The following is a 112390-nucleotide window of genomic DNA, read 5'->3' on the forward strand; positions in this document are numbered from 1 at the left end:
TCAAACGTAGTACGCGGGTCGTTTCACGCCTGCTATCTCGGGTATTCCATCGGCCAGAAATGGCAGGGGCAGGGGCTCATGTTTGAGGCGCTGACGGCGGCGATTCGCTACATGCAGCGCACGCAACATATCCATCGCATTATGGCGAACTACATGCCGCACAATAAGCGCAGCGGCGATCTGCTGGCCCGCCTGGGGTTTGAGAAAGAGGGCTATGCCAAAGATTATCTGCTGATTGACGGCGAGTGGCGGGACCATGTCCTCACCGCGCTCACCACGCAGGAGTGGACCGCGGGTCGTTAAGGAGAAAAGATGAAATATCAGTTAAATGGCGCCGAAGCGCGCGTGATTGGCTGCCTGCTGGAAAAGCAGGTTACGACGCCGGAACAGTATCCTCTTTCCGTGAATGCCGTCACGATGGCCTGCAACCAAAAGACGAACCGTGAGCCAGTGATGAACCTTGGCGAGCACGAGGTGCAGGATATCCTTGATGAGCTGGTGAAGCGCCACTACCTGCGCACCGTCAGCGGCTTCGGTAATCGCGTCACTAAATATGAACAGCGCTTTTGTAATTCCGAATTTGGCGATTTAAAACTCAGCGCCGCAGAAGTGGCGGTTATCACCACGCTGCTGCTGCGCGGGGCGCAGACGCCGGGTGAACTGCGAACACGCGCCTCCCGCATGCATGAGTTTCAGGATATGCAGGACGTTGAACAGACGCTGGAGGGATTAGCCTCACGCGAGGACGGTCCTTACGTGGTGCGTCTGGCCCGCGAGCCGGGCAAGCGTGAAAGCCGCTACATGCACCTGTTTAGCGGCGACGTGGAGTCCTCTACGCTGGCCGTCGAATCCGACACGCCAGCATCAAACGACAGCCTGACTGCGCGCGTGGCAGCCCTGGAAGACGAGGTTGCCGGGCTGAAGCAGCGTCTGGATGCTTTACTCGCACACCTGGGAGATTAACCGTGACTACATTACGCATTGGAGTGGTGGGGCTGGGCGGGATTGCGCAAAAAGCATGGCTGCCCGTTTTAGGCGCCGCGTCAGACTGGACGCTGCAAGGGGCGTGGTCGCCCACCCGCGAGAAAGCAGAGCGCATCTGCAAAACCTGGCGCATCCCTTATGCTGGCTCACTCCAGGATTTAGCCCGTGAATGTGATGCGGTATTTGTGCATACCTCAACCGCGACGCACTTCCAGGTGGTGAGCGAGTTGCTGAACGCAGGCGTTCACGTCTGCGTTGATAAGCCGCTGGCGGAAAATGTGCAGGATGCTGAACGACTGATTGAGCTGGCCGCGCGTAAAAAGCTGACGCTGATGGTCGGCTTCAACCGCCGTTTTGCGCCGCTCTATCAGCAGCTTAAAGCGCAGTCCGGCTCGTTTGCCTCTCTGCGTATGGATAAGCACCGTACCGACAGCGTGGGGCCGAACGATCTGCGGTTCACGCTGCTGGATGATTATCTCCACGTCGTGGATACGGCCCTTTGGCTGAGTAACGGAAAAGCCCAGCTGCAAAGCGGCACGCTGCTGACCAACGAGCAGGGTGAAATGGTTTACGCTGAACATCATTTTGCCGTTGAGCATTTACAGGTGACGACCAGCATGCATCGTCGGGCGGGCAGCCAGCGCGAGTCCGTGCAGGCCGTTACGGATGGCGCGCTGTATGACGTCACCGATATGCGTGAGTGGCGGGAAGAGAAGGGCAATGGCGTGCTCGCGTTACCCGTTCCCGGCTGGCAGAGCACCCTGGAGCAGCGTGGCTTTGTGGGCTGCGCGCGTCACTTCATTACCTGCGTGCAGAATCAGACGGTTCCTGAAACGTCCGGGGAGCAGGCCATTCTGGCGCAGCGCATCGTGGAACGACTCTGGCGCGAAGCCATGTCGGAATAACTCGCTGTAACATCTGCCGATAGTAATTCGTTAAAATCCGGTTAGACTAAGCGCCGCTTGTTGGCTTTGCCGGGTGGCGCTTTCGCTTATCCGTCCTGGAAATCCGTAGGGTTGTGGAACTTCACGTTAATGAACTTATTAAAATCGCTGGCGGCCGTCAGCTCGATGACCATGTTTTCCCGCGTGCTTGGCTTTGCTCGCGATGCCATTGTAGCAAGGGTTTTTGGCGCAGGGATGGCGACTGACGCCTTTTTCGTTGCGTTCAAGCTGCCGAACCTGCTGCGCCGTATTTTTGCCGAAGGGGCTTTCTCACAGGCATTTGTCCCGATCCTCGCGGAATATAAAAGCAAGCAGGGCGAAGATGCCACCCGCGTCTTTGTGGCGTACGTTTCCGGTTTACTGACGCTGGCGCTGGCGATCGTGACCGTCCTGGGGATGCTGGCAGCGCCCTGGGTAATCATGGTAACGGCGCCGGGCTTTGCCGACACGGCGGATAAATTTGCCCTGACGACGCAACTGCTGCGGATAACCTTCCCCTATATTCTGCTGATTTCGCTGGCGTCGCTGGTGGGCGCCATCCTGAATACCTGGAACCGCTTCTCCGTGCCGGCCTTTGCCCCCACGTTCCTTAACGTCAGCATGATTGGCTTTGCGCTGTTCGCCGCGCCGCATTTTAACCCACCGGTGCTGGCGCTGGCCTGGGCCGTGACCGTCGGCGGGGTGTTACAGCTTGCTTACCAGCTCCCGCACCTGAAAAAGATCGGCATGCTGGTTCTGCCGCGCATTAATTTCAAAGATGCGGGCGCAATGCGCGTTATCAAACAGATGGGACCGGCAATACTCGGCGTGTCCGTCAGCCAGATCTCGCTCATCATCAATACCATCTTCGCCTCTTTCCTGGTGTCGGGCTCGGTGTCCTGGATGTACTACGCCGACCGGCTGATGGAGTTTCCATCCGGGGTGCTGGGCGTGGCGCTGGGGACTATTCTGCTGCCGTCGCTGTCGAAAAGTTTCGCCAGCGGCAACCACGATGAATACTGCCGCCTGATGGACTGGGGTCTGCGTCTCTGTTTTCTGCTGGCGCTGCCAAGCGCGGTGGCGCTGGGGATCCTGGCGAAACCGCTGACGGTGTCGTTGTTCCAGTATGGAAAATTCACCGCCTTTGATGCCGCCATGACCCAGCGCGCACTGGTAGCCTACTCGGTGGGGCTGATGGGGCTGATTGTCGTGAAGGTGCTTGCGCCCGGCTTCTATTCTCGTCAGGACATCAAAACGCCGGTTAAGATTGCCATTGTGACGCTGATCATGACGCAGCTGATGAACCTGGCGTTTATTGGTCCGCTGAAACACGCGGGTCTGTCACTGTCGATTGGTCTGGCGGCCTGTCTCAACGCCGGGCTGCTGTACTGGCAGCTGCGTAAGCAGGATATCTTCACACCGCAGCCGGGCTGGGCAAGCTTCCTGCTGCGTCTGGCGATCGCGGTAGTAGTGATGGCGGCCGCGCTGGTTGGCATGTTGTATGTCATGCCTGAGTGGGCGCAGGGCACCATGCCTTACCGCCTGATGCGTCTGATGGCCGTGGTGGTGGTCGGGGTGGTGGCGTACTTTGCCACGCTGGCGGTGCTTGGCTTCAAGGTGAAAGAGTTTACCCGCCGCACGGTATAAACGCCAAAAGGGGAGTCACCAGAAGGTGCTCCCCGCTTCATGACATGCCGCTAGTGCGTCAAATCGAAATCTTTTTCCCGCCCGTGATACGTGCCGTGGCCGTTTGACCATCCGCACCGTACAGCCCCGGCTCTTTATAGGGCTTTAACACCTCAAGCGCCTGCTGATTACGGATAATCTGACCTTCCAGCAGCCAGCCGTTATGCTGGTTGAGATCGCGAAGATGCTGGGTTTTTTCTGTAATGGTCTGCCAGCGTTCGTTGATCTCATCATTGGCGCTGCGTTTCGTGTCTTGCTCAGCGCGTCGCTGTTTTTCCAGATAATCCAGGGTCGCCAGCAGCGAGCTTTTATCTTCAGTAATGCGTTGCAACGCGCTGCCGTTGATTTGACCAGAAGAGAGGTGGTGCTGTTCTGCGTCCATCACCGTTTTCAGGTCGTTCAGGACCACCGTCATCTGATCCAGTATTTCTGACAGTCGACTCATACGGTTAGTTACTCTGGAGGAAACTCTGTGCGTCCTGAATCAGCGCATCAGCGATTTTGCTGGTATCCATTTTCAGTTCGCCGTTACGGATAGCCGTTTTCAGCGCTTCAACTCGTTCCATGTTGATATCGCTGCTGCCTGGCTGCATCAGCTTCGACTGCGCATCGCTCAGCGTGACGCTGGTGCTGTTAGCCGTCGAGGTTTTTTCCAGACGCGTTTTTTGCGGGGCAGCCTCATTCGTTTCGCGAGGTTGTACAGTGCTAACCGGCTTCAGGGCTGATGTACGATCAATGCTCATAGTGTTGTCCTCATCGAGGGTTCGCGGCGTTTGCGCCTGACATCATCATTTGTTGAATATTTATCGGCAGTCGCCGCGAAATCTTTAAAAAGATTACAGGTTAATCAGAATATTCCCATCAGGACCGACCGTGCCGCTGACCACCTGGCCTGAGGACATTCTGACCCGGGCATTTTGCGCCACTGCGGCATTATTCAGCGCTTTTCCTTCGCTGTTAATACTAAAGCCGTCGCCATTGGCGACCACCATCACCTGTTGTCCCGCCTTCACCCGCCACGCCTGGCGCAGCATGGATAGCTGTATCGCCTGTCCAGGAGCGACATCGCGCAGGCTGACTGCCTCCTGAGCCTGGTTAATATCCAGCATCGTCCGCGGTGGAAGCTGATCCAGACGGCCTCGCTTCAGCGTTACGCTGTCTGGTTGCAGCAGGCTGCCCCGGGGAATGGGAACGGCGGCGACAACATAATTGCCTGTCGCCTGAACCGCAACCTGTAAATAACGTTTTTCGTTGGCGCAACGCGCCAGCACATTCACGTTGCCCCATAATCGGGTGCTGCCGGTCACGCTAAATGACGGGGCTTCGCAGGAAGGGTAAAGGTTAGGCGGGGTGCGTACGGTCACGCGTACGTCATCGCTGAAACCGGCCAGCTTCTGCGCAAAGAATGCATTGAGCTGGTTCTCTAACCCCTCAGCCTGCACAAGAGGGCTCAAAAGCAGCAGGGTCGCCGCAAGGCCACGTTTAAAAGTCCGCATCGCACGTTCCACCATGTCCAGAATTAAGCAAATTCTACCCGCAGTGGTTTTCCATCAACGCAACAAATAGCGACGCATTTTGCGCTTATTCCGTCGATAGGGGAGACGGGGTGAGATTTAAGCTGTGAACTGAAATTTTCTCATCAGCGGAGGAGACATGCTCGATAAACTCGACGCCGCGTTACGTTTTCAGCAGGAAGCGCTCAACTTACGCGCCCAGCGGCAGGAAATTTTAGCCGCCAATATCGCCAACGCGGACACCCCGGGTATCAGGCGCGCGATATTGATTTTTCCAGTGAACTCAAAAAAGTGATGGAGCGTGGACGTGCCGAAGGGACGGGTGTCTCACTTGCCCTGACATCCTCACGGCATATTCCCGCTCAGGCGATGACCGCGCCATCAACTGACTTACTTTATCGTGTCCCCGATCAGCCCTCGCTTGATGGCAACACCGTCGACATGGACCGGGAACGCACACAGTTTGCCGATAACAGCCTGCAATACCAGACAGGCCTGACGCTACTCGGCGGGCAAATCAAAGGCATGATGACCGTCCTGCAGGGGGGCAATTAGTAAATGGCCTTGCTGAATATTTTTGATATCGCCGGTTCGGCATTAACGGCGCAGTCCAAACGACTGAACGTGGCAGCCAGTAACCTGGCCAACGCCGACAGCGTGACAGGACCTGACGGACAACCGTATCGCGCTAAACAGGTTGTCTTCCAGGTTGATGCTGCACCGGGTGCGGCAACGGGCGGCGTGAAAGTGGCGGACGTGGTTGAGAGCCAGGCGCCCGACAAGCTGGTTTACGAGCCAGGCAACCCGCTCGCGGATGCCAGCGGCTACGTGAAAATGCCGAACGTGGATGTGGTCGGGGAGATGGTGAACTCCATGTCCGCGTCGCGCAGCTACCAGGCAAACGTCGAAGTGCTTAATACCGTGAAGAGCATGATGCTCAAAACACTCACTCTCGGCCAGTAAAGGAGACACGCATGTCCATCGCCGTAAACGTGAATGACCCGACAAATACCGGCGTCAACAGCACCAGTAGTGCAACCGGTTCCAGCTCTCTCACCGGGAGCAATGCCTCCGATTTACAGAGCAGCTTTCTGACCCTGCTGGTGGCACAGCTGAAAAATCAGGACCCGACCAATCCGATGCAGAATAACGAACTGACCACGCAGCTTGCGCAGATCAGTACCGTCAGCGGCATTGAGAAACTGAACACCACGCTCGGCTCGGTCTCCGGTCAAATCGATAACAGCCAGTCCTTGCAGGCCGCCAACCTGATCGGTCACGGGGTGATGATCCCGGGGACCACGATTCTGGCGGGCACCAGCACCACCGATGGCACGTCCACCACCACCACGACGCCGTTTGGCGTTGAGTTGCAGCAACCGGCCGACAAAGTCACCGCCACCATCAAAGACGCCAGCGGCAACGTGGTGCGCACGATTGAGATTGGCGAGCTTAAAGCGGGCGTTCATACCTTTACCTGGGATGGCAGCCTGACCGACGGCACTAAAGCGCCTAACGGCTCGTATCAGGTTGCGATTAGCGCCAGCAACGGCACCACGCAGCTGGTGGCTCAGCCGCTACAGTTTGCCCTGGTTCAGGGCGTCATCAAAGGTAGCGATGGCAACAAACTGGATTTGGGTACCTCCGGTACCACCACACTCGACGAAGTTCGGCAGATTATCTAAGCCTTCATACTTATCAGGAGTAAGTCATGGCCTTTTCTCAAGCGGTCAGCGGCCTGAATGCTGCGGCCACCAACCTGGACGTCATTGGCAACAACATCGCCAACTCCGCGACCTATGGTTTTAAATCCGGTTCTGCGTCTTTTGCAGATATGTTTGCAGGCTCTAAAGTGGGCCTGGGCGTGAAGGTTGCGGGTATCACCCAGGACTTCACCGACGGGACGACCACCAACACCGGTCGTGGTCTGGATGTCGCCATCAGCCAGAACGGTTTCTTCCGTATGGTGGATGCCAACGGTTCCGTGTTCTACAGCCGCAACGGCCAGTTTAAGCTGGATGAAAACCGTAACCTGGTGAACATGCAGGGGCTACAGTTAACCGGATATCCGGTTGCCGGCACGCCGCCGACGGTGCAAACCGGTGCGAATCCGCAGGCGATCACCATCCCAACGACGCTGATGGCGGCGAAGTCCACCACCACGGCCTCTCAGCAGATCAACCTGAACTCCACCGATACCGCGCCAACCGTCGCATTCGACCCGGCCAACCCTGACTCTTACAACAAGAAAGGCACCGTGACGGTGTTTGACAGCCAGGGTAATGCGCACAACATGAACCTGTTCTATGTCAAAGACGCTACTCCAGCTAACTCCTGGAAGGTGTATTCGCAGGACGGCAGCGTAGCGGGAGATGCAGCGAAACTGGCAACCACATTGGTCTTTAATGAGAGCGGTGTGTTGACCGGCGGTGGGGAAGTCGATATCGAGACCGGGGAGATCACTGGTGCAACGGCGGCAACCTTCAAAATGAGTTTCGCGAACTCCATGCAACAGAACACCGGTGCGAACAACATCGTGGCGACGAGCCAGAACGGCTATAAGCCGGGCGATCTGGTGAGCTACCAGATCAACGATGACGGTACCGTTGTCGGTAACTATTCGAACGAACAGACCCAGGTGCTGGGCCAGATCGTGCTGGCAAACTTCGCCAACAACGAAGGCCTGAAATCCGAAGGGGATAACGTCTGGTCTGCCACGCAGTCTTCCGGGGTTGCCCTGCTGGGAACCGCGGGTTCCGGTAACTTCGGCACGCTGACTAACGGTGCGCTGGAAGCCTCCAACGTCGATCTGAGTAAAGAGCTGGTGAACATGATCGTCGCGCAACGTAATTACCAGTCCAACGCGCAGACCATCAAAACCCAGGATCAGATCCTCAACACGCTGGTTAACCTGCGTTAAGCAGCTGACGGGAAAGCGCAATGGATCACGCAATATATACAGCGATGGGCGCAGCAAGCCAGACGCTCAATCAGCAGGCTGTTACCGCCAGCAACCTGGCGAACGCCTCCACGCCTGGTTTTCGTGCACAGCTCAACGCACTGCGTGCGGTGCCGGTAGAAGGGCTGTCATTGCCCACGCGTACGCTGGTCACCGCCTCCACGCCGGGCGCCGACATGACGCCAGGCCAGATGGATTACACCGCGCGTCCGCTGGACGTTGCCCTTCAGCAGGACGGCTGGCTGGCGGTGCAAACGGCTGACGGCGCAGAAGGGTATACCCGCAACGGTAACATTCAGGTGAGCGCCACCGGACAGTTGACGATTCAGGGGCATCCGGTGATGGGCGAAGCCGGTCCGCTGACGGTGCCGGAAGGGTCAGAGTTGACCATTGCGGCAGACGGGACGATCTCGGCATTGAATCCGGGCGACCCGGCGAACACCGTTGCGCCTGTCGGTCGTCTGAAGCTGGTGAAAGCGGAAGGCAACGAAGTGCAGCGTGGTGATGACGGGATGTTCCGTCTGACCCAGGCGGCGCAGGCCACGCGTGGCGCCACGTTACAGGCCGACCCGACCATCCGCGTGATGTCCGGCGTGCTGGAAGGCAGTAACGTCAAACCGGTCGAAGCCATGACCGACATGATCGCCAGCGCCCGCCGCTTCGAAATGCAGATGAAAATCATCAGCAGCGTCGATGAAAACGCAGGCAAGGCTAACCAACTTCTGGCTATGAGTTAACAGGACTCCCTATGATCAGTTCTTTATGGATCGCGAAAACCGGTCTGGACGCACAGCAAACCAATATGGATGTAATTGCCAACAACCTGGCAAACGTCAGCACCAATGGTTTCAAGCGCCAGCGTGCGGTTTTCGAAGATTTGCTTTATCAAACGATTCGTCAGCCAGGGGCGCAGTCTTCTGAGCAAACCACGCTGCCGTCCGGTCTGCAAATTGGTACCGGCGTACGCCCTGTCGCCACCGAGCGTCTGCACAGCCAGGGCAACCTGTCCCAGACCAACAACAGCAAAGACGTTGCCATCAAAGGTCAGGGTTTCTTCCAGGTGCAACTGCCTGACGGGACCTCCGCCTATACCCGCGATGGTTCGTTCCAGGTGGATCAGAATGGTCAGCTGGTGACGGCGGGCGGCTTCCAGGTTCAGCCTGCGATCACCATCCCGGCGAACGCGCTGAGCATCACCATTGGCCGTGACGGTATCGTCAGTGTCACTCAGCAAGGTCAGGCCGCGCCGGTCCAGGTTGGTCAGCTCAACCTGACGACCTTCATGAACGATACCGGACTGGAAAGCATCGGTGAGAACCTCTACACCGAAACGCAGTCTTCCGGCACGCCAAATGAAAGTACCCCCGGCCTGAACGGTGCGGGGCTGCTGTACCAGGGGTATGTGGAAACCTCGAACGTTAACGTGGCGGAAGAGCTGGTGAATATGATCCAGGTCCAGCGCGCCTATGAAATTAACAGTAAAGCAGTGTCGACGACCGACCAGATGCTGCAAAAACTGACGCAACTCTAAGGTGTAGCCCGGTGCGGTAAACGTCGCACCGGCTCCCTGTTTTCGAAGATGAAGGCAATGCAAAAAAACGCGGCGTTTCGTTATCCGATCCTGACTGTTCTGGCTGTCACCCTCAGCGGGTGTGCCTGGATCCCGTCTAAACCATTGGTACAGGGTGCGACTACCGCCCAACCCGTTCCCGGCCCCTCGCCGGTGGTGAACGGCTCTATTTTCCAGACCGCGCAGCCGATTAACTACGGTTATCAGCCGCTGTTTGAAGACCGTCGTCCGCGTAACGTCGGCGATACGCTGACCATTGTGTTGCAGGAAAACGTCAGCGCCAGCAAGAGCTCGTCGGCGAACGCCAGCCGCGACGGCAAAACCAATTTTGGCTTCGACACCGTACCGCGCTATCTGCAAGGGCTGTTCGGCAACGCCCGTGCGGATGTGGAAGCCTCCGGCGGCAACACCTTTAACGGTAAAGGTGGCGCGAACGCCAGCAATACCTTCAGCGGAACGCTGACGGTAACGGTTGACCAGGTTCTGGTGAACGGCAACCTGCACGTGGTGGGCGAAAAACAGATCGCCATTAACCAGGGTACGGAATTCATTCGCTTCTCCGGTGTGGTTAACCCTCGCACTATCAGCGGCACCAACACCGTACCGTCCACACAGGTGGCGGATGCGCGCATTGAGTACGTCGGCAACGGCTACATCAACGAAGCGCAAAATATGGGCTGGCTGCAACGCTTCTTCCTTAACTTATCGCCGATGTAAGCGAGGTGACCTATGTATAAATTTCTCTTCGCCGTGGCGCTGTCGCTGGTCGCTACCGTTGCGCAGGCCGATCGCATTCGCGATCTCACCAGCGTGCAGGGCGTGCGCGAAAACTCCCTGATTGGCTACGGCCTGGTGGTGGGGCTGGATGGGACGGGTGACCAGACGACCCAGACGCCGTTCACCACCCAGAGCCTGAACAACATGCTCTCTCAGCTCGGTATTACCGTACCGGCGGGGACCAACATGCAGCTGAAAAACGTGGCGGCGGTGATGGTGACCGCGTCTTATCCGGCCTTTGCGCGTCAGGGGCAAACCATCGACGTGGTTGTCTCGTCGATGGGTAACGCCAAAAGCCTGCGCGGCGGTACGTTGTTGATGACGCCGCTGAAAGGCGTCGACAGCCAGGTGTATGCTCTGGCGCAGGGCAACATTCTGGTTGGCGGGGCAGGTGCGTCGGCGGGCGGCAGCAGCGTGCAGGTGAACCAGCTGAACGGGGGACGTATTACCAACGGCGCGATCATCGAACGTGAGCTGCCGACCCAGTTCGGCACCGGCAACACCATTAACCTGCAACTGAATAACGAAGACTTCACGATGGCGCAGCAGATTGCTGACACCATCAACCGCAGCCGGGGTTACGGCAGCGCCACCGCGCTGGATGCCCGCACCGTGCAGATCCGCACGTCAACCGGTAGCAGCAACCAGGTGCGGATGCTGGCCGATATCCAGAATATGGAAGTGAACGTGTCGGTGCAGGATGCAAAAGTCATTATCAACTCCCGTACCGGATCGGTGGTGATGAACCGCGAAGTGACGCTGGACAGCTGCGCCGTGGCGCAGGGCAATCTCTCCGTCACGGTTAACCGCTCGGCCAACGTCAGCCAGCCGGATACCCCGTTTGGTGGCGGTCAGACGGTAGTGACCCCGCAAACGCAGATTGATTTACGACAGAGCGGCGGATCGTTGCAGAGCGTGCGCTCCAGCGCCAACCTGAACAGCGTGGTACGTGCCCTGAACGCGCTGGGTGCAACGCCAATGGATCTGATGTCCATTCTGCAATCCATGCAAAGTGCAGGCTGCCTGCGCGCCAAACTGGAAATCATCTAAATGCTGACCGATAGCAAACTGTTGACCAGTGCCGCCTGGGATGCCCAGTCGCTCAACGAGCTGAAAACCAAAGCGGGCAAGGATCCGGCGGCGAATATCCGCCCGGTTGCCCGTCAGGTGGAAGGCATGTTCGTGCAGATGATGTTGAAAAGCATGCGTGAAACCCTGCCGAAAGATGGCATGTTCAGCAGCGATTCCACACGGCTTTACACCAGCATGTACGATCAGCAGATTGCCCAGCAAATGACCGCCGGAAAGGGGCTCGGCCTGGCGGACATGATTGTGAAACAGACCGCAGCCGCTCAGGGGCTGCCACCTGAAGAGGCTCCGCCGCAGGTGCCGCTGAAGTTTGATCTGGAAAAGGTGACCAGTTATCAAAATCAGGCGCTGACCCAGATGGTGCGTAAGGCAATGCCAAAGCCGGCAGAAGCGCGTGACGAGCCGCTCTCCGGCGACAGCAAAGACTTCCTGGCGCAGCTCTCCCTGCCGGCGCGTCTTGCCAGTGAAGAAAGCGGCGTGCCACACCATCTGATTCTGGCGCAGGCGGCGCTGGAGTCGGGCTGGGGGCAACGTCAGATCCGCAGGGAGAACGGCGAGCCGAGCTTCAACATCTTTGGCGTGAAGGCCACCTCCAGCTGGAAGGGGCCGACCACGGAAATTACCACCACCGAATATGAGAACGGTGCGGCAGTGAAGGTGAAAGCCAAATTCCGCGTCTACAGCTCGTATCTGGAAGCGTTGTCGGATTATGTCGGGCTGTTGAGCCGGAATCCGCGCTACACCGCCGTGACCCAGGCCACCACGCCAGAGCAGGGCGCTCAGGCATTGCAGAATGCCGGCTACGCGACCGATCCAAACTATGCACGCAAGCTGACCAGCATGATCCAGCAGCTGAAATCCATGTCTGAGAAGGTCAGCAAAGCGTATAGCACAGATCTCGAAAATCTGTTCTGAAAGTTCTCAAGTCCCGGTGGAGGTTGCCGATAACCTTCATCAGGACTCGTGTCTGAACGTATAAAAGGAACCCCCATGTCCAGTTTGATTAACAGCGCCATGAGTGGCCTCAGTGCTGCGCAGTCGGCACTCAATACCGTCAGTAATAATATTTCAAGCTACAACGTGGCAGGTTATACCCGCCAGACTACCATTCTGGGCGCATCAAACAGCACCCTGACCGGCGGCGGCTGGGTGGGTAACGGGGTCTATGTCTCCGGCGTTCAGCGTGAATATGATGCGTTTATTACCAACCAGCTGCGCGCGGCGCAGAACCAGAGCAGCGGCCTGACCACGCGCTACCAGCAGATGTCGAAAATTGACGACGTGCTGTCGGATACCACGAACTCGCTTTCTGCCAACCTCCAGGATTTCTTTAAAAGCCTGCAAACGCTGGTGAGTAACGCAGAAGATCCGGCTGCACGCCAGACGGTACTCGGGAAGGCAGATGGTCTGGTAAACCAGTTCAAAACTAACGATCAATATCTCCGCGATCAGGATGCGCAGGTCAATACGGCGATTTCTACCAGCGTCGATCAGATCAATAACTATGCGAAGCAGATTGCCAACCTTAACGATCAGATTTCCCGGCTGACTGGCGTAGGGGCGGGCGCATCCCCGAACGAACTGCTCGATCAGCGCGATCAGCTGGTGAGCGAACTGAACAAAATAGTCGGTGTGGACGTGACCGTACAGGACAGCGGCACCTACAACATCTCTATCGCCAACGGCTACACCCTGGTACAGGGCAGCAACGCCAGCCAGCTGGCTGCGGTGAAATCCAGCGCGGACCCTGCACGTACAACGATTGCGTATGTGGATGCCGCAGCAGGCAACGTGGAGATCTCAGAAAAACAGATCACCACGGGGTCGCTTGGGGGGCTGTTAACGTTCCGTTCTCAGGATCTGGATCAGGCGCGAAATACGCTTAACCAGATGGCGCTGGCGTTTGCGGATGCCATGAATACCCAGCACCAGGCGGGCTTTGATGCCAACGGGGACGCAGGCGGCAAGCTGTTTGATTTTGGCTCCCCGGCAGTGCTGAGTAACGGTAAGAACACCGGAAGCGCGTCCGTGACGGCAACGATGACGGACAGTACCAAGGTCCAGGCGACAAACTACAAAGTTGAGTATAACGGTACTGACTGGACCATCACCCGTCTGTCAGACAACACCAGCTTCACGGCTATGCCGGATACCAGCGGTAATCTTTCGTTTGATGGCCTCAACGTCAACATTAGCGGCTCGGCCAATAATAAAGACAGCTTTATCGTGAAGCCGGTGAATGACGTTATCGTGAATATGGACGTTGCGATCAGCGACGAATCCAAACTGGCGATGGCCTCCGCGCAAGGAAGCGGCGAAAGCGACAATACCAATGGCCAAAAGCTGCTGGATTTGCAGAGCGCCAAGCTGGTGGGGGGGAACAAAACCTTTAACGATGCTTATGCCGCGCTGGTCAGTACGGTGGGCAGCACCACGGCGTCGCTGAAAACCAGCAGCGAAACCAAAGTTAACGTTGTTACGCAGCTGACCAAACAACAGCAGTCAATCTCCGGGGTTAACCTGGACGAAGAGTATGGCAACCTGCAACGCTATCAGCAGTACTATCTGGCGAATGCGCAGGTGCTGCAAACGGCGAGCACGCTGTTTGATGCATTGATCAATATCCGCTAAGGCTGAGGCATAAAAAATGCGTATTAGTACTCAAATGATGTATGAGCAAAGCATGCGTGGCGTGACGAACTCCCAAAGTCTCTGGCTCAGCTACGGCGAGCAGATGTCTACGGGGAAGCGTATCAACCGTCCGTCTGACGATCCGATTGCCGCTTCGCAGGCCGTTGTGCTCTCTCAGGCCCAAACGCAAAATAGCCAGTATGCGCTGGCGCGCTCCTTCGCTACGACGAAAGTCTCGCTGGAAGAAAACGTGTTATCGCAAGTGACAACCGCTATCCAGGCTGCTCAGGAAAAGATTGTCAATGCGGGCAACGGTACGTTAAGTGACGATGACCGCGCTTCGCTGGCAACGAACCTGCAAGGTATTCGCGATCAGCTCATGAACCTGGCTAACAGCACGGACGGTAACGGTCGCTATATTTTTTCCGGTTACAAAACCGAAGCGGCGGCTTTCGACCAGGCTACGGGTGATTATAAGGGCGGCGGAACGCCAATCAGCCAGCAGGTTGACTCTGCGCGCACGATGCAAATCAGCCATACGGGCACTGAAGTTTTCGATAGCTTCACCAGCAATGCGAAGCCAGAGCCAGATGGTAGTACGCCGGAAACGAATTTGTTCAAGATCCTCGACTCCGCAATTGAAGCGCTGAATAAGCCGATTGGCGATGACGAAACGAAGGCTGAAGCATTTACGGCGGCTATTGATAAAGCCAACCGTGGCCTGAGCAACTCCCTCAACAACGTGCTGACCGTGCGCGCCGATCTCGGCATCAAGCTGGACGAGCTGGGCAAGCTGGACGCTCTGGGTGAAGACCGCGCGCTGGGTCAGACCCAGCAGATGAGTAACCTGGTTGACGTAGACTGGAACTCGGTGATTTCGTCCTACACCATGCAGCAGGCGGCGTTGCAGGCCTCGTATAAAGCCTTTAGCGATATGCAGGGTATGTCTTTGTTCCAGATGAACAGATAAGACTCTGACCTGTTTGACATGTCTTGAAACTGGGCATGTTTTGACTGCCCAACCCGTCCGGGTTGGGCATTTTTTTTACACACTTTCTGCCTGAGCGGACACCACCCGGGCGCTTTCAATCACTCTGATAGCCAGCGCAATGGCACCACACAGGATTGCCAGTGCTACCACGCCCGTCCAGCCTGCCAGCGTATAGATATTGCTGCCTAATGCCGAACCCAGCGCCATTCCGATGAAAATGACGGTAAACAGCAGGGCGTTAAGGCGCCCACGGGCCTGCGGCTCAAGGCTGTAGACCAGGTTCTGGTGCGCCACGAGGCTGGACTGCAAACCGAGATCAAAACCGACCGCGGAGAGGGCAATCAGGAGCAACTGGCCGTGTACACCCAGGGCTGGCATCAGGAACATCGGGGCAAACGAGAGGGTCACCAGCGCGGCACCCAGTTGGGTCACTTTACCGGCGCCCAGCTTATCGGCCAGACCGCCTGCCAGCGGTGCGGCCAGCGCGCCTGCGGCTCCGGCAATACCAAAACCACCCGCCACGGCGCTGCCAAGGTGATACCGTTCCAGCAGCATGACCGCCAGCGTCGACCAGAATGCACTAAAGGCAATCGACAGAAAACCCTGAGCCAGCGCAGCCCGACGCAGCGCCGGGTAGCGACGCCAGAGGTGTTCCATGGAGCGCATCAGTGCCGGGTAGCTCAGCGTGGAATGAACGGCGAAGCGGGGAAGTACGGCCCACATCACCACGCCGATAAAGGCAATGCTTGCGGCGGCCAGCTGATACATCACTCGCCAGCCAAAGGCTTCACCCCCCACGCCGCTCACGGTTCTGGAGAGCAAAATCCCCAGCAGCAGGCCGGTCATCACCGTGCCGACTGTTTTTCCCTGTTTGCCTTCCGGCGCGAGGATCGCTGCGGCCGGGACAATATCCTGCGCCATGGTGGCGGCCATGCCAATCAGCAGGCTGGTGAGCAGCAGGGAATGCAGTTGTCCAGTCAGGCTACAACCCAGCAGGAACAGCGCCAGAGCTGCACTTTTTATCAGGATCAACGTTCTGCGGTCATAACGATCGCCGAGCGGGAGCAGAAACAGGATACCTAAGGCATAACCCGCCTGGGTGAGCGTCGGGACCATGCCCATGCCTTCGATGCTCAGGTGCAGGTCTGAGCCCATCAGCGGCAGCAGAGGCTGGGCATAATAGATGGATGCCACGCTGAAGCCCGCACCGAGCGCCAGCATTAAGATTACCCAGCGGCTTACGGCCCGGGTGGTGGTTGTGTTCATAAGATGTTCCTCATTCGTCGTGTGCGGCTATTTTTTATCAGTACGCCTTGCGACGGTAGCGGGCGCGGTGGTAAAACGCTTATACGTGTAGCGTATAGGTGCAAATGATATGAAACGGACTGAGCGTATAGATCGTGTAGAACTGATGCGAACCTTTGTTCGCATTGTGGAGGCGGGGTCCCTTTCTGCGGCGGCACGTCAGCTGGCAACAACCCAGGCCACGGTGAGCCGACGGTTGCAGTCGCTTGAAACCATGCTGGGCGTGCGCCTGATGCTGCGCACAACCCATACCACACGGCTTACCGATGACGGTGAACGTTGCTATCAGCATGCCCGACGGGTAATTGACAGCTGGCTGGCGCTGGAAGACGAGGTGGGGCAGACGGAAGATGAACCGGTCGGGGTGCTGAGGGTGCGCGCCCCTCACGCGTTTGGCCAGGATCAGCTACTAAAACCGTTAACCGAATTTTTGCAGCGCTATCCGCTACTCTCAATCGAATGGATGCTTAACGATCGCTCGGTTGATTTCCTCGGCGACAACCTTGACTGTGCTATTCGGGTGGGCGTGGAAGTCGATCCGGCAACCGTGTCTGTGCTGCTGGCTGAAGTGCCGCGCTCGGTGGTAGCGTCACCGGCACTCCTGGCCCGTTTTCCCGCGGTTAACACGCCGGACGATCTGCAACATCTCCCCTGGATTGCCATCAGCTCTTTTTATCAACGCCATGTGGAGCTCTTCCACGAGGCAACACCCACCCCGGCGAGAGTTACCATTACGCCACGCCTGAGTACCGACAGCTTGTATGTAGCGCGCAATACGGCACTCACCGGGCTAGGCGTGGCGGTGGTATCCAGCTGGACGGTACAGGATGATATTCGGGAAGGGCGACTGGTGCATTTACTGCCAGAGTGGCAGCCAGCAGCGCTACCGGTACATCTGGTTTATCCCTGGTCACGCTATTATCCGGCGCGCTTGCGGCGTTTTCTGGAGCTGATGCGGCAGATAATGCCGGAGGTCACCGGTATGAGAAAGCCCCTGCAACAGCCATAAAAAAGCCGACCCGAAGGTCGGCTTTCAGTCTTAGCGTGCGTTATTCAACAGGCTGAGGACGAGTAGCTGGGGCAGTAGCCATGTGCGTCGCACTGTGACCACCGGCAGCACCTTTACCTTCGAAGTTGAATTCCGGACGAACCCAGTCACTATGGCGTGGTGCTTCAGGCACGTACTCAGGTGCCGGGGCACGAGTCATTGGCGCGGTAGCAATGTGAGCAGGCGCTACAGCTTCAACGATCTCAACCGGCTCAGATTTCACTTCAGGCGCTTTGACCTCTTCGACAACAGGTTCAACCTGAATCTCGACGTCCTGAACAACCTCTTCCGTCACCGTTTCGACGGCAACGTCTGCGGGCTCTTCTGCTGCGGATACAGGCTTAGCGTCTTCCGCGACTTCTTCAGCCACCACGGTATCTTCTTCGGCAATGATCTGCGGTGCGGCATCAACCGGCGCAGCAATCACTTCAGGATGGGTCGTTTCCACTTCCACAGCCTGCGGCGGCGCTGTTTCAACAACCTGCGGTTCGACCACGGTTGCCGCTTCAGTCACGACGTCTTCCACCGCGACGACTGGTGCAATCACCTCTTCGGTAACAGCCTGTTCTTCAACAGCCTGCTCCGGACGTGCAACCGGATAACGGATCCAGACTTTACCGGATGCCATCTCAGGTGACGCGCACGCCACGGTCATTGGCATTGGAGACTGGGTCGGGTAACGCTCGTCACGATAACGACGGCGACGCTGACCGCTCACGCGCAGATGGCGTGGAGAACGGCGGGAGCGACGCGGCATACCTGCGTTATCACGGTTTTCGCTGCTTTCGTCCTGCTCAACCTGATTTTCAACTACGGCTGGCAGGTCAACTTTCGCAACCTGAGTACCCGTTGTGCTTTCAGCCGCTTCAACCGCGATAACGTCGTTTTCTTCGGCCTGAACAACACCCACACGTATTTTCTGGGTCAGCTGGCGCTGCTTACGACGCGGCATAACCTGAGTACGCTCTTCCTGCTCAGTGTCCTGCTGTTCTACAGGCGCTTCGCGATTCAGGTTTTTGACTTCCTGCTGAGCCTGGCGTTTGTCATCGTTACGACGACGGTTACGCTCGCGGCGAGGCTGCTGCTCGTCACGCTGTTTGCTCTTCTCGGACTCATCGCCCGCCTGCTGGCGAATCTCACGATCTTCAACGTTCTGCTGTTGCTTCTCGCGACGGTTGCGACGGTTGTCCTCGCGCTGTTCACGGCCTTCGTTGTTATCGGAACGATTATCACGGCGCTCATTACGATCGCCACGGTCGTTGCGGTCGCGACGGTTGTTCTGACGCTTACGACGGTCCTGCTGACGCTCTGGTTTCGCTTCTTTTGGCGCTTCTTTCGGCTCCTCAGGCTGAACTTCTTCGGCGGCAAACATTTTTTTCAGCGCACCGATGATGCGGCTCAGGAGACCAGGCTGCTCAGGCTGCGCTTTTGGCGCGGCAGGAGCCACTTTCTGCACAGCAGGTTTTTCCGCTGGTTTTTCCAGCGTCGCTTCTGGCGGTGCTTCCGGCATGATGAAGGTCGCTAAAGCTGGCTGCTCAGGTAGTTTACGCTCGGCAGGCTCTTCATCAGACGGCAGCGCCATTTCTTCTTCATGCAGCTTCGGCAGCAGGTAGCTGAGGGTGCTTGTCTCTTCGCCTTTGCGCACGCGCAGCACGTGATAGTGCGGGGTTTGCATCTCGTCGTTTGGCACGATGATGCAGCGAACGCCGCCCTGACGCGCTTCGATTGCGCTCACCGCTGCACGTTTTTCGTTCAGCAGGTAGGAGGCAATCGGCACTGGAACAATAGCGTGAACCTCTTTGGTGTTCTCTTTCAGCGCTTCTTCTTCAATCAGACGCAGAATAGAGAGGGAGAGAGATTCATTGTCACGAACGGTACCTGTACCGGAACAGCGCGGGCAGACGTGATGGCTGGACTCACCCAGAGACGGGCTGAGGCGCTGACGGGACATCTCCAGCAGGCCAAAGCGAGAAATATGGCTGATCTGGATACGCGCGCGATCCTGGCGCACCGCTTCACGCAGACGGTTTTCAACCGCACGCTGGTGGCGAACCGGGGTCATGTCGATGAAGTCGATAACGATCAGACCACCCAGGTCGCGCAGGCGGAGCTGGCGGGCGATTTCATCAGCGGCTTCAAGGTTGGTGTTGAAGGCGGTCTCTTCGATGTCGCCGCCGCGGGTTGCACGCGCGGAGTTGATGTCGATGGCGGTCAACGCTTCGGTGGTATCGATAACGATAGAACCGCCGGACGGCAGACGCACTTCACGCTGGAAGGCAGACTCGATCTGGGATTCAATCTGATAATGGCTGAACAGCGGGATTTCACCAGTGTACAGTTTAATTTTGCTGGTGAAATCCGGGCGACCCAGTGCGGCGATGTGCTGGCGAGCCAGCTCAAGCACTTTCGGGTTATCAATCAGAATTTCACCGATGTCCTGACGCAGATAATCACGGAAGGCACGCACGATGACGTTGCTTTCCTGGTGGATCAGGAACGGCGCAGCACGGCTTTCTGCCGCTTTCTTGATGGCTTCCCAATGTTTCAGGCGGAAGCTCAGGTCCCACTGCAACGCTTCGGCAGATTTGCCAACGCCTGCGGTGCGCACGATAAGGCCCATGCCGTCTGGCAGTTCAAGACTTGCCAGTGCTTCTTTCAGCTCGGTACGGTCATCGCCTTCGATACGGCGAGAGATGCCACCCGCTCGCGGGTTGTTTGGCATCAATACCAGATAGCTTCCTGCCAGACTGATAAAGGTGGTCAGCGCGGCACCTTTGTTGCCACGCTCTTCTTTATCGATCTGGACGATAACTTCCTGACCTTCACGCAGAACATCTTTGATGTTCGGACGGCCATGGGAGTTGTAGTTTGCAGGAAAATATTCGCGGGCGATTTCTTTGAGAGGAAGGAAACCGTGACGCTCAGCACCGTAATCGACAAATGCAGCTTCAAGGCTTGGTTCAATGCGGGTGATTTTGCCTTTGTAAATGTTCGCTTTTTCTGTTCGTGTCCAGGACTTTCGATATCCAGATCGTACAGGCGCTGCCCATCCACAAGGGCGACACGCAACTCTTCTTGCTGAGTTGCGTTGATTAACATTCTTTTCATCGTAACTTACTCGTTATTCTTACATTGACGACAAAGCTGCGGGCAAGGTGACGCTTTCCGGGGTATGAACCGATGGCCTCGTGTCTATTCACGTCGCCAACCTCACGGTTGTCGCTCGCTTAAGAGGCGCAGAGTGTCGGTTGCCTGTATTTCATAGGGAAACACAGCGCAATTATCAGGGGAATTGCCTGGGAAAACTCTCCAGAGAACAATCCTTATACCGGGAAGTACTGCAACCCGCAGCCCGCTAACTGCCTGAAAGATCAATACGTCTTACGCCATTGCTGCGTGGATGATCGGTCAGACAAAATTGGTCATTCCGTCGACATCCTTACAAAACCCGGATTTAACGCGGAAAACGGATTCATTATTCCACTGCTCGCCGGGTTATAGCAAGATGACTTTTACCAATTATCACCCGGTTACTCACAGTTTCTTCACTTCAACGGGGTGATTGGTTTAATAACCACCAAATCGATTGCGCGAAAGGGGAGTGGTCCGGATAAAAGTAAATATAAGCATAGAAAAATGAGTGGCGCTAATGTCAGACGCTATTTAGAATCGCCAACCATGAAAACAGAGACTCCAGCCGTAAAAATGGTTGCCATCGCCGACGACGAGGCGGGGCAACGTATCGATAATTTTTTGCGCACCCAATTGAAGGGTGTGCCAAAAAGTATGATTTATCGCATCTTGCGTAAGGGTGAGGTGCGGGTGAACAAAAAACGTGTGAAGCCCGAGTACAAGCTCGAGGCGGGCGATGAAGTCCGCATTCCACCGGTACGTGTTGCAGAGCGTGAAGAAGAGGTCGTTTCTCCGAAGCTGCAAAAAGTCGCGGCCCTGAGTGACGTTATCCTTTATGAGGACGACCACATTCTGGTGCTGAATAAACCGTCCGGAACGGCGGTACACGGGGGGAGCGGTCTGAGCTTCGGCGTGATCGAAGGTTTACGTGCGCTGCGCCCGGAAGCGCGTTTCCTCGAACTGGTTCACCGTCTTGACCGTGATACCTCAGGCGTGCTGCTGGTGGCGAAAAAACGTTCTGCACTGCGTTCCCTGCATGAACAGCTGCGCGAAAAAGGGATGCAGAAAGATTATCTGGCGCTGGTGCGCGGCCAGTGGCAGTCCCACGTGAAAGTGGTGCAGGCGCCGCTGCTGAAAAATATTCTGCAAAGCGGTGAGCGCATTGTTCGTGTTAATCAGGAAGGGAAACCGTCTGAGACGCGATTTAAAGTAGAAGAGCGCTACGAATTCGCCACGCTGGTGCGCTGTAGTCCGGTGACGGGGCGTACTCACCAGATTCGCGTCCATACCCAGTTTGCAGGCCATCCGATTGCGTTCGACGATCGCTATGGCGATCGCGAGTTTGATAAGCAGTTGGCGGGTACGGGGCTGTCGCGTCTGTTCCTGCATGCGGCAGCGCTGAAGTTTACCCATCCTAATACCGGTGAAGTTATCCGTATTGAAGCGCCGCTGGATGAGCAGTTGAAACGCTGCCTGAAAGTTCTGCGCGGCTGATTATGTGCCGGGTGGCGCTGCGCTTACCCGGCCTATGAAATCCGTAGGCCCATGCAAGCGAAGCGCCGCTGGGCAAAAATCACATCGTCAGCGGATTACACTCTTCTCGCCTTAACATCTGGCACAGCGCAATCAGCGGCAACCCCACCAGCGTGTTGGGATCCCGCCCGTCCAGCTTGTCGAACAGTGCAATTCCCAGTCCTTCACTTTTGAAACTCCCTGCGCAGTTCAGAGGACGTTCCCGACGCACGTAATCCATAATCTCCTCCTCACTGAGATGACGGAAGTGCACATCAAATGGCTCGCACTCGGTTTGCAGATGACCGGAGGCCGAATTATAAAGCGCCAGGCCGGTATAAAAGGTCACGATACTGCCTCGCGCACGCAAAAGCTGCTGGCAGGCATTTTCTTCCGTATGCGGTTTACCGGTGATTTCGCCGTCCAGCACACAAACCTGATCGGAGCCTATAATCAGATGAGCGGGGTAACGTACGGCCAGCGACTGTGCTTTCTCTTTCGCGAGACGGGTCACCAGATGACGCGGTGACTCGCCCGGCTGTGGCGTTTCATCCACCTCCGGCGCGGCGCATTCAAACGGGATCCCGAGCTTTTCCAGCAGCATTCGGCGATAAGGTGAAGTGGAAGCAAGGACGAGATTTGGCATATTTTTATCACCAGATATAGCGTATCGATGCCAGCCATTTTAAACTACAGGCCGCAATGTGTGCGAATAATTGGCAAAAGGCAGCTCTGGTTGCCTTTTTCTTTGACTCTATGACGTTACAAAGTTAATATGCGCGCCCTATGCAAAAGGTAAAATTACCCCTGACTCTTGATCCGGTTCGTACGGCTCAAAAACGCCTCGATTACGAAGGAATCTATTCTTCCGATCAGGCTGAGCGTATTGCCGAATCTGTAGTCAGTGTGGACAGTGATGTAGAGTGCTCCATGTCGTTCGCTATCGACAACCAGCGCCTCGCCGTTTTAACCGGTGATGCAAAGGTGACGGTAACGCTCGAATGTCAGCGCTGCGGGAAACCGTTTGTACAGCATGTTCACACAACGTATTGTTTCAGTCCGGTTCGTTCTGACGAACAGGCTGAAGCACTCCCGGAAGCGTATGAACCGATTGAGGTTAACGAATTCGGTGAAATCGATCTTCTGGCGCTGGTTGAAGATGAAGTCATCCTCTCCCTGCCAGTCGTTCCGGTGCATGATTCTGAACACTGTGAAGTGTCCGAGGCGGACATGGTCTTTGGGGAACTGCCTGATGAAGCGCAAAAACCAAATCCATTTGCCGTATTAGCCAGCTTAAAGCGTAAGTAATTGAGGAGTAAGGTCCATGGCCGTACAACAGAATAAACCAACCCGTTCCAAACGTGGCATGCGTCGTTCCCATGACGCGCTGACCGCAGTTACCAGCCTGTCTGTAGACAAGACTTCTGGTGAGAAACACCTGCGTCACCACATCACCGCTGACGGTTTCTACCGCGGCCGCAAGGTTATCACTAAGTAATCACGCGTCAGCGTGATTAGGCTTAGTGAGGAACTTCCCCGTGAAAACGGGGAGTTTACCGAACCAGGCTGCGACGATACCTTGACACGTCTAACCCTGGCGTTAGATGTCATGGGGGGAGATTTTGGCCCTACCGTGACAGTGCCTGCAGCATTGCAGGCACTGAATTCTAATTCGCAACTCACACTTCTTTTAGTCGGTAATCCCGACACAATCACGCCATTACTTGCAAAAGCTGACTTTGAACAACGTTCGCGTCTGCAGATTATTCCTGCGCAGTCAGTTATTGCCAGTGATGCCCGGCCATCGCAGGCTATTCGTAATAGCCGCGGCAGCTCTATGCGCATGGCGCTGGAGCTGGTGAAAGAAGGGCGAGCGCAGGCTTGCGTCAGCGCGGGAAATACTGGCGCGCTGATGGGGCTGTCGAAATTATTGCTCAAGCCGATTGAGGGCATTGAGCGTCCGGCGCTGGTGACGGTGTTACCGCATCAGCAGAAGGGCAAAACGGTGGTGCTCGATCTGGGCGCTAACGTAGATTGTGATAGTACAATGCTGGCTCAGTTTGCCGTGATGGGGTCGGTGCTGGCAGAAGACGTGGTCGGGATTACCAATCCCCGCGTTGCGTTATTGAATATTGGTGAAGAAGAGACCAAAGGCCTGGACAGTATCCGCGACGCTGCGGAAATACTCAAACAGGTTCCCTCCATCAACTATATTGGTTATCTCGAAGCCAATGAGTTGCTGACGGGCAAAACGGATGTATTAGTGTGTGATGGCTTCACCGGAAACGTGACGTTGAAGACCATGGAAGGGGTCGTACGAATGTTCCTTTCTCTGCTGAAATCGCAGGGAGAAGGTAAAAAAAGGTCCTGGTGGCTGATTTTATTAAAGCGTTGGTTACAAAAAAGCCTGACGCGGCGATTCAGTCACCTCAACCCCGACCAGTATAATGGCGCCTGTCTGTTAGGATTGCGCGGCATCGTGATTAAGAGTCATGGCGCCGCCAATCAGCGAGCATTTACCGTCGCGATTGAACAGGCAGTGCAGGCGGTGCAGCGACAAGTCCCTCAGAGGATTGCCGCTCGCCTGGGATCTGTATTAGCTAAAAGTGACTGAGCGTACATGTATACGAAGATTTTAGGTACCGGCAGCTACCTGCCAAAACAAGTGCGTACCAACGCCGATCTTGAAAAAATGGTAGATACGTCTGACGAGTGGATTGTCACGCGCACAGGTATCCGTGAACGTCGTATCGCCGCGCCAGACGAAACTGTGTCCACCATGGGCTACGAAGCCGCTCAGCGAGCGCTTGAGATGGCTGGCATTGATAAAGAACAGATCGGGCTTATTGTGGTGGCGACAACATCTGCCACGCATGCCTTCCCAAGCGCAGCGTGCCAGGTGCAGAACATGCTCGGCATCAAAGGCTGCCCGGCATTTGATGTTGCAGCGGCGTGCGCGGGTTTCACCTATGCGCTGAGCATCGCCGATCAGTATGTTAAATCGGGTGCCGTAAAATATGCGTTGGTGATCGGTGCTGATGTGCTGGCGCGTACCTGCGATCCAACCGATCGCGGCACAATCATTATTTTTGGCGATGGCGCGGGCGCGGTGCTGCTGGGGCAGTCCGAAGAACCAGGCATCATCTCCACGCACCTGCACGCTGACGGTCGCTACGGCGAGCTGTTAACGCTGCCTAACGCCGATCGCGTTAATCCGGACAGTTCGATTTACCTGACAATGGCGGGTAATGAAGTGTTCAAGGTGGCCGTGACCGAACTCGCTCACATTGTTGATGAGACGCTGGAAGCGAACAATCTGGATCGCGCCGCACTCGACTGGCTGGTACCGCATCAGGCTAACCTGCGTATTATCAGCGCGACGGCGAAGAAGTTGGGCATGTCTATGGATAACGTTGTGGTGACGCTTGATCGCCACGGCAACACCTCTGCGGCATCGGTACCGTGCGCATTTGACGAAGCGGTACGCGATGGACGAATTAAACGGGGCCAACTGGTCTTGCTTGAAGCCTTTGGTGGCGGGTTCACCTGGGGTTCCGCGCTGGTTCGTTTCTAGGATAAGGATTAAAAAATGACGCAATTTGCTTTTGTGTTCCCGGGACAGGGCTCACAAACTGTTGGGATGTTGTCTGAAATGGCAGCAAACTATCCGGTTATTGAAGAGACTTTCCGTGAAGCTTCTGACGCGCTGGGTTATGATCTGTGGGCGCTGACCCAGCAGGGCCCAGCTGAAGAGCTGAACAAAACCTGGCAGACTCAACCGGCACTGCTGGCAGCCTCCGTCGCATTGTGGCGCGTATGGCAGCAGCAGGGCGGCAAAACGCCGGCGCTGATGGCGGGTCATAGCCTGGGTGAATACTCTGCGCTGGTCTGCGCAGGAGTGATTGCCTTCGCTGACGCGGTCCGTCTGGTTGAATTGCGTGGTAAGTTTATGCAGGAAGCGGTGCCAGAAGGCACGGGCGGCATGTCTGCCATCATCGGTCTGGATGATGCTTCTATTGCTAAAGCCTGTGAAGAATCTGCTGAAGGTCAGGTCGTTTCTCCGGTAAACTTTAACTCGCCAGGCCAGGTAGTTATCGCGGGTCATAAAGAAGCGGTTGAGCGTGCAGGCGCTGCCTGTAAAGCTGCGGGTGCAAAACGTGCACTGCCGCTGCCGGTGAGCGTGCCGTCTCACTGTGCGCTGATGAAGCCCGCTGCCGATAAACTGGCGGTTGAGCTGGAAAAAATGACCTTTAACGCACCGACGATTTCCGTTGTGAATAACGTCGATGTGAAGTGCGAAACCGCGCCGGAGGCTATCCGTAACGCGCTGGTTCGCCAGCTCTACAGCCCAGTTCAGTGGACCAAAACCGTTGAATTTATGGCGTCTCAGGGCGTTGAACATCTGTATGAAGTCGGTCCAGGTAAGGTACTTACCGGTCTGACAAAACGTATTGTAGACACCCTGACTGCCTCGGCGATTAACGAGCCGGAAGCAATGAAAGCGGCACTCTCGCAATAAAAGAGGAATACCATGAGTTTTGAAGGAAAAATTGCCCTGGTGACCGGCGCAAGCCGCGGTATCGGGCGTGCTATTGCTGAAACACTGGTTGCGCGCGGCGCGACGGTGATCGGGACTGCGACCAGCGAGAATGGCGCACAGGCCATCAGCGAGTATCTGGGTGCGAACGGCAAAGGTCTGGTACTGAATGTGACTGAACCAGCATCTATCGAATCTGTTCTGGAAAATATTCGCGCAGAGTTTGGCGAAGTGGATATTCTGGTCAATAATGCCGGGATCACTCGCGACAACCTGTTGATGCGAATGAAAGATGATGAGTGGAACGATATTATCGAAACCAACCTGTCATCGGTATTCCGTCTGTCAAAAGCGGTAATGCGCGCTATGATGAAAAAGCGTCATGGACGTATTATCACTGTAGGTTCTGTGGTTGGTACCATGGGAAATGCTGGTCAGGCTAACTACGCTGCGGCGAAAGCAGGTCTGATCGGTTTCAGTAAGTCGCTGGCGCGCGAAGTCGCGTCCCGCGGAATTACTGTAAACGTTGTTGCTCCGGGCTTTATTGAAACGGACATGACGCGTGCGCTGACCGATGATCAGCGTGCGGGTACGCTGGCGGCAGTTCCAGCGGGTCGTCTTGGCGACCCTAAAGAAATCGCCAGCGCGGTTGCATTTTTAGCCTCTGACGAAGCGGGTTACATCACTGGTGAAACCCTCCACGTCAACGGCGGGATGTACATGGTTTAATCACGATCGAAAATATTTGCGTTATTTGGGCAAATGGCCTCAAAATAACGTAAAATCGTGGTAAGACCTGCCGGGATTTAGTTGCAAATTTTTCAACATTTTATACACTACGAAAACCATCGCGAAAGCGAGTTTTGATAGGAAATTTAAGAGTATGAGCACTATCGAAGAACGCGTTAAGAAAATTATCGGCGAACAGCTGGGCGTTAAGCAGGAAGAAGTTGTGAACTCCGCTTCCTTTGTTGAAGACCTGGGCGCAGATTCTCTTGACACCGTTGAGCTGGTAATGGCTCTGGAAGAAGAGTTTGATACTGAGATTCCGGACGAAGAAGCTGAGAAAATCACCACCGTTCAGGCTGCCATTGATTACATCAACGGTCACCAGGCGTAAGTGAACATCTCCAGGCGGTCATTCGACCGCCTGAGTTTTATCTTTTGTAGTCCCACGAATCTCTTTTTTTATCCCTCCCTGGAGGACAAACGTGTCTAAGCGTCGTGTAGTTGTGACCGGACTTGGCATGTTGTCTCCTGTCGGCAATACCGTAGAGTCCACCTGGAAAGCTCTCCTTGCCGGTCAGAGCGGCATCAGCCTAATCGACCATTTCGATACTAGCGCCTATGCAACGAAATTTGCTGGCTTAGTAAAGGATTTTAACTGTGAAGAGATCATCTCGCGCAAAGAACAGCGCAAGATGGATGCCTTCATTCAATATGGAATTGTCGCTGGCGTTCAGGCCATGCAGGATTCTGGCCTTGAGATTACGGAAGAGAACGCTACCCGTATCGGCGCTGCTATCGGCTCCGGGATTGGCGGTCTTGGCCTGATCGAGGAAAACCATACATCTCTGGTGAATGGCGGCCCGCGTAAAATCAGCCCGTTCTTCGTTCCGTCTACGATTGTAAACATGGTGGCAGGTCACCTGACCATTATGTTCGGCCTGCGTGGCCCAAGCATCTCAATCGCGACAGCCTGTACGTCTGGCGTGCATAACATCGGCCAGGCCGCGCGTATCATCGCGTACGGCGATGCAGATGCTATGGTTGCGGGCGGTGCTGAAAAAGCCAGTACCCCGCTGGGCGTCGGTGGCTTCGGTGCAGCGCGTGCGCTCTCTACCCGAAACGATAATCCTCAGGCGGCGAGCCGTCCGTGGGATAAAGACCGTGATGGTTTCGTGCTGGGTGACGGTGCAGGCATGATCGTACTGGAAGAGTACGAACACGCGAAAAAACGTGGCGCGAAAATTTATGCTGAAGTTGTTGGCTTTGGCATGAGCAGCGATGCTTACCACATGACGTCTCCTCCAGAGAACGGCGCAGGTGCTGCGCTGGCGATGGAAAACGCCATCCGTGATGCGGGCATTACGCCGGCACAGATTGGCTACGTTAACGCGCACGGGACATCTACCCCTGCGGGCGATAAAGCAGAAGCGCAGGCGGTTAAGTCTATCTTCGGCGAATCTGCCAGCCGTGTACTGGTGAGCTCCACGAAATCCATGACCGGTCACCTCCTGGGTGCGGCGGGTGCAGTAGAATCAATCTACTCTATTCTCGCGCTGCGCGATCAGGCTGTACCGCCAACTATCAACCTGGATAATCCAGATGAAGGTTGCGATCTGGACTTCGTTCCCCACGAAGCGCGCCAGGTTAGCGGTATGGAGTACACCCTGTGTAACTCCTTCGGCTTCGGTGGGACTAACGGTTCTCTGATCTTCAAAAAGGTCTGAGTCTGGTTAGTCGCTGACGATAATAAAGGTCCGCTTGCCGGGCCTTTTTTATTAGGTGATATCCCCTTGTCCGGCTAACCACATCCTGCCAGACTGAGCCTCCATGCATAAGGAGCCACTATGTTTTTAATTAATGGCCTTGAGCAAGAAATGCTGCCGGCAAGCGACAGGGCGACCCAGTTTGGCGATGGCTGTTTCACGACCGCACGTATTCTCGACGGTGGCGTGTGCCTGCTCGGGGCCCATATCCTTCGTTTACAAAAAGCCTGCGAAGCATTACTGATCCCCTTCTCGCAGTGGGACATTCTTGAAAGTGAAATGCGTCGGCTGGCGTCAGAGAAAGCAAGCGGCGTCCTGAAAGTCATTATCAGCCGCGGCAGCGGTGGTCGGGGCTATAGCGGTTCTGCCTGCCAGCATCCTGCGCGGATCCTTTCCGTTTCAGATTATCCTTCCCATTACGCGCACTGGCGTGAAGAGGGCGTAGTCCTGGCGCTTAGCCCGGTACGTCTGGGGCGAAACCCGATGCTCGCTGGCATAAAACATCTTAACCGTCTTGAACAGGTGCTTATTCGTACTCATCTTGAGCAGACGGAGGCCGGGGAGGCGCTGGTTCTTGACAGCGAAGGGTACATTACGGAATGCTGTGCGGCTAATTTACTCTGGCGGAAGGGCAGTGACGTATTCACGCCTTCGCTGGAGCAGGCCGGAGTCAACGGCATTATGCGGCAGTTTTGTTTGCAACAGCTGGCACGCGCAGGCTTTCGCGTTGTCGAAGTTAACGCTAAGGAAGAGGCGCTGCTGGCTGCCGAAGAAGTTGTTATCTGCAATGCGCTGATGCCCGTTGTCCCCGTTCGCGCTTATGACCGCAAGTGCTGGTCATCCCGCGAGCTGTTCCAGTTTCTGGCCCCGTTATGTGAGCAAACCAGGTAGTCATGAAGAAAATGTTACGCTTTGTCCTCCTTCTTATCGTTGCGTTCGGAATCGCTGGCGGAGCGGGAGTGTGGAAAGTCCGTCAGCTGGCTGAAAGTCAGATCCTGATTAAAGACGAGACGATTTTTACCCTGAAAGCGGGGACCGGGCGGCAGGCGCTTGGTCAGCAGCTGTTTGACGACAAAATTATCAATCGTCCACGCGTATTCCAGTGGCTGCTGCGTATTCAGCCGGACCTGTCCCATTTCAAGGCCGGTACCTATCGTTTCACCCCTGGCATGACCGTGCGCGAGATGCTGCAACTGCTGGAGAGTGGTAAAGAAGCCCAGTTCCCATTGCGTTTTGTGGAAGGTATGCGTCTGAGCGATTATCTCAGGCAACTGCGTGACGCGCCGTACATCAAGCATACGCTGAAAGATGACCGCTACCAGACCGTGGCAGACGCCTTAAAATTCGAACATCCCGAGTGGGTGGAAGGCTGGTTCTGGCCCGATACGTGGATGTATACGGCAGGCACGACGGATGTGGCAATTCTGAAGCGCGCGCACAACAAAATGGTCGCGGCGGTAGACGCTGCGTGGAAAGGGCGAGCAGAGGGCCTGCCTTATAAAGATCAAAACCAGTTCATGACGATGGCCTCGATCATCGAGAAAGAGACGGCCGTTGCTGCCGAACGTGACCAGGTTGCCTCGGTGTTTATTAACCGTCTGCGCATCGGCATGCGTTTGCAAACCGATCCTACCGTCATCTACGGCATGGGCGAAAACTACAACGGCAGGATTTCCAGAAAAGATCTGGAAACGCCAACGGCGTATAATACCTACGTGATTAGCGGCCTGCCGCCTGGACCGATTGCGACGCCGAGTGAAGCATCGTTGAAGGCCGCCGCGCACCCGGCCAAAACGCCGTATCTCTATTTTGTGGCTGACGGAAAAGGGGGGCATACGTTCAATACCAACCTGGCCAGCCACAATCGCTCCGTTCAGGACTATCTGAAGGCACTTAAGGAAAAAAATGCGCAGTAAATACATTGTCATTGAGGGACTCGAAGGGGCGGGCAAAACCACCGCCCGTAACGTGGTGGTGGATACGCTGAAATCGCTTGGCGTCGCCGACATGGTCTTCACCCGCGAGCCGGGCGGTACGCAGCTGGCGGAAAAACTGCGCAGCCTGGTTCTGGATATCAAATCCGTTGGCGATGAAGTTATTACCGACAAAGCGGAAGTGCTAATGTTCTATGCGGCGCGCGTTCAGCTGGTGGAGACGGTGATCAAACCCGCTCTGGCAGAAGGCAAATGGGTGATTGGCGATCGCCACGATCTCTCAACCCAGGCGTATCAGGGCGGTGGCCGGGGTATCGATCAGGCCATGCTGGCTACGCTTCGCGACGCGGTTCTGGGCGATTTCCGTCCTGACCTGACGCTGTATCTGGACGTGACCCCTGAGGTGGGCCTGAAGCGCGCCCGTGCCCGCGGCGAACTGGACCGCATCGAACAGGAGTCTTTTGATTTCTTTAACCGCACCCGTGCGCGTTATCTGGAACTGGCCGGGCAGGACAAGACCATTCGTACCATCGATGCGACGCAATTCCTTGAAGACGTTACATGTGATATTCAGCAGACCGTTACGCAGTGGCTACAGGAGCAGCAGGCATGAAATGGTATCCATGGTTGCGCCCACACTTTGAACAGCTGATCGGCAGCTATCAGGTTGGTCGGGGGCATCATGCGTTACTGATCCAGGCGCTGCCGGGAATGGGTGATGATGCGTTGATTTACGCCATCACCCGCTTTCTGATGTGCCAACAGCCGGAAGGACATAAAAGCTGCGGTAAGTGCCGGGGTTGCCAGCTCATGCAGGCGGGCACGCATCCTGACTATTACACCCTCGAACCTGAGAAGGGCAAAAATACGCTCGGTATCGACGCGGTGCGTGAGGTCAGTGAGAAACTGTACGAATATGCGCGTCTGGGGGGGGCGAAAGTGGTGTGGCTGAAAGATGCCGCGCTGCTCACGGAAGCCGCAGCCAACGCGCTGTTAAAAACCCTGGAAGAGCCGCCAGAAAACACCTGGTTTTTCCTCTCCTGCCGCGAGCCGGAACGCTTGCTGGCGACGCTGCGCAGTCGCTGCCGTCTTCACCACCTTGCTGTCCCTCAGGAATCCTGGGCACTCGCCTGGCTTGAGCGGGAAGTGACGGTGTCACAAGACGCGGCGCTCTCAGCGTTGCGCCTGTGCAGCGGTGCGCCTGCGGCTGCGCTGGCCTTATTACAGCCCGAGGTGTGGTCCCAGCGTGAAACGCTGTGTCGTGCGGTTGAATCAGCCCTCGACATCCATGACTGGCTGAGCGTGCTGCCAGCGCTGAACAGCGATCAGGCTCCGGAACGGCTGCACTGGCTGGCCGCGCTGCTGCTGGATGCGCTCAAAATTCAGCAGGGGGCTACGCTTCTGACTAACCCTGACGTGTGGGCGCTGGTCACCACGCTGGCGAATCGCCTGTCAGGGCAGTCGCTGCACGCTATCCTTCATGATATCTGCCAGAGTCGTGAACAACTTTTGACGGTAACCGGTCTCAATCGCGAGCTTTTACTGACCGACCAGTTACTGCGTATTGAACACTACCTGCAACCGGGCGTCATACCGCCGGTTTCCCACCTCTGAGAGAGACATTATGTTTTTAGTCGACTCACACTGCCATCTCGATGGCCTGGATTATCAATCCCTGCATAAAAATGTAGACGACGTGCTGGCGAAAGCCGCCGCGCGCGATGTGAAATTTTGCCTGGCCGTGGCGACCACGTTGCCGGGTTACCGCTCCATGCGTGAATTGGTAGGCGAGCGCGATAATGTCGTCTTCTCCTGCGGCGTGCATCCGCTGAATCAGGATGAAGCGTACGACGTTGAGGATTTACGCCGTCTTGCCGCAGAAGAGGGCGTAGTGGCGATGGGCGAGACCGGCCTGGACTATTTCTACACTCCGGAAACGAAACCTCGCCAGCAGGAATCCTTCCGTAACCATATCCGCATTGGCCGGGAACTGAATAAGCCGGTTATCGTTCACACCCGAGATGCGCGCGCCGACACGCTGGGTATCCTGCGGGAAGAAAAGGTGACGGATTGCGGTGGCGTACTACACTGTTTCACAGAAGACAGAGAAACGGCGGGTAAGCTGCTTGATTTGGGCTTTTATATCTCGTTCTCGGGGATTGTCACGTTCCGTAATGCTGAGCAACTGCGTGATGCGGCGCGCTATGTTCCGCTGGATCGTATTCTGGTGGAAACCGATTCCCCGTACCTGGCGCCGGTGCCTCATCGTGGCAAAGAGAACCAGCCAGCGATGACCCGGGATGTCGCTGAGTATATGGCCGTTCTGAAAGGTGTCAGTATTGAAGAACTGGCTCGCGTGACAACGGAAAACTTCGCCAGCCTGTTCCATATTGACCCCGCCCGCCTGCAATCTGTCTGATACACCTGTTATTTTTAGGCTCGTAATTAATAAGTAAAGCGAGTAAAGTTCACCGCCTCATTCGGGGCGGTGATGGCGTTTTTAGACACATCCAGACATGCTTTATGTAAATATCTGCAAGTTTTTTGGCCGTCTTGAACTGAAACGTGATAGCCGTCAAACAAACTCAGAGGGAATTATTTTACTCTGTGTAATAAATAAAGGGCGCTTAGATGTCCTGTCCACGGCGCGGTACTCCCCCCGGGCCAATGCGTGAAAACGTAAAAAAAAGCACAAATACTCAGGAGCACTCTCAATTATGTTTAAGAATGCATTTGCTAACCTGCAAAAGGTCGGTAAATCGCTGATGCTGCCAGTATCCGTACTGCCTATCGCAGGTATCCTGCTGGGTGTCGGTTCTGCAAACTTCAGCTGGCTGCCAGCCGTAGTTTCCCACGTGATGGCCGAAGCAGGCGGTTCTGTTTTTGCTAACATGCCGCTGATCTTCGCTATCGGTGTTGCTCTGGGCTTCACCAATAACGACGGTGTTTCCGCTCTGGCGTCCGTTGTTGCTTACGGCATCATGGTGAAAACCATGGCTGTGGTTGCGCCGCTGGTACTGCATTTACCTGCTGAAGAGATTGCCGCTAAGCACCTGGCGGACACCGGTGTTCTCGGTGGTATCATCTCCGGTGCGATTGCAGCGTATATGTTTAACCGCTTCTATCGCATCAAGCTGCCTGAGTATCTGGGCTTCTTCGCGGGTAAACGTTTTGTGCCGATCATTTCTGGTCTGGCCGCGATTTTCACCGGTGTGGTCCTGTCCTTCATCTGGCCACCAATCGGTACGGCAATCCAGACCTTCTCTCAGTGGGCAGCTTACCAGAACCCGGTTGTGGCGTTCGGTATCTACGGCTTCATTGAGCGCTGCCTGGTACCATTTGGTCTGCACCACATCTGGAACGTTCCATTCCAGATGCAGATTGGTGAATACACCAACGCAGCAGGTCAGGTGTTCCACGGCGACATCCCACGCTACATGGCGGGCGACCCAACGGCAGGTAAACTGTCTGGTGGCTTCCTGTTCAAAATGTACGGTCTGCCGGCAGCTGCAATTGCTATCTGGCACTCTGCTAAACCAGAGAACCGTGCAAAAGTGGGCGGTATCATGATCTCCGCAGCGCTGACCTCGTTCCTGACCGGTATCACCGAGCCGATCGAGTTCTCCTTCATGTTCGTTGCGCCGATCCTGTACATCATCCACGCGGTACTGGCAGGTCTGGCATTCCCAATCTGTATCCTGCTGGGTATGCGTGACGGTACGTCCTTCTCTCACGGCCTGATCGACTTCATCGTTCTGTCCGGTAACAGCAGCAAGCTGTGGCTGTTCCCAATCGTGGGTGCGGGCTACGCAGTGGTGTACTACACCGTCTTCCGCGTGCTGATCAAAGCACTGGACCTGAAAACGCCGGGTCGTGAAGATGCAACGGAAGACAGCAAAGCCGGTGTGACCAGCGAAATGGCACCTGCTCTGGTTGCTGCTTTCGGCGGTAAAGAGAACATCACTAACCTGGACGCGTGTATCACTCGTCTGCGTGTGAGCGTTGCCGACGTTGCGAAAGTCGACCAGCCGGGTCTGAAAAAACTGGGCGCAGCAGGCGTCGTTGTTGCAGGTTCTGGTGTTCAGGCAATCTTCGGAACGAAATCCGATAACCTGAAAACCGAAATGGATGAGTACATCCGCAACAACTAAGCTGTGATCTGGGGAGACTAAGGCAGCCGAATGGCTGCCTTTTTTATTACTCGGTTTGGGGGGCCGGGTGGCGGCTGCGCCTTACCCGGCCTACGTGATGGGTAGGCCCGGCAAGCGCAGCGCCACCGGGCCTAATACTCAGAAGTCGTAGCTCGCGCTCACCGAAACGTTCAGTGGCGCGCCATACACTACATACGATCCGACGTAGTCGTAATACTCTTTGTCGAAGAGGTTGTTGACGTTAGCCTGAACAGCAAAGTCTTTGGTGACCTGATAGCGACTGAACAGGTTCACCAGCCCATAGCTGCCTTGCTCCGCGCGGGAACGTCCTGCCGGACCGCCTTCCACGTCCGTCCACACTTTGTTCTGCCAGTTTACGCCACCGCCCACGGTCAGTTCCGGCAGCATTGGCAGTTGATAACGAGTGAACAACTTCATGGTTGTGCGCGGCTGATCGGAGCTGACAGCGTTGCCATTCTTATCTTCTGCAATGTAACGCGTCGCGCCAAAGGTCAGCTGCCAGTTATCGGTCAGTGCACCGTTGAGCTCAAACTCGACCCCTTTGCTGACCACCCCGTCCAGCGATTCATAAATCGACTCACCGCTCGGCATGTAGGTATACGTGTTGCTGGCCACGTTATCCTGCTCAATGCGGAAAATCGCCAGCGAGGTGGTGAGGCGGGTATTAAACCAGTCTGCCTTCACCCCGGCTTCGTAGCTTTTACCCGTGGTAGGGTCGAGATAACGTCCACTGGCATTGCGCTTATCCTGCGGCTGGAAGATAGAGGTATAGCTGACGTAGGTCGACCAGTCCTCATTGATGTCATACACCAGGCCGGCATACGGCGTGACATCATCTTTGGTGCTTTCCAGACGTGTATTCGGCGAACCAGCGGGGTTATAGCGAATGTTGTATTGGGTGTAACGCGCCCCCAGGATCAGGTGCAACGGATCGGCGAGTGAGAAACGCGCAGAGGAATAGGCTGAAGACTGGCGAATATCATCCTTGCTGTAGAGTTTCCACGGCGTCCACTGCGGATCGGCAATGTTCCCGTTCCAGTTCTTAAAGTTGCCGACATCAACCATGCCGTATACTGCATCCGGCATGGTGTTGTCGTAATGGTTACGCTGACGGCTAAAGCTGCCGCCGAACATCATCTCGTGCTGACGGCCAAAGAGATCGAAACCGCCGCGCAGGAAGGCATCGACCGCATCCTGTTTGCGTTCCCCGCGGTTCCAGCCGCCGTAACCCACCAGGCCCGCGCCGGTCTCTTTATCCGGATAACCGGACATATACATCAGCTTAGAGTCAAAGTTGGTTTCAGCATGCATGCCGTTGATGTGCGCTTCCCAGCCATTATCGAAACGCTGGGTCAGGTTAGCGAAGATGCGGGTGCTGTCTTTATCTGAATAGGCCCAGTCAGGCGCGACGGTCTGGCTGCGATTGTAGTTGGTCTTACTTCCGTCGCTGTACCAGGTCGGCAGCCCGCCCCAGGTTGGGTCGGCGGTATGGCTTTCCTGATACTCATACCCTACAGAGAGGGTCGTGCTGTCGGTAACATCTGCATCCATCACGCCGTAGAGGAATTTCTTCCGGTAGTGGTAGTTATCCACGAAGCTGTCGTTGTCCTGATAACCCGTGATCAGACGACCCCGTACCTTACCTGATTCCACCAGCGGCGCCTGGAGATCCAGCACGTAACGCTGCTTGTCCCAGCTGCCGTAGCTGGCGGAGACGTTGCCTTTAAATTCCTGGCTGTCCGCATGCTTGCGCACCATATTAACGTACGCCGCCGGGTTGCCCGTCCCGGACATCAGGCCTGTGGCGCCGCGGACCACTTCAATGCGGTCATAAATTGCGGTATCGGCGGCGGTATCACCAAAGTTCCACACTTCACTGATGGACGTTGGAAGGTCGTCATAGGCGTAGTTGCTGACGAAAAATCCGCGTGAGTAAAATACGGTACGATCGCTGTCCTGCACCTGCGCCGTAATGCCCGTGGTGTTCGTCAGCACCTGGCCGATGGATTGCAGATTCTGGTCAGCCATACGTTGCTGGCTGATAACGCTGACGGACTGTGGGATGTCGCGGGGAACCAGCAACAGTTTGGTGCCGGTGGTGGTGGTTTTTACGCTGTAATCCTGATCCTGGCTGGCAGAAAGATCCTGTGTGTTATCAAAACCCCCATCAACGACGACGGTATCTTCGGCTGTTGAAGCAGCGAAAGCGGTGGTTGGCGTCAATGCCATAGCAATGCAGGCGGCCAGCAACGAAGGTGTTGCGGCAGGCTGACGTTGCCCATCCCTGGTGTGATTAATGAAAGACATCATCAAACCCTTAGTGAATGGTGAAGGTAATGCGCGACAGTCCCGCTAGCACGGGCTGACGTCGTTTTCTATGTTAAAAATGCGCATGAAAATGCAAATGCGAAATATACGCATTGTGATTAACGCTGTAAACAGATGTTTCGGGATGAACTGAAATCAGGTTTCAGAAAAGAAATGTCCTAAAGCGATGCCTCTTCACCCAGATGGGCGATAATCAGGAAAGAAATAACGGGAGAAGGTTGAAAGGACAGGAGAAACTCGCTCATACTCTTGTGTTGTGTCACACAGTAAAACAGACAATGTGTGTTAACAACGGACGCACGACGCCAGATTAAACATAAAAGGAAAAGGTCATGGCTGAAGAAACGATTTTCAGTAAAATTATCCGCCGGGAAATTCCGTCGGATATTGTCTATCAGGATGAACTGGTCACGGCTTTCCGCGACATTTCTCCCCAGGCGCCGACGCACATCCTTATTATTCCCAATATTCTGATTCCGACCGTCAATGACGTTAAAACCGAGCATGAAGTGGCGCTGGGCCGTATGCTTACGGTGGCCGCGAAAATTGCTGAGCAGGAAGGGATTGCTGAAGATGGATACCGTTTGATCATGAACTGTAATCGCCATGGCGGCCAGGAAGTCTATCATATTCATATGCATCTTCTGGGTGGACGTCCACTGGGACCGATGCTGGCACATAAAGGTCTTTAATATGTTAACTGGGCGTATTGCAGCGCTGATCGTGACGCTGGTTATGGTTGGGTGCAGCGCGCGTCCCGCCATCCCGGTCAGTGAAGAACAGACGCTGGTGATGGAGTCCTCAGTGCTTGCTGCGGGCATCACGGCGGAAAATCCTTCGTTGACCATAAGCGAAATCCAGTCTTCTGCCTCCTCTACGCTCTATAACGAAAGGCAAGAGCCAGTGACGGTGCATTATCGCTTCTACTGGTATGACGTGAGAGGTCTTGAGATGCACCCGCTTGAGGCGCCGCGTAGCGTGACGGTCCCGGCAAGATCGTCGGTCACGCTCTACGGCAGCGCCAGCTATCTGGGTGCACATAAGGTGAGACTTTATCTTTATTTGTAAGGAGTGAACCTTGATTAAAACAATGAGCCGTTATGCGCTCCTGAGTGCGTTCGCACTCTTTCTGGCAGGCTGTGTGACGCGAACGGAAGAACCTGCACCGGTGGATCAGGCGAAGCCGGGAACGGAACAGCCAACAACACCGGCGCAACCTGTTCCAACCGTGCCGTCTGTACCGACTATTCCGGCGCAGCCTGGCCCGATCGAACATCCGGACGATACCGCGCAGCCTGCGCCGCGAGTGCGGCACTATGACTGGAACGGCGCGATGCAGCCGATGGTGGGCAAAATGTTGCAGGCACAGGGCGTTACGCCTGGCAGTGTGCTGCTGGTGGACAGCGTGAACAACCGTACAAACGGTTCACTGAATGCGGGAGAAGCGACGGAAACCCTGCGCAACGCGCTGGCAAACAACGGTAAATTTACGCTGGTCTCAGCCCAGCAACTCGCGGTCGCCAAGCAACAGCTTGGTCTGTCGCCTCAGGACAGCCTGGGTTCGCGCAGTAAAGCGATTGGTATCGCCCGCAACGTTGGTGCGCAGTATGTCCTTTATTCTAACGCGACAGGCAACGTGAACACGCCGTCGTTGCAGATGCAGTTAATGCTGGTTCAAACCGGCGAAATTATCTGGTCAGGTAAAGGTGCCGTTACGCAACAATAAGCGCACGCGTCAGGATGTCCAGACGCGTTATTTCCCCCAGTACCGTGTTATCGCGCCGCAAGCCCCCGTCGGGCTTGGCGGCGCGAGTTGCATTATTGAGCGTGGCGACCATCGGCTGGTATTACGTCAGCATCACGATGCCGCCGCGCCTGCCGCCCATTTTCGTCGCCAGTTCCGCGCCCTGAAGCGCCTTCCCGCCGACCTTGCCCCGAAACCTCATCTCTTTATCAGGGACTGGATGGCGGTGGCGTTTATTGCGGGTGAGATCAAAAGCGAGCTTCCCGATACGCCCACGCTGGCAGCCATGCTGTATCATCTGCATCGCCAGCCGCGTCTGGGCTGGCGGGTGACGTTACTTCCATTACTGGATAGCTATTGGCAGCAGGCTGCGCCTGGACGACGCACGCCCTTCTGGCTGGCGCAGCTTAAGCGGCTGCGTAAAGCGGGAGAGCCGAAGGCGTTACGTCTGGCGCCGCTGCATATGGATGTCCATGCGGGGAATATCGTTCATACCACGGCGGGCGAGAAACTTATCGACTGGGAATATGCCGGGGACGGTGACGTGGCGCTTGAACTCGCTGCGGTCTGGATGCCTGATGAGGCTTCGCGCGTGCAGCTGATAACCGCCTATGCCCGAAACGCCAACATAAATGTACTCACCCTTGCGCGGCAGGTCGCGCGCTGGCGTCCGTGGGTGCTGATGCTGATGGCGGGATGGTTTGAAATGCGCCTTCAGCAGACAGATGACAAACAATTTATTGCGCTGGCAAATGATGCCTGGCGTCAGTTACAAACGAAAGGATAAGAGAGGTTGGTGTGGGTCCAGTAATGTTGGATGTTGAAGGGTTTGAGCTGGACGCGGAAGAGCGCGAAATTCTGGCGCACCCGCTGGTAGGGGGGCTGATTCTTTTCACCCGCAATTATCACGATCCGGCGCAGTTGCGCGAGCTGGTTCGCCAGATCCGCGCGGCGTCACGCAATCGCCTGGTGGTGGCTGTCGACCAGGAAGGTGGACGCGTGCAGCGTTTCCGCGAAGGGTTTACCCGTTTACCCGCCGCACAATCTTTTGCTGCGCTGCTGGGTACTGAAGAGGGCGGTCAACTGGCGCAGGACGCAGGCTGGTTGATGGCCAGCGAGATGATCGCCATGGATATCGATATCAGCTTCGCCCCGGTGCTGGACGTAGGACACATTAGCGCGGCAATTGGTGAGCGTTCGTATCATGACGATCCACGTATCGCGCTGGCAATAGCGACGCGTTTCATTGACGGTATGCACGATGCGGGCATGAAAACCACCGGCAAACATTTCCCTGGCCACGGGGCGGTGACGGCGGATTCCCATAAAGAAACCCCGCGCGATCCGCGCCCGGAAGCAGACATTCGCGCTAAAGATATGTCTGTTTTCCGCTCGCTGATTACCGATAACAAGCTGGACGCTATTATGCCTGCGCACGTCATCTACAGTGACGTTGATCCGCGTCCGGCCAGCGGCTCTCCGCACTGGCTTAAAACCGTGCTGCGTCAGGAGTTGGGCTTCAATGGCGTTATTTTCTCTGACGATTTATCCATGGAAGGGGCGGCGATCATGGGAAGCTATGCCGAACGTGGGCAGGCTTCGCTGGATGCGGGTTGCGATATGATCCTCGTCTGCAATAATCGTAAAGGGGCGGTGAGCGTGCTGGATAACCTGTCGCCGATCAATGCTGAACGTGTTACACAATTGTATCATAAAGGTTCATTTAGTCGTCAGGAGCTGATGGACTCGGCGCGCTGGAAAACGGTAAACGCCCGGCTTGAAGCCCTGAACGAGCGCTGGCAGGCACATAAAGCAGCCCTTTAATTCATCCCGGAAGGCGTAGCGTGGTGAGACGATGATCATTTATTTACACGGTTTTGACTCAAACAGTCCTGGTAATCATGAGAAAGTGCTGCAATTGCAGTTTATCGATCCGGATGTCCGGCTGATCAGTTACAGCACGCGTCATCCGAAGCATGACATGCAGCATCTGCTTAAAGAAGTGGACAAAATGTTGCAGCTCAATATCGACGATCGCCCGCTGATTTGCGGCGTGGGGTTGGGGGGATACTGGGCAGAGCGCATCGGTTTTTTGTGCGATATCCGTCAGGTCATTTTGAATCCTAACCTGTTTCCAAACGAAAACATGGAAGGCAAGATTGACCGTCCGGAAGAGTACGCCGATATCGCAACAAAATGCGTGAGTAATTTCCGCGAAAAGAACCGCGACCGGTGTCTGGCGATCCTCTCCCGCAACGATGAAGCGCTGGACAGCTCCCGCGCTGCCGAACTTCTGCATCATTACTACGAAATTGTCTGGGACGAAGAGCAGACCCACAAGTTCAAAAATATTTCCCCGCACTTGCAGCGTATTAAGGCCTTTAAAACGCTGGGCTGAACTCCCTGAACCTGATAGAGGCCCGGTACGTGAAAGCGTGCCGGGCCTCTTTTTTGTCGGAGTTGTCTACTTTTAAACCATCAAAACTTGATACATATCAATTTTGGTATGACCAATGCGCCTGACGTGCTATTCTCAATGAATCTGAATGGTTTCAGCGCAGTAACCTGTTGTTAATTAAGGGTTATTTATATAACTTTTAATTAACAATTGGTTAATAATTTGAGGGGGTCACGTTGACTACGCCATTGAAAAAGATAGTGATTGTCGGCGGTGGTGCTGGCGGGCTGGAGCTGGCGACGCAGCTGGGTAAGAAACTGGGTCGCGGTAAGAAAGCCAAAATCACGCTGGTGGATCGTAACCACAGCCATCTGTGGAAGCCGTTACTGCACGAAGTGGCGACCGGGTCGCTGGATGAGGGCGTGGATGCGCTCAGCTATCTGGCACATGCGCGTAACCACCACTTCCAGTTCCAGCTGGGTTCGGTGGTGGACATCAACCGTGAAAACAAAACCATCACGCTGGCTGAGCTGCGTGATGATAAAGGCGAGCTGCTGGTTCCTGAGCGCAAGCTGGCCTATGACACGCTGGTGATGGCCCTGGGCAGTACGTCCAATGATTTCAACACCCCAGGCGTAAAAGAGCACTGTATCTTCCTGGATAACCCGCATCAGGCGCGTCGTTTCCATCAGGAGATGCTTAACCTGTTCCTGAAGTACACCAACAACATGGGTGCTAACGGCAAGGTTAACATTGCTATCGTGGGCGGCGGCGCAACGGGCGTTGAATTATCGGCGGAGTTGCACAATGCGGTCAAACAGCTGCACAGCTACGGCTACAAAGGACTGACTAATGAAGCGCTGAATGTGACGCTGGTGGAAGCAGGTGAACGTATTCTGCCTGCGCTGCCGCCGCGTATTTCCGGCGCGGCGCACAACGAGCTGACCAAACTGGGCGTGCGCGTGCTGACCCAGACCATGGTGACCAGCGCGGATGAGGGCGGACTGCATACCAAAGACGGCGAATACATCCAGGCCGACCTGATGGTCTGGGCTGCGGGGATCAAAGCGCCTGATTTCATGAAAGATATCGGTGGGCTGGAGACAAACCGCATTAACCAGCTGGTGACAGAGCCGACGCTGCAAACCACGCGCGATCCGGACATCTTCGCTATCGGCGACTGTGCCTCCTGCGCGCGTCCGGAAGGCGGGTTTGTGCCTCCTCGCGCTCAGGCCGCGCACCAGATGGCAAGCCTCGTGCTGCATAACATCCTGGCGCAGATGAAAGGCAAACCGATGAAAGCCTATGTCTACAAAGACCACGGCTCTCTGGTATCGCTCTCAAACTTTTCCACCGTGGGCAGCCTGATGGGCAACCTGATGCGCGGCTCTATGATGGTAGAAGGGCGCATCGCCCGCTTCGTGTACATTTCTCTGTACCGTATGCACCAGATTGCGCTGCACGGCTACTTCAAAACCGGCCTGATGATGCTGGTCGGCCGCATCAACCGCGTTATCCGCCCACGCCTGAAGCTGCACTAATTTCTCCATCCCTCCGGGCTCTCCGGAGGGAATTCTTAGCACAGCATGCTGTGCATTTCGCTCCTGACGCTTAAGAGTTCTCTTAAACAGACGCTATCCCAGCTCATCCCCCGGTTTTTTGATCCTTTATCTTATTGGCGAAGCGTTTATTGCGCTGCAAAATTGCTACCAATTGCAACAAAGGAGGAAGTCCCGTGAATAAATCAATGTTGGCGGGTATAGGGATTGGCGTCGCAGCTGCGTTAGGTGTGGCTGCCGTTGCCAGTCTGAACGTACTTGATCGTGGCCCGCAGTATGCGCAGGTGGTTTCCGCTACACCGATCAAAGAGACGGTCAAGACGCCTCGTCAGGAGTGCCGTAATGTTTCTGTCACCCATCGTCGTCCGGTTCAGGATGAAAACCGTATCGCTGGCTCCGTGCTGGGCGCGGTTGCTGGTGGGGTGATTGGTCATCAGTTTGGTGGTGGCCGTGGTAAGGATGTCGCGACGGTAGTTGGTGCGCTGGGTGGCGGTTATGCCGGTAACCAGGTGCAGGGCGCGATGCAGGAAAATGATACCTACACCACAACGCAGCAGCGCTGTAAAACCGTATATGACAAGTCTGAAAAAATGTTGGGCTACGACGTAACCTACAAAATTGGCGATCAGCAGGGCAAAATCCGCATGGATAAAGATCCTGGTACGCAGATCCCTCTCGACAGCAATGGTCAGCTGATACTGAATAACAAAGTGTAAAAAAGATGTTCTCTGAACTTAGCTCCTCATGCGCTCAGGCTGAGGAGCTTTTTTTTGCGTCAGAGTTTAAGAAGTTCAGGCCACAGGCGCAGCGTTATTTGCGTAATCCCCTGCAGTTTTTCCAGCGTCGCGCCTTCACGGGCGCTGATGGACATCCCCTGTAGAATACAGCTCAGATACTGGGCCAGCTCCTGCGGACGGCAATGCGCCGGAATTTCACCGCGCTGCTGGCGTTGAGCCAGAAACGTGCTGAGCGTCTCCTCCTGCATCGCATGGCGCGATTTGACCGTGTTGGCAATCTCTTTCGACGATGCCGCGAGGGTCGCGGAGGTGTTGATCATAAAACAGCCCGCGGGCGTGTCTTTACTGGTAAAGCAGGTTGCGACTGCGCAGAAATAATCCTGCAATGCCTGCTCAACCGTTTTTTCTTCACAGAATAGCTGGGCTTCGTGTTTTGCCGCGAAGCGCGAGATGTATCTGTCCAGAACGGCCCGGAATAAGCCTTCTTTGTTGGTGAACTCTGCGTACAGGGTAGGGGCTTTCGCGCCCGTTGCTTCCACCAGGTCGGAGAGCGACGTGGCTTCATACCCATGCTGCCAGAAGAGCGTCATGGCCTTATCGAGCGCCGCATCCCTGTCGAACACTTTTGGTCGGCCACGGCTTTTCTTTGCGCAACGCGTGACATCGGTTGTCATGTGCCGTTGGTCCTCTGTTGTTTTGTTGAATAGTCATTATAAAAATAAACGTCTGCGACGACCAGCGGTGATTTCTTAAAAATAATTTAATTTTATCTTTATGAAATATAAGGAAAATGAAATTAATTTAACGACCATTATAAAAATGGGTTGACGTGTGACCTGGATCACATCTATCATTTACCTATCGATCGTTAACTAAATAACTAACGACCACTACATCATCTGCCCAAAGGTATAAAATCATGAAAAACGTTAAAACCCTCATCGCTGCCGCCGTTCTGAGTTCACTCTCTTTCGCAAGCTTCGCTGCTGTTGAAGTGCAATCCACTCCAGCAGACCAGCAGAAAGTCGGTACCATCTCTGCCACTGCCGGGACTAACCTCGGCTCTCTGGAAGATCAGCTGGCACAAAAAGCTGACGAAATGGGTGCGAAATCATTCCGCATCACCTCTGTGACCGGTCCTAACACCCTGCACGGTACCGCAGTTATCTACAAATAAGCGTAACGCAACCCTCCGTTATGCCACTGCAAAAAAAAACGCCCTGCTAATGCAGGGCGTTTGTCGTTATTACCGTTTACATTGACTGCTGAGCAACCTCATGATGCCGCGTGACATCGGTTGGCATCCCGGAGCGCGCTTCCATCGCCCGCTCCATCACTGCGCCATCGGTGTTTGCATTCGTTTTAAAGCTCACCATCGAGGCATTCAGATTAATCGGCAGCGTCTGCGGATCGTCATTAATGTTTTTCGATAGCGGCTGGTGGATCTCAACCAGACGGACGCCACCCGGCTCTTCAGACACTTTAATCGGCGTATTGATGATATTCACTTTCGTGCCAGGGGCGATCACGCGGTAGAGCGTTTTGATGTCGTCATCGCGCAGGCGAATGCAGCCGGAGCTGACGCGCATCCCGATCCCAAAATCCGCATTCGTTCCGTGCAGAAGATAAACCCCACCGTAGGCCGCCAGGCGAATGGCATGGTGCCCCATCGGATTATCCGGGCCCGCGGGAACCACGGCAGGGAGATCGATACCCTGTGCCTTATAGCGGGCGCGGATGTTTGCCGTCGGAGTCCAGGTTGGATTAGCGCGCTTATCAGAGACGGTGGTGACCATGGTAGGGGTCAGCGTATCGCCCCCCAGTTGACCAATACCGATAGGGTAAACGGTCACTTCGTTCTTGCCCGGCGGGTAGTAATACAGACGCAGTTCGGCGAGGTTAATTACAATGCCCTGACGCGGCGCGTCCGGCAGGATGGTTTGCAGCGGAATCGTCAGTACGCTGCCCGCCCGGGGCACATAGGGATCTACGCCCGGGTTGGCCTGCAACAGCGCCAGGAACCCGACGTTATATTTTTTAGCAATCGCTTCCAGCGAACCGCCATCGTTTTCAACCACGTGAAAGCGGTTTTCACCTACGACGTTGCTGCCGGCGGGCGGAAGAGGCCAGGTATTGGCGCGAGCAGGGAGCGCGACGGCAACCGTCGCGGCCAGCGCAACCAGAGTTAACCAGCGGGTAAAACGCGAAGAAATCATCATTATCATAATCCATACAAATGATAAGGTTATTGTTTTATAAGGCGTTAATGATAATTATGGCTAATGTATGGTCGGGAAGATCGGGCGAAGTGCAAAGAGTTTGTAAATTGTCCCCCACCAGCCGGGCGCTGGCGGGGGAAACCGTTATGCGATGGCGTTCTCTTCCAACTGACGCATAAAGTTACGCACCCAGTCCATGCGGATTTTACGTTCCGTCAGATCCTGAGTAAATTTCAGACGCGTCGGGCCATCAAGACGGAAATGCTGCGGCTGTTTTTGCAGAAGGCCAATCAGCCACATCGGATCGACGTGGTTCTTCTCGGCAAACTCAATTACGCCGCCTTTCTCGTTGCCTTCAAGCTTGCGAATGCCCAGCTTCTGCGCCTGCTGACGCAGGCGGGCAATATCCAGCAGGTTGCGCGCCGCATCGGGCAATATCCCAAAACGGTCAATCAGTTCGACTTTAATCTCTTCCAGCTCGCCTTCGCTTTTCGCGCTGGCAATACGTTTGTAGAACGACAGACGGGTATTCACGTCAGGAATAAAATCATCCGGCAACAGGGAAGGCATGCGCAGTTCCACTTCGGTCTGCTGGCTGGTGAGATCTTCCAGAGACGGTTCACGTCCGGCTTTAAGCGCGTCGACGGCATTTTCCAGCAGCTCCATATACAGAGAAAAACCGATGGTTTCCATGGAGCCGCTCTGGTCTTCACCCAACAACTCACCGGCGCCGCGGATCTCCAGGTCGTGCGTCGCCAGCGCAAAGCCAGCACCCAGATCTTCCAGCGAGGCGATAGCTTCCAGACGCTTTTGCGCGTCGGTGGTCATCGCCTTCGGATGCGGCGTCAGCAGCCACGCGTAGGCCTGATGGTGCGAACGCCCGACGCGCCCGCGCAGCTGATGCAGCTGGGCCAGGCCGAAGTGATCCGCGCGTTCGATGATGATGGTGTTCGCCGTCGGAATGTCGATCCCGGTCTCAATGATGGTGGTACATACCAGCACGTTGAAACGCTGATGGTGGAAGTCGTTCATCACCCGCTCCAGCTCGCGCTCGCGCATCTGGCCGTGACCAATGGCGATGCGCGCTTCCGGCACCAGCTCTGCCAGCCTGTCGGCGGCTTTCTGAATGTTTTCAACGTCGTTATACAGGTAATATACCTGGCCGCCGCGCAGCACTTCACGCAGGATCGCCTCGCGAACCACCAGATTGTCGTACTCGCGAACAAAGGTTTTCACCGCCAGACGGCGCGCCGGCGGGGTGGCAATAATCGACAGATCGCGCATGCCGCTCATCGCCATATTCAGGGTGCGCGGGATCGGCGTGGCGGTCAGGGTCAGAATGTCGACGTCGGCGCGCATCGCTTTGATGCGCTCTTTGTGGCGCACCCCGAAGCGGTGCTCTTCGTCGACGATCAGCAGCCCCAGATCTTTCCACTTCACGTCACTTTGCAGCAGCTTGTGAGTGCCGATCAGAATATCAATTTTGCCTTCACTTGCCTGCTCCAGGATCTGCGTCTGCTCTTTGGCACTGCGGAAGCGGGACAACATTTCGATACGTACCGGCCAGTTGGCGAAGCGGTCGCGGAAGTTGTCGAAGTGCTGCTGGGCAAGAAGGGTGGTCGGCACCAGCACCGCCACCTGCTTGTTGTTCTCAACCGCCAGGAAAGCGGCGCGCATCGCCACCTCGGTTTTACCGAAGCCCACGTCGCCGCAGACTAAGCGATCCATCGCCAGCGGCTGGCACATGTCGCTCAGCACGGCATTTATGGCCTGAGCCTGATCCGGCGTAGTTTCAAACGGGAAGCTGTCGCAGAACAGCTGGTACTGCTCTTTATCATGCTTAAACGCATAACCTTCTTTGGCCGCACGCTGGGCGTAAATGTCCAGCAGCTCGGCGGCCACGTCGCGCACTTTTTCCGCCGCCTTCTGCCGCGCGCGTGACCAGGCGTCGCCGCCCAGCTTATGCAGCGGCGCGTTATCTTCCGCGCCACCGGCGTAGCGGCTGATAAGGTGCAGGGACGACACCGGCACGTACAGTTTGGCGTCGTTCGCGTAGGTCAGCATCAGGTATTCACCTTTGATGCCGCCTGCTTCGAGGGTGGTCATTCCCTGATAGCGACCCACACCGTGTTCCAGGTGAACGATCGGCTGACCGGGGTGCAGTTCGGCCAGGTTGCGGATCAGGGTGTCCGGGTTGATGGTGCGACGGCTGTCCTGACGACGGCGCGCCACACGCTCGCCCAGCAGGTCGCTTTCACAAATCAAGGCCAGGTTATTGAGCGTATCAATAAATCCGTGCTCGGCGGAGCCGATCATCAGGTAACGACCATTTCCGGTCGCTTCGCTCAGGCGATGAATGCGCTTCGGTGCAACTTTGATCCGCCCTAGTAGTTCGCCCAGCGCTTCACGACGACCCTCACTCTCAACGGAGAACACCACTGGCCCGGTGAAGGAATCAAGAAACTTGCGCAGGTTATCGAGCGGGGATTTCTGCTGCGCCTGGACGGCCAGATCGGGCAGCGTCCGGAACGCGAGATTGGTGTTCGCCGCCTTATCGGCAAGCGAATCGGTTTTGAGCTGCATACGCGGCCAGCGTTTTAGCTCGGCGTTGAGCTCGTCGGTACGCAGCCACAGCATTTCCGGCGGCAGCAGCGGACGCATCGGGTCAACGCCCCGGTTTTCAAAGCGGGCGCGCGTTTCGCTTTCAAAGCGGCTGGCGCTGGCGTCGATATCCCCGGTGTTAACAATCAGCGTATTGGCCGGGAAGTAGCTGAACAGCGCCGGCAGCGGTTCGTTAAAGAACAGGGGCTGCCAGTACTCGATCCCCGCCGGAAGGGTGCCTTTGCTGACCTGCTGGTAGATATGTTCGGCATCACGTTTCACGTCGAACCTGTCGCGCCACTGGCTGCGGAACAGTTCGATGGCGGTTTTATCCGTCGGGAACTCATGGGCGGGCAGCAGATTAATGGAGTCCACTTCCTCCAGCGTGCGCTGGGTGTCGGCGTCGAACACGCGCAGGCTGTCGATCTCATCATCGAAGAAATCCAGACGATACGGCTGGTCGCTGCCCATCGGATAGAGATCCAGCAGCGCACCGCGCGTCGCGTATTCGCCGTGCTCCATCACCTGATCGACATGGCGGTAACCGGCTCCGTCAAGCTGCACGCGCAGGGCATCGCGCGACAGGCGCTGGCCTTTTTTCATCACCAGCGCATGGCCGTGCAAATAGCTGTGCGGACAGACGCGCTGCATCAGGGTATTCACCGGCACAATCAGCACGCCGCGCTGCATGGTGGGGAGCTGATACAGCGTCGACAGGCGTGAGGAGATGATCTCCTGGTGCGGAGAGAAACTGTCGTAGGGAAGCGTTTCCCAGTCGGCCAGGCTGAATACCAGACTGTCGGTGAACTGACGAATTTCGTCGTGCAGGCGCAGGGCGTTTTGCATGTCCGGGGCAACCAGCACCACCGGCCCCGGATGGCGCTCGGCAATTTCCGCCACCAGCGTGGCGCAGGCCGCGCCTGTCAGTTCGCCCAGCTGGCGTTGGTCACCTGCTTTTACAGGCAAGGAAAAACGATAGTGTTCAGGCATGGCTATGTCAGGGTCTCTTGGGGATATACCAACAGTATTGGGGCATATCACTGATACGCAATGTCTTTATTATCCTCGATCGTTATGCATAAGCAAATCGTAACCGCACAAGAGGAAAAGTGCCCCCGGATGGGGGCAGGGTAGGTTAGCGGCTGGCGAGCTGTGGCGTAAGCCGTGCGGGAGGGGAGAAGAAAAGGTCGCCAAAGAGGGCGGTCGAGAGCTTACGTGCGCCCAGTCCAACCAGCGTGCAAACGAGCAGGCTGACGAACGGATAGACCAGAATCAGCGTTAACTCCGCCCAGATCGGCCAGTACGCCGCGTTCATTTCGCGAATCAGGAGCAGGCTAAACGCCTCAATTAAAATGCGGTGAGTGGTATAAATCGCGATGGTGTTTGAACCGATGACGTTCAGCAGATTATTGGGATGAACGGCATAACGCTGCTCGAAGCTGTAAAAGAGCTTCATGATGACCACGATCGACAGCAGTGAGAGCGGCAGAGGAACATTAGCGAACCACAGCACTACCGACACCGCGCCAGAGGCGATAAGTACCAGCCAGCTGCGGCGTAAATTCATCCCTTTCATCCACGTCATCAACTGCGCGCCGTACCATGCGCCGAGGCTGTAGTAGATCATGTTGCGCACCACGCTGTTCATTCCCCACCACGGTAAAGGCAGGAAGTTAATGGCGATGCTTGCCAGCGCCAGAAGCCCCAGCATCGGCAGTTTCCAGCGGCTCAGCAGTTTACAGAGCGTGAAGTAGACTACTAAGGCGTACAAGTACCACAGGCTGGTGCTGGCCGTGAGCATTCCCAGTACAAACCCTGAAACGGAATCGGCGTAGGCCGCATTGGATGCTGTCGCCAGTTCACGCTCGGGGGCGAGCCAGGCATTCAGATGGGTCAGCGCCTGCCATTGCAGGACGCCCCACAGGGCCAGCACCCAGACAATGCTCCAGATCCGCTTGTCGAGACTGGTGCGCCAGTTCACCTCGTCAATATATCGACGAATCAAATAGCCGGAGATGAAGAAAAACACCGGCATACGGAACGGGGCGAGGTAAAGATTAAAATAGACCCAGCATTTGGCGAGCAGGCCCGATAACGGATGCTGTAGCCCGTCCAGGTGAGGATAAAAGGTGATCACCGAGTGGTAAATCACCACCAGGCAGATGCACAGCCCTTTTATCTGGTTAATCCATAATGCTTTTTGTTTCATTGTGCGTGACGACCTTGTTGCCATAAACGAAAGGTCGATTGTTGTAAAATGAAACCCCGATGTAACGGGTAACAGTCTGTATCAGGACGATTTTCGGAAAAGGTGGAGGCTGTATGGCGGAAGTTCAATCAGTAGCATGATGATTTATCTGAATTTTTCGGAAAAATGATTACCGAATCTTACGGTTTCAGTCATTTACGCTTAGCGGATTCGCTTATATACTCGTGGGTCTGCTATCAGCAAACAGACGGATTTCATGTATCAACCTGTCGCACTCTTCATAGGCTTACGTTACATGCGTGGGCGCGCCGCGGACCGCTTCGGTCGCTTTGTCTCCTGGCTTTCGACTATTGGCATTACGCTTGGCGTGATGGCTCTGGTGACGGTGCTTTCCGTCATGAACGGCTTCGAGCGCGAGCTGCAAAACAATATCCTGGGGCTGATGCCGCAGGCCGTTCTCTCTTCCACTCAGGGCTCCGTTAACCCGCAACAGCTGCCGGAAAGCGCGGTGAAGTTACAGGGTGTCACGCGCGTTGCGCCCCTCACGACGGGCGATGTGGTGCTGCAAAGCGCCCGCAGCGTGGCGGTCGGGGTGATGCTGGGTATCGATCCGGCGCAAAAAGATCCGCTGACGCCGTTCCTGGTCAACGTAAAACAAACCGACCTGGAAGCGGGTAAATACAACGTCATCCTCGGTGAGCAGCTTGCCGGGCAGCTCGGGGTCAACCGTGGCGATCAACTGCGCGTGATGGTGCCCTCAGCCAGTCAGTTTACGCCGATGGGGCGTCTGCCAAGCCAGCGCCTGTTCAACGTGATTGGCACGTTTGCGGCGAACAGCGAAGTCGATGGTTACCAGATGCTGGTTAACATTCAGGACGCCTCGCGTCTGATGCGCTACCCGGCGGGAAATATCACCGGCTGGCGTCTGTGGCTTGATGCGCCGCTGAAGGTGGATACCCTTAGCCAGCAGACGCTACCGGAAGGAACGAAATGGCAGGACTGGCGCGACCGCAAAGGCGAACTGTTCCAGGCCGTGCGCATGGAGAAAAACATGATGGGGCTGCTGCTGAGCCTGATCGTGGCCGTTGCCGCGTTTAATATCATCACCTCGCTCGGGCTGATGGTGATGGAGAAGCAAGGCGAAGTCGCCATTCTGCAAACCCAGGGGCTGACGCCGCGCCAGATCATGGCGGTATTTATGGTTCAGGGCGCCAGCGCTGGCATCATCGGCGCGCTGCTCGGCGCGGCGCTGGGTGCGCTGCTCGCCAGCCAGCTCAACAATCTCATGCCGATTATCGGCGCGCTGCTTGATGGTGCGGCGCTGCCGGTGGCTATCGAGCCGCTCCAGGTGGTCGGTATTGCGCTGGCCGCGATGGCTATTGCGCTGCTCTCTACGCTTTATCCTTCCTGGCGGGCTGCCGCCACTCAACCCGCTGAGGCTTTACGTTATGAATAAGATCCTGTTGCAGTGCGACAACCTGTCCAAACGCTATCAGGAAGGCACTGTGCAGACCGACGTGTTGCACAATGTGAGTTTTAGCGTGGGCGAAGGCGAGATGATGGCGATTGTCGGCAGCTCCGGCTCCGGCAAAAGTACGCTGCTTCACCTGCTGGGCGGGCTGGACACGCCAACCGAAGGCGATGTGATCTTTTCCGGGCAGCCGCTGAGTAAAATGTCGTCTACGGCGAAAGCCGAGCTGCGTAACCGTGAGCTGGGTTTTATCTATCAGTTCCACCATCTGCTGCCGGACTTTACGGCGCTGGAAAACGTCGCAATGCCGCTGCTGATTGGTAAAAAGAAACCCGCAGAAATCAATGCCCGCGCCAGCGACATGCTAAACGCGGTAGGGCTGGGTCATCGCGGGAATCATCGTCCGTCTGAGCTTTCCGGCGGCGAGCGTCAGCGTGTGGCCATCGCCCGTGCGCTGGTCAACAACCCGCGCCTGGTGCTGGCGGATGAACCGACAGGTAACCTCGATGCGCGTAACGCAGACAGCATTTTCCAGCTTCTCGGCGAACTGAACGCCGCGCAGGGAACCGCGTTTCTGGTGGTCACGCACGATTTGCAGCTGGCTAAGCGGATGGGCCGTCAGCTGGAAATGCGCGACGGTCGTCTGAATGCAGAACTGACGCTGATGGGAGCGGAGTAATGGCTTCACCGTTATCGTTACTCATTGGGTTACGCTTTAGCCGCGGTCGTCGCCGGAGCGGGATGGTTTCCCTTATTTCCGTGATCTCCACCATCGGTATCGCCCTGGGCGTGGCGGTTCTAATCGTGGGCTTAAGCGCCATGAATGGCTTTGAGCGCGAACTGAATAACCGCATTCTGGCCGTTGTACCCCACGGTGAAATCGAGCCGGTTAACCAGCCGTGGTCCAGCTGGCGTGATGCCCTTAACAAAGTGGAAAAGGTACCCGGCATTGCGGCGGCTGCACCTTACATCAACTTTACCGGGCTGGTAGAGAGCGGGGTAAACCTGCGCGCCATTCAGGTGAAAGGGGTGAACCCACGTCAGGAGGAGCGTCTGAGCGCGCTGCCTCGCTATGTGCAAAATGGTGCATGGGCAAACTTTAAGGCTGGCGAACAGCAGATCATCATGGGCAAAGGCGTTGCCGATGCACTGAAGGTGAAGCAGGGCGACTGGGTCTCGATCATGATCCCGAACGCCAGCGCTGATCACAAATTGCAGCAGCCTAAGCGCGTGCGTCTGCACGTCACCGGTATTTTGCAGCTGAGCGGCCAGCTCGATCACAGCTTCGCGATGGTGCCGCTGGAAGATGCGCGCCAGTATCTGGATATGAGCGACAGCGTGACGGGCATTGCCATTAAGGTTAACGACGTTTTCAACGCCAATACACTGGTGCGTGACGCTGGCAGCGTGACCAATAACTATGTCTACATCAAAAGCTGGATCGGCACTTACGGGTATATGTACCGTGATATCCAGATGATCCGCGCGATTATGTATCTGGCGATGGTGCTGGTGATTGGCGTGGCGTGCTTTAATATCGTCTCTACGCTGGTCATGGCTGTTAAGGACAAGAGCGGCGACATTGCCGTGCTGCGTACCTTAGGGGCGAAAGACGGTCTTATTCGCGCCATCTTCGTCTGGTACGGTTTGCTGGCGGGGCTGTTTGGTAGCCTCTGCGGCGTGGTCATCGGCGTGGTGGTGTCTCTTCAGCTGACGCCGATTATCAATGGGATTGAGGCGCTTATCGGCCATCAATTCCTGTCAGGCGATATCTATTTTATTGACTTCCTGCCGTCTGAACTGCACTGGCTGGACGTCATTTATGTGCTGGTTACAGCACTTTTACTGAGTCTGCTGGCAAGCTGGTATCCGGCGCGTCGCGCAAGCCGAATTGATCCGGCGAGGGTATTAAGTGGCCAGTAATTTCGTCATGGTTTAGCGGTCTTTTGGCCGCTGAATCAAACAGAGGAATGCATCATGTATTACGGATTTGATATTGGCGGCACCAAGATTGCGCTCGGCGTGTTCGATAAAGACCTTAAGCTACAATGGGAAACCCGCGTGCCTACGCCGCGCGATAGCTACGATGAATTTTTAACCGCCATTGCCGCGCTGGTGGCGCAGGCGGATGAACGCTTTGGCGTCAAAGGCAGCGTCGGCATTGGTATACCGGGTATGCCCGAAACCGACGACGGCACGCTGTATGCCGCCAACGTTCCTGCTGCAAGCGGCAAACCCCTGCGTGCCGATCTTTCTGCTCTCCTTGAGCGCGACGTGCGCTTAGACAACGATGCCAACTGTTTTGCTCTCTCAGAGGCCTGGGACGACGAGTTTCGTCGCTATCCGTTGGTGATGGGGCTGATCCTCGGAACGGGCGTCGGTGGCGGGATTGTCATTAACGGCAAGCCCATTACAGGGCGCAGCTACATTACCGGAGAATTTGGTCATATCCGTCTGCCGGTGGATGCGCTGGACGTCGTTGGTCGTGATTTCCCGCTTACCCGCTGCGGCTGTGGTCAGCACGGCTGCATTGAGAGTTACCTTTCAGGGCGCGGGTTTGCATGGCTTTATGAACACTTCTATCATCAGAAACTTGAGGCCCCTCAAATCATTACGCTGTGGGAGCAGGGAGACGCGCAGGCGCGTGAGCACGTTGAGCGCTATCTTGATTTGCTGGCGGTGTGTCTGGGGAATATCCTGACCATCGTCGACCCGGATCTGCTGGTGATCGGGGGAGGGCTGTCAAATTTCACTGCGATTACGGAACAGCTGTCCGGGCGTTTGCCCCGACATTTATTGCCGGTCGCCCGCGTGCCGCGCATTGAGCGTGCGCGACACGGGGACGCAGGAGGCATGCGCGGAGCCGCATTCCTTCATCTCACCGATTAGTTTACGAGGTTACTATGCTGTCGCGTCGCCAGGGTCGACTCAGCCGTTTTCGCAAAAATAAACGCCGCTTACGTGAACGCCTGCGTCAGCGGATCTTTTTCAGAGACAGGATGATGCCAGAAGCGATGGATAAACCCAGAGTGGTGGTGTTGACCGGGGCGGGGATCTCCGCCGAATCCGGTATTCAGACCTTCCGCGCGGCGGACGGGCTGTGGGAAGAACACCGAGTAGAAGATGTGGCGACGCCGGAAGGTTTCGCCCGCGATCCGGCGCTGGTTCAGGCGTTTTACAACGCCCGCCGTCGCCAGCTTCAGCAGCCGGAGATTGCGCCAAACGCGGCGCACCTGGCGCTGGCAAAGCTGGAGGAGGCGCTGGGGGATCGTTTTCTGCTGGTGACGCAAAACATCGACAATCTTCATGAAAGAGCCGGAAACCACAACATCATTCACATGCACGGCGAACTGCTCAAGGTGCGGTGTGCATGGAGTGGGCAGGTGCTGGAGTGGAAAGAGGACGTGCTGGACGAAGACCGCTGCCACTGCTGTCAGTTCCCTTCGCGTCTGCGTCCCCATGTGGTCTGGTTTGGCGAAATGCCGCTGGGAATGGATGAGATCTACAGCGCCCTGGCCATGGCGGACGTCTTTATCGCCATTGGTACCTCAGGACATGTCTATCCGGCGGCGGGGTTTGTTCACGAAGCGCGACTGCAAGGTGCCCATACGGTGGAGCTTAATCTGGAGCCAAGCCAGGTCGGGAGTGAGTTTGAAGAGAAGCATTACGGTCTGGCCAGCGAGGTGGTGCCAGCCTTTGTGGATAAACTCCTGAAGGGGCTGTAAGGGTAACGGGCGACCTTGCGTCGCCCGTTGTGCATTAACGGCCTGCTTTTAGCTTCTGATAATACTCTTCATACAGGCGGCTCGCGTCACCGACGTCGTTCTGCCATTCCCCTTTGCTGATGGTTTCAGCGTCCGGATAAAGCGATTTATCATTCGCCACTTCAGGACTTAACAGCTTCCGCGCGGCCAGGTTTGGTGTCGGGTAACCAATAGTTTCCGCCACCTGTTTTGCCACATCCGGGCGCAGCAGGAAGTTAATCAGCTTCAGGGCGCCATCGACGTTTTTCGCATTAGCCGGGATCGCGAGGCTGTCCATCCAGAAGATGCCGCCCTCTTTCGGCCAGACCACCTCCAGTGGCGTACCGGCCTGACGCGCCACAAACGCAGAGCCGTTCCAGACCATCCCCAGATTCACTTCACCTTCCATATACGGATTAGCCGGGTTATCCGAGTTGAACGCCGCCACGTTTGGCATCAGCTTTTTCAGTTCGTTATACGCCGCTTCGATCTCTTTCGGATTGGTGGTGTTGCCGGAGTAGCCGAGTTTACGCAGCGCAATCTGGAACACTTCGCGCGCATCATCGGTTAACAGCAGGCTGCTTTTGTATTCCGGTTTCCACAGGTCAGCCCAGGATGAAACCGTTTTTGGATCAACGGCATCGCTGTTGACGCCAATTGCCGTCGCGCCCCAGATGTACGGAATGGAATAATCGTTGTTCGGGTCGAATGGCTTGTTTAGCATCTCAGGATCGAGGTTTGAAAAATTGGTTAGCTTCGTTTTATCGATCTTCTGGATCATGCCTTCTTTGCGCATCTTGTCGACGAAATAGGTCGACGGCACCACCAGGTCATACGCGCCATCTTTATAGGTTTTGAGCTTGGCGTACATGGTTTCATTCGACTCGTAGGTCGAATAGATCACCTTGATGCCCGTCTCTTTGGTGAACTGCTCCAGCAGGCCCGGCGGCACATACTCGGTCCAGTTGTAGAAATAGAGCGTTTTGCTGTCATCAGCATGCGCGGCACCCATTCCGAGCACCAGTGCCGCAGCGGCAAGCATTTTTTTCATTTCTATGTCCCCTGAGATTTTGTTTTATCACGAGCAATAACCTGGCTGGCAATCACCAGAACCAGCGATAACACCAACAGAATAGTCGCCAGCGCGTTCACTTCGGGTGAAACACCGACTTTCACCATTGAGTAGATCTTCAACGGCAGAATTTCGTAGCTCGGCCCGGTGACGAAGGAGGACACGACCACGTCGTCCATCGACAGGGTAAAGCTGAGCAGCCATCCGGCTGCCACGGCAGGCATCGCCAGCGGCAGGATGATTTTGCGCAGAATAGTCATCTCGCTGGCACCCAGATCTTTCGCCGCTTCCAGCATGCGTACGTCGAACCCTTTCAGTCGCGCGTAGACGGTTACCACCACAAACGGCAGGCAGAAGGTGATATGTGAAAACAGCAGCGACCAGAAACCGAGCTGGACGCCCAGCAGCATAAACAGCACCAGCAGTGAAATGGCCATCACGATGTCCGGGGACATCATCACCACAAACAGCATACCGCTGACGAACGGCTTACCGCGAAAACGGTAGCGGTACAGCGCCACGGCGGTCAGCGAGCCAATCAGCGTCGCGAAGGTGGCAGAGAATACCGCCATCGTCAGCGAGTGCTGTGCGGCCTGTAGCAAGCTGTCATTGTTCATCAGCAGGCCATACCATTTGGTGGTAAACCCTTGCCAGTTGATCCCGAAGCGTGAACTGTTAAAGGAGTTCACGATCAAAATGATTATCGGAATATAAAGATACGCATAAATGGCGGTCATAAAACCGCCGCGAAGCAGTCGACCGATCATTCCAGCTCCACCTTCTTGTTCAGCAGGCGTGAGGCACGCCAGTAAACCAGCAGCATCAGCCCCATTACCACCGTCAGCGTAATGCTGGTGGCCGAGCCGAACGGCCAGTCGCGGATGTTCAGGAACTGGCTCTTGATCACGTTGCCGATCAGCAGGTTTTTCGCCCCGCCCATCAGGTCCGACACGTAGAACAGGCCCATCGCAGGCAGCATGACCAGCAGACATCCGGCAATAATGCCCGGCATGGTCAGCGGGATAATGATGCGGATAAAGGTTTGCAGCTTGCTGGCCCCCAGGTCTCTCGCGGCTTCCAGAAGTGGTTTATCAAGCTTTTCAATGCTTGAGTAAAGCGGCATCACCATAAACGGCAGCAGGATATAGACCAGGCCGACGATCACCGCGCTCGGAGTGAACATAATGCGGATCGGCGTATCAATAACCCCAAGCCACAGCAGAAACTCGTTCAGATAACCTTTGGTGCTGAGGAAGATTTTCAGCCCGTAGATGCGGATCAACGAGTTGGTCCAGAATGGCACAATCAGTAAAAACAGCAGCAGCGGACGCACTTTTTGCGGCAGGCGAGCCAGGAACCACGCGAACGGATACCCCAGCACCAGACAGGCAACGGTGGCAATCAGCGCCATATTGAGCGAGTGCAGCAGCACGTCAAAGTAGAGCGGATCGAGCAGGCGTGCGTAGTTGTCCAGCGTAAAGACCATCGCGACGAAGTTCGCGTCGTCGCGGGTCAGGAAGCTGGTTACGATGATCATCAGGTTGGGAAGAAAGACAAACAACACAAGCCAACCGACGATCGTGGCAATCACCACATTCTGGAACTTACTTGTGTTCTTCATCAGCCAGTACAACCTCCCAGCTTTCTACCCAGTTGATTACCATCTTCTGATCCAGCGAGTGGTCGAAGTCCGGATCGTCCTCGTTGAAGAACTCACTAACCATCACCATTTTGCCGTTTTCCAGTTCCACAACGGATTCGAGGGTCATCCCTTTGTAGTTGCGTTCGCGAACGTAACCGATCAGACCTTCGGCGTCAGCCGTGTCGTGGATCTCATCGACGCGAAGATCTTCCGGGCGCAGCAGAACGTTGAGCCTTTGTCCCTTTTCCACGGCAAAGTTCACCGTGATGTTGCATTCGCGGCCTTCCACGTTGGCGAGCACGCGCTGCTCGTCCAGACGCTCAATCACCGTGGCGTTGAAAATATTGATTTCGCCAATGAAGCTGGCGACGAACAGGTTTTTCGGCTCCTCGTAAATTTCACGCGGCGTGCCGTCCTGCTCAATCTTGCCCTCACGCATCACCACGATACGGTCTGACATAGTCAGGGCTTCTTCCTGATCGTGAGTGACAAACACGAACGTGATGCCGAGCTTACGCTGAAGCGCTTTCAGCTCGTTCTGCATCTGCTTGCGCAGCTTGTAGTCCAGCGCGGAGAGGGATTCATCCAGCAGGAGCAGGCGTGGTTTGTTGACCACGGCGCGGGCAATAGCCACACGCTGCTGCTGACCACCAGAAAGTTGATGCGGCTTGCGCTGGGCGAATGCCTCCAGCTGCACCATGCGCAGGGCTTCGGTAACGCGCGGCGGGATCTCGCTGGCGGGTGTTTTTTGCATCCGCAGGCCAAACGCCACGTTCTCAAACACGGTCATGTGCGGGAACAGGGCATAGCTCTGAAAGACGGTATTGACGTGGCGATCTTCGGCAGGGACCTGGGTAATGTCCTGGTTCTCAAGATGGATATGGCCGTTATCGACGCTTTCCAGCCCGGCAATAAGGCGCAGGACGGTGGTTTTGCCGCAGCCGGAGGGGCCAAGCAGCGTGAGAAACTCACCGTCATTGATGGTCAGATTAAGATCGGAAATGACATCTTTGCCATCGAAACTTTTACGAATTCGTTCCAGTTGCACCAGCGGTGAAAGGGAACGGGGTTGTGTATTCAATTTTCGCGCTGTCCCATATAGACGCCTCAGGCAGCAGACTGAAGCGGGGTTTGTGTGTAACCACCTTGGTGACTCGTAATGAGGGCGGACATTCTACGGCAAACCCATTGAATCGCCAATCCTTCTCACTTATTCATAAGCTACATTTATTAACGCAGAACGATATAAACGTAAAAAGTTCTCGTTTGCGGGATAAAAGTGACCTGACGCAATATTTGCGTTTTGCTGCTTAATGATAATGTTGTCACAAAAAGTGAGGGTGACTGCATGGATAAACTACTTGAGCGTTTCTTACATTACGTTTCGCTGGATACCCAATCTAAGCCGGGGGTCCGACAGGTGCCAAGCACCGAAGGCCAGTGGAAGCTGCTAAATCTGCTGAAAGAGCAGCTGGAGGCCATGGGGCTGGTTGATGTCACGCTCAGTGAAAAAGGGACCGTGATGGGAACGCTGCCGGCCAACGTTGAGGGAGATATCCCGGCGATTGGCTTTATTTCTCATGTCGATACCTCACCTGATTTTAGCGGTAAACACGTTAATCCGCAGATTGTTGAAAACTACCGCGGCGGAGATATTGCGCTGGGCATTGGCGACGAAGTGCTGTCGCCGGTGATGTTCCCGGTACTGCATCAGCTGCTGGGGCAGACGTTAATCACCACCGACGGCAAAACCTTGCTGGGGGCCGATGACAAAGCGGGTATCGCCGAGATCATGACGGCGCTGGCGGTGCTGAAGGGCAAAAATATCCCACATGGCGATATCCGCGTGGCCTTCACGCCGGATGAAGAGGTAGGAAAAGGCGCGAAACATTTTGACGTTGAGGCGTTTAACGCTCAGTGGGCCTACACCGTCGACGGTGGCGGCGTGGGTGAACTTGAGTATGAAAACTTTAACGCGGCATCGGTGACGATCAAAATCGTCGGGAATAACGTGCACCCGGGCTCTGCGAAAGGGGTGATGGTGAATGCGCTGTCGCTGGCTGCGCGTATTCATGCGGAAGTTCCTGCCGAAGAGAGCCCGGAGATGACGGAAGGGTATGAGGGTTTTTATCATCTGACCAGCATCAAGGGGAACGTGGACAGCGCCCAGATGCACTATATCGTCCGCGATTTTGACCGCAAAGCCTTTGAAGCGCGCAAGCGTAAAATGATGGAGATCGCGAAAAAGGTCGGCAAGGGGCTGCATCCGGATTGCTATATTGAGCTCATCATCGAAGACAGCTATTACAATATGCGCGAGAAGGTGATGGAGCATCCGCACATTCTTGATATCGCCCAGCAGGCGATGCGCGATTGTGATATCGAGCCGGTGATGAAACCGATCCGTGGTGGAACCGATGGTTCGCAGCTGTCATTTATGGGCCTGCCGTGCCCGAACCTGTTTACCGGTGGATATAACTACCACGGCAAGCATGAGTTCGTGACGCTGGAAGGGATGGAAAAAGCGGTGCAGGTGATTGTGCGGATAGCAGAGTTAACCGCGAAGCGGTAAGAAAAAGCCCGGTGGCGCTGCGCTTACCGGGCCTACAGTAAAGGCTTTTGTAGGCCGGGTAAGGCGTAGCCGCCACCCGGCACATGAACAGGGAGTTCAAATGTCAAACTACCGCCGCCACTACATCCCCGGTGGGACCTGGTTTTTCACCGTCAATCTGCAAAACCGCCAGAGCGATTTACTTACCCGCCACATCGACAGCCTGCGTTTCGCTACCGCCACGGTTAAGCATGCGAAGCCCTTCACCATTAACGCCTGGGTTATCCTGCCTGAACATATGCACTGTATCTGGACCTTACCGGAAGGGGACAGTGACTTTTCAGCGCGCTGGCGCGACATCAAAAAAATGTTTAGCCGCAACATTGAGATGCGCCACGTCTGGCAGCCGCGTTTCTGGGAGCACACTATTCGCAATGAACAGGATTACCGGCGGCATATGGATTACGTCTACATCAATCCGCTGAAGCATGGCTATGTCGGGAAAGTCGTCGACTGGCCCTATTCAACGTTTCATCGGGACGTGCGGGAGGGGTTATATCCGGCAGACTGGGCGGGTGAGATTGAGGATTTTGCGGCGGGGGAGCGGAATTAAAAAAAGCCCGGTGGCGCATCGCTTACCGGGCCTACGGGAACGGCTTTTGTAGGCCGGGTAAGGCGTAGCCGCCACCCGGCAAACATCATGACTCAGTCCTCAAAAAACCAGTACCCGCTGTTCACCAGCGCGGCCAGCATGGCGAGGAAGGAGGGATCGTCCAGCGCGTCGCCAAAGGTATCCGCAGACAGCACCATATGGCTGGCAATCGCTTCCAGTGCCGGACGGTGTGGAGAGTCCAGGCGCTCGCCGTTGACGAATACCTCTTCGCCAATGCGTAGTACGCGTAATCCGCCCAGACGAACCAGCTTATCGCCCTGCTGGAGGGCATCATAAATTTCATCTGCCTGATACGGCGGCTCTGGCGGTGCGACGTCCAGTTCGTGACGCGACTGGCTGATAAACTCGCCAAACCACTGTCTGAAGTGCTCCGGTTCGTTGATCAGATCCAGCATCATACCGCGCAGCTTATCCAGCTCCTCTGGCAGAATATCGGCCGGGTGCTCACGCGCCGGAACATCCGGATCGCTGTAACGATGGCTGCCCAGCTCGCGCTGTAAAACATAGTCAGCGAATCCGCTGATCATCTCGCGGCCGCTTGGCGCGCGGAAACCAACCGAATAGTTTAGCGAGTTTTCCAGGGAATAACCTTCATGCGGGAAGCCTGGCGGGATATACAGAATGTCGCCTGGCTCCAGCTCTTCATCAATGATCCCTTCAAACGGATCAACCTGAAGCAGATCCGGGTGCGGGCAGTGCTGCTTCATTGGCACTTTTTCGCCCACTCGCCAGCGACGGCGACCGGTACCCTGAATGATAAACACGTCGTACTGATCAAGATGCGGACCCACGCCGCCACCGGGAACAGAGAAGGAGATCATCAGATCGTCCATTCGCCAGTCTGGGAGGGCGCGGAAGGGACGCATCAAGGCTGCGGTGGGTTCGTGCCAGTTGTTGACCGCCTGCACCAGTAAAGACCAGTTGCTTTCGCCCAGGTGATCGTAGCTTTCAAAGGGACCGTGGCTGACCTGCCATTTCCCGTCCTGATGGCTCACCAGACGGCTGTCTACCTCGTTTTCCATCGCCAGACCAGCGAGTTCGTCAGGAGAAATAGGGTCGATAAAATTGCTGATCCCGCGTTTAAGAACGACCGGGCGTTTTTGCCAGTAACGTTCAATAAATTCGGGCCAGTTAAGCGTTAATTGATAATCCATATTTTTGTATTCCGCAGGCTCTTACTGAGACGGATTATAACGGAAGCACCGACCCCTGGCTGCGAGATCCGCGTATTTTTCACATTTCGGGTTAACTATCGTTCAATACGGGCTGTTGGCGGCCAAAAATGACTTCCATACGGGCACCGCCCAGCAGACTTTCGCCGGTTTCAATCTTGCCCTCGTACTGATCGACAATTTCCCGGGCGACGGATAATCCGACACCCTGGCCCGGGCGCAGCGTATCGGCGCGCTGACCGCGATCGAATACCACTTCGCGTTTATTATGGGGAATGCCAGGACCATCATCCTCAACGATAATATGCAGTTCGTTATCCGTTACGCGCGCGGACACCTCGACAAACTCCAGACAATATTTGCAGGCGTTATCGAGCAGATTACCCATCACTTCCATAAAGTCATTCTTCTCGCCAACAAAGCTTATTTCCGGTGAGATATCCAGACTGATGTTTACCCCTTTACGCTGGTAAACCTTGTTCAGCGCAGAGGTGAGGTTATCCAGCAGCGGGGCTACCGGGTGCAGTTCACGGCTCAATAAGGCGCTTCCGGAACGCATGCTCGCGCGGTGCAGATAATAACCAATCTGCTGTGAAATACGGCTGATTTGCTCCAGCATTACCGGCTCGGCGTCATCCACGCTCATTTTCGAACTGCGCATTGAACGCAGTGTACTTTGCATCACTGCCAGCGGGGTTTTCAGGCTGTGCGTAAGATCGGTGAGCGTCGTGCGATACTTGTCGTAACGTTCACGTTCGCTTTTCAGCAGGCGGTTGAGGTTGCGCACCAGGCTGGTCAGTTCGCGCGTAGTTTCAGGGTTAAGCTTCTCGCGGTGATGTTCCTCCAGCTCGCGCACCTCTTTGGCAAGGGATTCAATCGGGCGGAGGCTCCACCAAGCAGCAACCCACAGGAGAGGGATCACCAGCAGCAGGTTGGCAGCCAGAACGTACACGAACCAGTTCCAGACCATATACGAACGTTTTAGCTCAACCGGTATCGTATCGATCACTACAATGGTCAGCTGCGGCATGTTCAGAGTGGCGGGATACAGGTTGATGGCCACCGAGTGGGTCATCTCCGTGTCGTCATCTTCAGCGCGGATCTCATTGAGCTTGTTCTGTAACGCCCGATCGTCACGCAGCAGGATGCTGGTAGAGTTGAGGTCGGCTTCTATTTCGTGAAAACCATTGGTTTTAAGCCATTCCGGACGGATGCGCTTTTTCAGCCAGGGGACGTCGCGCTGCGCCCACAGCAATTTTCCTTTTTCATCGTAAATAAGTGCCAGCGTTGGGCTCTGCTGGTTCAGGTTTTCCGGCATCTCGACGGTGATTTGGTTGTTCTCCCATTTCGCCAGGGTATAGAACAGATTACTTTCGCCGCGAAGCAGGCGGAAGGTGGTTTTATCGAAGCTTACGCTGTACCCGACCAACGCCACCATTCCGTAAGAGAGGGACAGCACGAGCACGACGGCGGCGGTTGCCAGCAGAAAGCGAACCCGCAGTGAAAGGGGTAAAATGTGGCGCAAAATCCCTTTCATTTAGCGTAATTCGAACAGGTAGCCCTGACCACGCACGGTGGTAATCACGTCGTGCGGGTACTGTGCCTGAATTTTTTTGCGCAGGCGGCCCATCAGCACGTCAATGGTGTGGCTTTCGCGCAGTTCGGCATCCGGATAAAGCTGAAGCATCAGGGAATCTTTGCTCACCACTTTACCGTTGTTACGGATCAGCGTTTCCATGATGGTGTATTCGAATGCGGTCAGCTTGATTACTTCATCATTTATTGAAAATTCGCGGCGGGAGAGATCCACCTGGAACGGCGGCAGAGAGATCACCTGTGACGCCAGCCCGCTGTTGCGGCGCAGCAGCGCCTGCATACGCGCGGCGACTTCTTCAATATGGAAGGGTTTGGTCACGTAGTCATCTGCGCCTGCGCTCAACACTTCAACCTTGTCCTGCCAGCCTTCGCGAGCAGTCAGCACCAGTACCGGCAGGGAAACGTCATGGCTACGCCAGCGGCGGATAAGAGATAATCCGTCTTCATCCGGCAGCCCTAAATCGACAATGGCGATGTCCGGCAGGTGTTCATTGAGATAATAATCGGCCTCTTTTGCGTCTTCAGCATCGTCCACCTGATGACCCATCTCCTGAAGTTGAACTTTCAGGTGATGACGTAGCAATGCGTTATCCTCAACAACCAGTACGCGCATCATCATTTCTCCCTTTATAAATGGTATGAATAGTTTAACGCTGATTATCCAGGTTGACACCAGCGTTATGAAATTAAATGATTTTTTTCATGCTTCCGAAGACAGGTGGCATTACGCCAGGCATCTGATTATTAAGTATGTTGACCTGATCCTGTTTCATATCGCCCACCCACCTCACATAAGCCTCATACGCCCCCAGAAGGCGCGGGTAATATAAACTGACTTGTTTTCGCACGCTTCCGCAATCCGGATAAAACATCCATCCGTTTATGAACGGTTGAAGGCGAGTCGCTTTTTTGACAGAACGGGCACGCCAGTTTTGTAAAGATTGCCCTTTTTTTTGTAAGGATGTTCTCACTATGTCTGTCTTTGTCTACGCTTATTTTATGGTGCGAAATTAGATTTGCATAAGATGTGCCAGAAAATCAGCATTTTTACACAACAAAACAGCAATATAGCGAGTAAAGAGGATTCTATGGAATGGAAGGTTGTTGAGACTATTGCGAGCCCGGAAAGTGGAACCATCTTTTGCAAAGTTGAAACACAATATGGCCTGAATTATATCCTTTGGCTAAAAGGGGATTATTACGTTCGTGCCGGTGAAATCATCACCACCTCAAACCAGGGTATCCTGATTAACGATCGGCGGCGTAGGGTATGGATAGCGCAGGCAATGCCCTATACATCAATAGGCTGGATGGGGTTCAAACAGAAAAACGCGTGTCCAGGTAACCGGCAGGAGATGGATCGTCCATGCACGGTTGAGACCCCGTGCCAGTTCAGGCTGTGCCCGTTCGGCTTAAAACGATATATTCCGGAAAGTTATTCCACGGCGAAAAATAACAACCAGCCTGACAACAGGTTGTAATCCCGGCAGAGCCTGTAACGGGGTGTGAACGTCGACACGATGATGAAAAGCAGCCCCCTTTCCGGGTGGAAAGGGGGAGGGAGATTACTTCAGCTCGTCAACCATGGTAATGGCGCGGCCAATATAGTTTGCCGGGGTCATCTCTTTCAGGCGCGCTTTTTCTTCTTCGGGCAGCGCCAGACCATCGATAAACTGTTTCATACCCTCAGCATCAACGCGTTTACCGCGGGTCAGCTCTTTGAGTTTCTCGTACGGTTTTTCGATGCCATAACGACGCATCACGGTCTGAATCGGCTCCGCCAGCACTTCCCAGTTGTGATCCAGCTCGTCCAGCAGACGGTCGCGGTTCACCTCCAGCTTGCTCACACCCTTCAGGGTGGACTGGTAGGCGATCAGCGCGTAGCCAATACCCACGCCCAGGTTACGCAGCACCGTGGAGTCAGTCAGGTCGCGCTGCCAGCGGGATACCGGCAGCTTACTCGCCATATGCTGCAACACGGCATTCGCCAGGCCCAGATTACCTTCGGAGTTTTCGAAGTCGATTGGGTTCACTTTGTGCGGCATGGTGGACGAACCGATTTCCCCGGCGATGGTCTTCTGCTTGAAGTGGTTCAGGGCGATGTAGCCCCAGACGTCACGATCGAAGTCGATCAGGATGGTGTTGAAGCGCGCAATGCAGTCAAACAGCTCAGCGATGTAGTCGTGCGGCTCAATCTGGGTGGTGTACGGGTTCCACTGGATCCCCAGAGACGTCACGAACTCTTCACTGAACTGGTGCCAGTCCACTTCCGGGTACGCCGCAATGTGGGCGTTGTAGTTACCCACCGCGCCGTTGATTTTGCCGAGGATCTCAACCTGCTCCAGCTGACGATACTGGCGTTCCATGCGGTACGCCACGTTTGCCATCTCTTTACCCATGGTGGATGGGGTTGCTGGCTGGCCATGAGTACGGGACAACAGCGGAATATCGCGGTACTCCACGGACAGCGCTTTCACCGCATCGATGATTTTACGCCAGTAAGGGAGTACCACCTCTTTGCGTGCGGTAGAGAGCATCAGCGCGTGAGACAGGTTGTTAATATCTTCAGAGGTACAGGCGAAGTGAATAAATTCAGATACCGCGTGCAGGGCAGGGACGCTTGCCACTTTCTCTTTCAGGAAGTATTCAACCGCTTTCACGTCGTGGTTGGTGGTGCGTTCGATGGTTTTAATACGCGCGGCATCTTCTTCGCTGAACTCAGCAACGATTTTATCAAGGTAATCGTTTGCCTTAGCATCAAAAGCAGGAACTTCCTTGATTGCTGTCTGGGCGGCCAGCTTTTGCAGCCAGCGCACTTCAACCTGAACACGGAACTTCAGCAGGCCATATTCGCTGAAGATCCCGCGCAGCGCGCTGACTTTATCGCCGTAGCGTCCATCGACAGGGGATACGGCGGTCAGTGAGGATAATTCCATAATTCGCAACTCCGGGAGGTTAACAATGAGCAAGAATTTGTTTTGCCTGAGTCGTCAGGCGATGACGAGAAAACATGAGCTGTAGGCGGCCACCGCCGACCTGTTGCCACAGCACGGCGGCACGGATGCCTGCCAGCAGCGAAGCGCGTACCTTCGCCTGTACCTGTGGGCTTTGCAATACGGCAGGCGAACCGGTGACCTGAATACGCGGGCCGAGCGGGCTAATTACGTCGACGTAGATACCGGCCATCGCGCTCAGCAGGGTCTCAGACTGGAGGTCAAAGTGGTCGAGCTGGCGCTGTAGCCCGGCGATGCGATCGCCCAGGGTATTCATTGCGCCTTTCGCAGCGTTCAGCTTACGTTCCAGCACCATCAGGCTTAAGGTGTAGCGGGTCAGTTCCGCGTTCAACCCCTGACGGTTGCTGGCGTTGAGCACGCCGAGCAGGGTTTCAAGACCGAGACGAAGATTGGTTTCACTGCCGCCAAAGACGCCCAGCGTGGAGCCTGGGTTAAGATCGATAACGCTGTTGAGTGAAACGTGCAGGGCATCAGCATCGCAATGACCCTGATGCGCCAGCTGTTGCACCAGACGGGCTGACTGGCAAATTCCCGCCAGCGCCAGGGTGATGTCGTAATAGTTCTTCGCCACTCGGTCTCCTTTATGTGTGCAAACGGTTTAAACAGCAGGCAGCGGCAGGCGCTGTTCAATGATCCCACCGCCGAGGCAAATTTCGCCGCTGTAGAAAACAGCAGACTGGCCAGGGGTAACGGCGGAAACCGGCTCGTCGAAACGCACGTCAATGCGATCGTCATCCAGTGGGGTGACGGTGCAAGGGATGTCGGTCTGGCGGTAGCGCGTTTTCACGGTGCAGCGCAGCGTGCCTTTCAGCGGCTCGCGATCGACCCAGTGCAGCTGTTGCGCGATAAGTCCAACGGACATCAGGCGCGGATGGTCGTGACCCTGAGCCACCACCAGAATATTGTTTTCGACATCTTTGTCGACCACGTACCACGGATCTTCGCTGCCCTCTTTGGTGCCGCCGATACCCAGACCTTTACGCTGGCCGAGAGTGTGGTACATCAGCCCCTGGTGCTGACCAATCTCATCACCGTCAACGGTGACGATTTTGCCCGGCTGTGCAGGCAGGTAGCGCCCCAGGAACTCGCGGAATTTACGCTCGCCGATAAAACAGATACCGGTGGAGTCTTTTTTCTTCGCGGTGATCAGATCCAAATCTTCAGCAATCTTACGCACTTCCGGCTTTTCCAGCTCGCCGACCGGGAACAGACTTTGGGCAATCTGTTCATGGCTCAGTGTGTAGAGGAAGTAGCTCTGATCTTTATTGCCATCCAGACCGCGCAGCAGCTGGCTTTTACCATTCACATCCGCGCGACGCACGTAGTGGCCGGTCGCAATGTAGTCTGCGCCCAGATCTTCCGCGGCGAATTCCAGGAAGGCTTTGAATTTGATCTCTTTGTTACACAGGATATCCGGGTTTGGCGTGCGGCCCGCTTTGTACTCTTCGAGGAAGAGTTCAAAAACGTTGTCCCAGTATTCTGCGGCAAAGTTAACGGTGTGCAGTTCGATGCCGAGCTTATCGCACACGGCCTGCGCATCGGCGAGATCCGCAGCGGCAGTGCAGTATTCCTCGCCATCGTCTTCCTCCCAGTTCTTCATGAACAGGCCCTCCACCTTATAGCCCTGTTGCTGCAACAGGTAGGCGGAAACGGAGGAATCGACACCGCCGGACATGCCGACGATCACTTTTTTCTGGCTGTTATCTGACATGGAATACTCACGACATTGAACTTCAAGGCGGCGTATTCTATCACGCCCCCCCACCATTGACACCCTCTGTAAACGGCCAGTTAAATTCTGCAATGACATCCAGCGGCAGGCGCGCCGCAGACTGCCAGCAGCGGATGCTTTCCGCAACCAGCGGCGAGCGCAGGTTTGGCGCGCTCAGGATCTCGTCTGCGTTCACCCACAGGCAGCGATCGATATCGTCGTCGTGCGGTTCAGTGGCGCACGTTTCGTTAAGCTCAACGGCGAATAAAAAGCGCAGGAAAGGTGTCTGGTCAGGCGCTATCCACTGATGCATACGGATAAAGTGCTGCGGTTCGGCGCGGATACCCGTCTCTTCCCAGAGCTCGCGTTTCGCTGCCTGCAATAAGGTTTCGTTGGCTTCAAGATGCCCGGCTGGCTGATTCCAAAGCGCTTTGCCGTTGATGGTCTCTTCCACCACCAGGAATTTCCCCTGCGCGTGGACCACGCAGGCGACCGTAACATGGGGTTTAAACATCAGTTCTCCTTAGGGGTAACATCCCGCCATTCCCCGTTAGCCAGCGAGTCCAGCGTGTAGCTGCCCATGGCGTAGCGAATGAGTCGCAGGGTAGGGAAGCCCACATGCGCAGTCATGCGCCTGACCTGTCGGTTGCGGCCTTCATAAAGGGTGATTTTAAGCCAGCTGGTGGGAATCGATTTGCGCTCACGAATCGGCGGGTTGCGCGGCCACAGCCACTCGGGTTCATTCACGCGCTCAATACCAGCTGGCAGGGTAGGACCATCGTTCAGCGTTACGCCGTTGCGCAGCTTTGCCAGCGACGCGTCGTCCGGCTCGCCTTCAACCTGCACATAGTAAATTTTTCCGGTACGTTTGCCCGGCTGAGTAAGCCTGGCCTGGAGCACGCCGTCATTGGTAAGCACCAGCAGCCCCTCGCTGTCGCGATCCAGACGCCCGGCCGCGTAGACCCCCTGAACGGGGATAAAATCCTTCAGCGTGCTGCGCCCGGCCTCGTCGGTAAACTGCGGCAATACATCGTAGGGTTTATTGAACAGTATGACCCGCGTTGGCTGGGGTTCTGGCGTTCTTCTGGTGGCTTGTCGTGAGCTGAATCGCTCAACCCGGTGTTTTCTAAAAGAAGTTTTCTTCATGGTATTTTCAGGCTCTATCAATTGCCGCATTATAGCCTAATAACGAAGACCTTTCATGGCGTCGGACAATCAGGTACTATCGGAAGGCTCATTACAATTTATTAACATAAGATCAGTAACAACCAGAAGCGCTCGAAGGAGAGGTTAATGGAAAGCAAAGTAGTTGTTCCGGCGGAAGGTAAAAAGATCACCCTGCAAAACGGCAAGATTAACGTTCCTCACAACCCGATTATCCCGTTCATCGAAGGTGACGGTATCGGTGTAGACGTTACCCCGGCAATGCTGAAAGTGGTTGATGCCGCTGTTGAGAAAGCCTACAAAGGCGAGCGTAAAATTTCCTGGATGGAAATTTACACCGGTGAAAAATCGACTCAAGTTTATGGCCAGGACGTCTGGCTGCCAGCCGAAACGCTGGACCTGATCCGCGACTATCGCGTTGCTATCAAAGGCCCTCTGACCACGCCAGTTGGCGGCGGCATTCGCTCCCTGAACGTGGCGCTGCGTCAGGAACTGGATCTGTATGTGTGTCTGCGTCCGGTGCGTTACTACCAGGGCACTCCAAGCCCGGTTAAGCACCCGGAACTGACCGACATGGTCATCTTCCGTGAAAACTCTGAAGACATCTACGCCGGTATCGAATGGAAAGCGGATTCTGCTGATGCAGAAAAAGTGATTAAATTCCTGCGCGAAGAGATGGGCGTGAAGAAAATTCGCTTCCCTGAGCATTGCGGCATCGGCATCAAGCCGTGCTCCGAAGAAGGGACCAAGCGTCTGGTGCGTGCCGCCATCGAATACGCTATCACCAACGATCGTGACTCTGTGACCCTGGTTCACAAAGGCAATATCATGAAGTTCACCGAAGGCGCGTTCAAAGACTGGGGCTACCAGCTGGCGACCGAAGAGTTCGGCGGTGAACTGATCGACGGCGGCCCATGGCAGAAAATCAAAAACCCGAACACCGGTAAAGAGATCATCATTAAAGATGTGATCGCCGATGCGTTCCTGCAACAGATCCTGCTGCGTCCTGCTGAATATGACGTGATCGCCTGTATGAACCTGAACGGCGACTACATCTCTGATGCGCTGGCAGCGCAGGTCGGTGGTATCGGTATCGCCCCGGGCGCGAACATCGGTGACGAGTGCGCCCTGTTTGAAGCAACTCACGGTACTGCACCGAAATATGCAGGCCAGGACAAAGTCAACCCAGGCTCTATCATTCTGTCCGCAGAGATGATGCTGCGTCATATGGAATGGTTCGAAGCCGCAGACCTGATCGTTAAGGGTATGGAAGGCGCGATTAACGCCAAAACCGTCACCTATGACTTTGAACGTCTGATGGAAGGCGCTAAACTTCTGAAATGCTCAGAGTTTGGCGACGCGATTATCGCGAACATGTAATCCACTCGCTGGGTTAAATGACAACGGGAGCCTGAGGGTTCCCGTTTTTTATGCACACAAGACGGAAAACAACGCTATGACCCATGATATCCCGCTCAAGTATTATGACATCGTCGACGAGTATGCGACTGAAACGGCAAAACCGCCAGAAGAGGCGGAGCGTACGCCACTGGCACACTATTTTCAGCTGCTGCTCACTCGCTTATACAACAATGAGGAAATCAGTGAAGAGGCGCAGCGGGAGATGGCTGTCCAGGCGGAGATAGATGAAGCGCGCATTGACGATATTGCGAACTTCCTGAATCAATGGGGCAATGAATAACGCTTCATCGCGCTGAGTAAGCCAGCAGGCTGGCGAGGTCGTGCCGGGTTAGTGATTTTGAAAAGTACCAGCCTTGCACGAGGGCATCGGGGTATCTCTGCGCGATGAACTGATATTGCGTTTCGCTTTCGACTCCCTCAAACACCAGGGTTTTGTGCAGTTTAGCGAGCGCGTCGCTAAAGATCACCAGGATATCCTGTTTATAATGCTCGTTGATGCCATCCACTAACGACTTATCCACTTTGATTTCGTCATATTTGAGATTGGACAGCCTTGCCAGATTAGAGTTTTGCACGCCAAAATCGTCTATTGAAATTTTGACGCCTGCCGATTTAAGATCCTCACAAAACTCTTCAAGGATGGCCGAGGTGGAAACGCCATTCTCGGATAACTCAACTTTGATTAACGATAAGGGAATAGCGTTCTCTAAGCATGCATGACGTAATACCGCCAGAAATTTGCCGTCTTCAATTTCCGTCCGGCCAACGTTCAGTGAAATCATTAACTGATGTTCGGCCGCCAGCCCGGCAATTTCCGCCAGGGATTTCTTTATCATGTTCTGATAATAAACGTTATACAGACCAATTTTTTTAATTAACGGGATAAACAGCTCAGGAGAAACCTCTTTGTGATTGTTATCCTGCCATCTTGATAACACTTCAACCCCGACGATTTTCTTATCAGCAACCCGAATTATGGGCTGAAAATGAACGCTGATAGTATTCGCTATCACCGCCTTGACCAGCGTTCGCTCAAGAGAAAGTCGATCTTCATAAAGTCGAAGAGAAAACAGCGTCAGGGATACCCAGATAAAGTATAAAAACAGGCACAGGAGTACCATCACTACGCGGGAGAGCGATGCCAGTCCGGCATTGTGGTGGGTGACGGTAACGCACAAATCCCAGCGCGTGCTGCACTGCGTCACGGTCTGTGTGAATAACAGTGACGACAAGCGGCTAAGGTTTTCTGTAGGTGACGTAACGGTAAAAAAGGTTCGGTCGAAATCTTTCGTGGTAGAACGAAGTGAATAGTTGGCGGTGACCGGAGAGAATTTATCGTAGGCTGAACGTGATGTGAAGATAATAAGATGGTTATAAATTGTCGCATTGCCTACAAAAAAATCTTTCTGTGAAAATTGCGCCAGACTGAATCCGTTCAGGGTGTTGTGAAGCTCAGAGGGAAGGGCGATGGGATTTGCCAGCTTGCCCCAAAATGCGGTGCAGGTAATTTTCCCATTTTCAATAAACCCCACATCGGCGAAATAGAGACTCTGCATCTTTAAATTACGGTAGACGTTCAGGCTGGCGTTATCGCATCCCTTCGCGGAGGTATTTTTAAGCGTACTGGCGATATTTTGCGTCAAGTCTTCGGAATAGCGTAAGAGCGTGTGGGAGATCTCCCTCTGCCGGTCCTTTTGCTGCTCAACGATAATGGCGTTAACCGCATACAGCGACAGGACGACCATAAAGGTTGAGATGATAGCAACGGCAATGGCCTTGTTCATTTTCCTGCTGTCCCGCCACGTCCTGAGGTGCAGGGATCTTAACACAGGTCATTAAAGCTACAAGTATGCGCGTTGAGCCCGCACGTGATTGAAAGGAAAGCCACCATGCCGACTCAATACATCTCAGAACCACTCAAACCGTGTCGAGAGCAGTAACAGTAGCGTACTGGCAGAAACAAGATTAAGGCAGATGACGAACTTGCTCGATACGTTCATGTTATCAGATTCACTTTGCTGTTCAGTAGCCACAGAGAATAGCGGTTCACCTCCTGGGAAAAAACGCCAGATTTTGGTGGGGTGAGGCAAAAAAAAGCCCACTAAAAAGTGGGCAAGAAATACTGGAAGCAATGTGAGCAATGTCGTACTGAATACCTGAGTGATTTGCTCAACTATTCAGTAATGAGAAAGATAATCTTTCTCAGTAAAAGATGCAACCCCACGATGAGTGTGGAACGGCAATTTTTATTGCTCAGATTTTACTCAAACGAACCGTGTGATTCTTATCACAAATTTCCTTTCTCAGATCCTGTGCTATCCTTTTCTGTGTCGTTGATTTAATGACAAAAACCATACAGAGAGGAAAGCTATGGGAATTTTATCCTGGATTATCTTTGGGCTGATTGCGGGGATCCTGGCGAAGTGGATTATGCCGGGCAAAGATGGCGGCGGTTTCATCGTCACGATCGTTCTGGGGATTGTAGGTGCAGTCGTCGGTGGCTGGATCAGTACCCTGTTCGGCTTTGGCAGAGTTGATGGCTTCAACTTCGGCAGCTTTGTCGTCGCGGTGATTGGCGCGCTGGTTGTTCTGTTTATCTACAGAAAAATCAAAAGCTAAATCTGACCTGTGTTAAAAAAGGCTGCCTGAGGGCGGCCTTTTTACTTTGGGCGTTACCACCAGCCAAACTGCGTACCGGCGACGGCCACGATGGCGACAATCAGCATGATGAGGGTCGTTTTTCTCATTTATGCCCCCGGCGCGGCGTAACCGCCAAGGAAAAACCAGCCTAAAAACACGACTGCCGTGATAAAAATAACCACCGGAAAGAGGATCCCTATTCTCATGCCATCACCTGTTTGAGTTTGTATAAGGCCGTAGAGTGTACGGTTTTAATCTAACGCGACAAAGCCTGTTTTGTTTTTTCCTTTTTTATCCTGATACATCGCGAGGTCTGCGGTGCGCAGGGCACTATCTTCATCTGTGCAGTGAGGATCAACAATAACGACGCCATAGCTTGCACCGGGATAGAGAATAGTGACATTATCTAACCCATATTCACCCGCGATACGGCCGTTGAGGCGGGTTTTGATAGCGTTGACCTCTGTGCTGGCGTCGCCATCATCGCTGTGACTCAGGCTGGCAACCAGAAATTCATCGCCGCCGAGCCGGCCGATAATTTCGTCCTGCGTTTGCTGGTGAGTCAGTCGATTGCCGACCTGAACGAGGAACCGATCGCCCGCTTCATGACCGTACTGATCATTGATTCGCTTGAAATCATCGAGGTCAATAAAGGCAATCATGACGTTGCGGTTAAGATGGCGCGCCAGTGAGAACAGGGTGGTAAGGTTTTCAAAAATGGCGCGACGATTCGGCAGGCCGGTAAGGGCGTCGGTGTAAGAGTGGGCAATGAGCGCCGCATTTGCTTCACGAAGCTGAAGCACAAGCGACTCTTTCTGAATGTACTGACCAATTAACCCGGCAAAGAGCCTGATCACCTGCTCGCCACGCTCGCTGAACTGTTTCTGTGCGGTGCTGGCAGCGCAAAGCGTGCCGTACAGAGAACCGTCAGCCAGGTGAACCGGCACGCTCATATAGGTTGTAATACCCAGTGCTTTTGCCGCTTCACACTCCGGCCAGCGGTCGGGCACCTTGTTACTGAACAAGGTGTCGCTATCCATGGCGCGCTTACAGAGCGTTTCGTCCCAGGGCACGCTGAACCCTTCCGGGATCTGCATTTGCTTGCTGTTACGGGCATATAAAATGTGCTGCAAACGCGCGTTGATATCGATTTTGGTCAGGTAGGTTGATTCCATATCCGTCACAATTTCCAGCATTTCCAGTAGCTGACGCACCAGACTGTCGAGAGATTGCTCGGTGGAGAGGGTTTCTGAAACACGGGCAAGAATGATATCTGACATGAGGCAGGTTGACTCCCATGCAGAAGACCTCTGTATCTGCATGTTATGCTGAAAATATAGACTCCGGTCATAGTAAAACATGAACAGGATTAATTTTATAGATTCTTCTGAAAGCGGATGAAGGAGAGGCTAAAAAAAAGCCCCGATGTTGAGATCGGGGCAAAACATCTTGATTACGGAATGATGTTCTCTGGTCAGAGTGAGAACAGACACCACTATAGGGATGAATCGTGCAGGTTTAATGGAGAAATCATGGAGAAAACGGCGATGACCCGTTACTCTGACGTTTTCAACACCCTGAAGGATCATGATAATGAAATATCTTCTCCTGGCGCTGGTTTTACCGCTGGCCGCATGCTCAACAAAGACACCTCCTCCCGATGCGCCTCAACCGCCGCACGCTATTGGTATGGCAAATCCGGCGTCAGTGTACTGTCTGGAGAAAGGGGGAGAGCAAATCCCTGTACAAAGCCCGCAGGGCGTACGTACCGAGTGCAAATTGCCAGGCGGGGAAGTGATCGATGAATGGGATCTCTATCGCCGCGATCACCCGCAACCGACCAGATGACAACGGCAATAAAACTGCGATACACTTCTCTTTAGGATTATTCTTAGCCAGTTTCTGGCGGTACGTTTGCGAGAAGAAGTATGTTTCAGTTAAAACCGGGCAGCATGGCGATAATTGTGGGTGCGCGTACGACGGCGGGCCGTCGAAATATCGGTAAATCCGTGGAGCTGTTTGGCCTTTGTCAGCCGGGTCAGCGTTTTGTGAACCCGGTTAACGGCGTCATGACGCATTTACCTGATACATCAGCGCGTGCGCTGTGGCTGGTCACCGGTGATGTTTACGCCTTTGATAATCAGCACGGTTTTGCGTTTGTTCGCCCGGAACATTTGATGCCGCTTACTCCCGACGAGATGCCACACAACGTGGATGAGCTGGCAATCGGTTAATCACAGTTCACGCAGCCAGTCCGCCAGTACCCGCGCGTGATTCTGCTCCGTATTTTTCGCCCCATAGAGTAGCGTCACGGTCTGCTGTCGGGCGAGGGCCGCCAGGCGTTTGCCTTCATCCTGCTGCTGCGCCAGCTCTTTACGATAGGCTTCACTGAACGCGGTGAAATCGATCGTTTCACTGTGAAAGGCTTTCCGCAGTTCGCTGGACGGCGTTAGCGCTTTACACCACTCATCACAGGCGAGGTCGGTCTTTTTTATCCCTCGCGGCCAGAGTCTGTCTACCAGCACCCGGTAACCATCGTCTGATGTTGCCTGTTCATAGACGCGCTTACATTGAATCATCCGTTTTCCTCCTACCGTGCAACGTTCGGCAAGAACACTATAGCACCCGGCGTTTAAGCACCCAATTTAAGGTATTGTGATAATTGCAAAAGATCGGTAGTCTGAGGTTCCTTATGTTATCTGAAAATCCTCCGGCATAAGGAATCTCTCATGGAACTCTCCCCGGTTAAAACGACGCTGCGCATTGCGCTGGTTGGTGATTACAATCCCGATGTTATTGCGCACCAGGCGATCCCGCTGGCGATTGACGACGCCGCTGCGGTTCTGGATCTCACCGCTGATTATGACTGGCTCGCCACGCCTGAGCTGACCAACCCCGAAGACCTGGTCGGGTATGATGCCATCTGGCTGGTACCGGCAAGCCCGTATAAAAACACCGAGGCGGCGTTTATTGCCGCGCGTTACGCGCGTGAGAACAGCATCCCTTTTCTCGGCACCTGCGGCGGGTTCCAGCATGCGCTGATTGAGTATGCCCGTAATGTGCTGGGCTGGCACGATGCAGGCCATGCCGAAACCGATACCGAGGGGAGGATGGTGATTGCGCCGCTGGCCTGCTCGCTGGTGGAAAAAACCGACGCGATTGAGCTGCGGAACAACACGCTGATTGCCAAAGCGTACGGCAAGCCGGAAATTCAGGAAGGTTATCACTGCAATTACGGCGTCTCGTCTGAGTTTGCCAGCCAGCTTGAGCGGGGCGACATGCGCGTAACGGGCTGGGACGAGCAGGGCGAGATCCGCGCGGCAGAGCTGCTGACCCATCCTTTCTTTGTCATCACCCTGTTCCAGCATGAGCGGGCGGCGCTTCAAGGGCGCCCGGTGGTGCTGGTACAGGCCATGCTGCGGGCGGCGCAGGGATAAAAAAAGCAGACCGTCAGGTCTGCCTTGAATGTCAGCGGGGTGTGATCTCCCGGTCACGCCCCGCTAGCATGCCGCACAGGGCCATCACTACCGCAGCCAGCGCGCAGGCCAGCAGCGGAATGCGCCAGTCTCCGGCGGTATCGTGAATTTTCCCCATCAGCGGTGGGCCACAGGCCGCCAGCAGATAGCCAATCGACTGTGCCATGCCGGAGAGCGCGGCGGCCTGATGGGCCGAGCTGGCCCGCAGTCCGATAAACGTCAGGCCGAGGATCATGGTGGCGCCGGATCCAAAGCCAAACACCAGCGTCCAGACGACGGCCAGCCCCGGCGCGAACCAGAACCCGGCCGCACTGACGGCGCACATCAGAGCGACAAGCCCGGCTATGCCACGCTGATCGTTAAGACGGTGCAGGATCAGCGGAATGGCGAGACCGGGAACAGCGGTTGCCAGCTGGAGAAGTCCGTGCATGGAGCCAGCCTGCGTTTCGCTGTAGCCGTGGCTAAGTAAAATCGCGGGTAACCAGCCGATAATGACGTAGTAAATCAGCGAGTTAATGCCCAGAAAAAGCGTCACCTGCCAGGCGAGTGCGGAGCGCCAGATTGCCCGATTGTGCAACGCGCCCGCGCCGGTCAGGGTGGCGGCCGGCCTCTGGCGCCATTGCGGTAACCACAGCAGCAGCGCCACCAGCGGGAAGAACATCAGCATCAACAGCGCCCCGTGCCAGCCAGCATTCCCCAGCGACAGCGGGACGATCAGCGCCGACCCTGCGGCAGCGGCGGCCCCCATCGTCAGCGAATAAGCCCCCGTCAGTTTTGCGACCTGGCCCGGAAAATCACGTTTGATTAATCCGGGTAACAGGACATTGCCCAGCGCAATCCCACAGCCCACGATCGCCGTACCGATAAACAGCAGCGAGGCCGACGGCAGCGAACGTACGCCAATCCCGATGCAAATCAGCAGCAGAGCGATAAACAGGCTGCGCTCCATGCCCAGGCGCCGGGCGACGCCTGCGGCAAGGGGAGAGATAAAGGCGAAGGCCAGCAGAGGCAGCGTTGTGAGCAGGCCGGTTTGCGCCGTGCTTAAGCCATAGTCCTGTCGGATGGTGTCGAGCAGGGGGGCGACCCCGGTAAAGGTGACGCGCAGCGTCGTGGCGATCATCAGGATGCCTGCAACCAGCAGCGCGCCCTGTTTCCCGGAAGGTTGAATAGCAGTAGTCATTATTGTCTCTTACGTTCAGGCGAGCGCATACCATACCGATTTAAGTCGTGGTTGAAATCAGGCTAAAATGACAGTTTATCGCTAATATCGGACAACTTTATGTATGGACTGGGACTCGACGGCTACGATCCCGATAGCCAGCACGACGCGACGGTGGCCTTTCGCATCCGCGTGGTGGCACAAGAACAGTACATTCCGCTGCATCAGCACCGCAAAGGGCAGCTGATTATGGCGCTGGGAGGAGCGATCACCTGTGAAGTAGAGAACGCGATGCTGATGGTGCCGCCCCAGTATGCGGTGTGGATCCCGGGTCAAACGCCGCACAGCAACAAGGCGACGCCCGGCGCGCAGCTCTGCCTGCTGTTTATTGAACCCGGCGCGCTCGAATTGCCGACGCGTACCTGTACGTTGAAAATATCGCCCCTGGTGCGGGAGCTGGTGCTGGCGCTCGCGGACAGGTCACAGGAGGAACTGCCTCTTCCCGCTACCGGAAGGCTGGTTGACGTCCTGTTTGATGAACTGCCCCTGCAACCGCAGGAGCATCTCCAGCTGCCGGTATCTCCGCATCCGAAAATTCGTCTGATGAGTGAGACCATGGCAAACGAACCTGCCGCCTGGCAGACGCTGGCGCAGTGGGCCAGCCACTTTGCCATGAGCGAGCGCAATCTGGCGCGACTGGTGGTGAAAGAGACCGGCTTAAGCTTTCGCCGCTGGCGACACCAGCTCCAGCTGATTGTCGCATTGCAGTTTTTGATCGGCGGAAAGTCGGTTCAGCAGGCGGCGCAGGCGCTGGGGTATGACTCCACCACCGCCTTTATCACCATGTTCAAGAAAGGACTGGGACAGACGCCCGCCCGCTATATCGCCAGCCTGACTACGACTTCCCGATAAACAGCGAAACCAGTCCGGCAGCAATCAGCGGGCCAACCGGCACGCCACGAAACAGCGCCACGCCTAACACGGTGCCCACCAGCAGCCCGGCCACCAGAGAAGGCTGGCTGCTCATCAGCGTCACGCCGCGCCCGCCAAGCCATGAGACAAAAACGCCCACTGCAATCGCCACCAGCGATTTCCAGTTCACAAAGGAGTGCAGCAGCGTTGAGGCCGGTAGCGTTCCGCTGGCAATCGGGGCCATCACACCGATGGTCAAAATAATGATCCCGATGGTAAGCCCCTGTTTTTCTATCCACGGGAAGAAGGTGTTCAACGGTGTGACGCGAACGATGATCAGGACCAAAATGGAAATCGCGACGGTGGTATTGTGGCTGACAAAACCCAAAGCAGCCAGGGCCAGAAGTATGAGTAGTGTAGGGTCGAACATGACGGGATCCTTGCCAAAAATAGTAAGCCTGCTTACTTTACGCGCAAACGCGACGGCAGGCAGGCTTTACTAAAAAAATTGTCTATTTTTGGGCACTTGCCTGACGTCAGTCCACCAGTTGCTGGATAAGCGGACTCCCTTCGCGGATAAACACCGGGATGGTTTCCAGCGCCGCAGGCACCCGGATATGCTCCCCACCGGCGTAGCGCTCACCGTTGAGGGCGATCCAGCTATTGCCCGTCGGCAGCCAGACATCGCGCTCACGCTGACCGGCCTGCATAACCGGCGCCACCAGAAGATCTTCACCAAACAGATACTGATCTTCACACGCCCAGCTCTGCTTATCCTTCGGATAGTGCCAGAACAGCGGACGCATAAGCGGGTCTCCGTGCAGATGAGCCTGCCGGTACAATGCGTCAATATACGGGCGCAGGGTTTCGCGCACGGTAAGCCAGTGCTGCATGATGGCGTAATTCTCTTCTCCGTAACTCCACAGCTCATTAGGCGAACCGCTGTTACACTGAGGAATGCCGTCACGGTAGTGCTCCGGGGGCTGGATCTGCGGTTCGCGATAGCCGTGCATGCGCAGAACCGGTGTAAACACCGCCCACTGGAACCAACGGATCAGCAATTCATGGAACGCCGGGTCGTTAACGTTCCCTCCCTGGAAGCCGCCGATATCGGTCGTCCACCATGGGATCCCCGCCAGCCCCATATTCAGTCCTGCGGCGAGTTGATTGCGAAAAGCATGGAACGAGGAGTGGACATCACCCGACCACGCCAGCACGCCGAAGCGTTGGCTGCCTGCCCAGGCGCAGCGTACCAGGTTAACAATGTCGGTTTCGCCGTTTGCCTGGAGCCCATCGTAAAAGCCCTGCGCAAAGTCACGCGGGTAGCGATTGCCCACTTCCAGTACCGGACCGGCGTGGTAGCGATAGTTGTCAAAATCATAGGCGCGATATTCCGGCTCCGCTTCGTCCAGCCAGAACAGCTTAATGCCCATGTCGTAGTAATTTTTCTTCACCGTATCCCAGACGAATTTCCGCGCCTCTGGATGGGTCGCATCAAAGAAGGTGGTATTGCCCATAAAATCGAGGTTGACCTGCACGCCGCGCTCACTGCTGACTAGCCAGCCTTTGGCTTTCATCAGCGGGTAGAGGGGGCTGCGCGCCTCTACCGTTGGCCACACCGACACCATCAGCGCAATACCCATTTCGCGCAGCTCGTCGACCATGCCTTCAGGATCGGGCCAGTCTACGGGGTCGAAGCACCAGGTGCCCTGATTCGGCCAGTGGAAAAAGTCGATGACCATCACCGACAGCGGCAGATTACGGCGGCGATACTCCCGCGCAACCTCAAGCACCTCCTGCTGGGTGCGGTATCGCAATTTGCACTGCCACAGTCCACTGATAAACGCCGGGGCGGGGGGCGGAGTACCGGTGGCTTTCACATACTGGCGGGTGATATCCGCCACCGTGTCAGCGGCGGTGATCCAGTAGTCCATCTCTCCTGTGACGCGGGCGCGCCATTCCGTCTGATTTTTTGCAAAGCTGGCTTCACCAATCGCCGGGTTGTTCCACAGCAGGCCATAGCCAAGGCTGGACTGCATAAAGGGCACGCTGGCCTGGGAGTTTCGCTGAGCCAGCTCCAGCGCACAGCCTTTCAGATCCAGCCACGGCTGTTGATACTGACCCATGCCATAGATGCGTTCATCCGGACGCGATTCAAACCGGACGGTGAGCTGATATTTGCCGCCCATCAGCGGTTTAAATTCGCGGCCATCCAGCTTCAGAGCGCTGACATATTTATCCTGACTCTTCTCGCTGGCACCGATACCCACCGTTGAACGCTGGCGCCACATCTCCTCCAGCAGCAGTTCGCCGCGCTGATTGTAGAAGGCCAACTGACCTTTAAGGTTCAGGGTCGCGGTAATATTGCCGTTGCGCAGCGTCAGGCTTTCCGCTTCGGCGACAATCTCGGCCTGGCAAGGGGTGGCGGGTAACAGTGCCTGTAAGGCGTCATCAAATGCCGGGGAGCAGGTGGCCCTGACGCGAAGACTGTTTTCTCCCCAGGGTTCGATGCGCAGGATCTGGCGTTCAAAACGCCATTCGATACAGTTGGAATGTTGAATCAGCTCACTCATGGATAATGCGTCCTTCTAAACAGGGTGTTTGGCGAGATGGATGGATTGCATTGTGCTGTCGTCGAGCTTGTACCAGCGCAGCGTGGCAAACGCGCAGAGCGACAAGATGCCAGGTACGACGGTGAAGAGGGCGATGATGCAGTACATGGCCGTGGTAGTTTGTTCCGGGGCATTGGCAACATAGCCGCTTAAGCCCAGCGTCCAGCCAACAATCGCGCCGCTGATCGCCATCCCCAGCTTGAGTACGGCGAGGAAGGTGGAGAAGATCACGCCGTCCATGCGTTTGCCCTGTTTCCATTCGCCGTAATCGGCGACATCCGCCATCATCACCCACATTAGCGTGGTGGTGGCCTGGTAAAGGGTGGAGACGATAAACGTCATGGGCACCAGAATAAGCACCGACTTAGGCGCAAAGAACAGGGCGATGCTGAGTACCCCCGCCAGTACGGAACAATATCCAAACATCTGCACTTTGCTGACGTTCTGCGTCAGACGTTTGGCCAGCGCGCTGCCTGCGGCTTTCCCGAGAATATGCGCGCCGAGCATCCACATAAAATAGCTTGCGCTACCGAGATAATAAGTGACGAAATACATCATTGCGCCAAGGCGAATAACGCCAAAACCAATATTGGTTAATACCAGGACGGCGACAACGCGCCATTGGTCGTTTCGTAATAAATCCCGTAGTTCCGCAAGATAATTATTGTGGGTGGCGGGAGCCTTAATACGTTCACGCGTATTCGCGAAGCAGATCCAGAACATGATGACCGCGACGGTCGCCATAATGGCCATCGCCCAGCGGTAGCCCAGTAATTTATCGTCGCCGCCTAAAAACTCTGCCAGCGGCATCATAAAGAATGTCGACAACGCGCCACCCAGCGTGGCAAGGAAAAAGCGATAAGACTGAAGGGAAATTCGCGCATCGTTGTCGGGCGTAATTACCGCGCCCATGGAGCAATAGGGAATATTGATTGCGGTATACATCAGCATCATCAGGGTATAGCTGACGGTGGCGAAAATCATTTTACCGTGCAGGTCGAGCGACGCCGGCACGGCGTAGGTCAGCAGACAGCTTGCGCCAAAGGGCAGCGCCAGCCACAGCATCCAGGGGCGGAATTTTCCCCAGCGGGTATGCGTCCTGTCTGCGATATAGCCCATCGCCGGATCAATTATGGCATCGGCGGTTCTCGCCAGAAGAAACATAGTGCCCACGAATGCGGCAGGTAACCCCACCACGTCCGTATAGTAAAACGTCAGAAAAATAATGACGTTATCCAGCCCAATATGGCTCGCCATATCGCCTAACCCATAACTGATTTTTTCTTTACGGGTAATTATCTCGGTCATTGTATTCACCTTGCCAGTGTAAGGTTTATTTATGAGGTGCTCCGTAAACAAGGTTAACCATCATGAAAAGGTTAACAATTGCGAGATCTGGCATCGGGGTTACGTAAATTTCTTTTCGTGATACCGGTAACAAATAAAGTATTTAAACAGTGACTTTATACGGGGGAGGGGAGTTAACAGCGAATCGTTTCAGCGAAAAATTGTCATTTCGCGGACGCGTCATTGTCATTTAACTGTCATTATGCGGGAGTAAAAAAAAAGGAAATGGGCAAGGCAGAGGGCATCATGAACGATCCTATGTTTGTCGAAACGCTGATTATCTCCTCATCGTTTTTTATCATCGCGATTATTTTGATTGCTTCCGTGCTGCTGCTGGAAAACGGCTGACCGTTAGCCAGCCTCTGTATTTATTGTTTACGGAACGACACCAGTTCAGGACGGGCGATACGCAGATAGTCCTGGGTATCCATAATCACCGATTTTTCCAGCAGACCGGCGTTAAAGGCGATCTCGTCAAAGCGCTCAAACAGCAGCGGATCGGCGACCAGCGTCAGATCCGGGTGAAAGCTGAAGGGGGGAATGGCGCCGAAAACGCAGCCGGTAAGCGCATCCACTTCGGCCGGACTGGCGAGAGATGCCTTAAGCCCTCCGAAATGGCTGGCCAGCAGGCTCAGATCGGCCTGCCGATCGGCGGCGATGATTGCCAGAATATGTTTCTTAACGCCGTTGCCTTTTACCTTACAGACCAGCGCTTTTGCTCCCTGGCGGAGATCGGTCCCGCGAATTTCACTGACCGCTTCGCATTTCCCTACGGCCTCATGCGCCACCACACGAAAGTGCGCCTCCTGCTCGGTTAATAAGCTGATTAGCTGCTGATGGGTTGTCGTCCCGGTCACGTCATCAGACATAACGATTTCACCTGTGATTAGCCAATACGTAGCTTGCTACATTAGCACGGGAGGGAGAGGGCTGAAAGAAAACAGCCAGCGGGAGCGCTGGCTGTTGATTCATGCGTTGCTGGTGGAAGACTGTTTCTGGAACAGTTCCCGGAAGACCGGATAGATATCATCCTGGTCTCGAATGTGCTGCATCGCAAAGTTATCGAACATCGCTTGCAGATGCTCATACTCTCGCCACAGCGTCTGGTGGGCGCGACGGGTAATTTCAATGTAACTGTAGTAGCGCACCACCGGCAGGATCTTCTTCGCCAGAATTTCATGACACAGGGGTGAGTCATCCGCCCAGTTATCGCCATCCGATGCCTGTGCGGCGTAGATGTTCCACTGCGCCGGGTCGTAGCGCTCCTTTACCACCTCATCCATCAGCTTCAGGGCGCTCGACACGATGGTGCCACCGGTCTCCTGCGAGTAGAAAAACTCATGCTCATCCACCTCTTTCGCCTGAGTGTGATGGCGGATGTAGACCACCTCCACGTTCTTATACGTTCTGCTCAGGAACAGATAGAGCAGAATATAAAAACGCTTAGCCATATCCTTGGTGGCCTGATCCATTGAACCTGACACGTCCATCAGGCAGAACATCACCGCCTGGCTGGAAGGCTCCGGACGTTTTTCGTAGTTCTTGTAGCGCAGGTCGAACGTGTCGATAAACGGTACCCGGTCGATCTTCGCCCGCAGTTCGGCGATCTCTTTTCGCAGGCGCTCCTCTTCCAGTAGTTGCGCCGGTTCGGTATTTTCCACCACTTTCAGGCTGGTTTCCAGCTCGCGCAGTTCGCGCCGTTTGCCTGCCGTCATCGCCGTGCGTCGCGCCAGCGAGTTTTGCAGTGAACGCACCACGCTGATGTTGGCGGGCACCCCGTTTGCGGTATAACCCGCGCGATGGGTTTTGTATTCGTTGAGCTGACGGTGCTGATTCTTTCTCAGATTCGGCAGGGCCAGATCCTCAAACAGCAGGTCGAGATATTCGTCTTTTGAAATCTGAAAGACGAACTCATCCTGGCCTTCACCGTCCTGGCTGGCCTGTCCCTGACCGCTGCCAGAACCGCCGCCTCCGCCTTGTGGCCGCTCGATTCTGTCATTCTGGACGAAGTGGTCATTACCTGGGTGCACGCGATGGCGAAGACCGCCACGCCCCTGATGAAACATCGGTTCGCTGATGTCATCGTTGGGAATGGAGACGGATTCGCCGCTGTCGACGTCGGTCACCGAGCGTTTGTTGATGGCCTCGGAGATCGACTGTTTAATTTGCGCTTTATAACGGCGCAAGAAGCGCTGGCGATTCACCGTGCTCTTGTTTTTGCCGTTAAGACGCCGGTCAATAAACCAGGTCATATATCCCCCGTACTGCATTTGCCAACTTGCAGCGTCCGTAAGTGCCGGACATTTTGTTGGCCCGGTAAGCGCGTTACCGGGCACTTGTTTTAAGACGATTTACGCACGCGCAGATACCATTCACAAAGCAGGCGGACCTGTTTGCGCGTATAGCCTTTTTCCATCATACGGTCGACAAAATCGTCGTGCTTTTTCTGCTCGTCGGTTGAGGTTTTGGCGTTGAACGAGATAACCGGCAACAGCTCTTCCGTGTTAGAGAACATTTTCTTCTCTATAACCGTGCGCAGTTTTTCGTAGCTGGTCCAGTTTGGATTGCGGCCGTTGTTATGCGCTCTGGCGCGCAGCACGAAGTTCACAATCTCGTTTCGGAAGTCTTTCGGGTTGCTGATCCCGGCCGGTTTCTCAATTTTTTCCAGCTCTGCGTTCAGGGATTCACGGTCAAACAGCTGGCCGGTATCCGGGTCGCGGTACTCCTGATCCTGGATCCAGAAGTCAGCGTATGTGACGTACCGATCGAAAATGTTCTGGCCGTATTCGGAATAGGATTCCAGGTAGGCGGTCTGGATCTCTTTGCCGATAAACTCGGCGTATTTCGGGATCAGGTAGCCTTTCAGGAACTCCAGGTAGCGTTCAGCCTGCTCCTGTGGGAACTGTTCACGTTCAATTTGCTGTTCCAGCACGTAGAACAGATGAACCGGGTTGGCGGCCACCTCCGCGTGGTCGAAGTTAAAGACGCGGGAGAGGATCTTAAACGCGAAACGCGTCGACAAACCGTTCATCCCTTCGTCGACCCCGGCGTAATCGCGGTATTCCTGGTACGATTTCGCTTTCGGGTCGGTATCCTTCAGGCTTTCGCCGTCATACACGCGCATTTTGGAGTAAATGCTGGAGTTTTCCGGCTCTTTCAGGCGCGACAGAATCGAGAAGCGCGACAGCGTTTCCAGCGTTCCCGGTGCGCAAGGGGCATGGACCAGCTCACTGTGGTTGAGCAGTTTTTCGTAAATCTTGATCTCCTCGGAGATCCGCAGGCAATAAGGCACTTTGACGATGTACACACGGTCAAGAAACGCCTCATTGTTTTTGTTGTTACGGAAGGTCACCCATTCAGATTCGTTAGAGTGGGCGAGGATAATCCCGTTAAACGGCAGGGCGGAAATACCTTCCGTCCCGTTGTAGTTCCCCTCCTGGGTGGCGGTCAGCAGCGGATGCAGCACTTTGATCGGTGCTTTAAACATCTCGACGAATTCCATAATCCCCTGGTTGGCGCGGCACAGCGCACCGGAATAGCCATAGGCATCCGGGTCGTTTTGCGCGTGATGTTCCAGCTTACGGATATCGACTTTACCCACCAGCGCCGAGATGTCCTGGTTGTTCTCGTCACCGGGTTCAGTTTTAGCAATGGCGATCTGCTCGAGGATAGACGGCCACACTTTCACGACGCGGAATTTGGTGATGTCCCCACCAAACTCGTGCAGGCGTTTTGCCGCCCACGGCGACATGATCGTACCGAGATAGCGATGCGGAATGCCAAACTCTTTTTCCAGAATTTGCGCATCCTCTTGCGGATTAAACAGGCACAGCGGATGGTCATTGACCGGGCTGCGCTCGCCGTTGGCGCTCAGCACATAGATCGGCACGCGCTGCATCAGCGCTTTCAGCCGTTCAGCCAGGGAGGATTTACCCCCGCCGACGGGACCCAGCAGGTAAAGGATCTGTTTCTTCTCTTCCAGCCCCTGAGCGGCATGCTTCAGGTAGGAGACGATCTGCTCAATGGCATCTTCCATACCATAGAACTCTTCAAACGCCGGGTATCGGGCGACTACCCGATTCGAAAAAAGACGGGAAAGCCGTGGCTCCAGGGCAGTATCAACCATGTTTGGCTCACCGATAGCCATCAATAGCCGTTCTGCCGCATTGGCATAGGCACTGCGATCTTGCCGACAAATGGTAAGAAACTCCTGCAGTGTGAACTCTTCGTCCTTGGCAGCTTCATAGCGCTGGCGATAGTGATCGAATATATTCATGGCATGCCGTCCTTTCGTTTTTTAGCACAGGATAAGAGCCGTTCGTATGAGTAGTGGAGGCTCCCGGAAGAGAATCTTTCGCACCTCACTGCCAGAGCAGCAACCTGTGTGCCAGGTCGAAGGCTATGAACCGCAGGGTGTTCAGCAAAACCTCTTCTTAAATTAAAGCGTAGATGGCAATTGCAAAACTTGCATACGGATAAAATCTACTTTCAATGACATATCAATAACTCATCCAAAAATTTCCACTGCGGTTATAAGCGAAAAGGGGGTTTTTCATTTATCGGTCACATAAATGAAAGCGGGATGTCATCTGAAAAATGAAAAATAACGGGTTAATCAAATGGATTCGCGCGCAAAAAATTTTGGGATGTACGGGAATGGCGGTTACACTTCACCCGCTGATTATTTGACTACAGGAAAGAATGGATTGTGACCAAACTCAAACTTCTGGCATTGGGCATCCTTGCCGCGACCGCAGCGAGCACCGTACAGGCTGAGAGCCAGTGGACTGTTGGCGCGGGTGCTGGCGTGATCAACAGCCCGTACAAGCAGTATGACCGCGACGTTTATCCTGTCCCCGTTGTCACCTATGAAGGCGATAACTTCTGGTTCCGTGGATTGGGCGGCGGCTACTATCTGTGGAACGATACGGCCGATAAGCTCTCCATCATGGCCTATTACGACCCAACGTACTTTAAACCAGGCGACAGCGACAGCAATGCGCTTCGTCAGCTGGACAAGCGCAGAAGCTCACTGATGGCCGGGCTTTCTTACGTCCATAATACCGAGTATGGCTTCCTGCGCACGGCGCTGGCGGGCGATACCCTGGACAACAGCAATGGCTTCATCTGGGATCTGGCGTGGCTTTATCGCTATACCAACGGCGCGGTGACCCTGACGCCGGGTATCGGTGTGCAGTACAGCAGCGAGAATTACAATGACTACTACTATGGCGTGTCTAAGGCTGAGTCTCGCCGCAGTGGTCTGAATAGCTACAGCGCTGATGATGGCTGGGATCCGTACCTGGAACTCACCGCCTCCTATAACTTCCTCGGTGACTGGAACGTGTACGGTACTGGCCGTTATACCCGTCTGAGCGACGAAGTGAAGGACAGCCCGATGGTCGACAAGTCCTGGTCCGGCATCTTCTCCGTGGGTGTGACCTACAAGTTCTGACCAGAACGTGATGTATTAAAACGGGGCGCTTGCGCCCCGTTTGTTTTTTATGGTGCCTGATAAATATTAGCGCTTCACAATATTGATCGTCTGGCCTAAGCGGGACGGTTTTTCTTCGCTGGTTTTCTGCGGGGCGGTCACGCACGCGGTTTCCACACACACGAAGGTCTTGTAACCGTCATCCGGGATATCTGCCATGCTGACGGAAAGGGCAGGGCCCGGGTTCCAGCCCACCACGTTGCTATGGTGGTGGTGAACCACGTCAATGCCGCGGTTCAACGCGCTGTCGTGGATGACGCTACAGGCTTCCGGGTGCAGATACACGCGGTCGGTACGGTCCGGGAAGCTCTGAACGCCGTCGTCCAGCCTGCCTTCTTTCGCGTTGTCCACTTTGTCGATAAAGGTATCGCCAAGTCCGCTCACCTTAACGGCCTGAATGTCGCCTACGTTGAAATAGGTGTGCAGGGCGGACGTTGTTTCGAATTCGCCGTGCGCTTCCAGTTCAATCTCGCAGGTTTTACCCAGCTTGAAGCGGGCATAGAGGGTGAATTCATGTGGCCACAGGGCGCGCGTTTCATCATTTGCCTGAAGTTCAAAGGTCAACACCGCGCCGTTATCATCTTCGTTGTGGGCTTTCAGTGTCCACTGCTGGTTACGGGCGAAACCGTGAGACGGCAATCCCTGCTGCGCTGACGGACCAAACCATGGCCAGCAGATCGGTACGCCGCCACGGATCGCCGCCCCTTTTTTGAACGAGGTGGCCTCGCTCAGCCACAGGCCTTCTTCTTCGCCTTCTGGTTTCCAGGAGAGCAGGTGGGCGCCATTGAGCGCTACGGAGGCTTTAACGCGCGGATGATCGACGACGATGATATCGGCGCCGTCAATCTGACGGCGGGAGAGCACAGGGGTAAGTTGTTCGACTACCGGAAGTGCAAAAATTTTATTAATCATTAAGCAATCCTCTGTCTAAAAACAATAAAAAAGGCGACCGAAGTCGCCTTTTAGGATCAAGCACTCATCTCAACTTATTTGGAGATGTGAGCGATCAGGTCCAGTACTTTGTTAGAGTAGCCAGTTTCGTTGTCGTACCAGGAAACCAGTTTCACGAAGTTGTCGTTCAGTGCGATACCTGCTTTAGCATCGAACACGGAAGTGCACACTTCGCCGTTGAAATCGGTAGAAACAACGTCGTCTTCGGTGTAACCCAGAACGCCTTTCATTGGGCCTTCGGAAGCAGCTTTGATTGCTTTCTTAATTTCTTCGTAAGAAGCAGCTTTTTCCAGACGAACGGTCAGGTCAACAACGGATACGTTAGGAGTTGGAACGCGGAACGCCATACCAGTCAGTTTGCCATTCAGTTCTGGCAGTACTTTACCTACTGCTTTAGCAGCACCGGTAGAAGATGGGATGATGTTCTGAGCCGCGCCACGGCCGCCGCGCCAGTCTTTGTGAGACGGGCCATCAACGGTTTTCTGAGTAGCGGTGGTAGCGTGAACGGTAGTCATCAGACCTTCGATGATGCCGAAGTTGTCGTTGATAACTTTAGCCAGCGGTGCCAGGCAGTTGGTGGTGCAGGATGCGTTGGAAACGATGTCCTGGCCAGCGTAAGTTTCGAAGTTTGCACCGCGAACGAACATTGGGGTGTTGTCTTTGGAAGGACCAGTCAGAACAACTTTCTTCGCACCCGCAGTGATGTGTTTACGTGCAGTTTCGTCGGTCAGGAAGATACCGGTAGCTTCAGCTACAACGTCAACACCGATTTCGTTCCATTTCAGGTTAGCTGGGTCTTTCTCAGCAGTAACGCGGATGGTTTTGCCGTTAACAACCAGGTGGCCGTCTTTCACTTCAACGGTGCCGTCGAAACGACCGTGAGTTGAGTCGTACTTCAGCATGTACGCCATGTATTCAGCGTCCAGGAGATCGTTGATACCAACGATTTCGATGTCAGAACGTTTCTGAGCAGCACGGAAAACAATACGGCCGATACGGCCAAAACCGTTGATACCTACTTTGATAGTCATATATTCCACCAGCTATTTGTTAGTGAATAAAAGGTTGCCTGTAAAATTACAAAAACCTTACGCAGCGTCAAGCGGAATCGTGTCAATCATTGCGACAAATCAATCCTGTGACTAACGTTTGTGCGACTGACTCGCCTCACTTTCCCTTTGAGCTAGCAACCACATGGGGGCTGCGCCCGGAATTTTAAAGGCCTCGCAGGATTAAAATGTGAAATTGATCACAATTGCCTGACCGCCTTTTCGCGACACATAAGTTTAGATCAAAAGTGCACGCGCGGGTGTTAATGTTTTGTTAGAATCTGGGTTAAAAGATGTCTGTTTCAACAGCGAGATGTAAGCATATGTCGAGCCAACATAACCCCGACGATTTGAAAAAAAACCTTACAGAGATGCAGTTTTACGTAACGCAAAATCACGGCACGGAACCGCCGTTTACCGGGCGTTTGCTGCACAATAAACGGGAAGGCGTCTACCACTGCCTGGTGTGTGATGCACCGCTGTTTAACTCCCAGACTAAGTACGATTCTGGCTGCGGCTGGCCAAGCTTTTACGAGCCTGTCAGCGATGATGCGATCCGCTATCTGACGGACTCCTCGCACGGCATGGTGCGCACCGAAATTCGTTGTGGGAATTGCGACGCCCATCTCGGGCATGTCTTCCCGGATGGCCCGCAGCCGACGGGGGAGCGTTTCTGCGTAAATTCGGCTTCGATGAGCTTTACCGATGACGAAAACGGCGACCAGACCAAGGGTTGAAAAAACGATTCAGCAAATTATTCCTTTGAAAGGGTGAGATCGTGAATATTAATGACATGATTGCAGGCATGACCCCGGAGGTTTATCAGCGCCTGGTGACGGCCGTTGAGCTGGGAAAATGGCCGGACGGTGTGGCGCTCACACCTGAGCAAAAAGAGAACAGCTTGCAGCTGGTGATGCTGTGGCAGGCGCGTCACAATACCAACGCCCAGCACATGACCATCGACACTAACGGTCAGATGGTGATGAAAAGTAAGCGCGAACTGAAAGAAGACTTCGGCATCACGCCGAAGCCGATTGCAACCTTCAAATAAATCTCCCATGTAGGCCGGGTAAGGCGAAGCCGCCACCCGGCACACTACACCTTAGTGCGGGATCCCAAGCGACTCCGCCAGCTGCTTCGCTAACTGGTTGTTGTCATCCGCGCCATACTCCCAGAACATCGCCCCGGCGAGACCTTTCTCCTTGATGTAATCTGCTTTAATCGCCACGGAACGCGGGTTCTCATAGGAGATCGCAAACAGCGCCTTCCCGTCGGCGGATTTTACCGACAGCCACGGCACCTTCGCCTGTTCGTCCCAGTGCTCGGTAAAGCGTTTCTGCGGATCGTTTAGCAGTTTGCGGACGATATCGTTGTATTTCACGTAGGTATCTTTGGTCAGGTCATAGCCAAGCGATTTGAACAGGCCCAGTTCCTGCGGCCCGAAGTAGGGCTGGGTGACCGGATTGTTTTGCGCGTCCGGTTTACTCCAGTCGATACCCGGTTCAACGGCGCGCTTCGGTACACGACCGTAAAAACCGATTCCGAGGTTCATTTGCTGCGGCTTAAGGCCGGCGGCCAGATAGTTATTCACCACAAAATCAACGCTGTATTTGTCTGCGGCAGCCACCGTTGGCCAGGCGCTGGAGTCATACAGATTCGCGTTAAAATACTGCGTCCCGTACGCCATGTCGTAGGTCATCAGGTTGATGTAATCGAGCAGGGGGGCAATGGCCTTCACATCCACCCAGCTTTTCGGACTTTCTGCATTTGCGCCCACCGCAATCGTGACCAGTTTTTTCTTACCAAACGCGTCACGCATCTCTTTTAACAGCGCGGTGAAATTATCCCTGTCGGCTGGGGTGCTCTCGACCAGTCCCCACGCGCCGTTGACCGGGAACTCCCAGTCGAGATCGATCCCGTCCAGGCCGTATTGACTGACGATCTGCTGCGCGGAGCGAATAAACACCGCGCGGCTCTCTTTGGTAGCCGCTGCGCCAGAAAAACCACGTGCGCCCCAGCCGCCAACGGAAAGCAGCACTTTTAAATTCGGGTTTTGTTTACGAAGCTGAGGAAGTAACGCCAGGTCGGATGCCACCTTGGGTGATAACCAGATTTGATGCAGTTTTGCCGGATCTTTCAGTGCAGGGTTGGTCTCGTCTTTCTCGTTGTTATAGACCAGACCAAACGAGTAGTTGAGGTGTGTGATCTGGCGGACATCGAGTTTATTGATATCGCCACCCGGTCCGGCGGTAACATCGCCACCGCCATTGAAGTAACCCACGGACATCAGGGGCGCGGCGGAAGCCAGTGACGCGCAAAGCAAGGGTAATGCTGCCAGCAAGGGCAAACGTTTCATATAAGTTCCTCTTTGACTGAATAAAAATAACCACGCCACAGAAAAGGCGTGGCGAAAAAACAGCCTGAAGAGAATACCATCGCCGCCTCGCTTGTGATGCGAGGGAGTTCACTTTATGGGAGATCGGGGAGGGGGTTTTGCCGGGTGGCGCTGATGCTTACCCGGCCTACAAAACCAGAGAAAGTAGGCCGGGTAAGGCGAAGCCGCCTCCCGGCTAAAAAAGCTTACGCCTGCATCTCCATCCAGTCAGCCAGCGTATACAGCGTTGCGCCTTCTGCGGCCATATCCATAAACGCCTGGGCGCTGTCATGCGGCTGAATATTCACCCCGCGACAGCCGTCGGTAATGACATTCACGGTATAGCCCAACTGGAGCGCATCCAGCACGGTGAACTTCACGCAGTAATCCGTCGCCAGGCCCAGCACAATCAGCTCGGTGATCTCATGATGGCGTAACCATGCGTCCAGCGCCGTCTTCTGGCGGTGACCGTTATCGAAGAATGCGCTGTAGCTGTCGATGGTTGGGTTTTCACCTTTGTGGAACACCGCGTCGATGGCTTTCTGGTTCAGCAGCGGATGAAGCTCAGCGCCTTCCGTCTGCTGCACGCAGTGATCGGGCCAGAAGGTTTGCGCCAGTCCGTCCAGTTCGCCCTGGCTGTAAAGCTCAACGTTGTGCTGGCTGGCAAAGCTGCCGTGGTTTGCCGGATGCCAGTCCTGACTCGCCACCACCGCTTCATCACGAGCCTTACACCACTCAATCAGCGAATTCGCGACGTCTACGGTGCTGTCGCCTTCCGCGACGGCCAGCGCACCGCCCGCACAGAAATCATTTTGCAAATCGACCAGTAACAGGGCGCGTTGCTTCATGGGAACTCCTTATTCGTCCGGCGTCAGTTCACCGCGCAGGTTTTGCATCATGGCGCGGCGAATGGAATCAATATCCAGATCCTGACTCAGTAAATAGTGAAGTTTAGTCAGCGTTGCCTCAACGGTCATATCGAAACCACTGATCACGCCAGCGTGCGCCAGGGCGTTGCCGGTGGCGTAGCCGCCCATATTGACCTTTCCGGACATACACTGGGTGAGGTTGACCACCACAATCCCGCGCTCGCTCGCCTCCTGAAGCTCTTTCAGGAACTCACCGTTCTGCGGGGCGTTACCCACGCCATAGGAGCGCAGGATCAGCGCCTTCACCGGTTGGCGCAGGAAGTTGCGCACCACGTCGGCGGAAATACCCGGATAAATCGTCACCACGCCAATCGGCTGCGGGGTGATCGGGTGAACGATCAGCTCGCCTGCAGTATTTGGCGCGGGCGGCGTGCCCAGACGACGGATATGGATCCCCGCTTCCAGCAGCGGTTGCAGGTTAGGTGAGGCAAACGCGTCAAAGCCGTCAGCGTGCGCTTTAGTGGTACGGTTCCCGCGGTACAGTCGGTTGTTGAAGAACAGCGTTACCTCATTGATCGGGTAATTAGCGGCCACGTACAGGGAGTTAAGCAGGTTGATCTGCCCGTCTGAACGCAGTTCCGCCAGCGGGATCTGCGAACCGGTCACGATGACGGGCTTGCCCAGGTTCTCCAGCATGAAGGAGAGCGCCGAGGCGGTGAACGCCATGGTGTCGGTGCCGTGCAGGATCACGAAGCCGTCGTACTGGTCGTAATGGGCTTTAATATCGTCCGCAATATGCTGCCAGTCTTCCGGCGTCATATCGGAGGAGTCCATCAGCGGCTCATATTCGTGGATGGTAAAGTCCGGCATTTCCGGACGGTGGAATTCAGGCATCAGCGCCAGCTGGCGCTGCAAGTGGCCAGAAACCGGGATATAGCCATTTTCTGAGCGCTGCATACCGATGGTACCGCCGGTATAGGCGACATATATTGATTTCTTCTGCATGGTAATGAGTTCTTGTTCTTCAAAAGAAAAAATCCCCTCTTCACGGGAAGAGGGGACGGTTTTTAACGCACGTTCGCACAGGTCAGGCAAAACGCGTAACGGCTTTGCGGATCGTTGAAAGTCGCGAGCTTATCGCTCTCCGCTTTCATGGCTTTAGCCGCCGTCGCCACCGGCGCCGGCAGATACGCCTGAAGCGCTTCCGGCAGCATGGCGCGGACGGAGCCGGACATGCTGTCCATGACCATATCGAAGAACGTCGGTTCGTCCTGATAATAGTCAACGTGCCACTGCTTGAGCTTCGCCAGTTCCGCCGCTTTCTTCACGGCATCGTCGAAGTCACCCAGGCTGTCTACCAGACCGTTGCTCTTCGCATCCTGGCCGGTCCAGACGTGGCCCTGCGCGATCTGGTCAATCTGGTCTGGCGTCTTTTTACGGGAATCCGCCACCAGCGTGATGAAGCGCTTATAGCCACTCTCAATGCTGAGCTGCATCATCTCGGACACCTCAGGCGGCAGAGATTTAGTCACGGACACATCCGCCAGCGGCGAGGTGGAAACGCCGTCGGTATGAACGCCGAGATAATCCAGGCTGTTCTCTACGGTGTTGATCACGCCGAAGATGCCAATCGAGCCGGTCAGCGTGCTTGGGTTAGCCACAATGTAGTTGGCTGGCGTCGAGATCCAGTACCCCCCTGAAGCCGCCATGCCCCCCATCGAGACCACGACCGGCTTGCCCGCGGCACGCGCGGCGGCCAGCTCAGCACGGATCACCTCGGAGGCGCTGACGCTGCCGCCAGGGCTGTTCACCCGCAGGACAATCGCCTTCACTTTCGGATCCAGACGCGCATCGCGGATCTGCGACGCGGTGGTGTCCCCGCCGACGTTCCCCGGCGTTTCTTCACCGTCCATAATGGCCCCGTTAGCAAACACCACGGCGATGCTGTCACCGCTGTCATCCGGCTTTTTCGCGGCGTAGTCATACATGCTGATGGCGCTGTAGTTCTTGTCCTCTTTACTCCAGCCGAACTGTTTGGTCAGCGCTTTTTCGATTTCAGCGCTGGAACCCAGCCGATCGACCAGTTTGTTATCAAGCGCGTATTTCGCTGTATCGCCGTCCACTTTGCGCAGGCCCTCCAGCACACCGCGCGCGCCCGGGAAGACCTGCTCAGCGGTCATTTGACGGTTAGCGGCAATGGTGCCGAGATAGTTCTGCCACAGCTCGCCAATCCAGCGGCTGTCCGCTTCACGGGCGGCAGGGGACATATCATCACGGATAAACGGCTCCACGGCAGATTTATAGGTCCCGACGCGGAAGACGTGGGTAGTGACCTTCAGCTTGTCGAGCAGCGATTTGTAGTACAGACCATTTGTGGCGAAGCCATGAAGATCGACCGTGCCCTGCGGAGAGAGCCAGATTTTGTTAGCAAAGCTCGCCAGATAATATTGCCCCTGGGTGTAGCTGTCGCCGACGGCAATGACCGGTTTACCGCTGTCGCGGAATTCCCGCAGCGCTTTCCCGATGTACTGCATCGAAGGCTGATCGGTTCCAGCAAAATCTTTCAGATCCAGCACGATACCGGTAATGTTGCGATCGTCTTTGGCCTGACGGATCGTGTCGACGATATCAAACAGGGAGTTTTCCTGCAGGCGGTCTGAGGTCGCGCCGAACAGCTGGCGGCCAATCACGCCCAGACGATTGCTGGTCGATGGCTTATCAACAATCACCCCGGTGATATCGAGGAGCAGTGCGCCGCGCGTCGAATTCTGCGCCTGGTTGGCGCTGCTGAGATGCATCCAGATACCTGCGCATACCAGGACCAGGAAGATGAAGAAGATATTCATCACCAGGTTGCGGACGAAGTTGAGCAGTCGCCACGTCCATTTAAAGAAACCGGCAAAGATTCGCCAAAGGGTTCGCATGTATTCTCCCTAACCAGAAAAGGACTGTTTCCGTCGCCACAGGACGGTAATGTGCGGTTATCGTAATGACCCAACCGCCACTTGTCAGCAGGAATCGCCTGCCACGCTGTAACAAATTCTGCTGTCGTGTTAATTTTGTGAGTAAATTTCACGAAAGGAGTTAACCAATGGACGCACTTGAACTGCTTGTTAACCGTCGTAGCGCTTCCCGCCTGGCCGACCCGGCCCCCGTCGGCGAGCAGCTGGAAAACATTCTGCGTGCCGGAATGCGTGCGCCGGACCATGGCACATTGCAGCCGTGGCACTTCTTTATTATTGAAGGCGAAGGGCGCGACCGCTTCAGCCAGCTGCTGGAGCAGGGGGCGGTTGCCGCAGGCCAGGATGAGAAGGGGATTGATAAAGCCCGCAACGCGCCGTTCCGTGCGCCGATGATCATCGCGGTAGTCGCAAAATGCCAGGCCGACCATAAAGTGCCGGTCTGGGAGCAGGAGATGTCTGCCGGTTGCGCGGTAATGGCAATGCAGATGGCCGCCGTCGCGCAGGGCTTTAACGGCATCTGGCGTACCGGGCCGCTGACCGAGAGCGCCGCCGTGCGGGAAGGCTTCTCCTGCGGTGAACACGATAAAATTGTCGGCTTCCTCTATCTCGGCACCCCGCAGCTTAAAGCCTCCAGCACCATTAGCGTGCCGGACACCACGCCTTTCGTCAGCCGTTTTTAATTACACGCGCTAAACTGTCTGGATTCTGAGCATCCGCCGCAGAATTCAGACAGTCATACTTACCTCTTTATGGAATGAGCGCTACCATAGCGCGATTGAGATGACAGGAGACGTCCATGAGCGAGCAAACCATTCGTTTAACGCAATACAGCCACGGAGCCGGTTGCGGTTGTAAAATTTCCCCGAAAGTGCTGGAGACCATCCTGCACAGTGAACAGGCGAAGTTTGTCGACCCGAACCTGCTTGTCGGTAACGAAACGCGTGACGATGCAGCGGTTTATGACTTAGGTAACGGCACCAGCATTATCAGCACCACTGACTTCTTTATGCCAATTGTCGACAACCCGTTCGACTTCGGACGCATTGCGGCCACCAACGCCATCAGCGATATCTTCGCGATGGGCGGTAAGCCGATTATGGCGATCGCCATTCTGGGCTGGCCGATTAACACCCTCCCGCCGGAGATTGCCCGCGATGTCATCGAAGGCGGACGCTTTGCCTGCCAGCAGGCGGGTATTGCCCTGGCCGGTGGTCACTCTATCGATGCGCCGGAGCCGATCTTCGGCCTGGCCGTCACCGGCGTGGTGCCGACCGAACGCGTGAAGCGCAACAGCACCGCGCAGGCGGGCTGCAAGCTGTTCCTCACCAAGCCGCTGGGCATTGGCGTACTGACAACCGCCGAGAAAAAATCCCTGCTGAAGCCCGAGCATATTGGTCTGGCAACGGAAGTGATGTGCCAGATGAACCTTGCCGGTGCGGCATTCGCCAGTATCGACGGCGTGAAGGCCATGACCGACGTGACCGGCTTTGGTCTGCTGGGACACCTCTCTGAAGTCTGTCAGGGCGCGGGCGTGCAGGCGCAGGTCTGGTATCAGGATGTGCCGAAGCTGCCGGGCGTGGAAGAGTACATTGCTCAGGGCGCCGTTCCGGGCGGGACGCAGCGCAACTTCGCCAGCTACGGCCATTTAATGGGCGAAATGCCGGAAGCGTGGCGCAATCTGCTGTGCGATCCGCAAACCTCCGGCGGCCTGCTGCTGGCGGTGACGCCGGAAGCAGAAGCTGACGTTCAGGCAACGGCGGCCGAGTTTGGCATCACCCTGACGGCCATTGGCGAGCTGGTGACCGCCCGCGGTGGCCGCCCGATGATTGAGATCCGTTAATTCGATGCGGTTGTTTATTGCCGAAAAGCCGAGTCTGGCGCGAGCCATCGCCGACGTGCTGCCCAAGCCGCATCGCAAAGGTGATGGCTTTATCGAATGCGGTAACGGGCAGGTGGTCACCTGGTGTATCGGTCACCTGCTTGAACAGGCGCAGCCGGATGTCTACGACAGCCGCTACGCCCGCTGGAATCTCAACGATCTGCCGATCGTGCCGGAAAAGTGGCGTCTGCAACCACGTCCTTCCGTCACCAAACAGCTCAACGTCATTAAGCGTTTCCTGCATGAGGCGACGGAAGTGGTCCACGCGGGTGACCCGGACAGGGAAGGGCAACTGCTTGTCGACGAAGTGCTCGACTACCTGGAGTTGGCACCGGAAAAGCGCCAGCAGGTGCAGCGCTGTTTAATTAACGACCTCAACCCGCAGGCGGTGGAGCGCGCGATTTCGCGCCTGCGCGCCAACAGCGAATTTATTCCCCTGTGTGTCTCCGCGCTGGCGCGTGCTCGCGCGGACTGGCTGTACGGGATCAACATGACCCGCGCCTACACCATCCTGGGACGCAATGCGGGCTATCAGGGCGTACTCTCTGTTGGGCGTGTTCAAACCCCGGTGCTGGGGCTGGTGGTGCGTCGCGACGAAGAGATCGAAAATTTCGTCGCCAAAGACTTCTTCGAAGTCAAAGCGCATATCGTCACGCCGAAAGACGAACGCTTTACCGCCGTCTGGCAGCCGAGCGATGCCTGTGAGTCATATCAGGACGAAGAGGGGCGGCTGCTACATCGTCCGCTGGCGGAGCACGTGGTTAACCGCATTACCGGCCAGCCCGCGATCGTTACCAGCTATAACGACAAACGGGAATCAGAGCCCGCACCGCTGCCGTTCTCCCTTTCGGCGTTGCAGATCGAGGCCGCGAAAAAGTTTGGCCTGAGCGCGCAGAACGTGCTCGATATCTGCCAGAAGCTCTATGAAACCCACAAGCTGATCACCTATCCGCGTTCGGACAGCCGCTATCTGCCGGAGGAACACTTCGCCGGACGCCACTCGGTGATGAATGCCATTGGTGTCCATGCGCCGGATCTGTTGCCGCAACCGGCGGTAAACCCGGATACCCATAACCGCTGCTGGGACGATAAAAAAGTCGATGCCCACCACGCGATAATCCCGACGGCGCGCACCAGCAACGTCAACCTGACCGACAACGAAGCAAAGGTCTATAACCTGATCGCGCGTCAGTATCTGATGCAGTTCTGCCCGGACGCGGTTTTCCGCAAGTGCGTTATTGAGCTGGAAATTGCCAAAGGCAAATTTATCGCCAAAGCGCGTTTCCTCGCGGAAGCGGGCTGGCGCACGCTGCTCGGCAACAAAGAGCGTGACGAAGAGAACGACGGCACGCCGCTGCCGGTCGTAGCCAAAGGCGATGAACTGCTGTGCGAAAAAGGCGAAGTGGTTGAACGTCAGACCCAGCCGCCGCGCCACTTCACCGATGCGACGCTGCTTTCGGCCATGACCGGGATCGCCCGTTTTGTGCAGGATAAAGATCTGAAGAAGATCCTCCGCGCCACCGACGGTCTGGGTACGGAAGCAACCCGCGCGGGGATTATCGAGTTGCTGTTTAAGCGTGGTTTTCTCGAGAAAAAAGGGCGCTATATCCATTCGACAGAGCCGGGCCGGGCACTGATTCACTCCTTGCCAGAGCTGGCCGCCAGACCGGACATGACCGCGCACTGGGAGTCGGTGCTTACGCAGATCAGCGAAAAGCAGTGCCGTTACCAGGACTTTATGCAGCCGCTGGTGGGGACGCTTTATCAGTTGATTGATCAGGCGCGTAGCACGCCAGTGAAGCGATTCCGGGGGATGGTTGCCCCGGGTGGCGGGGCGAAGAAACCGTTCAAAAAGAAAAAAAGCGCAGCCAAAAATACCACCGCTTAAACCGTAGGCCGGGTAAGGCGAAGCCGCCACCCGGCAAAAAGCAGTTCTGCGGCCTGTAAAAAAGCCCGGTGGCGATAACGCTTACCGGGCCTGCAAGGGCGAGAATGCAGCGAAACTAAATCACACCCTGCCCGATCATCGCATCGGCCACCTTCACGAACCCGGCGATGTTGGCGCCGCGCACGTAGTTGGTCTGTGAAGCCTCACCGCCGTACTCCACGCAGGCATGGTGAATATCAAGCATAATGTGGTGCAGACGGGCATCCACTTTCTCTGCCTTCCAGCCCATTCTCGCGGCGTTTTGTGCCATTTCCAGACCGGATGTTGCCACCCCGCCCGCGTTCGCCGCCTTGCCTGGCGCAAAGAGTACGCCTGCGTCCAGGAACAGATCGGTCGCTTCAATGGTGGTGGGCATATTTGCCCCTTCCGCTACCGCCTTCACGCCATTGCTAATCAGCGTCCGGGCGGCATCCACGTCCAGCTCGTTTTGCGTCGCGCACGGCAGGGCGATATCCACCGGCACACCCCACGGCTGTTTACCTTCCAGATAGGTCAGGCCAAACTCTCGGGCATAATCCGCCACGCGGCCGTCACGGCTGGCTTTGATTTCGCACAGACGCGCCAGTTTTTCTGCTGTGAAGCCAGCTTCATCCACCACGGTGCCGCTGGAGTCGGAGGCGGTCACTACGCGCGCGCCAAACGCCATCGCTTTCTCGATAGCGTACTGCGCCACGTTGCCGGAGCCGGAGACCGCCACGCGCATCCCCTCGAAGCTCAGCCCGTGACGCTTAAGCATCGCTTCAGTGAAATAGACCAGACCGTAACCCGTCGCTTCCGGACGAATCAGGCTGCCGCCAAACGACAGACCTTTGCCGGTAAAGACGCAGGCGCTGTTGTTGGAGAGCTTTTTCATCATCCCGGCCATAAAGCCCACTTCACGACCACCCACGCCGATATCCCCGGCAGGAACGTCGGTGTCCGGCCCAAGGTGGCGATAGAGCTCAGTGACCAGCGCCTGGCAGAAGCGCATCACTTCGCCTTCGCTCTTGCCTTTCGGATCGAAATCACTCCCGCCTTTACCGCCGCCCATCGGCAGGGTAGTGAGCGCATTTTTAAAGGTCTGCTCGAAGCCGAGGAATTTCAGAATCGACAGGTTCACCGAGGGATGGAAGCGCATCCCGCCCTTAAACGGCCCAATGGCGGAGTTAAACTGCACGCGCCACGCGCGGTTGACCTGTACCTGATTGCGATCGTCCACCCACGCCACGCGGAACTGGATGACGCGCTCCGGCTCCACCAGACGTTCAAGCAGCGCCATCTGGCGGTAGCGCGGATTTTCCTCAAGGAAGGGCCACAGGGTGGTCATGACTTCACGAACGGCCTGGGCAAACTCGCTTTGGTGCGGGTCGCGCTGCTGTACATGGGCAAGAAAGCTTTCCAGAGAGCGTGTCTGATCCATAGATATAAGAACCTCTTATAATAATTTATGCGTGTGGCGGAGATGTTTTGTGTCGTTTTTTTGACTATACCACCCGCACCGCTTTGAGAGGCAAGCAGAAATTTAGGCCGAAAGGGAAATTAATGACAAGGCGCGCGTCATAACCAAAAGCGATGACGAGATAAATTAAAGATCCCGTCAGGATCTACCGTTAAAGATATAAACGATGCAAAGGAAATTAAGTCTATGAACCGTTTCGCAATGGCCGCGTTATGTTTGATGGTGTCCGCCGGGGCACAGGCTGATCGCATTCGCCCGGATGTCGAAGTTAACGTGCCGCCAGAGGTTTTTAGCGCTGGCGGCCAGCGTGCGCAGCCGTGTAATCAGTGCTGTATCTATCAGGATCAAAACTATTCCGAAGGCGCAGTGGTCAGGGCGGATGGCGTGCTGTTGCAGTGCCAGCGTGATGAACGCACCCTCAGTACAAACCCGCTGGTCTGGCGTCGCGTAAAAGAATAAACGCTTCCAGGAGCGGTATATCCGCCGGGGCTAAATCAAACGTGAACGCGTCTTCTGGCGTGCACCACACCAGCGCCGAGTGGTAGTGCGCCTTCAGCTCGCCGCTAAATTCCGGCACGTGCCAGGCGTGGAGGTGGATCAGCCGCTGCGACACTTCCCGCTGGTGGCTTGCCACATACCGCGCGGGCACGGCTTCAATGCCGAGCTCTTCGCGTAGTTCGCGGATCAGCGCTTCCTGCTGGGTCTCACCGGCTTCAACCTTTCCGCCCGCAAATTCCCACATTCCTGGCTGATCGGCATGTTCGGGACGCTGCGCCAGCAAGATCTTGCCCTCTTTTTCGAGGATAGCCGCAACAACATCGAGTGTTTTCAGCATGTTCGTCAATAATTAATAGCGAAAAACGACATATTATCGTGCCCTGCCAAAGAGTCCAGTCATCAGGAGAATCAGGTGAAAGAGACAGCCGCCTGGGTTGCGCCCATGGAAACCCTTCCCGTCAGCCTCAAGCCCATTGCTGCCATGCAGAAAAAACACTTCGGCGCGGTGCTGAACCCCACGCGCTGGTGGGGGCGTATGCCGCGTCTTTTCTGGCTGGTAGCGCTATTTGTCGGCTATCTGGAGCGGCGCAAGGCGCGTTTGACGCCGGTTCTGCGTTCGTTACTAATGACGCGGGTCTCGCAGATCTGCCACTGCGCATTTTGTATTGATGCCAACAGCCTGCGTCTGGCCGAGCGGAGCGGGGCGCTGGATAAAGTGCAGGCCGTCAACGACTGGCAAAATTCCATCCTGTTCAGCGAAGAGGAGCGCGCGGCGCTGGCCTATGCGGAAGCGGTCACCGCCACGCCGCCTCAGGTGGATGAAAATATCAAAAACCAGCTGAAGCGCCACTTTAGCGAAGAGACTATCACCGAAATGACGGCTCTGATTGCCTTTCAGAACCTCTCCGCCCGCTTTAACGCCGCGCTGGATATCCCGGCTCAGGGCCTGTGTGCCACGTTTAAAGGTGAACCGCATGCTGGATAAACATCTGCATCCACGGCTGAAGCCCGGGTTAAATCAGCTGGCCGCCGCGCTGGATAAACCGTTTATTACGCCTGATGGGTTAACGCTCGCCGGGTTTGCGATTGGCGTACTGGCGTTACCGTTTCTGGCGTTGGGCTGGTATCTGGCGGCGCTGGTCGCCATTGTGCTGAACCGGCTGCTGGATGGTCTGGACGGTGCGCTGGCGCGTCGCCGTGGCCTGACGGACGCGGGAGGATTTCTTGATATCGCCCTCGACTTCCTGTTTTACGCGCTGGTACCGTTTGGCTTCGCGCTGGCCGCTCCGGCTGACAATGCGATCGCAGCCGCCTGGCTGCTGTTCGCGTTTATGGGGACGGGCAGCAGTTTCCTGGCCTTTGCCGCGCTGGCGGGGAAGCATAATATCGATAACCCCGGCTACGCGCACAAGTCGCTTTATTACATTGGAGGATTAACGGAAGGAACGGAGACCATCGCGCTGTTTGTGCTGTGCTGCCTGTTTCCGGCACACTTCACGCTGTTTGCCTGGGCGTTTGGCGCGTTGTGCTGGCTGACCACCACAACGCGCATCTGGAGCGGTTACGTGACGCTGAGGTCACTCCCCCGCTAGCGTGTACTCTCCGGTCCACGCTCCCCGGTGGAGACCGGGTTCTGCGGATGGCTGCTCCATTCGTACCAGCCGCCGTCGTAGACGGCAACGTTTTGCCAGCCCATGGCGCGGGCGTACATGAAGGCTTCAGACGCGCGCCAGCCGGTGCCGCAGTAGAACGCAACGTGCTGCTCCGGCAGGATATTCCACGTCTTCCACATGGCAGCGATGTCATCGGCGCTGCGCATGGTGCCATCCGGATTGTGGAAATCTTCCATGTGGGTCGCGTCGCTACCCGCATGGCCCCAGCGCGCACCGGCAATGTCACCTTTTGGCTTGATATAACTGTAGCCGCTGGTTTCACCGATAAACTCTGGCCAGGAACGAATGCTCACCAGGGATGCATCCTGACGGTGCAGCATTCCCCGGGCCTGTTCCATATCCACCATCAGCCGGGGCTGGCCCGGGATCGGCGCGCCAAAATCAGGGGCTGGCTTCACGTTCTCAGGCGTTCCGCGCTCAACGGGCAGGCTGGCATCTGACCATGCCTTCCAGCCGCCGTCCAGAATTCGCACATCCTTCACGCCCGCGTAGAGCATGATCTGCGCCACGCGCGCGGCGGCATATACGTCGCGACCGTACAGAATGACGGTGGTATCGTGACGGATCCCGTGCTTCGCCAGCATCGCTTTCAACTTTTCGTCAGCGACCTTATTCCACAGCGGTTCGCTTTCCACTTCATTGGTGTCGATGTAGCCCGCGCCGGGAATGTGGCTCAGGAGATAAAGCTTCGGCGCACCCCAGCCAGCCTCGATCACCTTCCACTCTCCGGCTGGTGCGGCGGTAACGGGTTTGCCCTGCTGCAACAGGTGGATCCACTGCGGATAAACCAGCTGTTCAAAATGTGCCAGACGTTGCAAACGGTCGGATTGTTGCAGGGCATCGGTCAGGATGGAAACGTGGGTAAAACCCGCTTTTTCCAGCCGCGTTTTGACGGTCTTGTTGTCATCATCGTTGCCATAGAGCGCAACCGGCATGTCGGGCGTAAGCCGATGCTGTTTTGCCCAGCCGCTGAGCTGTTCATCGCTCATTGCCCCAAGCCAGCCTGCAGAGAGATTAAGCGCGGCGGGTTCATGCCCGGACGTTCCGCGCAGCGTCTGCGGCCAGCCGTTATAGAACGCACTGATGCGCGTATCAATTACCGCGCCGTTTTGCGCCTGGAGCTGGTCCAGCGTGAGGGAGTGGGGCATATCAGCCGCCATGGAGGAGAGTGAGGCGAGGCCGCAGATCAGAGCCAGCGCGGTCAGTTGAGAAACACGTTTCATCGAAAAACCTGACGTCATTAAAAGAAGGTGGCATTGTCGTCTCTCCTGAAGCCAAAAACATTGCGTTAGCACATTATTGCCAGCGAGAAATCTCAAACACCTCTCCGCCGGGCGGGATATCTTCCTCATCATGCGTGACCAGCACCACCGGGATCTTGCGCTGGCGAGTGGTTTCGAATACCCACGCCCGGAATGAGGCGCGGAGCGTTTTATCCAGTCGGCTGAACGGTTCGTCGAGCAGCAATGCCTGCGGCTGGGCGAGAAGGGCGCGCAGCAGGCTGACCCGGGCGCGCTCGCCGCCGGAAAGGGTCGCCGGATCGCTGGCGTAGAGGTTTGCCAGCCCGGCAGATTCAAGAGCCTGTTCTACCGCGTCGCGCCGCGCGCGTCCGGCAATGTGCGCCGGCAACGCCAGCATCAGGTTTTGCCCCACGCTGAAGGCGTCAAACAGCAGGGCATCCTGAAACAGAATGCCGATCCCGCGCGTTTCCACGGGGAGCATATCGCAGCGACGATCGTTCAGCCACAGCTCGCCGTGCGCCTTAAAATCAGTGGATAGCGCCCCCACCATCCAGGCGAAAAGGGTCGATTTCCCGCTCCCGGAGGGTCCCATCAGCGTGAGAATCTCCCCTACCGGGACGCGGAAGTTGACCTCACGTAAGAGTGGCGCAATGGTGAGATTTTTCACGTTCAGCATTAACGTAATCCTTGTCTGTGACGGCCCACGAACCGGGCGAGCAGCGCGGCAAGGGCAAATACGCTGCTGGTTAACAGCAACAGACCCAGCGCCCGGCTGGCGAGGATCGGAACGCTGCCGCCGCTGCTGAGGGCGACCGCCTCCGTCGTCAGAGTAGTAAAACGACCCGCTCCCAGCCAGAGGGTGGGCATGTACTGGGCCATGCTCACGGAAAAGCCGGTCGCAAAGGCCAGCAGGGCCGGACGAACCATCAGGTGACATTTCACTAACCAGAAAATTTTCGCCTGTCGCCAGCCCAGCGTTCTGGCGGTGAGGATAAGCCGGGGATCGAGCCTGCGCCAGGCCGGTTGCAGCACCAGGAGCATCCACGGGAGAACCCAGAGCATATGGCTCCAGAGCACCGCAGCGTACTGGCCGTCGATGCCCAGCCACAGCGCCACGGCATACTGCCCGGACACGAGGGGCAGCGCCGGGAGGGCAAGCGGCAGCCAGATCCACACCGCGCCGCGCTGGGGTCCCCACTCAAGCCAGAGCATGAGGATGGCCAGCGCTGTCAGGCTGGACAGCAGTCCCAGTGAAAGACTGTCGCTGACGGGGCCGATGTCGCCCCGGCGTGCCAGCATCAGCAGAACCAGCGCACAGAGTACGCCGCACAGCGGCAGTAACCCGCCCAGCGTCCGTGCGGGCAACGCGGTATGCGAAGCGCGACGTACCCCCGAGACGTCAGGCTGGGCGCGCCGCCAAGCCGTCCAGAGGCTGTATCCCACCGCGGCAAGTGCGGCCAGCAGCAGGAGCAACACCAGACACAGCAACGTTCCTTTTGTCTGCTGCTGCGCATCGCCCTGGGTGAGCCACTGCCAGGCCAGCACCGCCAGCGTAGGTGGGTTGCCCGGCCCGAGCACGATCGCCACATCCACCACGGAAAGCGACCAGGCGAGCACCGCCAGCTTCACGGCGCCCAGCGCGGGGGCGATAGCCGGGAGGACGAGCCAGTTGAGCGCCTGCATTCGTCCGTAGCCGAAGGTATGCAGGACAATTTTCTGCTGTGCGAGGCGCTTTTCAGGCAGCGCGGCGTAGATTGCCCACAGAACGAACGCGCTCTCTTTGACCGCAAGCGTCAGGCCAAGCCCGATACCGTAGCGGTCAAGCTGCGGCGAACAGACCGTACAGATCCGGTAAAACTGACCGCCTTCCGCAAACAGCAGCAGCGCGCTGGTGGCGAAGGCGATGTGCGGCACGGCTAACAGCCACGGCAGACGGGTGCTCAGGCGCTGCCAGCCATCACCCGGCCAAAGAAGCGCAAGCAGGCTCAGGGCGATAAACAGTGAGCCCAGCGTCGCGATGAGGGTTGATACCAGCGTAGCGGCCAGCGCCTGCGGCAGCTGCGGGTCGGCAAACAGCGCCGCCCAGTTACTGAGAGAAAACGCCGGGGCCAGCAGCATGCCGCTGGCGGGAAGCAGTGGCAGATAAATGACCGCCATTGCCGCCCAGACCAGCCCGCTTAGCGGGTTCCGTAGCGGCGAAGCCATTCCTGCTCCAGGGCGTTAACCCAGGCGGCGTGCGGTTCGGGAAGCACATCAGGCGTGCCTGAAGGGGTAAAGGCATGAAGCTGTTTTGCCGCTTTCGCAGGTAGTTTGGCACCATCCAGCACGCTCGGGTCACCCCAGACGGCAGGATCGGCTTTGCGGATCTGCGCCTGCGGTGACAGCAGGAAATTTGCCACCACTTTCGCCCCTGCGCTCGCACTGGCATTTGCCGGGATTGCGACAAAATGGACGTTGCCGATCATGCCTTTGAGAAAGCCGAAACTGTAGCTGTCGGCAGGCAGTTCACCGCTCGCCACCTTTTGCTGCGCGTGGGCGGGGTTAAAGGTGAGCGACAGGTTCAGGCTGCCGCTGGCCAGCAGCGTATCCATGCGCGCAGGCGATGGCGGAAAATCGTTCCCTTCGCGCCACAGCAGGGGATGCAGCGTATCAAGATAGTCCCACAGCGGCGCGGTGATCTCTGCAAAGGTGCCGTCCGGCGCGTTTTTTAACGCCTCCGGATGGGCGGTCAATGCCAGCAGAAGCTGTTCAAGAAACGCCGTGCCGGTAAAATCCGGCGGTCGCGGATAGCTCACCTTGCCAGGGTGCTGCTGAGCGTAAGCCAGCAGCGCGTGGGGATCTGCCGGAGGCATCGGCATACTCGCTTTACGGGCGATGAAGGTTAACTGCGCGCCGCCCCATGGGGATTCCGCCCCATCGGTCGGGATGGCAAAATCTTCCGTGACCGGTTTACGGGTATCGACGTAACGCCAGTTGGGCAGGGTTTGCGCCCAGCCGGTGAGCAGCAGGTTTGCCTCCTTCAGCGTGCGGAAGTTTTCCCCGTTTACCCAGAGTAGATCCACCGACCCGTTACTGCTGCGTCCTGCGGCCTGTTCCGTCTGGATCCGCTTCACCGCATCGGCGGCATCGGCCAGATGAACGATCTTCAGGTTAATGGCGTAGTGCGTTTTCATCTCGCCGCTCACCCAGTCGAGGTAGCGGTTAACGGCCTCGTCACCGCCCCAGGCGTTAAACCAGACGGTCTGCCCGGTGGCCTGTTGCTGAATGGATTGCCAGCTTTCTGCGGCGAAGGCAGAGGTTGCCAGCAGCAGACTCGTCAGAAACGCGCAAAAACGCACCCGGCGCATAATGCCTCACTTTTTAATCGAAGGGATGTAACGGGAAAACAGCTAGCGAGTGACCAGCGGTAATAACCCTAATAGTGTAAAGGCGAACAGCAGTCCCGGCGACAGAATATCGCGCAGCGTGGTGAGTTTTCCCAGCTCGCGTCCGGCGTTCAGATAAATGACAGTGGCAGGTAGCATCGCAAGCTGGCTGACCCACCAGTAGTGACGCACCTGGATACGGGTTAGCCCCATCAGCAAATTGACCAGAAAGAACGGAAACAACGGCATCAGGCGCAGGGCAAAAAGGTAGCGCGCGCCATCGCGAACCATCCCCACATCGATCGTGTTCATCTGTGCGGCAAAGCGCCGTTGCACCCAGTCACGCAGCAGATAACGGCTGACGAGCATGGCAAGCGTGGCGCCGAGCGTCGAGGCCAATGACACCAACAGCATCGCCTCCCACAGGCTGAAAATCGCCCCGCCGAGCAGCGTCAGAAGCGCAGCCCCGGGTATCGATAGCGCAGAGACCAGAACGTAAACCGCAAAATAGATCAGCGCGCTCTGAAGGGGCGCCTGCTCCACACGATCGAGCAACGTTTGCTGGTGTATTTTTAGCGTGTCGAGGGAGAGCATGCCCGGAGGAAGCAAAACAACGATTAAAACAAATGCGCCCAGAAGGGCGCACAGGAGACTGATTTTTTTTATATTCACTGAGGATTACAGCTTGAACGTTGCCCATACCGGCGCATGGTCGGACGGTTTTTCCATGCTGCGAATATCATAGTCGATACCGGTTTCGATGCAGCGTTCGGCCAGGGGGGCGCTCGCCAGCAGCAGATCAATACGCAGGCCCCGGTTGTCATCGAAGCCTTTAGAGCGGTAGTCAAACCACGAGAAGCGATCCTGCGTCTCCGGGTTAGCGGTGCGGAAGGTATCCACCAGCCCCCAGTCAAGCAAGCGCTGCATCCACTCGCGCTCTTCCGGCAGGAAGGAACATTTCCCGGTGCGCAGCCAGCGCTTGCGGCTGTCTTCGCCAATGCCAATGTCCAGATCAGTCGGGCTGATATTCACATCCCCCATGATCAGCACCGGATTATCTTTGTTGAGTTCGGTCGTAAGGTAGTTTTGCAGATCCTGATAAAATTTGGCTTTGGCCGGGAATTTGGTCGGGTGGTCGCGGCTTTCACCCTGCGGGAAGTAACCATTAATCACAGTGATGTTACCCAGCGGGGAAGGCAGCTCAGCCATGATGAGACGACGCTGTGCTTCTTCACCGTCACCCGGGAAGCCACGACGCACCGACACCGGCGTATCTTTGGTCAGCAGCGCAACGCCGTAGTGGCCTTTCTGACCGTGGTAAAAAACGTTATAGCCCAGCTTCGCTACCTCTTCGAGCGGGAACATATCGTCGTGAACTTTTGTCTCCTGCAAGCCGATCACATCTGGCTGATGTTGCTCAACAATCGCTTCGAGCTGGTGAGGGCGGGCACGCAGGCCGTTGATATTAAAAGAGACAAATTTCATAGTCGCTGCCAATGCAAGGTGAATAGTGCAAGGATGGTAGCAGAATTTACGTCGTCTGTTATCCGCTTCGCCCAATTACTGCGACAGATAATGCCGACGGTGCAATATTTGCACCATTTCGACGCGTTTTGCCCTCGAACAGGGCGTAAAGGGCCGATAAATTTCGCGAGCGATCACAATTCCAGAATTATATTTGGCATGTGCATACTCTTTCTTGTTTTCGTGCGGCAAAGCGCCGCTTGCTGTAAAAATATTCACTATTTATGCATTAATAGTGAATAACTCCATATTGTAACTCATTGATATTCTGTTACCCAAATCCGTTTATGCATTTTTATCGCTGGCTGGCACGAACGCTGCAATCTACATTCACAGTGCAAACACTCAATTATTTAACATTTAAACAACCTTTTATTTACCGGATGAGGTCGCTATGTCTCTGTCAGTTACGCGTGAAAATTTTGATGAATGGATGATGCCGGTATACGCTCCGGCGGCTTTTATTCCGGTACGTGGGGAAGGCTCTCGCCTGTGGGATCAGCAGGGCAAAGAGTATATCGACTTTGCGGGTGGGATTGCGGTGAATGCGCTGGGGCATGCAAACCCGGCGCTGCGGCAGGCGCTGAATGATCAGGCGGCGAAATTCTGGCATACCGGCAACGGTTATACCAACGAACCGGCGTTGCGTCTGGCGAAGAAGCTGATCGACGCCACTTTCGCAGAAAAAGTCTTTTT

At 55.6% G+C, this 112390-nt stretch carries 114 protein-coding genes and 2 pseudogenes (2 of these 116 running past the window's edge); 66 read left to right on the forward strand and 50 right to left on the reverse strand.

Features of this window, described 5'->3' with window-relative positions:
- The 4 genes from rimJ to murJ form a co-directional block, all read left to right on the forward strand.
- Window positions 1-303: the 3' portion of a ribosomal protein S5-alanine N-acetyltransferase gene (gene rimJ, locus HWQ15_RS16580; protein ID WP_003858007.1), read on the forward strand. Its footprint begins 282 nt before the window's first position; only the last 303 of its 585 coding nucleotides appear in the window; the start codon falls outside the window, past its left edge; its stop codon occupies window positions 301-303.
- Window positions 304-312: 9 nt separating this feature from the next.
- Window positions 313-963: a YceH family protein gene (locus HWQ15_RS16585; protein WP_022647719.1), complete on the forward strand. Its 651-nt coding sequence runs from the start codon at window positions 313-315 to the stop codon at window positions 961-963.
- 2 nt (window positions 964-965) lie between these two features.
- Window positions 966-1889: a Gfo/Idh/MocA family protein gene (locus tag HWQ15_RS16590; protein ID WP_023305857.1), complete on the forward strand. Its 924-nt coding sequence runs from the start codon at window positions 966-968 to the stop codon at window positions 1887-1889.
- A 129-nt stretch (window positions 1890-2018) separates the two neighbouring features.
- On the forward strand, window positions 2019-3554 hold the full coding sequence (murJ, locus tag HWQ15_RS16595) for a murein biosynthesis integral membrane protein MurJ (RefSeq protein ID WP_017384735.1): 1536 nt from the start codon (window positions 2019-2021) through the stop codon (window positions 3552-3554).
- 58 nt (window positions 3555-3612) lie between these two features.
- Here murJ and flgN read toward each other — a convergent pair whose 3' ends face one another.
- The 3 genes from flgN to flgA form a co-directional block, all read right to left on the reverse strand.
- Window positions 3613-4038, reverse strand: coding sequence for a flagella biosynthesis chaperone FlgN (flgN, locus tag HWQ15_RS16600; RefSeq protein ID WP_022647721.1), 426 nt, complete (start codon window positions 4036-4038; stop codon window positions 3613-3615).
- Window positions 4039-4042: 4 nt separating this feature from the next.
- Window positions 4043-4336 carry a flagellar biosynthesis anti-sigma factor FlgM gene (gene flgM, locus HWQ15_RS16605; RefSeq protein ID WP_003858002.1) on the reverse strand — a complete coding sequence of 98 codons (294 nt, stop codon included), beginning with the start codon at window positions 4334-4336 and terminating at the stop codon, window positions 4043-4045.
- Between the two features lie 93 nt (window positions 4337-4429).
- Window positions 4430-5089 carry a flagellar basal body P-ring formation chaperone FlgA gene (gene flgA / locus HWQ15_RS16610; RefSeq protein WP_063149049.1) on the reverse strand — a complete coding sequence of 220 codons (660 nt, stop codon included), beginning with the start codon at window positions 5087-5089 and terminating at the stop codon, window positions 4430-4432.
- A 157-nt stretch (window positions 5090-5246) separates the two neighbouring features.
- Here flgA and flgB point away from each other — a divergent pair.
- From flgB to flgL, 11 genes and pseudogenes are all read left to right on the forward strand, one after another.
- Window positions 5247-5662: pseudogene (gene flgB / locus HWQ15_RS16615) on the forward strand (flagellar basal body rod protein FlgB).
- A gap of 3 nt (window positions 5663-5665) precedes the next feature.
- Window positions 5666-6070 carry a flagellar basal body rod protein FlgC gene (gene flgC / locus HWQ15_RS16620; protein ID WP_003857997.1) on the forward strand — a complete coding sequence of 135 codons (405 nt, stop codon included), beginning with the start codon at window positions 5666-5668 and terminating at the stop codon, window positions 6068-6070.
- 11 nt (window positions 6071-6081) lie between these two features.
- Window positions 6082-6792 carry a flagellar hook assembly protein FlgD gene (gene flgD / locus HWQ15_RS16625; protein ID WP_003857994.1) on the forward strand — a complete coding sequence of 237 codons (711 nt, stop codon included), beginning with the start codon at window positions 6082-6084 and terminating at the stop codon, window positions 6790-6792.
- Between the two features lie 26 nt (window positions 6793-6818).
- Window positions 6819-8027 (forward strand): flagellar hook protein FlgE, encoded by a 1209-nt coding sequence (gene flgE / locus HWQ15_RS16630; RefSeq protein WP_045622627.1) that lies wholly within the window; start codon window positions 6819-6821, stop codon window positions 8025-8027.
- 20 nt (window positions 8028-8047) lie between these two features.
- Window positions 8048-8803 (forward strand): flagellar basal body rod protein FlgF, encoded by a 756-nt coding sequence (locus tag HWQ15_RS16635; RefSeq protein ID WP_022647727.1) that lies wholly within the window; start codon window positions 8048-8050, stop codon window positions 8801-8803.
- An 11-nt stretch (window positions 8804-8814) separates the two neighbouring features.
- A complete protein-coding gene (gene flgG, locus HWQ15_RS16640; protein WP_000625853.1) occupies window positions 8815-9597 on the forward strand; it encodes a flagellar basal-body rod protein FlgG in 783 nt (260 codons plus the stop codon).
- Between the two features lie 57 nt (window positions 9598-9654).
- A complete protein-coding gene (gene flgH, locus HWQ15_RS16645; protein WP_023299788.1) occupies window positions 9655-10353 on the forward strand; it encodes a flagellar basal body L-ring protein FlgH in 699 nt (232 codons plus the stop codon).
- Between the two features lie 12 nt (window positions 10354-10365).
- Window positions 10366-11463 (forward strand): flagellar basal body P-ring protein FlgI, encoded by a 1098-nt coding sequence (locus HWQ15_RS16650; RefSeq protein ID WP_022647728.1) that lies wholly within the window; start codon window positions 10366-10368, stop codon window positions 11461-11463.
- Entirely contained in the window at window positions 11464-12417 is a 954-nt protein-coding gene (flgJ, locus tag HWQ15_RS16655; protein WP_046618357.1) for a flagellar assembly peptidoglycan hydrolase FlgJ, read from the forward strand.
- A gap of 75 nt (window positions 12418-12492) precedes the next feature.
- A complete protein-coding gene (flgK, locus tag HWQ15_RS16660) occupies window positions 12493-14133 on the forward strand; it encodes a flagellar hook-associated protein FlgK (RefSeq protein WP_038415826.1) in 1641 nt (546 codons plus the stop codon).
- 16 nt (window positions 14134-14149) lie between these two features.
- Entirely contained in the window at window positions 14150-15103 is a 954-nt protein-coding gene (gene flgL / locus HWQ15_RS16665; protein ID WP_032624480.1) for a flagellar hook-associated protein FlgL, read from the forward strand.
- A 75-nt stretch (window positions 15104-15178) separates the two neighbouring features.
- Here the strand turns inward: flgL and HWQ15_RS16670 are convergent, their stop codons facing one another.
- The gene (locus HWQ15_RS16670; protein WP_063149008.1) at window positions 15179-16390 is read right to left on the reverse strand and encodes an MFS transporter; all 1212 of its coding nucleotides are present in this window, start codon (window positions 16388-16390) and stop codon (window positions 15179-15181) included.
- 109 nt (window positions 16391-16499) lie between these two features.
- Between HWQ15_RS16670 and HWQ15_RS16675 the strand changes: the two genes are divergently transcribed.
- A complete protein-coding gene (locus tag HWQ15_RS16675; RefSeq protein WP_023299793.1) occupies window positions 16500-17438 on the forward strand; it encodes a LysR family transcriptional regulator in 939 nt (312 codons plus the stop codon).
- A 40-nt stretch (window positions 17439-17478) separates the two neighbouring features.
- Here the strand turns inward: HWQ15_RS16675 and rne are convergent.
- Window positions 17479-20585: pseudogene (gene rne / locus HWQ15_RS16680) on the reverse strand (ribonuclease E).
- A 570-nt stretch (window positions 20586-21155) separates the two neighbouring features.
- Here rne and rluC point away from each other — a divergent pair.
- Window positions 21156-22103, forward strand: coding sequence for a 23S rRNA pseudouridine(955/2504/2580) synthase RluC (gene rluC, locus HWQ15_RS16685; RefSeq protein ID WP_003857970.1), 948 nt, complete (start codon window positions 21156-21158; stop codon window positions 22101-22103).
- 79 nt (window positions 22104-22182) lie between these two features.
- Here rluC and HWQ15_RS16690 read toward each other — a convergent pair whose 3' ends face one another.
- Entirely contained in the window at window positions 22183-22767 is a 585-nt protein-coding gene (locus HWQ15_RS16690; protein WP_032622147.1) for a nucleoside triphosphate pyrophosphatase, read from the reverse strand.
- Between the two features lie 140 nt (window positions 22768-22907).
- On the opposite strand from HWQ15_RS16690, the gene yceD reads away from it, so the two are divergent.
- From yceD to ptsG, 14 genes are all read left to right on the forward strand, one after another.
- Complete coding sequence (gene yceD / locus HWQ15_RS16695) at window positions 22908-23429, forward strand: 23S rRNA accumulation protein YceD (protein WP_003857966.1); 522 nt, start codon at window positions 22908-22910, stop codon at window positions 23427-23429.
- A 16-nt stretch (window positions 23430-23445) separates the two neighbouring features.
- Entirely contained in the window at window positions 23446-23619 is a 174-nt protein-coding gene (rpmF, locus tag HWQ15_RS16700) for a 50S ribosomal protein L32 (RefSeq protein WP_003857964.1), read from the forward strand.
- An 81-nt stretch (window positions 23620-23700) separates the two neighbouring features.
- Entirely contained in the window at window positions 23701-24735 is a 1035-nt protein-coding gene (gene plsX / locus HWQ15_RS16705) for a phosphate acyltransferase PlsX (RefSeq protein ID WP_152811225.1), read from the forward strand.
- A gap of 6 nt (window positions 24736-24741) precedes the next feature.
- A complete protein-coding gene (locus HWQ15_RS16710) occupies window positions 24742-25695 on the forward strand; it encodes a beta-ketoacyl-ACP synthase III (protein WP_003857960.1) in 954 nt (317 codons plus the stop codon).
- Window positions 25696-25710: 15 nt separating this feature from the next.
- Window positions 25711-26640, forward strand: a complete 930-nt coding sequence (gene fabD / locus HWQ15_RS16715) for an ACP S-malonyltransferase (RefSeq protein ID WP_022647738.1) — start codon at window positions 25711-25713, stop codon at window positions 26638-26640.
- Window positions 26641-26652: 12 nt separating this feature from the next.
- Window positions 26653-27387 carry a 3-oxoacyl-ACP reductase FabG gene (gene fabG, locus HWQ15_RS16720; protein ID WP_022647739.1) on the forward strand — a complete coding sequence of 245 codons (735 nt, stop codon included), beginning with the start codon at window positions 26653-26655 and terminating at the stop codon, window positions 27385-27387.
- Window positions 27388-27541: 154 nt separating this feature from the next.
- Window positions 27542-27778: an acyl carrier protein gene (acpP, locus tag HWQ15_RS16725; protein WP_003857954.1), complete on the forward strand. Its 237-nt coding sequence runs from the start codon at window positions 27542-27544 to the stop codon at window positions 27776-27778.
- 91 nt (window positions 27779-27869) lie between these two features.
- Entirely contained in the window at window positions 27870-29111 is a 1242-nt protein-coding gene (gene fabF, locus HWQ15_RS16730; protein ID WP_022647740.1) for a beta-ketoacyl-ACP synthase II, read from the forward strand.
- Window positions 29112-29231: 120 nt separating this feature from the next.
- Window positions 29232-30041: an aminodeoxychorismate lyase gene (gene pabC / locus HWQ15_RS16735; RefSeq protein WP_023299796.1), complete on the forward strand. Its 810-nt coding sequence runs from the start codon at window positions 29232-29234 to the stop codon at window positions 30039-30041.
- A 2-nt stretch (window positions 30042-30043) separates the two neighbouring features.
- On the forward strand, window positions 30044-31066 hold the full coding sequence (gene yceG / locus HWQ15_RS16740) for a cell division protein YceG (protein ID WP_023299797.1): 1023 nt from the start codon (window positions 30044-30046) through the stop codon (window positions 31064-31066).
- Entirely contained in the window at window positions 31056-31697 is a 642-nt protein-coding gene (gene tmk / locus HWQ15_RS16745; protein WP_063216015.1) for a dTMP kinase, read from the forward strand. Before yceG ends, tmk begins: the two co-directional genes overlap by 11 nt.
- Window positions 31694-32698 (forward strand): DNA polymerase III subunit delta', encoded by a 1005-nt coding sequence (holB, locus tag HWQ15_RS16750; protein ID WP_023299799.1) that lies wholly within the window; start codon window positions 31694-31696, stop codon window positions 32696-32698. Before tmk ends, holB begins: the two co-directional genes overlap by 4 nt.
- Before the next feature lie 10 nt (window positions 32699-32708).
- Window positions 32709-33503: a metal-dependent hydrolase gene (locus tag HWQ15_RS16755; protein ID WP_023299800.1), complete on the forward strand. Its 795-nt coding sequence runs from the start codon at window positions 32709-32711 to the stop codon at window positions 33501-33503.
- Between the two features lie 298 nt (window positions 33504-33801).
- Window positions 33802-35235 (forward strand): PTS glucose transporter subunit IIBC, encoded by a 1434-nt coding sequence (gene ptsG / locus HWQ15_RS16760; protein WP_006809245.1) that lies wholly within the window; start codon window positions 33802-33804, stop codon window positions 35233-35235.
- 138 nt (window positions 35236-35373) lie between these two features.
- Here ptsG and fhuE read toward each other — a convergent pair whose 3' ends face one another.
- Window positions 35374-37563 carry a ferric-rhodotorulic acid/ferric-coprogen receptor FhuE gene (fhuE, locus tag HWQ15_RS16765; protein ID WP_032622149.1) on the reverse strand — a complete coding sequence of 730 codons (2190 nt, stop codon included), beginning with the start codon at window positions 37561-37563 and terminating at the stop codon, window positions 35374-35376.
- A 353-nt stretch (window positions 37564-37916) separates the two neighbouring features.
- On the opposite strand from fhuE, the gene hinT reads away from it, so the two are divergent.
- From hinT to HWQ15_RS16805, 8 genes are all read left to right on the forward strand, one after another.
- Window positions 37917-38276, forward strand: a complete 360-nt coding sequence (gene hinT / locus HWQ15_RS16770; protein WP_006809243.1) for a purine nucleoside phosphoramidase — start codon at window positions 37917-37919, stop codon at window positions 38274-38276.
- Window position 38277: 1 nt separating this feature from the next.
- The gene (locus HWQ15_RS16775) at window positions 38278-38652 is read left to right on the forward strand and encodes a YcfL family protein (protein ID WP_022647747.1); all 375 of its coding nucleotides are present in this window, start codon (window positions 38278-38280) and stop codon (window positions 38650-38652) included.
- A 13-nt stretch (window positions 38653-38665) separates the two neighbouring features.
- A complete protein-coding gene (gene lpoB, locus HWQ15_RS16780) occupies window positions 38666-39310 on the forward strand; it encodes a penicillin-binding protein activator LpoB (protein WP_085929697.1) in 645 nt (214 codons plus the stop codon).
- The gene (gene thiK / locus HWQ15_RS16785; protein WP_063149006.1) at window positions 39291-40115 is read left to right on the forward strand and encodes a thiamine kinase; all 825 of its coding nucleotides are present in this window, start codon (window positions 39291-39293) and stop codon (window positions 40113-40115) included. The genes lpoB and thiK overlap by 20 nt, the downstream gene beginning before the upstream one ends.
- Before the next feature lie 11 nt (window positions 40116-40126).
- A complete protein-coding gene (gene nagZ, locus HWQ15_RS16790) occupies window positions 40127-41152 on the forward strand; it encodes a beta-N-acetylhexosaminidase (RefSeq protein WP_063149005.1) in 1026 nt (341 codons plus the stop codon).
- Between the two features lie 31 nt (window positions 41153-41183).
- Window positions 41184-41726, forward strand: coding sequence for an alpha/beta hydrolase YcfP (gene ycfP / locus HWQ15_RS16795; protein ID WP_058647118.1), 543 nt, complete (start codon window positions 41184-41186; stop codon window positions 41724-41726).
- 236 nt (window positions 41727-41962) lie between these two features.
- Entirely contained in the window at window positions 41963-43267 is a 1305-nt protein-coding gene (locus HWQ15_RS16800; RefSeq protein WP_017693633.1) for an NAD(P)/FAD-dependent oxidoreductase, read from the forward strand.
- A gap of 194 nt (window positions 43268-43461) precedes the next feature.
- Window positions 43462-44001, forward strand: coding sequence for a glycine zipper 2TM domain-containing protein (locus HWQ15_RS16805; RefSeq protein ID WP_017384715.1), 540 nt, complete (start codon window positions 43462-43464; stop codon window positions 43999-44001).
- 59 nt (window positions 44002-44060) lie between these two features.
- On the opposite strand, the gene HWQ15_RS16810 is transcribed toward HWQ15_RS16805, so the two are convergent.
- Window positions 44061-44696, reverse strand: a complete 636-nt coding sequence (locus HWQ15_RS16810; RefSeq protein ID WP_023305873.1) for a TetR/AcrR family transcriptional regulator — start codon at window positions 44694-44696, stop codon at window positions 44061-44063.
- 245 nt (window positions 44697-44941) lie between these two features.
- On the opposite strand from HWQ15_RS16810, the gene bhsA reads away from it, so the two are divergent.
- On the forward strand, window positions 44942-45199 hold the full coding sequence (bhsA, locus tag HWQ15_RS16815) for a multiple stress resistance protein BhsA (protein ID WP_006809234.1): 258 nt from the start codon (window positions 44942-44944) through the stop codon (window positions 45197-45199).
- Between the two features lie 76 nt (window positions 45200-45275).
- On the opposite strand, the gene HWQ15_RS16820 is transcribed toward bhsA, so the two are convergent.
- From HWQ15_RS16820 to HWQ15_RS16830, 3 genes are all read right to left on the reverse strand, one after another.
- Window positions 45276-46241: a L,D-transpeptidase family protein gene (locus HWQ15_RS16820; RefSeq protein WP_022650791.1), complete on the reverse strand. Its 966-nt coding sequence runs from the start codon at window positions 46239-46241 to the stop codon at window positions 45276-45278.
- Between the two features lie 144 nt (window positions 46242-46385).
- Entirely contained in the window at window positions 46386-49832 is a 3447-nt protein-coding gene (gene mfd / locus HWQ15_RS16825) for a transcription-repair coupling factor (protein ID WP_032624473.1), read from the reverse strand.
- Window positions 49833-49977: 145 nt separating this feature from the next.
- Window positions 49978-51051 (reverse strand): acyltransferase family protein, encoded by a 1074-nt coding sequence (locus HWQ15_RS16830; RefSeq protein WP_022647756.1) that lies wholly within the window; start codon window positions 51049-51051, stop codon window positions 49978-49980.
- 256 nt (window positions 51052-51307) lie between these two features.
- Between HWQ15_RS16830 and lolC the strand changes: the two genes are divergently transcribed.
- Genes lolC through cobB form a run of 5 tightly spaced genes read left to right on the forward strand, consistent with a single transcriptional unit; the run spans window position 51308 to window position 56247 of the window.
- Window positions 51308-52507 (forward strand): lipoprotein-releasing ABC transporter permease subunit LolC, encoded by a 1200-nt coding sequence (gene lolC, locus HWQ15_RS16835; RefSeq protein ID WP_017384712.1) that lies wholly within the window; start codon window positions 51308-51310, stop codon window positions 52505-52507.
- On the forward strand, window positions 52500-53201 hold the full coding sequence (gene lolD / locus HWQ15_RS16840) for a lipoprotein-releasing ABC transporter ATP-binding protein LolD (protein ID WP_022647757.1): 702 nt from the start codon (window positions 52500-52502) through the stop codon (window positions 53199-53201). Before lolC ends, lolD begins: the two co-directional genes overlap by 8 nt.
- Window positions 53201-54445 (forward strand): lipoprotein-releasing ABC transporter permease subunit LolE, encoded by a 1245-nt coding sequence (gene lolE / locus HWQ15_RS16845; RefSeq protein WP_022647758.1) that lies wholly within the window; start codon window positions 53201-53203, stop codon window positions 54443-54445. The genes lolD and lolE overlap by 1 nt, the downstream gene beginning before the upstream one ends.
- Before the next feature lie 54 nt (window positions 54446-54499).
- On the forward strand, window positions 54500-55411 hold the full coding sequence (gene nagK / locus HWQ15_RS16850) for an N-acetylglucosamine kinase (RefSeq protein ID WP_023299807.1): 912 nt from the start codon (window positions 54500-54502) through the stop codon (window positions 55409-55411).
- A 14-nt stretch (window positions 55412-55425) separates the two neighbouring features.
- Window positions 55426-56247 carry a Sir2 family NAD+-dependent deacetylase gene (gene cobB, locus HWQ15_RS16855; RefSeq protein ID WP_022647760.1) on the forward strand — a complete coding sequence of 274 codons (822 nt, stop codon included), beginning with the start codon at window positions 55426-55428 and terminating at the stop codon, window positions 56245-56247.
- 34 nt (window positions 56248-56281) lie between these two features.
- Here cobB and potD read toward each other — a convergent pair whose 3' ends face one another.
- Genes potD through potA form a run of 4 tightly spaced genes read right to left on the reverse strand, consistent with a single transcriptional unit; the run spans window position 56282 to window position 60090 of the window.
- The gene (gene potD / locus HWQ15_RS16860) at window positions 56282-57316 is read right to left on the reverse strand and encodes a spermidine/putrescine ABC transporter substrate-binding protein PotD (protein WP_048966194.1); all 1035 of its coding nucleotides are present in this window, start codon (window positions 57314-57316) and stop codon (window positions 56282-56284) included.
- A 2-nt stretch (window positions 57317-57318) separates the two neighbouring features.
- Window positions 57319-58104 (reverse strand): spermidine/putrescine ABC transporter permease PotC, encoded by a 786-nt coding sequence (gene potC / locus HWQ15_RS16865; protein WP_063149004.1) that lies wholly within the window; start codon window positions 58102-58104, stop codon window positions 57319-57321.
- Window positions 58101-58958: a spermidine/putrescine ABC transporter permease PotB gene (gene potB / locus HWQ15_RS16870; RefSeq protein ID WP_022647763.1), complete on the reverse strand. Its 858-nt coding sequence runs from the start codon at window positions 58956-58958 to the stop codon at window positions 58101-58103. Before potB ends, potC begins: the two co-directional genes overlap by 4 nt.
- On the reverse strand, window positions 58942-60090 hold the full coding sequence (gene potA, locus HWQ15_RS16875; protein ID WP_164715803.1) for a spermidine/putrescine ABC transporter ATP-binding protein PotA: 1149 nt from the start codon (window positions 60088-60090) through the stop codon (window positions 58942-58944). Before potA ends, potB begins: the two co-directional genes overlap by 17 nt.
- Before the next feature lie 237 nt (window positions 60091-60327).
- On the opposite strand from potA, the gene pepT reads away from it, so the two are divergent.
- Both pepT and HWQ15_RS16885 read left to right on the forward strand, forming a co-directional pair.
- Window positions 60328-61551, forward strand: coding sequence for a peptidase T (gene pepT, locus HWQ15_RS16880; RefSeq protein WP_032624465.1), 1224 nt, complete (start codon window positions 60328-60330; stop codon window positions 61549-61551).
- Between the two features lie 100 nt (window positions 61552-61651).
- Entirely contained in the window at window positions 61652-62143 is a 492-nt protein-coding gene (locus HWQ15_RS16885) for a transposase (protein ID WP_063149003.1), read from the forward strand.
- Between the two features lie 92 nt (window positions 62144-62235).
- Here the strand turns inward: HWQ15_RS16885 and HWQ15_RS16890 are convergent, their stop codons facing one another.
- The 3 genes from HWQ15_RS16890 to phoP form a co-directional block, all read right to left on the reverse strand.
- On the reverse strand, window positions 62236-63357 hold the full coding sequence (locus HWQ15_RS16890; RefSeq protein ID WP_022647767.1) for a cupin domain-containing protein: 1122 nt from the start codon (window positions 63355-63357) through the stop codon (window positions 62236-62238).
- 91 nt (window positions 63358-63448) lie between these two features.
- Window positions 63449-64912, reverse strand: a complete 1464-nt coding sequence (gene phoQ, locus HWQ15_RS16895) for a two-component system sensor histidine kinase PhoQ (protein ID WP_022647768.1) — start codon at window positions 64910-64912, stop codon at window positions 63449-63451.
- Window positions 64913-65584, reverse strand: coding sequence for a two-component system response regulator PhoP (phoP, locus tag HWQ15_RS16900; protein ID WP_026094318.1), 672 nt, complete (start codon window positions 65582-65584; stop codon window positions 64913-64915).
- 475 nt (window positions 65585-66059) lie between these two features.
- Between phoP and HWQ15_RS16905 the strand changes: the two genes are divergently transcribed.
- Entirely contained in the window at window positions 66060-66452 is a 393-nt protein-coding gene (locus HWQ15_RS16905) for a hypothetical protein (RefSeq protein ID WP_022647769.1), read from the forward strand.
- A gap of 84 nt (window positions 66453-66536) precedes the next feature.
- On the opposite strand, the gene purB is transcribed toward HWQ15_RS16905, so the two are convergent.
- Genes purB through rluE form a run of 5 tightly spaced genes read right to left on the reverse strand, consistent with a single transcriptional unit; the run spans window position 66537 to window position 70872 of the window.
- Entirely contained in the window at window positions 66537-67907 is a 1371-nt protein-coding gene (purB, locus tag HWQ15_RS16910) for an adenylosuccinate lyase (RefSeq protein WP_023305884.1), read from the reverse strand.
- Between the two features lie 19 nt (window positions 67908-67926).
- Window positions 67927-68556, reverse strand: coding sequence for a high frequency lysogenization protein HflD (hflD, locus tag HWQ15_RS16915; protein ID WP_006809213.1), 630 nt, complete (start codon window positions 68554-68556; stop codon window positions 67927-67929).
- Window positions 68557-68583: 27 nt separating this feature from the next.
- Window positions 68584-69696: a tRNA 2-thiouridine(34) synthase MnmA gene (mnmA, locus tag HWQ15_RS16920; protein ID WP_058647124.1), complete on the reverse strand. Its 1113-nt coding sequence runs from the start codon at window positions 69694-69696 to the stop codon at window positions 68584-68586.
- A gap of 40 nt (window positions 69697-69736) precedes the next feature.
- Complete coding sequence (locus HWQ15_RS16925) at window positions 69737-70210, reverse strand: NUDIX hydrolase (protein WP_063149002.1); 474 nt, start codon at window positions 70208-70210, stop codon at window positions 69737-69739.
- The gene (gene rluE / locus HWQ15_RS16930; RefSeq protein WP_022647772.1) at window positions 70210-70872 is read right to left on the reverse strand and encodes a 23S rRNA pseudouridine(2457) synthase RluE; all 663 of its coding nucleotides are present in this window, start codon (window positions 70870-70872) and stop codon (window positions 70210-70212) included. The genes HWQ15_RS16925 and rluE overlap by 1 nt, the downstream gene beginning before the upstream one ends.
- Window positions 70873-70989: 117 nt before the next feature.
- Between rluE and icd the strand changes: the two genes are divergently transcribed.
- Window positions 70990-72240 carry an NADP-dependent isocitrate dehydrogenase gene (gene icd, locus HWQ15_RS16935; protein ID WP_003857898.1) on the forward strand — a complete coding sequence of 417 codons (1251 nt, stop codon included), beginning with the start codon at window positions 70990-70992 and terminating at the stop codon, window positions 72238-72240.
- A 76-nt stretch (window positions 72241-72316) separates the two neighbouring features.
- Window positions 72317-72562, forward strand: a complete 246-nt coding sequence (locus HWQ15_RS16940) for a DUF2543 family protein (RefSeq protein ID WP_022647773.1) — start codon at window positions 72317-72319, stop codon at window positions 72560-72562.
- Window positions 72563-72566: 4 nt separating this feature from the next.
- On the opposite strand, the gene HWQ15_RS16945 is transcribed toward HWQ15_RS16940, so the two are convergent.
- Window positions 72567-74066: a cyclic diguanylate phosphodiesterase gene (locus tag HWQ15_RS16945; protein ID WP_023305887.1), complete on the reverse strand. Its 1500-nt coding sequence runs from the start codon at window positions 74064-74066 to the stop codon at window positions 72567-72569.
- Between the two features lie 123 nt (window positions 74067-74189).
- Window positions 74190-74282, reverse strand: coding sequence for a stress response membrane protein YncL (gene yncL, locus HWQ15_RS16950; RefSeq protein ID WP_071524166.1), 93 nt, complete (start codon window positions 74280-74282; stop codon window positions 74190-74192).
- Window positions 74283-74652: 370 nt separating this feature from the next.
- On the opposite strand from yncL, the gene HWQ15_RS16955 reads away from it, so the two are divergent.
- Window positions 74653-74901, forward strand: a complete 249-nt coding sequence (locus tag HWQ15_RS16955) for a GlsB/YeaQ/YmgE family stress response membrane protein (protein WP_022647775.1) — start codon at window positions 74653-74655, stop codon at window positions 74899-74901.
- A gap of 53 nt (window positions 74902-74954) precedes the next feature.
- Here the strand turns inward: HWQ15_RS16955 and yoaJ are convergent, their stop codons facing one another.
- From yoaJ to HWQ15_RS16970, 3 genes are read right to left on the reverse strand one after another with little or no spacing between them, the layout of a single operon-like run.
- Window positions 74955-75029 (reverse strand): protein YoaJ, encoded by a 75-nt coding sequence (gene yoaJ, locus HWQ15_RS23480; protein ID WP_071841870.1) that lies wholly within the window; start codon window positions 75027-75029, stop codon window positions 74955-74957.
- Window positions 75030-75128 (reverse strand): YoaK family small membrane protein, encoded by a 99-nt coding sequence (locus HWQ15_RS16965; RefSeq protein ID WP_015570793.1) that lies wholly within the window; start codon window positions 75126-75128, stop codon window positions 75030-75032.
- A 45-nt stretch (window positions 75129-75173) separates the two neighbouring features.
- Complete coding sequence (locus tag HWQ15_RS16970; RefSeq protein ID WP_063149001.1) at window positions 75174-76202, reverse strand: sensor domain-containing diguanylate cyclase; 1029 nt, start codon at window positions 76200-76202, stop codon at window positions 75174-75176.
- 313 nt (window positions 76203-76515) lie between these two features.
- Here HWQ15_RS16970 and HWQ15_RS16975 point away from each other — a divergent pair, with 313 nt between their 5' ends.
- Together HWQ15_RS16975 and HWQ15_RS16980 are read left to right on the forward strand one after the other, a co-directional pair.
- Entirely contained in the window at window positions 76516-76770 is a 255-nt protein-coding gene (locus HWQ15_RS16975) for a DUF333 domain-containing protein (protein ID WP_022647777.1), read from the forward strand.
- 80 nt (window positions 76771-76850) lie between these two features.
- Window positions 76851-77156, forward strand: a complete 306-nt coding sequence (locus tag HWQ15_RS16980) for a hypothetical protein (RefSeq protein WP_023299820.1) — start codon at window positions 76851-76853, stop codon at window positions 77154-77156.
- Here the strand turns inward: HWQ15_RS16980 and HWQ15_RS16985 are convergent, their stop codons facing one another.
- Complete coding sequence (locus HWQ15_RS16985) at window positions 77157-77501, reverse strand: DUF488 domain-containing protein (protein WP_022647779.1); 345 nt, start codon at window positions 77499-77501, stop codon at window positions 77157-77159.
- A gap of 150 nt (window positions 77502-77651) precedes the next feature.
- Here HWQ15_RS16985 and HWQ15_RS16990 point away from each other — a divergent pair, with 150 nt between their 5' ends.
- Complete coding sequence (locus tag HWQ15_RS16990) at window positions 77652-78359, forward strand: CTP synthase (RefSeq protein WP_022647780.1); 708 nt, start codon at window positions 77652-77654, stop codon at window positions 78357-78359.
- A gap of 31 nt (window positions 78360-78390) precedes the next feature.
- On the opposite strand, the gene HWQ15_RS16995 is transcribed toward HWQ15_RS16990, so the two are convergent.
- A complete protein-coding gene (locus HWQ15_RS16995) occupies window positions 78391-79578 on the reverse strand; it encodes a CynX/NimT family MFS transporter (protein WP_023299822.1) in 1188 nt (395 codons plus the stop codon).
- Window positions 79579-79677: 99 nt separating this feature from the next.
- Between HWQ15_RS16995 and HWQ15_RS17000 the strand changes: the two genes are divergently transcribed.
- Window positions 79678-80469, forward strand: coding sequence for a helix-turn-helix transcriptional regulator (locus HWQ15_RS17000; protein WP_063216011.1), 792 nt, complete (start codon window positions 79678-79680; stop codon window positions 80467-80469).
- Here HWQ15_RS17000 and HWQ15_RS17005 read toward each other — a convergent pair.
- The 3 genes from HWQ15_RS17005 to HWQ15_RS17015 all read right to left on the reverse strand — a co-directional run bounded on the left by HWQ15_RS17005 (window position 80453) and on the right by HWQ15_RS17015 (window position 84389).
- Entirely contained in the window at window positions 80453-80899 is a 447-nt protein-coding gene (locus HWQ15_RS17005; RefSeq protein WP_003857881.1) for a DUF441 domain-containing protein, read from the reverse strand. The two genes, HWQ15_RS17000 and HWQ15_RS17005, sit on opposite strands and share 17 nt — an antisense overlap.
- 106 nt (window positions 80900-81005) lie before the next feature.
- The gene (locus HWQ15_RS17010) at window positions 81006-83042 is read right to left on the reverse strand and encodes a TIM-barrel domain-containing protein (RefSeq protein ID WP_063149000.1); all 2037 of its coding nucleotides are present in this window, start codon (window positions 83040-83042) and stop codon (window positions 81006-81008) included.
- A gap of 15 nt (window positions 83043-83057) precedes the next feature.
- Window positions 83058-84389 (reverse strand): glycoside-pentoside-hexuronide (GPH):cation symporter, encoded by a 1332-nt coding sequence (locus HWQ15_RS17015; RefSeq protein ID WP_023299825.1) that lies wholly within the window; start codon window positions 84387-84389, stop codon window positions 83058-83060.
- A 285-nt stretch (window positions 84390-84674) separates the two neighbouring features.
- Here HWQ15_RS17015 and yoaI point away from each other — a divergent pair, with 285 nt between their 5' ends.
- Entirely contained in the window at window positions 84675-84776 is a 102-nt protein-coding gene (yoaI, locus tag HWQ15_RS23240) for a small membrane protein YoaI (RefSeq protein WP_017384693.1), read from the forward strand.
- Between the two features lie 20 nt (window positions 84777-84796).
- On the opposite strand, the gene HWQ15_RS17020 is transcribed toward yoaI, so the two are convergent.
- The 3 genes from HWQ15_RS17020 to yeaG form a co-directional block, all read right to left on the reverse strand.
- Window positions 84797-85297, reverse strand: coding sequence for a YbaK/prolyl-tRNA synthetase associated domain-containing protein (locus HWQ15_RS17020; protein WP_063148999.1), 501 nt, complete (start codon window positions 85295-85297; stop codon window positions 84797-84799).
- A 99-nt stretch (window positions 85298-85396) separates the two neighbouring features.
- Complete coding sequence (locus tag HWQ15_RS17025) at window positions 85397-86680, reverse strand: YeaH/YhbH family protein (RefSeq protein WP_017384692.1); 1284 nt, start codon at window positions 86678-86680, stop codon at window positions 85397-85399.
- An 89-nt stretch (window positions 86681-86769) separates the two neighbouring features.
- A complete protein-coding gene (yeaG, locus tag HWQ15_RS17030; protein WP_006809140.1) occupies window positions 86770-88704 on the reverse strand; it encodes a protein kinase YeaG in 1935 nt (644 codons plus the stop codon).
- A gap of 432 nt (window positions 88705-89136) precedes the next feature.
- Here yeaG and HWQ15_RS17035 point away from each other — a divergent pair, with 432 nt between their 5' ends.
- A complete protein-coding gene (locus HWQ15_RS17035) occupies window positions 89137-89883 on the forward strand; it encodes a MipA/OmpV family protein (protein WP_048966318.1) in 747 nt (248 codons plus the stop codon).
- 66 nt (window positions 89884-89949) lie between these two features.
- Here HWQ15_RS17035 and HWQ15_RS17040 read toward each other — a convergent pair whose 3' ends face one another.
- Both HWQ15_RS17040 and gapA read right to left on the reverse strand, forming a co-directional pair.
- Window positions 89950-90834, reverse strand: coding sequence for a D-hexose-6-phosphate mutarotase (locus tag HWQ15_RS17040; RefSeq protein ID WP_063149537.1), 885 nt, complete (start codon window positions 90832-90834; stop codon window positions 89950-89952).
- Window positions 90835-90908: 74 nt separating this feature from the next.
- Window positions 90909-91904 (reverse strand): glyceraldehyde-3-phosphate dehydrogenase, encoded by a 996-nt coding sequence (gapA, locus tag HWQ15_RS17045; RefSeq protein WP_006809136.1) that lies wholly within the window; start codon window positions 91902-91904, stop codon window positions 90909-90911.
- A 341-nt stretch (window positions 91905-92245) separates the two neighbouring features.
- On the opposite strand from gapA, the gene msrB reads away from it, so the two are divergent.
- Both msrB and HWQ15_RS17055 read left to right on the forward strand, forming a co-directional pair.
- Entirely contained in the window at window positions 92246-92659 is a 414-nt protein-coding gene (gene msrB / locus HWQ15_RS17050) for a peptide-methionine (R)-S-oxide reductase MsrB (protein WP_063216008.1), read from the forward strand.
- Window positions 92660-92700: 41 nt separating this feature from the next.
- Entirely contained in the window at window positions 92701-92973 is a 273-nt protein-coding gene (locus HWQ15_RS17055; RefSeq protein ID WP_058647223.1) for a YeaC family protein, read from the forward strand.
- Window positions 92974-93024: 51 nt separating this feature from the next.
- Here HWQ15_RS17055 and HWQ15_RS17060 read toward each other — a convergent pair whose 3' ends face one another.
- From HWQ15_RS17060 to sppA, 4 genes are all read right to left on the reverse strand, one after another.
- The gene (locus HWQ15_RS17060; protein WP_022647792.1) at window positions 93025-94278 is read right to left on the reverse strand and encodes a glycoside hydrolase family 18 protein; all 1254 of its coding nucleotides are present in this window, start codon (window positions 94276-94278) and stop codon (window positions 93025-93027) included.
- A gap of 224 nt (window positions 94279-94502) precedes the next feature.
- On the reverse strand, window positions 94503-95144 hold the full coding sequence (gene pncA, locus HWQ15_RS17065; RefSeq protein ID WP_063149536.1) for a bifunctional nicotinamidase/pyrazinamidase: 642 nt from the start codon (window positions 95142-95144) through the stop codon (window positions 94503-94505).
- A gap of 9 nt (window positions 95145-95153) precedes the next feature.
- On the reverse strand, window positions 95154-96170 hold the full coding sequence (gene ansA, locus HWQ15_RS17070) for an asparaginase (RefSeq protein ID WP_045307961.1): 1017 nt from the start codon (window positions 96168-96170) through the stop codon (window positions 95154-95156).
- 62 nt (window positions 96171-96232) lie between these two features.
- Window positions 96233-98089: a signal peptide peptidase SppA gene (gene sppA / locus HWQ15_RS17075; protein ID WP_063216006.1), complete on the reverse strand. Its 1857-nt coding sequence runs from the start codon at window positions 98087-98089 to the stop codon at window positions 96233-96235.
- Between the two features lie 167 nt (window positions 98090-98256).
- Between sppA and HWQ15_RS17080 the strand changes: the two genes are divergently transcribed.
- From HWQ15_RS17080 to HWQ15_RS17090, 3 genes are all read left to right on the forward strand, one after another.
- On the forward strand, window positions 98257-98808 hold the full coding sequence (locus HWQ15_RS17080; protein ID WP_045621414.1) for an NAD(P)H nitroreductase: 552 nt from the start codon (window positions 98257-98259) through the stop codon (window positions 98806-98808).
- 116 nt (window positions 98809-98924) lie between these two features.
- On the forward strand, window positions 98925-99968 hold the full coding sequence (gene selD / locus HWQ15_RS17085; protein WP_022647796.1) for a selenide, water dikinase SelD: 1044 nt from the start codon (window positions 98925-98927) through the stop codon (window positions 99966-99968).
- Window positions 99969-99972: 4 nt separating this feature from the next.
- Window positions 99973-101895, forward strand: a complete 1923-nt coding sequence (locus tag HWQ15_RS17090; protein WP_023299889.1) for a DNA topoisomerase III — start codon at window positions 99973-99975, stop codon at window positions 101893-101895.
- A gap of 115 nt (window positions 101896-102010) precedes the next feature.
- Here the strand turns inward: HWQ15_RS17090 and gdhA are convergent, their stop codons facing one another.
- On the reverse strand, window positions 102011-103354 hold the full coding sequence (gene gdhA / locus HWQ15_RS17095; RefSeq protein ID WP_015570765.1) for an NADP-specific glutamate dehydrogenase: 1344 nt from the start codon (window positions 103352-103354) through the stop codon (window positions 102011-102013).
- Window positions 103355-103579: 225 nt separating this feature from the next.
- Between gdhA and HWQ15_RS17100 the strand changes: the two genes are divergently transcribed.
- Window positions 103580-103852 (forward strand): YnjH family protein, encoded by a 273-nt coding sequence (locus HWQ15_RS17100; RefSeq protein ID WP_022647799.1) that lies wholly within the window; start codon window positions 103580-103582, stop codon window positions 103850-103852.
- On the opposite strand, the gene HWQ15_RS17105 is transcribed toward HWQ15_RS17100, so the two are convergent.
- Window positions 103812-104228, reverse strand: a complete 417-nt coding sequence (locus HWQ15_RS17105) for a pyrimidine (deoxy)nucleoside triphosphate diphosphatase (RefSeq protein WP_063149535.1) — start codon at window positions 104226-104228, stop codon at window positions 103812-103814. The genes HWQ15_RS17100 and HWQ15_RS17105 overlap by 41 nt on opposite strands.
- Before the next feature lie 75 nt (window positions 104229-104303).
- On the opposite strand from HWQ15_RS17105, the gene HWQ15_RS17110 reads away from it, so the two are divergent.
- Window positions 104304-104876, forward strand: coding sequence for a carboxymuconolactone decarboxylase family protein (locus HWQ15_RS17110; protein ID WP_063149534.1), 573 nt, complete (start codon window positions 104304-104306; stop codon window positions 104874-104876).
- Window positions 104866-105483 (forward strand): CDP-alcohol phosphatidyltransferase family protein, encoded by a 618-nt coding sequence (locus tag HWQ15_RS17115; RefSeq protein WP_032624407.1) that lies wholly within the window; start codon window positions 104866-104868, stop codon window positions 105481-105483. Before HWQ15_RS17110 ends, HWQ15_RS17115 begins: the two co-directional genes overlap by 11 nt.
- Here the strand turns inward: HWQ15_RS17115 and HWQ15_RS17120 are convergent.
- The 6 genes from HWQ15_RS17120 to xthA all read right to left on the reverse strand — a co-directional run bounded on the left by HWQ15_RS17120 (window position 105480) and on the right by xthA (window position 111655).
- Window positions 105480-106787: a rhodanese-like domain-containing protein gene (locus HWQ15_RS17120; RefSeq protein ID WP_063149539.1), complete on the reverse strand. Its 1308-nt coding sequence runs from the start codon at window positions 106785-106787 to the stop codon at window positions 105480-105482. The genes HWQ15_RS17115 and HWQ15_RS17120 overlap by 4 nt on opposite strands.
- A gap of 73 nt (window positions 106788-106860) precedes the next feature.
- Window positions 106861-107481, reverse strand: coding sequence for an ATP-binding cassette domain-containing protein (locus HWQ15_RS17125; protein WP_063149533.1), 621 nt, complete (start codon window positions 107479-107481; stop codon window positions 106861-106863).
- Window positions 107481-109010, reverse strand: a complete 1530-nt coding sequence (locus HWQ15_RS17130; RefSeq protein WP_063216004.1) for a hypothetical protein — start codon at window positions 109008-109010, stop codon at window positions 107481-107483. Before HWQ15_RS17130 ends, HWQ15_RS17125 begins: the two co-directional genes overlap by 1 nt.
- The gene (locus HWQ15_RS17135; protein ID WP_074129355.1) at window positions 108983-110152 is read right to left on the reverse strand and encodes an ABC transporter substrate-binding protein; all 1170 of its coding nucleotides are present in this window, start codon (window positions 110150-110152) and stop codon (window positions 108983-108985) included. The genes HWQ15_RS17130 and HWQ15_RS17135 overlap by 28 nt, the downstream gene beginning before the upstream one ends.
- 42 nt (window positions 110153-110194) lie before the next feature.
- Window positions 110195-110842 carry a TVP38/TMEM64 family protein gene (locus HWQ15_RS17140; RefSeq protein ID WP_063149531.1) on the reverse strand — a complete coding sequence of 216 codons (648 nt, stop codon included), beginning with the start codon at window positions 110840-110842 and terminating at the stop codon, window positions 110195-110197.
- Between the two features lie 6 nt (window positions 110843-110848).
- On the reverse strand, window positions 110849-111655 hold the full coding sequence (gene xthA, locus HWQ15_RS17145; RefSeq protein ID WP_023299900.1) for an exodeoxyribonuclease III: 807 nt from the start codon (window positions 111653-111655) through the stop codon (window positions 110849-110851).
- A gap of 433 nt (window positions 111656-112088) precedes the next feature.
- On the opposite strand from xthA, the gene HWQ15_RS17150 reads away from it, so the two are divergent.
- Window positions 112089-112390 carry the 5' portion of an aspartate aminotransferase family protein gene (locus HWQ15_RS17150; RefSeq protein ID WP_022647809.1) on the forward strand. 919 nt of this gene lie beyond the right edge of the window, so the window shows 302 of its 1221 coding nt (coding positions 1-302); it begins with the start codon at window positions 112089-112091; its stop codon lies off the right edge, out of view.

The sequence above is a fragment of the Enterobacter sp. DSM 30060 genome, assembly GCF_013375955.1.
GTDB lineage: Bacteria > Pseudomonadota > Gammaproteobacteria > Enterobacterales > Enterobacteriaceae > Enterobacter > Enterobacter intestinihominis.

Excerpts from the sequence above, each read along its gene's own strand:
- rpmF (WP_003857964.1), top strand. The coding sequence starts at position 23,446 with ATGGCCGTACAACAGAATAAACCAACCCGTTCCAAACGTGGCATGCGT.
- pncA (WP_063149536.1), bottom strand. The coding sequence starts at position 95,144 with ATGAAGCAACGCGCCCTGTTACTGGTCGATTTGCAAAATGATTTCTGT.
- HWQ15_RS17020 (WP_063148999.1), bottom strand. The coding sequence starts at position 85,297 with ATGTCTGATGACGTGACCGGGACGACAACCCATCAGCAGCTAATCAGC.
- flgK (WP_038415826.1), top strand. The coding sequence starts at position 12,493 with ATGTCCAGTTTGATTAACAGCGCCATGAGTGGCCTCAGTGCTGCGCAG.
- HWQ15_RS17025 (WP_017384692.1), bottom strand. The coding sequence starts at position 86,680 with ATGACCTGGTTTATTGACCGGCGTCTTAACGGCAAAAACAAGAGCACG.
- HWQ15_RS16970 (WP_063149001.1), bottom strand. The coding sequence starts at position 76,202 with ATGTCAGATATCATTCTTGCCCGTGTTTCAGAAACCCTCTCCACCGAG.
- lolC (WP_017384712.1), top strand. The coding sequence starts at position 51,308 with ATGTATCAACCTGTCGCACTCTTCATAGGCTTACGTTACATGCGTGGG.
- tmk (WP_063216015.1), top strand. The coding sequence starts at position 31,056 with ATGCGCAGTAAATACATTGTCATTGAGGGACTCGAAGGGGCGGGCAAA.
- ycfP (WP_058647118.1), top strand. The coding sequence starts at position 41,184 with ATGATCATTTATTTACACGGTTTTGACTCAAACAGTCCTGGTAATCAT.
- HWQ15_RS16810 (WP_023305873.1), bottom strand. The coding sequence starts at position 44,696 with ATGACAACCGATGTCACGCGTTGCGCAAAGAAAAGCCGTGGCCGACCA.
- HWQ15_RS17120 (WP_063149539.1), bottom strand. The coding sequence starts at position 106,787 with ATGAAACGTGTTTCTCAACTGACCGCGCTGGCTCTGATCTGCGGCCTC.
- flgG (WP_000625853.1), top strand. The coding sequence starts at position 8,815 with ATGATCAGTTCTTTATGGATCGCGAAAACCGGTCTGGACGCACAGCAA.
- lolE (WP_022647758.1), top strand. The coding sequence starts at position 53,201 with ATGGCTTCACCGTTATCGTTACTCATTGGGTTACGCTTTAGCCGCGGT.
- HWQ15_RS17005 (WP_003857881.1), bottom strand. The coding sequence starts at position 80,899 with ATGTTCGACCCTACACTACTCATACTTCTGGCCCTGGCTGCTTTGGGT.
- HWQ15_RS16890 (WP_022647767.1), bottom strand. The coding sequence starts at position 63,357 with ATGGATTATCAATTAACGCTTAACTGGCCCGAATTTATTGAACGTTAC.
- HWQ15_RS16690 (WP_032622147.1), bottom strand. The coding sequence starts at position 22,767 with ATGCCAAATCTCGTCCTTGCTTCCACTTCACCTTATCGCCGAATGCTG.
- nagK (WP_023299807.1), top strand. The coding sequence starts at position 54,500 with ATGTATTACGGATTTGATATTGGCGGCACCAAGATTGCGCTCGGCGTG.
- yncL (WP_071524166.1), bottom strand. The coding sequence starts at position 74,282 with ATGAACGTATCGAGCAAGTTCGTCATCTGCCTTAATCTTGTTTCTGCC.
- msrB (WP_063216008.1), top strand. The coding sequence starts at position 92,246 with ATGTCGAGCCAACATAACCCCGACGATTTGAAAAAAAACCTTACAGAG.
- pabC (WP_023299796.1), top strand. The coding sequence starts at position 29,232 with ATGTTTTTAATTAATGGCCTTGAGCAAGAAATGCTGCCGGCAAGCGAC.
- HWQ15_RS17015 (WP_023299825.1), bottom strand. The coding sequence starts at position 84,389 with ATGACCGAGATAATTACCCGTAAAGAAAAAATCAGTTATGGGTTAGGC.
- HWQ15_RS16995 (WP_023299822.1), bottom strand. The coding sequence starts at position 79,578 with ATGACTACTGCTATTCAACCTTCCGGGAAACAGGGCGCGCTGCTGGTT.
- phoQ (WP_022647768.1), bottom strand. The coding sequence starts at position 64,912 with ATGAAAGGGATTTTGCGCCACATTTTACCCCTTTCACTGCGGGTTCGC.
- mfd (WP_032624473.1), bottom strand. The coding sequence starts at position 49,832 with ATGCCTGAACACTATCGTTTTTCCTTGCCTGTAAAAGCAGGTGACCAA.
- potD (WP_048966194.1), bottom strand. The coding sequence starts at position 57,316 with ATGAAAAAAATGCTTGCCGCTGCGGCACTGGTGCTCGGAATGGGTGCC.
- flgE (WP_045622627.1), top strand. The coding sequence starts at position 6,819 with ATGGCCTTTTCTCAAGCGGTCAGCGGCCTGAATGCTGCGGCCACCAAC.
- flgN (WP_022647721.1), bottom strand. The coding sequence starts at position 4,038 with ATGAGTCGACTGTCAGAAATACTGGATCAGATGACGGTGGTCCTGAAC.
- flgL (WP_032624480.1), top strand. The coding sequence starts at position 14,150 with ATGCGTATTAGTACTCAAATGATGTATGAGCAAAGCATGCGTGGCGTG.
- selD (WP_022647796.1), top strand. The coding sequence starts at position 98,925 with ATGAGCGAGCAAACCATTCGTTTAACGCAATACAGCCACGGAGCCGGT.
- HWQ15_RS16885 (WP_063149003.1), top strand. The coding sequence starts at position 61,652 with ATGTCAAACTACCGCCGCCACTACATCCCCGGTGGGACCTGGTTTTTC.
- yeaG (WP_006809140.1), bottom strand. The coding sequence starts at position 88,704 with ATGAATATATTCGATCACTATCGCCAGCGCTATGAAGCTGCCAAGGAC.
- HWQ15_RS16945 (WP_023305887.1), bottom strand. The coding sequence starts at position 74,066 with ATGAACAAGGCCATTGCCGTTGCTATCATCTCAACCTTTATGGTCGTC.
- flgJ (WP_046618357.1), top strand. The coding sequence starts at position 11,464 with ATGCTGACCGATAGCAAACTGTTGACCAGTGCCGCCTGGGATGCCCAG.
- HWQ15_RS16775 (WP_022647747.1), top strand. The coding sequence starts at position 38,278 with ATGTTAACTGGGCGTATTGCAGCGCTGATCGTGACGCTGGTTATGGTT.
- HWQ15_RS16820 (WP_022650791.1), bottom strand. The coding sequence starts at position 46,241 with ATGATGATTTCTTCGCGTTTTACCCGCTGGTTAACTCTGGTTGCGCTG.
- acpP (WP_003857954.1), top strand. The coding sequence starts at position 27,542 with ATGAGCACTATCGAAGAACGCGTTAAGAAAATTATCGGCGAACAGCTG.
- HWQ15_RS17105 (WP_063149535.1), bottom strand. The coding sequence starts at position 104,228 with ATGCTGAAAACACTCGATGTTGTTGCGGCTATCCTCGAAAAAGAGGGC.
- flgA (WP_063149049.1), bottom strand. The coding sequence starts at position 5,089 with ATGCGGACTTTTAAACGTGGCCTTGCGGCGACCCTGCTGCTTTTGAGC.
- xthA (WP_023299900.1), bottom strand. The coding sequence starts at position 111,655 with ATGAAATTTGTCTCTTTTAATATCAACGGCCTGCGTGCCCGCCCTCAC.
- HWQ15_RS16940 (WP_022647773.1), top strand. The coding sequence starts at position 72,317 with ATGACCCATGATATCCCGCTCAAGTATTATGACATCGTCGACGAGTAT.
- HWQ15_RS16675 (WP_023299793.1), top strand. The coding sequence starts at position 16,500 with ATGAAACGGACTGAGCGTATAGATCGTGTAGAACTGATGCGAACCTTT.
- murJ (WP_017384735.1), top strand. The coding sequence starts at position 2,019 with ATGAACTTATTAAAATCGCTGGCGGCCGTCAGCTCGATGACCATGTTT.
- ansA (WP_045307961.1), bottom strand. The coding sequence starts at position 96,170 with ATGCAGAAGAAATCAATATATGTCGCCTATACCGGCGGTACCATCGGT.
- HWQ15_RS16990 (WP_022647780.1), top strand. The coding sequence starts at position 77,652 with ATGGAACTCTCCCCGGTTAAAACGACGCTGCGCATTGCGCTGGTTGGT.
- HWQ15_RS16985 (WP_022647779.1), bottom strand. The coding sequence starts at position 77,501 with ATGATTCAATGTAAGCGCGTCTATGAACAGGCAACATCAGACGATGGT.
- gdhA (WP_015570765.1), bottom strand. The coding sequence starts at position 103,354 with ATGGATCAGACACGCTCTCTGGAAAGCTTTCTTGCCCATGTACAGCAG.
- ptsG (WP_006809245.1), top strand. The coding sequence starts at position 33,802 with ATGTTTAAGAATGCATTTGCTAACCTGCAAAAGGTCGGTAAATCGCTG.
- HWQ15_RS17060 (WP_022647792.1), bottom strand. The coding sequence starts at position 94,278 with ATGAAACGTTTGCCCTTGCTGGCAGCATTACCCTTGCTTTGCGCGTCA.
- holB (WP_023299799.1), top strand. The coding sequence starts at position 31,694 with ATGAAATGGTATCCATGGTTGCGCCCACACTTTGAACAGCTGATCGGC.
- HWQ15_RS16975 (WP_022647777.1), top strand. The coding sequence starts at position 76,516 with ATGAAATATCTTCTCCTGGCGCTGGTTTTACCGCTGGCCGCATGCTCA.
- HWQ15_RS16955 (WP_022647775.1), top strand. The coding sequence starts at position 74,653 with ATGGGAATTTTATCCTGGATTATCTTTGGGCTGATTGCGGGGATCCTG.
- hinT (WP_006809243.1), top strand. The coding sequence starts at position 37,917 with ATGGCTGAAGAAACGATTTTCAGTAAAATTATCCGCCGGGAAATTCCG.
- HWQ15_RS16925 (WP_063149002.1), bottom strand. The coding sequence starts at position 70,210 with ATGTTTAAACCCCATGTTACGGTCGCCTGCGTGGTCCACGCGCAGGGG.
- HWQ15_RS17100 (WP_022647799.1), top strand. The coding sequence starts at position 103,580 with ATGAACCGTTTCGCAATGGCCGCGTTATGTTTGATGGTGTCCGCCGGG.
- bhsA (WP_006809234.1), top strand. The coding sequence starts at position 44,942 with ATGAAAAACGTTAAAACCCTCATCGCTGCCGCCGTTCTGAGTTCACTC.
- flgH (WP_023299788.1), top strand. The coding sequence starts at position 9,655 with ATGCAAAAAAACGCGGCGTTTCGTTATCCGATCCTGACTGTTCTGGCT.
- HWQ15_RS17090 (WP_023299889.1), top strand. The coding sequence starts at position 99,973 with ATGCGGTTGTTTATTGCCGAAAAGCCGAGTCTGGCGCGAGCCATCGCC.
- flgC (WP_003857997.1), top strand. The coding sequence starts at position 5,666 with ATGGCCTTGCTGAATATTTTTGATATCGCCGGTTCGGCATTAACGGCG.
- HWQ15_RS16965 (WP_015570793.1), bottom strand. The coding sequence starts at position 75,128 with ATGAGAATAGGGATCCTCTTTCCGGTGGTTATTTTTATCACGGCAGTC.
- icd (WP_003857898.1), top strand. The coding sequence starts at position 70,990 with ATGGAAAGCAAAGTAGTTGTTCCGGCGGAAGGTAAAAAGATCACCCTG.
- potB (WP_022647763.1), bottom strand. The coding sequence starts at position 58,958 with ATGAAGAACACAAGTAAGTTCCAGAATGTGGTGATTGCCACGATCGTC.
- flgM (WP_003858002.1), bottom strand. The coding sequence starts at position 4,336 with ATGAGCATTGATCGTACATCAGCCCTGAAGCCGGTTAGCACTGTACAA.
- HWQ15_RS16650 (WP_022647728.1), top strand. The coding sequence starts at position 10,366 with ATGTATAAATTTCTCTTCGCCGTGGCGCTGTCGCTGGTCGCTACCGTT.
- fabD (WP_022647738.1), top strand. The coding sequence starts at position 25,711 with ATGACGCAATTTGCTTTTGTGTTCCCGGGACAGGGCTCACAAACTGTT.
- HWQ15_RS16905 (WP_022647769.1), top strand. The coding sequence starts at position 66,060 with ATGGAATGGAAGGTTGTTGAGACTATTGCGAGCCCGGAAAGTGGAACC.
- HWQ15_RS16980 (WP_023299820.1), top strand. The coding sequence starts at position 76,851 with ATGTTTCAGTTAAAACCGGGCAGCATGGCGATAATTGTGGGTGCGCGT.
- purB (WP_023305884.1), bottom strand. The coding sequence starts at position 67,907 with ATGGAATTATCCTCACTGACCGCCGTATCCCCTGTCGATGGACGCTAC.
- flgD (WP_003857994.1), top strand. The coding sequence starts at position 6,082 with ATGTCCATCGCCGTAAACGTGAATGACCCGACAAATACCGGCGTCAAC.
- fhuE (WP_032622149.1), bottom strand. The coding sequence starts at position 37,563 with ATGTCTTTCATTAATCACACCAGGGATGGGCAACGTCAGCCTGCCGCA.
- pepT (WP_032624465.1), top strand. The coding sequence starts at position 60,328 with ATGGATAAACTACTTGAGCGTTTCTTACATTACGTTTCGCTGGATACC.
- HWQ15_RS16710 (WP_003857960.1), top strand. The coding sequence starts at position 24,742 with ATGTATACGAAGATTTTAGGTACCGGCAGCTACCTGCCAAAACAAGTG.
- sppA (WP_063216006.1), bottom strand. The coding sequence starts at position 98,089 with ATGCGAACCCTTTGGCGAATCTTTGCCGGTTTCTTTAAATGGACGTGG.
- HWQ15_RS16635 (WP_022647727.1), top strand. The coding sequence starts at position 8,048 with ATGGATCACGCAATATATACAGCGATGGGCGCAGCAAGCCAGACGCTC.
- HWQ15_RS17135 (WP_074129355.1), bottom strand. The coding sequence starts at position 110,152 with ATGCGCCGGGTGCGTTTTTGCGCGTTTCTGACGAGTCTGCTGCTGGCA.
- rluE (WP_022647772.1), bottom strand. The coding sequence starts at position 70,872 with ATGCGGCAATTGATAGAGCCTGAAAATACCATGAAGAAAACTTCTTTT.
- HWQ15_RS16585 (WP_022647719.1), top strand. The coding sequence starts at position 313 with ATGAAATATCAGTTAAATGGCGCCGAAGCGCGCGTGATTGGCTGCCTG.
- fabG (WP_022647739.1), top strand. The coding sequence starts at position 26,653 with ATGAGTTTTGAAGGAAAAATTGCCCTGGTGACCGGCGCAAGCCGCGGT.
- HWQ15_RS17125 (WP_063149533.1), bottom strand. The coding sequence starts at position 107,481 with ATGCTGAACGTGAAAAATCTCACCATTGCGCCACTCTTACGTGAGGTC.
- cobB (WP_022647760.1), top strand. The coding sequence starts at position 55,426 with ATGCTGTCGCGTCGCCAGGGTCGACTCAGCCGTTTTCGCAAAAATAAA.
- HWQ15_RS17010 (WP_063149000.1), bottom strand. The coding sequence starts at position 83,042 with ATGAGTGAGCTGATTCAACATTCCAACTGTATCGAATGGCGTTTTGAA.
- lolD (WP_022647757.1), top strand. The coding sequence starts at position 52,500 with ATGAATAAGATCCTGTTGCAGTGCGACAACCTGTCCAAACGCTATCAG.
- HWQ15_RS17115 (WP_032624407.1), top strand. The coding sequence starts at position 104,866 with ATGCTGGATAAACATCTGCATCCACGGCTGAAGCCCGGGTTAAATCAG.
- yceD (WP_003857966.1), top strand. The coding sequence starts at position 22,908 with ATGCAAAAGGTAAAATTACCCCTGACTCTTGATCCGGTTCGTACGGCT.
- HWQ15_RS16830 (WP_022647756.1), bottom strand. The coding sequence starts at position 51,051 with ATGAAACAAAAAGCATTATGGATTAACCAGATAAAAGGGCTGTGCATC.
- HWQ15_RS17130 (WP_063216004.1), bottom strand. The coding sequence starts at position 109,010 with ATGGCTTCGCCGCTACGGAACCCGCTAAGCGGGCTGGTCTGGGCGGCA.
- yceG (WP_023299797.1), top strand. The coding sequence starts at position 30,044 with ATGAAGAAAATGTTACGCTTTGTCCTCCTTCTTATCGTTGCGTTCGGA.
- mnmA (WP_058647124.1), bottom strand. The coding sequence starts at position 69,696 with ATGTCAGATAACAGCCAGAAAAAAGTGATCGTCGGCATGTCCGGCGGT.
- HWQ15_RS16670 (WP_063149008.1), bottom strand. The coding sequence starts at position 16,390 with ATGAACACAACCACCACCCGGGCCGTAAGCCGCTGGGTAATCTTAATG.
- HWQ15_RS17040 (WP_063149537.1), bottom strand. The coding sequence starts at position 90,834 with ATGATTAATAAAATTTTTGCACTTCCGGTAGTCGAACAACTTACCCCT.
- potC (WP_063149004.1), bottom strand. The coding sequence starts at position 58,104 with ATGATCGGTCGACTGCTTCGCGGCGGTTTTATGACCGCCATTTATGCG.
- HWQ15_RS17000 (WP_063216011.1), top strand. The coding sequence starts at position 79,678 with ATGTATGGACTGGGACTCGACGGCTACGATCCCGATAGCCAGCACGAC.
- yoaI (WP_017384693.1), top strand. The coding sequence starts at position 84,675 with ATGAACGATCCTATGTTTGTCGAAACGCTGATTATCTCCTCATCGTTT.
- HWQ15_RS17080 (WP_045621414.1), top strand. The coding sequence starts at position 98,257 with ATGGACGCACTTGAACTGCTTGTTAACCGTCGTAGCGCTTCCCGCCTG.
- phoP (WP_026094318.1), bottom strand. The coding sequence starts at position 65,584 with ATGCGCGTACTGGTTGTTGAGGATAACGCATTGCTACGTCATCACCTG.
- rluC (WP_003857970.1), top strand. The coding sequence starts at position 21,156 with ATGAAAACAGAGACTCCAGCCGTAAAAATGGTTGCCATCGCCGACGAC.
- gapA (WP_006809136.1), bottom strand. The coding sequence starts at position 91,904 with ATGACTATCAAAGTAGGTATCAACGGTTTTGGCCGTATCGGCCGTATT.
- HWQ15_RS16755 (WP_023299800.1), top strand. The coding sequence starts at position 32,709 with ATGTTTTTAGTCGACTCACACTGCCATCTCGATGGCCTGGATTATCAA.